This is a genomic window from Rhodoferax sp. GT1R46 (assembly GCF_056521285.1).
The window spans coordinates 169,581-283,651 of sequence record NZ_JBWMBC010000005.1; the positions used below are offsets into that span (position 1 = coordinate 169,581).

Annotated in this window: 108 protein-coding genes, 1 other RNA gene and 3 pseudogenes (1 of these 112 only partly in view); 32 read left to right on the top strand and 80 right to left on the bottom strand. The window is 60.3% G+C overall.

The genetic code is table 11. The features are described from left to right. Positions 1–10: 10 nt before the first annotated feature. The 6 genes from AC097W_RS12870 to AC097W_RS12895 form a co-directional block, all read right to left on the bottom strand. The gene (locus tag AC097W_RS12870; protein ID WP_479602961.1) at positions 11–331 is read right to left on the bottom strand and encodes a hypothetical protein; all 321 of its coding nucleotides are present in this window, start codon (positions 329–331) and stop codon (positions 11–13) included. A 9-nt stretch (positions 332–340) separates the two neighbouring features. Then, positions 341–1,807, bottom strand: coding sequence for a cytochrome c oxidase accessory protein CcoG (gene ccoG, locus AC097W_RS12875; RefSeq protein ID WP_479602962.1), 1,467 nt, complete (start codon positions 1,805–1,807; stop codon positions 341–343). An 82-nt stretch (positions 1,808–1,889) separates the two neighbouring features. After that, positions 1,890–2,192: a high-potential iron-sulfur protein gene (locus AC097W_RS12880; RefSeq protein WP_479602963.1), complete on the bottom strand. Its 303-nt coding sequence runs from the start codon at positions 2,190–2,192 to the stop codon at positions 1,890–1,892. 117 nt (positions 2,193–2,309) lie between these two features. Then, positions 2,310–2,786: a PaaI family thioesterase gene (locus AC097W_RS12885; RefSeq protein WP_479602964.1), complete on the bottom strand. Its 477-nt coding sequence runs from the start codon at positions 2,784–2,786 to the stop codon at positions 2,310–2,312. After that, complete coding sequence (locus AC097W_RS12890) at positions 2,783–3,712, bottom strand: alpha/beta hydrolase (RefSeq protein WP_479602965.1); 930 nt, start codon at positions 3,710–3,712, stop codon at positions 2,783–2,785. Before AC097W_RS12890 ends, AC097W_RS12885 begins: the two co-directional genes overlap by 4 nt. Before the next feature lie 6 nt (positions 3,713–3,718). Further along, entirely contained in the window at positions 3,719–4,165 is a 447-nt protein-coding gene (locus AC097W_RS12895) for a group II truncated hemoglobin (protein WP_479602966.1), read from the bottom strand. Positions 4,166–4,877: 712 nt separating this feature from the next. Here AC097W_RS12895 and AC097W_RS12900 point away from each other — a divergent pair. Then, a complete protein-coding gene (locus tag AC097W_RS12900) occupies positions 4,878–5,756 on the top strand; it encodes an MBL fold metallo-hydrolase (RefSeq protein WP_479602967.1) in 879 nt (292 codons plus the stop codon). A 9-nt stretch (positions 5,757–5,765) separates the two neighbouring features. Continuing rightward, positions 5,766–6,572: a sulfite exporter TauE/SafE family protein gene (locus tag AC097W_RS12905; protein WP_479602968.1), complete on the top strand. Its 807-nt coding sequence runs from the start codon at positions 5,766–5,768 to the stop codon at positions 6,570–6,572. 19 nt (positions 6,573–6,591) lie between these two features. Here the strand turns inward: AC097W_RS12905 and AC097W_RS12910 are convergent, their stop codons facing one another. Then, complete coding sequence (locus AC097W_RS12910) at positions 6,592–7,926, bottom strand: DUF3422 family protein (RefSeq protein WP_479602969.1); 1,335 nt, start codon at positions 7,924–7,926, stop codon at positions 6,592–6,594. Between the two features lie 168 nt (positions 7,927–8,094). Between AC097W_RS12910 and AC097W_RS12915 the strand changes: the two genes are divergently transcribed. Next, complete coding sequence (locus AC097W_RS12915) at positions 8,095–8,568, top strand: hypothetical protein (protein WP_479602970.1); 474 nt, start codon at positions 8,095–8,097, stop codon at positions 8,566–8,568. A gap of 8 nt (positions 8,569–8,576) precedes the next feature. On the opposite strand, the gene AC097W_RS12920 is transcribed toward AC097W_RS12915, so the two are convergent. From AC097W_RS12920 to AC097W_RS12945, 6 genes are all read right to left on the bottom strand, one after another. Then, entirely contained in the window at positions 8,577–9,707 is a 1,131-nt protein-coding gene (locus tag AC097W_RS12920) for a 3-deoxy-7-phosphoheptulonate synthase (protein WP_479602971.1), read from the bottom strand. Positions 9,708–9,908: 201 nt separating this feature from the next. Continuing rightward, positions 9,909–10,406, bottom strand: a complete 498-nt coding sequence (locus AC097W_RS12925; RefSeq protein WP_479602972.1) for a hypothetical protein — start codon at positions 10,404–10,406, stop codon at positions 9,909–9,911. Between the two features lie 13 nt (positions 10,407–10,419). Beyond that, positions 10,420–11,892 carry a metalloprotease TldD gene (gene tldD / locus AC097W_RS12930; protein ID WP_479602973.1) on the bottom strand — a complete coding sequence of 491 codons (1,473 nt, stop codon included), beginning with the start codon at positions 11,890–11,892 and terminating at the stop codon, positions 10,420–10,422. Between the two features lie 40 nt (positions 11,893–11,932). Beyond that, on the bottom strand, positions 11,933–13,087 hold the full coding sequence (gene rodA / locus AC097W_RS12935) for a rod shape-determining protein RodA (RefSeq protein WP_479602974.1): 1,155 nt from the start codon (positions 13,085–13,087) through the stop codon (positions 11,933–11,935). Between the two features lie 58 nt (positions 13,088–13,145). After that, positions 13,146–15,014 carry a sensor histidine kinase gene (locus tag AC097W_RS12940; protein ID WP_479602975.1) on the bottom strand — a complete coding sequence of 623 codons (1,869 nt, stop codon included), beginning with the start codon at positions 15,012–15,014 and terminating at the stop codon, positions 13,146–13,148. Continuing rightward, positions 15,011–15,733 carry a response regulator gene (locus tag AC097W_RS12945; protein ID WP_479602976.1) on the bottom strand — a complete coding sequence of 241 codons (723 nt, stop codon included), beginning with the start codon at positions 15,731–15,733 and terminating at the stop codon, positions 15,011–15,013. Before AC097W_RS12945 ends, AC097W_RS12940 begins: the two co-directional genes overlap by 4 nt. A gap of 190 nt (positions 15,734–15,923) precedes the next feature. Between AC097W_RS12945 and AC097W_RS12950 the strand changes: the two genes are divergently transcribed. Then, positions 15,924–17,369 (top strand): hypothetical protein, encoded by a 1,446-nt coding sequence (locus AC097W_RS12950; protein ID WP_479602977.1) that lies wholly within the window; start codon positions 15,924–15,926, stop codon positions 17,367–17,369. A 400-nt stretch (positions 17,370–17,769) separates the two neighbouring features. Beyond that, positions 17,770–18,410, top strand: a pseudogene (locus tag AC097W_RS12955) (YqiA/YcfP family alpha/beta fold hydrolase). On the opposite strand, the gene AC097W_RS12960 reads toward AC097W_RS12955, so the two are convergent. After that, positions 18,394–20,010: a methyl-accepting chemotaxis protein gene (locus tag AC097W_RS12960; protein ID WP_479602978.1), complete on the bottom strand. Its 1,617-nt coding sequence runs from the start codon at positions 20,008–20,010 to the stop codon at positions 18,394–18,396. The pseudogene AC097W_RS12955 and the gene AC097W_RS12960 overlap by 17 nt on opposite strands. 50 nt (positions 20,011–20,060) lie before the next feature. On the opposite strand from AC097W_RS12960, the gene AC097W_RS12965 reads away from it, so the two are divergent. From AC097W_RS12965 to ruvC, 6 genes are read left to right on the top strand one after another with little or no spacing between them, the layout of a single operon-like run. Beyond that, positions 20,061–22,142, top strand: a complete 2,082-nt coding sequence (locus AC097W_RS12965; RefSeq protein ID WP_479602979.1) for a ribonuclease catalytic domain-containing protein — start codon at positions 20,061–20,063, stop codon at positions 22,140–22,142. A gap of 2 nt (positions 22,143–22,144) precedes the next feature. Beyond that, positions 22,145–22,999 carry an energy transducer TonB gene (locus AC097W_RS12970; RefSeq protein WP_479603094.1) on the top strand — a complete coding sequence of 285 codons (855 nt, stop codon included), beginning with the start codon at positions 22,145–22,147 and terminating at the stop codon, positions 22,997–22,999. Beyond that, positions 22,996–23,748, top strand: coding sequence for a transglycosylase domain-containing protein (locus AC097W_RS12975; RefSeq protein ID WP_479602980.1), 753 nt, complete (start codon positions 22,996–22,998; stop codon positions 23,746–23,748). The genes AC097W_RS12970 and AC097W_RS12975 overlap by 4 nt, the downstream gene beginning before the upstream one ends. A 30-nt stretch (positions 23,749–23,778) precedes the next feature. Further along, the gene (locus AC097W_RS12980; protein ID WP_479603095.1) at positions 23,779–24,390 is read left to right on the top strand and encodes a lysophospholipid acyltransferase family protein; all 612 of its coding nucleotides are present in this window, start codon (positions 23,779–23,781) and stop codon (positions 24,388–24,390) included. Positions 24,391–24,399: 9 nt separating this feature from the next. After that, the gene (locus AC097W_RS12985; protein WP_479602981.1) at positions 24,400–25,389 is read left to right on the top strand and encodes a phosphatidate cytidylyltransferase; all 990 of its coding nucleotides are present in this window, start codon (positions 24,400–24,402) and stop codon (positions 25,387–25,389) included. Positions 25,390–25,439: 50 nt separating this feature from the next. Continuing rightward, positions 25,440–25,988, top strand: a complete 549-nt coding sequence (gene ruvC, locus AC097W_RS12990; protein ID WP_479602982.1) for a crossover junction endodeoxyribonuclease RuvC — start codon at positions 25,440–25,442, stop codon at positions 25,986–25,988. 24 nt (positions 25,989–26,012) lie between these two features. Here the strand turns inward: ruvC and AC097W_RS12995 are convergent, their stop codons facing one another. Both AC097W_RS12995 and AC097W_RS13000 read right to left on the bottom strand, forming a co-directional pair. Beyond that, positions 26,013–26,669: a SagB/ThcOx family dehydrogenase gene (locus tag AC097W_RS12995; protein WP_479602983.1), complete on the bottom strand. Its 657-nt coding sequence runs from the start codon at positions 26,667–26,669 to the stop codon at positions 26,013–26,015. A gap of 29 nt (positions 26,670–26,698) precedes the next feature. Further along, complete coding sequence (locus AC097W_RS13000) at positions 26,699–27,703, bottom strand: hypothetical protein (protein WP_479602984.1); 1,005 nt, start codon at positions 27,701–27,703, stop codon at positions 26,699–26,701. A 179-nt stretch (positions 27,704–27,882) separates the two neighbouring features. Between AC097W_RS13000 and AC097W_RS13005 the strand changes: the two genes are divergently transcribed. The 3 genes from AC097W_RS13005 to AC097W_RS13015 are packed head-to-tail and all read left to right on the top strand — an operon-like array spanning position 27,883 to position 30,474. Continuing rightward, the gene (locus AC097W_RS13005) at positions 27,883–28,302 is read left to right on the top strand and encodes a sll1863 family stress response protein (RefSeq protein WP_479602985.1); all 420 of its coding nucleotides are present in this window, start codon (positions 27,883–27,885) and stop codon (positions 28,300–28,302) included. Between the two features lie 58 nt (positions 28,303–28,360). Further along, the gene (gene groEL / locus AC097W_RS13010; RefSeq protein ID WP_479602986.1) at positions 28,361–29,779 is read left to right on the top strand and encodes a chaperonin GroEL; all 1,419 of its coding nucleotides are present in this window, start codon (positions 28,361–28,363) and stop codon (positions 29,777–29,779) included. 14 nt (positions 29,780–29,793) lie between these two features. After that, positions 29,794–30,474, top strand: coding sequence for a dienelactone hydrolase family protein (locus AC097W_RS13015; RefSeq protein WP_479602987.1), 681 nt, complete (start codon positions 29,794–29,796; stop codon positions 30,472–30,474). Positions 30,475–30,534: 60 nt separating this feature from the next. On the opposite strand, the gene AC097W_RS13020 is transcribed toward AC097W_RS13015, so the two are convergent. The 5 genes from AC097W_RS13020 to AC097W_RS13040 form a co-directional block, all read right to left on the bottom strand. Beyond that, positions 30,535–32,403: a GGDEF domain-containing protein gene (locus AC097W_RS13020; RefSeq protein WP_479602988.1), complete on the bottom strand. Its 1,869-nt coding sequence runs from the start codon at positions 32,401–32,403 to the stop codon at positions 30,535–30,537. A 33-nt stretch (positions 32,404–32,436) separates the two neighbouring features. Further along, entirely contained in the window at positions 32,437–33,198 is a 762-nt protein-coding gene (locus AC097W_RS13025; RefSeq protein ID WP_479602989.1) for a Crp/Fnr family transcriptional regulator, read from the bottom strand. 124 nt (positions 33,199–33,322) lie between these two features. Then, on the bottom strand, positions 33,323–33,964 hold the full coding sequence (locus AC097W_RS13030) for a response regulator (RefSeq protein ID WP_479602990.1): 642 nt from the start codon (positions 33,962–33,964) through the stop codon (positions 33,323–33,325). Next, positions 33,961–35,418 carry a PAS domain-containing sensor histidine kinase gene (locus AC097W_RS13035; RefSeq protein ID WP_479602991.1) on the bottom strand — a complete coding sequence of 486 codons (1,458 nt, stop codon included), beginning with the start codon at positions 35,416–35,418 and terminating at the stop codon, positions 33,961–33,963. Before AC097W_RS13035 ends, AC097W_RS13030 begins: the two co-directional genes overlap by 4 nt. A 176-nt stretch (positions 35,419–35,594) precedes the next feature. Continuing rightward, positions 35,595–36,239: a phosphoribosyltransferase gene (locus AC097W_RS13040; protein WP_479602992.1), complete on the bottom strand. Its 645-nt coding sequence runs from the start codon at positions 36,237–36,239 to the stop codon at positions 35,595–35,597. Between the two features lie 116 nt (positions 36,240–36,355). Between AC097W_RS13040 and AC097W_RS13045 the strand changes: the two genes are divergently transcribed. Beyond that, positions 36,356–38,020: a chemotaxis protein CheB gene (locus AC097W_RS13045; RefSeq protein ID WP_479602993.1), complete on the top strand. Its 1,665-nt coding sequence runs from the start codon at positions 36,356–36,358 to the stop codon at positions 38,018–38,020. Between the two features lie 499 nt (positions 38,021–38,519). Then, positions 38,520–38,980, top strand: a pseudogene (locus AC097W_RS13050) (PAS domain-containing protein). On the opposite strand, the gene AC097W_RS13055 reads toward AC097W_RS13050, so the two are convergent. The 22 genes from AC097W_RS13055 to dksA form a co-directional block, all read right to left on the bottom strand. Further along, positions 38,977–39,576, bottom strand: coding sequence for a hypothetical protein (locus AC097W_RS13055; protein ID WP_479602994.1), 600 nt, complete (start codon positions 39,574–39,576; stop codon positions 38,977–38,979). The pseudogene AC097W_RS13050 and the gene AC097W_RS13055 overlap by 4 nt on opposite strands. 30 nt (positions 39,577–39,606) lie before the next feature. Beyond that, positions 39,607–39,783, bottom strand: coding sequence for a hypothetical protein (locus AC097W_RS13060; RefSeq protein ID WP_479602995.1), 177 nt, complete (start codon positions 39,781–39,783; stop codon positions 39,607–39,609). A 20-nt stretch (positions 39,784–39,803) separates the two neighbouring features. Then, positions 39,804–40,727 (bottom strand): UDP-3-O-acyl-N-acetylglucosamine deacetylase, encoded by a 924-nt coding sequence (lpxC, locus tag AC097W_RS13065; RefSeq protein ID WP_479602996.1) that lies wholly within the window; start codon positions 40,725–40,727, stop codon positions 39,804–39,806. Between the two features lie 12 nt (positions 40,728–40,739). Next, on the bottom strand, positions 40,740–41,969 hold the full coding sequence (gene ftsZ, locus AC097W_RS13070; RefSeq protein ID WP_479602997.1) for a cell division protein FtsZ: 1,230 nt from the start codon (positions 41,967–41,969) through the stop codon (positions 40,740–40,742). A 148-nt stretch (positions 41,970–42,117) separates the two neighbouring features. Continuing rightward, positions 42,118–43,347: a cell division protein FtsA gene (ftsA, locus tag AC097W_RS13075; RefSeq protein ID WP_479602998.1), complete on the bottom strand. Its 1,230-nt coding sequence runs from the start codon at positions 43,345–43,347 to the stop codon at positions 42,118–42,120. Positions 43,348–43,373: 26 nt separating this feature from the next. Then, positions 43,374–44,159, bottom strand: a complete 786-nt coding sequence (locus AC097W_RS13080; RefSeq protein WP_479602999.1) for a cell division protein FtsQ/DivIB — start codon at positions 44,157–44,159, stop codon at positions 43,374–43,376. Continuing rightward, positions 44,156–45,109, bottom strand: a complete 954-nt coding sequence (locus tag AC097W_RS13085; protein WP_479603000.1) for a D-alanine--D-alanine ligase — start codon at positions 45,107–45,109, stop codon at positions 44,156–44,158. Before AC097W_RS13085 ends, AC097W_RS13080 begins: the two co-directional genes overlap by 4 nt. Beyond that, on the bottom strand, positions 45,106–46,539 hold the full coding sequence (gene murC, locus AC097W_RS13090) for a UDP-N-acetylmuramate--L-alanine ligase (RefSeq protein ID WP_479603001.1): 1,434 nt from the start codon (positions 46,537–46,539) through the stop codon (positions 45,106–45,108). The genes AC097W_RS13085 and murC overlap by 4 nt, the downstream gene beginning before the upstream one ends. Next, positions 46,536–47,606 (bottom strand): undecaprenyldiphospho-muramoylpentapeptide beta-N-acetylglucosaminyltransferase, encoded by a 1,071-nt coding sequence (gene murG, locus AC097W_RS13095; protein WP_479603002.1) that lies wholly within the window; start codon positions 47,604–47,606, stop codon positions 46,536–46,538. The genes murC and murG overlap by 4 nt, the downstream gene beginning before the upstream one ends. Then, positions 47,603–48,838 carry a putative lipid II flippase FtsW gene (gene ftsW / locus AC097W_RS13100; protein ID WP_479603097.1) on the bottom strand — a complete coding sequence of 412 codons (1,236 nt, stop codon included), beginning with the start codon at positions 48,836–48,838 and terminating at the stop codon, positions 47,603–47,605. The genes murG and ftsW overlap by 4 nt, the downstream gene beginning before the upstream one ends. 17 nt (positions 48,839–48,855) lie before the next feature. Then, a complete protein-coding gene (murD, locus tag AC097W_RS13105) occupies positions 48,856–50,361 on the bottom strand; it encodes a UDP-N-acetylmuramoyl-L-alanine--D-glutamate ligase (RefSeq protein ID WP_479603003.1) in 1,506 nt (501 codons plus the stop codon). A 3-nt stretch (positions 50,362–50,364) separates the two neighbouring features. After that, positions 50,365–51,543 carry a phospho-N-acetylmuramoyl-pentapeptide-transferase gene (mraY, locus tag AC097W_RS13110; RefSeq protein WP_479603004.1) on the bottom strand — a complete coding sequence of 393 codons (1,179 nt, stop codon included), beginning with the start codon at positions 51,541–51,543 and terminating at the stop codon, positions 50,365–50,367. A 21-nt stretch (positions 51,544–51,564) separates the two neighbouring features. Continuing rightward, on the bottom strand, positions 51,565–52,974 hold the full coding sequence (locus tag AC097W_RS13115) for a UDP-N-acetylmuramoyl-tripeptide--D-alanyl-D-alanine ligase (protein ID WP_479603099.1): 1,410 nt from the start codon (positions 52,972–52,974) through the stop codon (positions 51,565–51,567). A gap of 5 nt (positions 52,975–52,979) precedes the next feature. Then, positions 52,980–54,518 (bottom strand): UDP-N-acetylmuramoyl-L-alanyl-D-glutamate--2,6-diaminopimelate ligase, encoded by a 1,539-nt coding sequence (locus tag AC097W_RS13120; RefSeq protein WP_479603005.1) that lies wholly within the window; start codon positions 54,516–54,518, stop codon positions 52,980–52,982. Then, entirely contained in the window at positions 54,518–56,260 is a 1,743-nt protein-coding gene (locus AC097W_RS13125; RefSeq protein WP_479603006.1) for a peptidoglycan D,D-transpeptidase FtsI family protein, read from the bottom strand. Before AC097W_RS13125 ends, AC097W_RS13120 begins: the two co-directional genes overlap by 1 nt. Continuing rightward, a complete protein-coding gene (ftsL, locus tag AC097W_RS13130; protein ID WP_479603007.1) occupies positions 56,257–56,559 on the bottom strand; it encodes a cell division protein FtsL in 303 nt (100 codons plus the stop codon). Before ftsL ends, AC097W_RS13125 begins: the two co-directional genes overlap by 4 nt. Then, positions 56,556–57,491, bottom strand: coding sequence for a 16S rRNA (cytosine(1402)-N(4))-methyltransferase RsmH (gene rsmH, locus AC097W_RS13135; RefSeq protein WP_479603008.1), 936 nt, complete (start codon positions 57,489–57,491; stop codon positions 56,556–56,558). The genes ftsL and rsmH overlap by 4 nt, the downstream gene beginning before the upstream one ends. A 9-nt stretch (positions 57,492–57,500) precedes the next feature. After that, positions 57,501–57,929, bottom strand: a complete 429-nt coding sequence (mraZ, locus tag AC097W_RS13140) for a division/cell wall cluster transcriptional repressor MraZ (RefSeq protein ID WP_479603009.1) — start codon at positions 57,927–57,929, stop codon at positions 57,501–57,503. A 258-nt stretch (positions 57,930–58,187) separates the two neighbouring features. Further along, the gene (hslU, locus tag AC097W_RS13145; RefSeq protein ID WP_479603010.1) at positions 58,188–59,513 is read right to left on the bottom strand and encodes an ATP-dependent protease ATPase subunit HslU; all 1,326 of its coding nucleotides are present in this window, start codon (positions 59,511–59,513) and stop codon (positions 58,188–58,190) included. Beyond that, positions 59,510–60,055 carry an ATP-dependent protease subunit HslV gene (gene hslV / locus AC097W_RS13150; RefSeq protein WP_479603011.1) on the bottom strand — a complete coding sequence of 182 codons (546 nt, stop codon included), beginning with the start codon at positions 60,053–60,055 and terminating at the stop codon, positions 59,510–59,512. Before hslV ends, hslU begins: the two co-directional genes overlap by 4 nt. A gap of 72 nt (positions 60,056–60,127) precedes the next feature. Next, positions 60,128–61,891, bottom strand: a complete 1,764-nt coding sequence (locus AC097W_RS13155; RefSeq protein WP_479603012.1) for an STAS domain-containing protein — start codon at positions 61,889–61,891, stop codon at positions 60,128–60,130. A 40-nt stretch (positions 61,892–61,931) separates the two neighbouring features. Beyond that, positions 61,932–62,594: an RNA polymerase-binding protein DksA gene (gene dksA, locus AC097W_RS13160; RefSeq protein ID WP_479603013.1), complete on the bottom strand. Its 663-nt coding sequence runs from the start codon at positions 62,592–62,594 to the stop codon at positions 61,932–61,934. Between dksA and AC097W_RS13165 the strand changes: the two genes are divergently transcribed. Further along, positions 62,593–63,174 (top strand): hypothetical protein, encoded by a 582-nt coding sequence (locus AC097W_RS13165; protein WP_479603014.1) that lies wholly within the window; start codon positions 62,593–62,595, stop codon positions 63,172–63,174. The two genes, dksA and AC097W_RS13165, sit on opposite strands and share 2 nt — an antisense overlap. A gap of 36 nt (positions 63,175–63,210) precedes the next feature. On the opposite strand, the gene AC097W_RS13170 is transcribed toward AC097W_RS13165, so the two are convergent. The 4 genes from AC097W_RS13170 to AC097W_RS13185 all read right to left on the bottom strand — a co-directional run bounded on the left by AC097W_RS13170 (position 63,211) and on the right by AC097W_RS13185 (position 67,339). Next, positions 63,211–64,296, bottom strand: a complete 1,086-nt coding sequence (locus tag AC097W_RS13170) for a CobW family GTP-binding protein (RefSeq protein WP_479603015.1) — start codon at positions 64,294–64,296, stop codon at positions 63,211–63,213. 74 nt (positions 64,297–64,370) lie between these two features. Continuing rightward, positions 64,371–65,579 carry a class I SAM-dependent rRNA methyltransferase gene (locus tag AC097W_RS13175; RefSeq protein ID WP_479603016.1) on the bottom strand — a complete coding sequence of 403 codons (1,209 nt, stop codon included), beginning with the start codon at positions 65,577–65,579 and terminating at the stop codon, positions 64,371–64,373. Positions 65,580–65,625: 46 nt separating this feature from the next. Continuing rightward, positions 65,626–66,855, bottom strand: coding sequence for an MFS transporter (locus AC097W_RS13180; RefSeq protein WP_479603017.1), 1,230 nt, complete (start codon positions 66,853–66,855; stop codon positions 65,626–65,628). Then, the gene (locus AC097W_RS13185; RefSeq protein WP_479603018.1) at positions 66,848–67,339 is read right to left on the bottom strand and encodes a MarR family winged helix-turn-helix transcriptional regulator; all 492 of its coding nucleotides are present in this window, start codon (positions 67,337–67,339) and stop codon (positions 66,848–66,850) included. The genes AC097W_RS13180 and AC097W_RS13185 overlap by 8 nt, the downstream gene beginning before the upstream one ends. 66 nt (positions 67,340–67,405) lie before the next feature. On the opposite strand from AC097W_RS13185, the gene AC097W_RS13190 reads away from it, so the two are divergent. Further along, positions 67,406–67,948, top strand: a complete 543-nt coding sequence (locus AC097W_RS13190) for a PaaI family thioesterase (RefSeq protein ID WP_479603019.1) — start codon at positions 67,406–67,408, stop codon at positions 67,946–67,948. A gap of 13 nt (positions 67,949–67,961) precedes the next feature. On the opposite strand, the gene AC097W_RS13195 is transcribed toward AC097W_RS13190, so the two are convergent. Genes AC097W_RS13195 through dapF form a run of 3 tightly spaced genes read right to left on the bottom strand, consistent with a single transcriptional unit; the run spans position 67,962 to position 70,511 of the window. Beyond that, the gene (locus AC097W_RS13195) at positions 67,962–68,900 is read right to left on the bottom strand and encodes a tyrosine recombinase XerC (protein ID WP_479603020.1); all 939 of its coding nucleotides are present in this window, start codon (positions 68,898–68,900) and stop codon (positions 67,962–67,964) included. A 4-nt stretch (positions 68,901–68,904) separates the two neighbouring features. Then, positions 68,905–69,603 (bottom strand): DUF484 family protein, encoded by a 699-nt coding sequence (locus AC097W_RS13200; protein WP_479603021.1) that lies wholly within the window; start codon positions 69,601–69,603, stop codon positions 68,905–68,907. Beyond that, positions 69,600–70,511, bottom strand: coding sequence for a diaminopimelate epimerase (dapF, locus tag AC097W_RS13205; RefSeq protein WP_479603022.1), 912 nt, complete (start codon positions 70,509–70,511; stop codon positions 69,600–69,602). The genes AC097W_RS13200 and dapF overlap by 4 nt, the downstream gene beginning before the upstream one ends. Positions 70,512–70,662: 151 nt before the next feature. Here dapF and AC097W_RS13210 point away from each other — a divergent pair. Further along, positions 70,663–71,670, top strand: a pseudogene (locus tag AC097W_RS13210) (MBL fold metallo-hydrolase); the annotation flags it as partial. Next, positions 71,667–72,617, top strand: a complete 951-nt coding sequence (locus AC097W_RS13215; RefSeq protein WP_479603023.1) for an RNA pseudouridine synthase — start codon at positions 71,667–71,669, stop codon at positions 72,615–72,617. The pseudogene AC097W_RS13210 and the gene AC097W_RS13215, both read left to right, overlap by 4 nt. Here AC097W_RS13215 and AC097W_RS13220 read toward each other — a convergent pair. Next, complete coding sequence (locus tag AC097W_RS13220) at positions 72,614–73,045, bottom strand: CBS domain-containing protein (protein WP_479603024.1); 432 nt, start codon at positions 73,043–73,045, stop codon at positions 72,614–72,616. The genes AC097W_RS13215 and AC097W_RS13220 overlap by 4 nt on opposite strands. Before the next feature lie 46 nt (positions 73,046–73,091). Continuing rightward, positions 73,092–73,437, bottom strand: an RNA gene (gene rnpB / locus AC097W_RS13225) — RNase P RNA component class A. 47 nt (positions 73,438–73,484) lie between these two features. Between rnpB and cysK the strand changes: the two genes are divergently transcribed. Continuing rightward, complete coding sequence (cysK, locus tag AC097W_RS13230; protein WP_479603025.1) at positions 73,485–74,402, top strand: cysteine synthase A; 918 nt, start codon at positions 73,485–73,487, stop codon at positions 74,400–74,402. A gap of 14 nt (positions 74,403–74,416) precedes the next feature. On the opposite strand, the gene AC097W_RS13235 is transcribed toward cysK, so the two are convergent. Further along, positions 74,417–75,136, bottom strand: coding sequence for a PPK2 family polyphosphate kinase (locus AC097W_RS13235; RefSeq protein WP_479603026.1), 720 nt, complete (start codon positions 75,134–75,136; stop codon positions 74,417–74,419). On the opposite strand from AC097W_RS13235, the gene AC097W_RS13240 reads away from it, so the two are divergent. After that, complete coding sequence (locus tag AC097W_RS13240; RefSeq protein ID WP_479603027.1) at positions 75,135–76,958, top strand: NAD(P)/FAD-dependent oxidoreductase; 1,824 nt, start codon at positions 75,135–75,137, stop codon at positions 76,956–76,958. The genes AC097W_RS13235 and AC097W_RS13240 overlap by 2 nt on opposite strands. Here the strand turns inward: AC097W_RS13240 and AC097W_RS13245 are convergent. From AC097W_RS13245 to AC097W_RS13265, 5 genes are read right to left on the bottom strand one after another with little or no spacing between them, the layout of a single operon-like run. Beyond that, positions 76,937–77,968: an ABC transporter substrate-binding protein gene (locus AC097W_RS13245; protein ID WP_479603028.1), complete on the bottom strand. Its 1,032-nt coding sequence runs from the start codon at positions 77,966–77,968 to the stop codon at positions 76,937–76,939. The genes AC097W_RS13240 and AC097W_RS13245 overlap by 22 nt on opposite strands. Before the next feature lie 25 nt (positions 77,969–77,993). Continuing rightward, positions 77,994–78,632, bottom strand: coding sequence for a maleylacetoacetate isomerase (maiA, locus tag AC097W_RS13250; protein ID WP_479603100.1), 639 nt, complete (start codon positions 78,630–78,632; stop codon positions 77,994–77,996). Between the two features lie 12 nt (positions 78,633–78,644). Then, positions 78,645–79,841, bottom strand: a complete 1,197-nt coding sequence (locus tag AC097W_RS13255; RefSeq protein ID WP_479603029.1) for a 3-hydroxybenzoate 6-monooxygenase — start codon at positions 79,839–79,841, stop codon at positions 78,645–78,647. Next, the gene (locus AC097W_RS13260) at positions 79,838–80,548 is read right to left on the bottom strand and encodes a fumarylacetoacetate hydrolase family protein (protein ID WP_479603030.1); all 711 of its coding nucleotides are present in this window, start codon (positions 80,546–80,548) and stop codon (positions 79,838–79,840) included. The genes AC097W_RS13255 and AC097W_RS13260 overlap by 4 nt, the downstream gene beginning before the upstream one ends. A 27-nt stretch (positions 80,549–80,575) precedes the next feature. Further along, a complete protein-coding gene (locus AC097W_RS13265; RefSeq protein ID WP_479603031.1) occupies positions 80,576–81,616 on the bottom strand; it encodes a cupin domain-containing protein in 1,041 nt (346 codons plus the stop codon). A gap of 154 nt (positions 81,617–81,770) precedes the next feature. On the opposite strand from AC097W_RS13265, the gene AC097W_RS13270 reads away from it, so the two are divergent. Then, on the top strand, positions 81,771–82,469 hold the full coding sequence (locus AC097W_RS13270; protein ID WP_479603032.1) for a LysR family transcriptional regulator: 699 nt from the start codon (positions 81,771–81,773) through the stop codon (positions 82,467–82,469). A gap of 65 nt (positions 82,470–82,534) precedes the next feature. Here AC097W_RS13270 and AC097W_RS13275 read toward each other — a convergent pair whose 3' ends face one another. Next, on the bottom strand, positions 82,535–83,164 hold the full coding sequence (locus AC097W_RS13275) for a LysE family transporter (protein WP_479603033.1): 630 nt from the start codon (positions 83,162–83,164) through the stop codon (positions 82,535–82,537). Between the two features lie 95 nt (positions 83,165–83,259). Between AC097W_RS13275 and AC097W_RS13280 the strand changes: the two genes are divergently transcribed. Beyond that, a complete protein-coding gene (locus tag AC097W_RS13280) occupies positions 83,260–83,817 on the top strand; it encodes a Crp/Fnr family transcriptional regulator (RefSeq protein ID WP_479603034.1) in 558 nt (185 codons plus the stop codon). A gap of 14 nt (positions 83,818–83,831) precedes the next feature. Here AC097W_RS13280 and htpX read toward each other — a convergent pair whose 3' ends face one another. The 5 genes from htpX to AC097W_RS13305 form a co-directional block, all read right to left on the bottom strand. Further along, positions 83,832–84,707 (bottom strand): protease HtpX, encoded by an 876-nt coding sequence (gene htpX / locus AC097W_RS13285; RefSeq protein WP_479603035.1) that lies wholly within the window; start codon positions 84,705–84,707, stop codon positions 83,832–83,834. A gap of 69 nt (positions 84,708–84,776) precedes the next feature. After that, the gene (locus tag AC097W_RS13290) at positions 84,777–85,487 is read right to left on the bottom strand and encodes a DUF3025 domain-containing protein (RefSeq protein WP_479603102.1); all 711 of its coding nucleotides are present in this window, start codon (positions 85,485–85,487) and stop codon (positions 84,777–84,779) included. A gap of 56 nt (positions 85,488–85,543) precedes the next feature. After that, positions 85,544–86,572, bottom strand: a complete 1,029-nt coding sequence (gene pyrC / locus AC097W_RS13295; protein ID WP_479603036.1) for a dihydroorotase — start codon at positions 86,570–86,572, stop codon at positions 85,544–85,546. A gap of 30 nt (positions 86,573–86,602) precedes the next feature. Further along, a complete protein-coding gene (locus tag AC097W_RS13300) occupies positions 86,603–87,592 on the bottom strand; it encodes a LysR substrate-binding domain-containing protein (RefSeq protein WP_479603037.1) in 990 nt (329 codons plus the stop codon). A gap of 10 nt (positions 87,593–87,602) precedes the next feature. After that, positions 87,603–89,450, bottom strand: a complete 1,848-nt coding sequence (locus AC097W_RS13305) for an ABCB family ABC transporter ATP-binding protein/permease (RefSeq protein WP_479603038.1) — start codon at positions 89,448–89,450, stop codon at positions 87,603–87,605. Between the two features lie 48 nt (positions 89,451–89,498). Here AC097W_RS13305 and AC097W_RS13310 point away from each other — a divergent pair, with 48 nt between their 5' ends. Continuing rightward, entirely contained in the window at positions 89,499–89,909 is a 411-nt protein-coding gene (locus AC097W_RS13310; RefSeq protein ID WP_479603039.1) for an acyl-CoA thioesterase, read from the top strand. A gap of 28 nt (positions 89,910–89,937) precedes the next feature. Here the strand turns inward: AC097W_RS13310 and AC097W_RS13315 are convergent, their stop codons facing one another. Both AC097W_RS13315 and AC097W_RS13320 read right to left on the bottom strand, forming a co-directional pair. Continuing rightward, the gene (locus AC097W_RS13315) at positions 89,938–90,360 is read right to left on the bottom strand and encodes a hypothetical protein (protein WP_479603040.1); all 423 of its coding nucleotides are present in this window, start codon (positions 90,358–90,360) and stop codon (positions 89,938–89,940) included. Positions 90,361–90,577: 217 nt separating this feature from the next. Next, on the bottom strand, positions 90,578–91,381 hold the full coding sequence (locus tag AC097W_RS13320; RefSeq protein ID WP_479603041.1) for a crotonase/enoyl-CoA hydratase family protein: 804 nt from the start codon (positions 91,379–91,381) through the stop codon (positions 90,578–90,580). A 104-nt stretch (positions 91,382–91,485) separates the two neighbouring features. Between AC097W_RS13320 and AC097W_RS13325 the strand changes: the two genes are divergently transcribed. From AC097W_RS13325 to AC097W_RS13355, 7 genes are read left to right on the top strand one after another with little or no spacing between them, the layout of a single operon-like run. Beyond that, positions 91,486–92,361, top strand: coding sequence for a branched-chain amino acid ABC transporter permease (locus AC097W_RS13325; RefSeq protein WP_479603042.1), 876 nt, complete (start codon positions 91,486–91,488; stop codon positions 92,359–92,361). Beyond that, entirely contained in the window at positions 92,361–93,437 is a 1,077-nt protein-coding gene (locus AC097W_RS13330; RefSeq protein WP_479603043.1) for a branched-chain amino acid ABC transporter permease, read from the top strand. Before AC097W_RS13325 ends, AC097W_RS13330 begins: the two co-directional genes overlap by 1 nt. Next, positions 93,434–94,276, top strand: a complete 843-nt coding sequence (locus AC097W_RS13335; RefSeq protein WP_479603044.1) for an ABC transporter ATP-binding protein — start codon at positions 93,434–93,436, stop codon at positions 94,274–94,276. Before AC097W_RS13330 ends, AC097W_RS13335 begins: the two co-directional genes overlap by 4 nt. Then, on the top strand, positions 94,273–95,070 hold the full coding sequence (locus AC097W_RS13340) for an ABC transporter ATP-binding protein (protein ID WP_479603045.1): 798 nt from the start codon (positions 94,273–94,275) through the stop codon (positions 95,068–95,070). The genes AC097W_RS13335 and AC097W_RS13340 overlap by 4 nt, the downstream gene beginning before the upstream one ends. 6 nt (positions 95,071–95,076) lie before the next feature. Further along, on the top strand, positions 95,077–96,933 hold the full coding sequence (locus tag AC097W_RS13345) for an AMP-dependent synthetase/ligase (RefSeq protein WP_479603046.1): 1,857 nt from the start codon (positions 95,077–95,079) through the stop codon (positions 96,931–96,933). Positions 96,934–96,980: 47 nt separating this feature from the next. Beyond that, positions 96,981–98,144 carry an ABC transporter substrate-binding protein gene (locus AC097W_RS13350; RefSeq protein ID WP_479603047.1) on the top strand — a complete coding sequence of 388 codons (1,164 nt, stop codon included), beginning with the start codon at positions 96,981–96,983 and terminating at the stop codon, positions 98,142–98,144. A gap of 43 nt (positions 98,145–98,187) precedes the next feature. After that, positions 98,188–99,372: an ABC transporter substrate-binding protein gene (locus tag AC097W_RS13355; protein ID WP_479603048.1), complete on the top strand. Its 1,185-nt coding sequence runs from the start codon at positions 98,188–98,190 to the stop codon at positions 99,370–99,372. A gap of 44 nt (positions 99,373–99,416) precedes the next feature. Here AC097W_RS13355 and AC097W_RS13360 read toward each other — a convergent pair whose 3' ends face one another. The 14 genes from AC097W_RS13360 to slmA all read right to left on the bottom strand — a co-directional run. Further along, positions 99,417–99,923: a thioesterase family protein gene (locus AC097W_RS13360; protein WP_479603049.1), complete on the bottom strand. Its 507-nt coding sequence runs from the start codon at positions 99,921–99,923 to the stop codon at positions 99,417–99,419. Positions 99,924–99,932: 9 nt separating this feature from the next. Then, on the bottom strand, positions 99,933–101,099 hold the full coding sequence (locus tag AC097W_RS13365) for an acyl-CoA dehydrogenase family protein (protein ID WP_479603050.1): 1,167 nt from the start codon (positions 101,097–101,099) through the stop codon (positions 99,933–99,935). A gap of 26 nt (positions 101,100–101,125) precedes the next feature. Further along, a complete protein-coding gene (locus AC097W_RS13370) occupies positions 101,126–102,301 on the bottom strand; it encodes an acyl-CoA dehydrogenase family protein (RefSeq protein ID WP_479603051.1) in 1,176 nt (391 codons plus the stop codon). A 17-nt stretch (positions 102,302–102,318) separates the two neighbouring features. Then, positions 102,319–103,203, bottom strand: coding sequence for an SDR family oxidoreductase (locus AC097W_RS13375; RefSeq protein ID WP_479603052.1), 885 nt, complete (start codon positions 103,201–103,203; stop codon positions 102,319–102,321). Continuing rightward, positions 103,203–103,862: a TetR/AcrR family transcriptional regulator gene (locus tag AC097W_RS13380; RefSeq protein ID WP_479603053.1), complete on the bottom strand. Its 660-nt coding sequence runs from the start codon at positions 103,860–103,862 to the stop codon at positions 103,203–103,205. Before AC097W_RS13380 ends, AC097W_RS13375 begins: the two co-directional genes overlap by 1 nt. 88 nt (positions 103,863–103,950) lie before the next feature. Next, positions 103,951–104,805: an SDR family oxidoreductase gene (locus tag AC097W_RS13385; protein ID WP_479603054.1), complete on the bottom strand. Its 855-nt coding sequence runs from the start codon at positions 104,803–104,805 to the stop codon at positions 103,951–103,953. A gap of 107 nt (positions 104,806–104,912) precedes the next feature. Next, positions 104,913–105,677 carry an enoyl-CoA hydratase gene (locus AC097W_RS13390; RefSeq protein ID WP_479603055.1) on the bottom strand — a complete coding sequence of 255 codons (765 nt, stop codon included), beginning with the start codon at positions 105,675–105,677 and terminating at the stop codon, positions 104,913–104,915. Between the two features lie 66 nt (positions 105,678–105,743). Further along, the gene (locus AC097W_RS13395; RefSeq protein WP_479603104.1) at positions 105,744–106,514 is read right to left on the bottom strand and encodes an acyl-CoA thioesterase; all 771 of its coding nucleotides are present in this window, start codon (positions 106,512–106,514) and stop codon (positions 105,744–105,746) included. Positions 106,515–106,602: 88 nt separating this feature from the next. Then, positions 106,603–107,799: an acetyl-CoA C-acyltransferase gene (locus AC097W_RS13400; RefSeq protein ID WP_479603056.1), complete on the bottom strand. Its 1,197-nt coding sequence runs from the start codon at positions 107,797–107,799 to the stop codon at positions 106,603–106,605. 20 nt (positions 107,800–107,819) lie between these two features. Further along, positions 107,820–110,219 (bottom strand): 3-hydroxyacyl-CoA dehydrogenase/enoyl-CoA hydratase family protein, encoded by a 2,400-nt coding sequence (locus tag AC097W_RS13405; protein ID WP_479603057.1) that lies wholly within the window; start codon positions 110,217–110,219, stop codon positions 107,820–107,822. A gap of 15 nt (positions 110,220–110,234) precedes the next feature. After that, positions 110,235–110,669 (bottom strand): DUF2147 domain-containing protein, encoded by a 435-nt coding sequence (locus tag AC097W_RS13410; protein WP_479603058.1) that lies wholly within the window; start codon positions 110,667–110,669, stop codon positions 110,235–110,237. A 54-nt stretch (positions 110,670–110,723) separates the two neighbouring features. Next, the gene (locus AC097W_RS13415) at positions 110,724–112,520 is read right to left on the bottom strand and encodes an acyl-CoA dehydrogenase C-terminal domain-containing protein (RefSeq protein ID WP_479603059.1); all 1,797 of its coding nucleotides are present in this window, start codon (positions 112,518–112,520) and stop codon (positions 110,724–110,726) included. 43 nt (positions 112,521–112,563) lie between these two features. Further along, positions 112,564–113,250, bottom strand: coding sequence for a TetR/AcrR family transcriptional regulator (locus AC097W_RS13420; RefSeq protein WP_479603060.1), 687 nt, complete (start codon positions 113,248–113,250; stop codon positions 112,564–112,566). Positions 113,251–113,391: 141 nt separating this feature from the next. Continuing rightward, positions 113,392–114,071, bottom strand: partial view of a nucleoid occlusion factor SlmA gene (gene slmA, locus AC097W_RS13425; protein WP_479603061.1) — the 3' portion only. The gene runs 13 nt beyond the window's last position; the window shows 680 of its 693 coding nt (coding positions 14–693); its start codon lies beyond the right edge, outside the window; its stop codon occupies positions 113,392–113,394.

A 114,071-nucleotide genomic window follows, 5' to 3' on the forward strand; every position in this document is an offset into this window, starting at 1 on the left:
AGTTACCCCCTTAAGGTGTTCCCTGCCGGGGACAGTCTTCTGCACAGGTTTCGGGTCGGCTGTCGCGCGGCACGGGGCAGCGGTTCACCTCAAACGGCGACATGGCCAACAGCGTCGTCAAGGCGCCGCTGACCATGGTGATGAACCAAAACACAAAAAAGACCACGGTGTAAACCGCCTGGCGCGATGCCTCCAGCGGCGCGCCTTGCCAATGCAGGTCGGCGGGATCCACCATGGCGAACACCACAATCTCCAGCACGCCCGCCATCAAAAAGGCGGGCCACACAATCCACATCAATCGTTGACTCAGCGCAGTGGGATCCTGGTTCATGGTTAATCCTTAACGGAGAACAATGAATACGGCTTTTTCGGACACTTTGCCGATGGAACCCTCGGCGGCAATTTCGAAGTGGATGGTGTGCGAGCCCGGTGCAAGCCCTTCCGCAGGGCCCTGTACCCGCACGGCGACCCATCGGGCTTGCGTGGAAGCAATGGCAATGTCGTTTTCGGACACCACGCTCAAACCGGGCATGCCTTCCACTGAAATGTGGAACCGCTGTGTCGCCTCGGTCGCATTCATGATCTGCAGGCGAAACACATTTTCGATGCGTCCCCCTTCGGCAATGCGTGCCAGCGCGCCCCGGTCGCGCACCACATCCACCTTGAAGGGGATGCGCATCGCCAGGCTGACCGCCATGGCGGTGACCACGGTGCCAAGAATCGCGATGTAAATCAGCACCCGCGGACGCAGCACATGGCGCAGGGTCTGGGCACGCGTCCATTGCTGATTGACGGCGTTCTCGGTGGAGTATTTCACCAGGCCGCGCGCATAGCCCACTTTGTCCATCACCGTATCGCACACGTCAGCGCAGGCGCCGCAGCCGATGCATTCGTATTGCAAGCCTTTGCGGATATCGATGCCGGTGGGGCACACCTGCACGCACAAGCTGCAGTCCACGCAGGCGCCCAGATTCAGGGTCGACAGATCGGCCTTTTTGGAGCGCGCGCCACGGGGCTCGCCGCGCTCGGCGTCGTAGGTGACGATGAGGGTGTCCTTGTCGAACATGGCGCTTTGAAAGCGTGCGTACGGGCACATGTGCTTGCAGACCTGCTCACGCATGAAGCCGGCATTACCGTAAGTGGCAAAGCCGTAGAAAAATGTCCAGAAAATTTCCCACGAACCCATGTCGAGCTGGATGAATTCACGGCCCAACTCGTGAATGGGTGTGAAGTAACCCACGAAGGTAAAACCGGTCCACAAGGCGACCGCCAACCACAGGACGTGCTTGCTGGTCTTGCGCCACAGTTTGTCCAGGGTCCAAGGCCGCGCATCGCGGCGCATGCGCGCGGAGCGGTCGCCCTCTGTCTTTTTTTCCAGCCAGAGGAAAATTTCCGTATAAACCGTTTGCGGGCAGGCATAGCCGCACCACAAGCGCCCTGCTACCGCGGTAAACAGGAACAGCGAGAAGGCCGAGATCACCAGAATGCCGGTGAGGTAGATGAAGTCCTGCGGATACAGCACCAGACCGAAGATATAGAAGCGCCGTGCACCCAGATCAAACAGCACGGCTTGGCGCTGGCCCCATTCGAGCCATGGCAAGCCGTAGAACACAATCTGGGTCAGGAACACCGTGGCCCAGCGCCAGTTGGAGAAAAACCCGGTAACACTGCGGGGGTAGATCTTTTTGTGCGCCTCGTACAGCGAGACCATCTCTGCATCGGCACCCGGTGGGGGCTCAATAGGCCCTTTGTCCAGGGACTCGGCAATGGGGATGACCTTGCGTAGGGGTGCTGATTCGGTGTTCACTTGCGTTCTTTCTATCGATCGATGCCGCTGGCAGGATGCCACCCGATGGATGGCCTACCCTTGCGCACGGCCGTAATCAGCTTCAGGCTTTTTTGGCCCAGGCACTGCACCAGCCCTTGGCAGACACTTGCTTGCCTGCGAACAGGGGGCACGGACCGGCGTCACCCGTCTTGCCCTGGTACAGCGCGCAATTGCTGCACTTTTGATCGGCTGCATATTTGGGGAACTTCTTTTTGTCCGTCTTGGTGGCATCGGCCTTGTAACCCAGGGCTACGGCTTGCGCATCTCCTTCGGCGACCATAGCACCCTGAGCCCGCGCCTGACTGGCGGTGAGGGCTGCGCTGGCAAGACCCAATTGAACAATGAATTCACGGCGGTTGGACATGGAATTTTCTCCTGAGTGGATAAAAGTTGAATATTGCAAACTGGCAAGAATCCGAATAATACCCCTACGGGTATTAATGTCCATGATCTATGTCAATTCATGCAGGCATTGCCATGGCTATTGCAATGCCTTGGTTGCGCCAAAACTGTCTGGCATCTGTACAGCCACCACTTCGCCGCGTGCAGTGACCACGCCGTCTACCCGCACCGTGGTCTCAACGATTACCTTGCGTCCCTTGATTTCCTTCACCCGACCGCGGATCTCTATCAGGCCCGTCAAAGGCGTTGGCTTGAGGAAGTCCACGTGCAGCGAACCGGTGACAAATCGAAACGGTGGCAATGTATCCATCTCGCGTCCCTCGCCGCGGTACATGGCAGCAGCAGCGGTGCCGGTGCTGTGGCAATCAATCAGCGAAGCAATCAAACCTCCATAGGCATAGCCGGGTACCGAGGTGTGGTGCGGCTCAGGCTTGAAACGGGTGACCGTCTCATCGCCCTCCCAGTACGTTTTGATCTGGTGACCGTGTGTGTTGAGCTGGCCGCAGCCGTAACAATGCGACACATTCTCGGGGTAGTACTCTTGAAAGGCTTTCATGAAATATCCGGTGATAAACAGGGGCTCTGCGGGAGTTGCACCCGGGTAAACGGCTGCAAAAAACCCAGAATTTTGCGGGTAACTTCCGGCAAATCGTCGAATGCCTCGTGTGACCCGTTGCACTCCAGCAAAGTGACGTCGGCCTGCGCACGGTTTTGCCACAGCCATCGCGCATCCTCAATGGGCACGGTACGGTCTTGCAGCCCATGCACCAGTAGTACCGGGCTATGGGAATGCGAGAGGGTGTGTGCCGGGGCGATGGCATCAAAACGGGCACCAATGACCCGTTCCACATAGCGGTTCACCAGCCACCCCAGCGGCCAGTAAGGCACACGACGCGAGGCCAGCCAGCGGCGCATCACCTGCTCGGGGTGGGCAAATGCCGACACGCTGACCACCGCGTGCAGGTCATGCCTGCGGGACGCGCTCAGCAGTACCGCGGCACCTCCCACCGAGTGACCCAATGCGGACAGACGCGTGGCATCAATGCCCGACTGCAAGCGCAGCCAATCGAGCGCACTGTCGAGGTCTTGCGCAAAGCGCGGCAACGAACTGTGGCTATCGCGGTCACTGCGGCCGTGGTTGCGCGACTCTGGCAACAGCACGGCATAGCCCGCACGGTGCAGGGCCTGCGCAGCCGGTAGCAGCGTACTGGCGTTGCCACCCCAGCCGTGCAAGAGCACGATGGCAGGGGCAGGCTGCGTTGCGGTACCCGCGGGCACATACCATGCAAACAGGCTCAAGCCACCGGCCACAGGAATGCGCACGGACTGCGCGGTCAAACCCAAGTCAGCGGGCTGCGGCCCTTCCAGCGTAGCGTGCGGAGCCAGACCGCGGTGCAGAACCGCGCGTGCGCCCAGCAACAGCGCGAGCAGCACACCACCCAGGCTAAGCCAGAACCACGGACTGAGGGGTTCACCGGTCATGAATGCTTATGCCGTATGGGAATGTCCCGCAGCGCACGCGCCGCCACCTTGCGTGTTGACCATGTGATCGGCCATCTGGGCAAACGTGTCGATCAACCGGCCCCGAAAAGCCACATCCGCCACCTGCTCATTCAGGGCCTGCGTCATGCACAGCATCCACTCATCCCGCTCCAAGGGGCTGATGGCATAGGGGTTGTGGCGCATGCGCAGGCGCGGATGGCCTTTTTTGGCAATGTAGAGCGAAGGTCCGCCGAACCAGCCTGATAGAAATTCAAACAGGTTCTCTTCACTACCCTTAAGGCTTTCGGGATGCATCTTGCGCACGGTGTAAGCCTCGGGCAGCTCATCCATCAGTTCGTAAAAACGGTGGGCCAGCTGCTGCACTCCGGCTGCACCACCCAGGCCTTCGTAGGGCGTTGCGGCGGCGGGAGTAACGGGGGTTGATTCAGTCATGTTTGGCAATTCTTTCATGTTAAAAATTGACAGTATTTTCGCAAACAGGCACCTTCGACACGACACTGCGCATCGGCCTTGAGCAGGTCACCACGGCAGCCGGGCAGCGTTGGCGCTCCAACTCGGTTTCAGCGAATTAACGCAGCGCCCGGTGGTAACAACGCAGTACAAAAGATGTCATCTTGAGCGGGGCATTGCGCACCACGGCGGGTAGCCACCGGGGCGCATTCAGGGAAAAACGGGTTGCCCAGCGGGTAAAAGGCCTTAGCCAGGCGGTCAACTCAACAAAACGACGGTTATTCATTTCGATCAAGCAGGTGCTTGCCTCCAGTAAAGAAATCTATTTTCAAGGGTTGGCTATAACCTTGCCAAGGCGATGACAGTCAGCCACATGCCGCGCACTCGCCAAAGCGGTGCTCAAGCAGCTCACCTATCGCGTCGATTGAAATTCTCATTACTATACCCCCATGGGTATCGTATAGTTCGACTGTTACGTTGCATTTATTGCCAACTCCAACACAGAGCCCTTTGACTTCAGGAGTTTTCCAGGCGTGAATTAGGCTGGCGACAAGCGTGCCAGCGAAGGCTGCAAGGCGACCGAATGGTGTTACTCCAACAAGCCTTTCTGGTTGTCGTAGCTATTGGAAAGGGCGCGGCGCACATGCTCCGCGCCCTTTGTTACCGGGTTTGACTGAATGATGAAAGCCTTGCCATGTCACAACGATTAGCCATAGAACATTTCTTTGACGAAGCCACGTCCACCTTCAGCTACCTCGTGCTGGACCGCAGCACACTGCAGTGCGCGCTGATTGACAGCGTGCTGAATTACGACCCCAAGTCGGGTCGCACCAGCACGGTGGCAGCCGACAAGTTGATTGTGCGCGTCAAAGCGCTGGGCGCGCAGGTGCAGTGGCTGCTGGAAACCCATGTGCATGCCGACCACCTGTCTGCTGCGCCTTACCTGCAAAAGCAGCTTGGCGGACACATCGCCATTGGCAGCCACATCACCACCGTGCAGCAGGTGTTTGGCAAGCTGTTCAACGCAGGCCCCGAGTTCGCCCGTGACGGCTCCCAGTTCGGGCGCCTGCTTGAGGACGAAGAACATTTCGCCATTGGCAGCCTGGCCGTACGAGCCTTGCACACCCCGGGCCATACTCCTGCCTGCATGACCTATGTGATTGAAGACGGCGGCAAAACCGTGGCCTTTGTGGGGGACACGCTCTTCATGCCCGACTACGGCACTGCGCGCTGCGATTTTCCGGGCGGCGATGCCGGCGTGCTGTTCCGCTCAATCCAAAAAGTGCTGGCTTTGCCACCCGAGACCCAGTTGTATATGTGCCACGACTACCCGCCCGGCGGACGCCCGGTGGCCCATGCCAGCACGGTGGCGGCACAGCGCAGCGCCAACATTCATGTGCACGATGGGATTGGCGAGGAAGCGTTCGTGGCCATGCGCCGCGCCCGCGATGCCACATTGCCCATGCCGGCGCTGATCCTGCCTTCGGTGCAGGTGAACATGCGTGCCGGTCAAATGCCGCCGCCGGAGGACAACGGCGTGCGCTATCTCAAGATTCCCATTGATGTACTGTAGGGACTGCTGATGGACCCCGCAATACTCGCTGGCGCGCTCGGCGGCCTCATCGGCCTGGTGCTGGCATTTACCGGTGCCGGTGGTGGCGTGTTGGCCATTCCACTGCTCGTGTTTGCCCTGCACTTGCCCGTGCAGCAAGCCGGGCCCGTAGGCTTGTTTGCAGTGGGAATTGCTGCCGCAGTGGGTGCAGCCGTGGGGCTGCGCCAAGGCGTGGTTCGTTACCGGGCCGCCACGCTGATTGGACTGGCAGGCATGCTGACCGCACCGCTGGGTGTGATGCTGGCACACCAGCTTCCAAACCGTCCGCTGACTGCTGCCTTTGCTGCCGTTCTGGCATATACCGCCTGGCGCATGTGGCGCCCGCCTGCTGTACCCGCGACCGGCAACCGGACTGTAGCCTGCCTGATGGATGTCCACCAAGGTCGACTGCATTGGACGCGGCGCTGCGCGCAGGCACTGGCGGGAACCGGCCTGCTCTCGGGCGTGCTGAGTGGACTGTTGGGTGTAGGCGGCGGATTTGTGATCGTGCCGGCGCTGACGCGCCACACCGACCTCACGCTGCGCATGATCCAGGCCACCTCACTGGCAGTGATTGCCTGGGTCTCTGTCAGCGGCATCACGGCGGCTACGCTGCAAGGCTCAATGCGCTGGGATGTTGCCCTGCCCTTTGGCGCGGGCGCTGTTGTGGCCATGCTGGCCGGCCAGCAGGTGGCGGGCAAGTTGCCAGCCGCGCGCCTGCGCCAGGGCTTTGCTGCCGTCAGCGCCCTGGTGGCTGCGCTGATGCTGGCAAAGGCGTTAGGCTGGGTTCCGGTTTAATTCGACCAATACAGAATTGTCAGTGGTCCGAGTGCAGCCTGGCATGAATGCGGCGCGTCGTACGCCATACCGCCCACACCACCGCGGGCACCAGCACCCCAGCGGCTATTTCCGGATTGATTGGCACGCCCGCGCCCTTGAGCGCCTTGCCGCCATACAGCAGCAAACTGACCACGTAGTACGAGATGGCGGCAATCGACAGTCCTTCCACCGTGGACTGCAGGCGTAGCTGCAGCTCTTGCCCGCGCGTGAGCTTTTCCAGTAGCTGCTGGTTTTGCACTTCGGTGGCAATGTCCACGCGTGTACGCAGCAGCGCACTGGTGCGCGACACCCGCTCTGAAAGGGATGTCAATCGCTGCGCTGTGGCCGCTACCGTGGCCATGGCGGGCGAAAGCCGGCGCTGCATGAACTCACCAATCGTCTGGGTGCCTGGAATGGCTTTTTCGCGCAGTTCGGCAATGCGTTGTCCCACCAGGGTGTCGTAAGCGCGCGTGGCGGAGAAACGGTACACATGCTCGGCTGTGGCGCGCTCCACGCGGGCCGCCAGGGACACCAGTGTGTCGAGCAAGTCCTGATCCGAGTCCGATTTGTTTTCCAGGCGCGCCGTGATGTCCGCCAGTGCCCCTTCGGCCTGCGCCAGCATGGGGCCGAGCGTCTTGGCGACCGGCAGACCCCGCAAGGCCATCAGGCGGTAGGTCTCCAGCTCCAGTAGGCGTTGCGAGACCCGTCCGGCACGCGTCTGCGTGGTGTCGGGCGGCGCGATGACCAGCATGCGCTCGAAGCCATCCGGACGCAGCAGGTAGTCGGTCACCGCCCAGGAGTGGCTGTTGTTGCCCATGACCGAGGCTACGACCGAATGCCCTCCAAACCACGTGCGGGCCTGCGCTAGCGTGGCGTCCGCATTTTCCAGATCACCATGCACCATGGCCAGCTTGACTGCCGCAATGGTGCGACCCGGAATGCCGCGCAGCCACTCCGGCGTCAATACCACCGCCGACATGAGTTCGGGGTCGTTTGCACCCAACAGCGCGCGCGCTGGCAACGGCTGCACCAGGGAATAGCGGGTGAACTCGGTGTGGCGCTCCCATTTGACGGTGTAGCCCTCAAAACGCAGGCGCAGAAAATTGCCTTGCAAGCTGTCCAGCGAGAGGTCCTGCTGACCCGGCAGGCGGCGCAAGTGGGCGCACTCCTGCTCGCGAGTAACCCCCTCGTTGAAAACCGCAACATAGACCACCAGAGCGGGCAGGCGGATGCGGGCCGGCGGGCGAGCGTGCACCTCGTTGTGCAGCAATGCACGCTGGGAGTCATCAAGCGGAAGGTAGCGTTCGGGCAGAGAGGCGTCGGGTAAGGTCATGGGTTGGCGGCGGAATGTGGGTTTGGATGGCCATGAGGAACTGCGCTCCATTTTCAACCCAAACACACGCGACCCACTGGAATGCCTGCTGCAATGCAGCACCTGCGCCCGAGATCTCCCGCTAAGATAGATTTCATCACTCCATCCAATCGCACACGGAGAGCCTCAATGCAGACCGGAAAATTGGTGAAGATCAGTACAAGTGAGATCAAGACGACTCATTTCGCGCCGCATGGACTGGTTGAAATATCCATGGATGAAAACTTGTTGCGATACGAAGCAACCGGCCCTTTCAATCAGGAGGTTTTTGATTGCTTGGCGGTCGCACAAATGAATTTTCTGGAAGCCCTGCAACCGTCAGGCCCGTGGGCCAGCATTTGCACAGTCCTGCAAAGCGCCATAGCGACCCCTGATGGCATCCGGCGGTACACCGAACTGATGCAAACCGCCAAGCCGCCTGCATTCACACCCGTAGCCACGGCATTTGTTATGGCGCCCGAGGTCGAAGGGAGAACAATCATGAACCCTCACTTTGCAAGAATCTACAACTCAATTGGACGCCCATTCAAGATGTTTGGAACCATGGCAGAAGCCCAAAGTTGGGCCCTGTCCATGATCGAGGCCAGTCGCGCCCCCTGCTAACCCATTTTTTACAGGGCGCGACGCGCTTTGACAGCCGCCGACAGCAGCTCCAGCGACTGCAGGGAATCATCCCAACCCAGACAGGCATCGGTGATACTTTTGCCGTATTCGAGCGCCGTTGCATCATCTTTTCCGGGCGTGAATTTTTGTGCACCGGCGTGCAGATGGCTCTCCACCATCACACCGAATACGCTGTGCGAGCCTGAAGCAATCTGGTTCGCAATATCACGCGCTACTTCCACCTGTTTCTCATGCTGCTTGCTGCTGTTGGCGTGGCTGCAGTCCACCATCAGGGTGGCGGGCAACTTGGCTTTTTCCAGGTCTTTGCAGGCGGCAGCCACACTGGCAGCATCGTAGTTGGGGGCCTTGCCGCCGCGCAGGATGACGTGACAATCGGGGTTGCCCTTGGTCTGCACAATGGCCACTTGGCCGTTTTTGTGAACTGACAAAAAGTGGTGGGCACCCGCCGCCGCCTGAATGGCGTCCGTGGCAATCTTGATGTTGCCATCCGTCCCGTTCTTGAAACCAATGGGGGCCGACAGACCCGAGGCCAGCTCGCGGTGCACCTGGCTTTCGGTGGTGCGCGCACCGATGGCGCCCCAGGCAATCAGGTCACCCAGGTATTGCGGAGAGATTACATCCAGAAACTCACTGCCTGCGGGCAAGCCCAGGCGGTTGATTTCAATCAGCAACTGGCGCGCAATGCGCAGGCCTTCGTCAATGCGGAAGCTCTCGTCCAGGTAGGGGTCGTTGATCAGCCCTTTCCAGCCCACGGTGGTGCGGGGCTTCTCGAAATACACGCGCATCACAATTTCCAGCGTGTCCTTGTACTTCTCGCGCTGCTCTTTCAAGCGACGGGCATAGTCCAGCGCGGCAGCCGGGTCGTGAATGGAACACGGCCCAATCACCACCAGCAGCCGGTCGTCTTTACCGGCCATGATCTTGTGGATGCTGCGGCGGGTGCTGGTAATCAGCGTTTCCACCGGCGTGCCGCGGATGGGGAAAAAACGGATCAAGTGCTCGGGAGGTGGCAACACGGTAATGTCCTGAATGCGTTCGTCGTCGGTCTGGCTGGTACGGTCGGCGGGCTGGGTGCCATGCGGGTACCAGGCGTCTTGGGTTGAAGCTTTTGCAGTCATGTCGTAATTCCTGTTGCGGTGATCAATCGATGGGATGGCGAGGCAAAAAAAAACCGCCGGTGGTGCCGGCGGTTTGGGAGGATTCAGGACGTCTTTTGTTTCAGGACCGTTCAGAACTCTCTACCGCCAAAGGCGCTGGAGAACCAAAAGTAGCTAAAGAAGAAGCGGCCGAAATGCATGAAAGAACTGTAGCACAGTTGTTTAGCGTCGTCGAAGCCACCCTGCCAGCCGCTTCCATGCCGATACGGAAGCCGCCGGTTCCGTGGGCGGAAGTGAGCGGGCATGCTCGTAAACATCCAGTAATAGGGCCCCCGCACCCAGCACCCGCCACGCAGCCAAATCAAAATCGACGACGGCCGGGGCCGCCTGCCGTGGTGGCGCCGCCTCCAGAGTCCATTGTGTGAGCAGCGTGCGAAAGTGAGTCAACCCCGTGCAGTGCGCGCCATATTCGTAAAAGCCCCGCCAGTCGGCACTCAGGGCGTTCAGCAGTTCGCGGTGGGTGCGCAAATCATCCAGCAGGCCCAGAAACGCCTGCGCCTTCAGGGCGGGCAGATTGCTGTGTTGTCGCAGCAGTTTGCCCAGGTCTTCAATCCGGGCGGCCAGTGCCTGCAGGCTCTCCCCCATTTGCAGCGACTCTTCGTCGGCCACGGCCGATCGCAAAAATTGGCTGTACTGGCCGAAGGTCTGAAAGCTGTGCACGGCCCCGCAAACGTCAGGCGGTGCCGCCCACCGTCAGCCCGTCAATACGCAGTGTGGGCTGCCCCACGCCCACCGGCACACTCTGGCCTTCCTTGCCACAGGTGCCCACGCCGCTGTCGAGCTTCATGTCGTTGCCAATCATGCTGACGCGCTTCAGGCACTCGGGCCCGCTGCCCACAATAGTGGCTCCCTTGACGGGGTACAGAATCTTGCCGTTTTCAACCCAGTACGCTTCGCTGGCCGAAAACACAAACTTGCCCGAGGTAATGTCCACCTGGCCACCGCCAAAGTTGGTGGCATACAGGCCCTTTTTGATGCTGGCAACGATCTCCTGCGGGTCCTTGTCGCCCCCCAGCATGTAGGTATTGGTCATGCGCGGCATCGGAATGTGGGCGTAGCTCTCGCGCCGGCCATTGCCCGTGGGCGCCACGCCCATCAGGCGCGCGTTCATCGCGTCCTGGATGTAGCCTTTGAGAATGCCGTCTTCGATCAGCACATTGCGCTGACTGGTGTTGCCTTCGTCATCCACATTGAGCGAACCCCGGCGGTCGGCAATGGTGCCATCGTCCAGCACGGTCACACCTTTGGCTGCCACGCGCTGGCCGATGCGGCCACTGAAGGCGCTGGAGCCCTTGCGGTTGAAGTCGCCCTCCAGACCGTGGCCGATGGCTTCGTGCAACAAAATGCCGGGCCAGCCGGAACCCAGCACCACGGTCATCTCGCCAGCGGGTGCGGGACGCGCATCCAGATTGGTCAGCGCGGCGTGCACGGCTTCGTCCACGTACCTGGAAATTTGCGCGTCATCAAAGTAAGCCAGGCCAAAGCGACCGCCGCCACCCGCAGAGCCCACTTCGCGGCGGACCACGCCTTTGATGGTTTGCTCGGCTATTACTGTCACCGACAGGCGCACCAGCGGGCGCACGTCGGCCGCCAGTGTGCCGTCTGCGCGTGCCACCATCACTACGTCGTATTCACTGGCGAGGCCCGCCATGACCTGCGCCACACGCGGGTCTTTGGCGCGGGCCAGGCGCTCCACCTTGCCCAGCAGCGCGACCTTGGTGGCACTGTCGAGGGTAGAAATGGGGTCCACGCCGTGGTAAAGCGACCGTGCTTTCGCTATCTTTTTGGTAGCTAACCGCGCACGCCCTGTCTGGGCTGCGCTTGAAATGGTACGCACCGTTCGGGCGGCATCCAGCAAGGACGCCTCCGAGATGTCGTCGGAATAGGCAAATGCGGTTTTCTCGCCGCTCACCGCCCGCACGCCCACGCCCTGGTCGATGCTGAAAGAGCCGGTTTTAACGATGCCTTCTTCCAGGCTCCAGCCCTCGGAGCGGGTGTACTGAAAGTACAAATCCGCCTCATCCACCTTGTGCGCCTTGATTTCCGCCAGGGCGCGAGCCAGATGGGTCTCGTCAAGGCCAAAGGGGGTGAGCAGCAGGCCTTGGGCAATAGCCAGGCGTTCAATAGTGGGTTCGCGTGAAATCATCCGCTGATTCTAGGCGCGTCTCACCAGGCGTGCACGGCCCTCAGGATTGCACCAGGCGCTTGGAGTTGGCAATTGACATCAAGATACCCAGCGCCAGCCCCAGCGTCACCATGGCAGTGCCGCCGTAGCTGATGAAAGGCAGCGGCACCCCCACCACGGGCAAGATGCCGCTGACCATGCCCATGTTGACGAAGGCATAGGTGAAGAAGATCATGGTGACGCTGCCTGCCAGTAGGCGGGAAAACAGAGTCGGCGCCTCCAGGGCAATGGCCAGGCCACGAAGAATGAGAAAGATGAACGCACAAATCAAAAACAGGTTGCCTGCCAGGCCGAATTCCTCGGAGTAGGCAGCAAAGATGAAGTCGGTGGTGCGCTCGGGAATGAACTCCAGATGCGTCTGGGTGCCCTGCATGAACCCCACGCCAAACACGCCGCCCGAGCCAATGGCAATCATGCCCTGAATGATGTGAAACCCCTTGCCCAGGGGGTCGCGCGTAGGGTCCAGCAGGGTGCAGATGCGTTGCTGCTGGTAATCGTGCAGCACGGGCCAGCGCACGCCATCGGCGCACAGGCTGGGCTCAAAGACCACAATCAAGATGACGCCCACAAGCCCCAGCACCACGGGTGGCAAAACCAGCTTCCAGCTGACACCCGCGTAAAAAATGACCGACAGGCCCGCAGCCAGCACCAGCAACGAAGTGCCCAGGTCGGGCTGTTTCATGATCAGGCCTACGGGCACCAGCAGCAATACGCCCGCCGCCGCAAAGTCCAGCGGGCGCAACTGGCCCTCGCGCTTCTGAAACCACCAGGCCAGCATGAGTGGCATGGCAATCTTCAAGATTTCGCTGGGCTGAATCGTCACGCCGACATTGATCCAGCGCTTGGCGCCCTTTTTGGTGATGCCAAACACCGCCACGGCCACCAGCAGGGTGACGCCCAGGATGTACAGCGGCACCGCCAGCGCCATCAGCCGCTGCGGGGGAATCTGCGCCACCACAAACATGATGGTCGCGGCAATCAGCATGTTGCGACCATGGTCCTCAAACCGGGTTCCGTGATCAAACCCGGAGGAATACATGGTGAGCAGACCCGCACATGCCAGCATGAACACGGCAAAGGCCAAGGGGCCATCAAAGCCGCGAAACCAGGGCGCGACACGTCGCCAGAGAGAGGGTTTGTTGAATGCTGAAACCATAATTTGCCGCAATTATCCCCGCTACCGGGGCTTGCCGCAGCGGTCGTCCATCGCAGGGTCAGCCAAACCGGATTTCAACCACCGTGCGACCGGGCTGGCTACTGATTTGAAGCTGTGCGCCTATAGCCGTTGCCCGCTCGTGCATGGATGCCTGGCCCTTGCGCCGGGCGCTTAACGTATCAAAGCCCACACCGTCATCCGCAACCCGTACGCGCACCACCTGGGCGCCACTGGCCCCGGCCGGGGGTTCGACGTGGGCTTCAATGCGCAGTGTTTTTGCCTGCGCATGCTGCAATACGTTGGACAAGGCCTCAAACAGCATGAACTGCAACTGGCGCATGGCGCTGGCGTCGAGATGGGCCATCACCGGCAACAAGTCCACATCCCATTGCAGTTCAATGCCGGATGCCGCGAGACGGGGCTCCAGCCGGTAGCGCAGGTTGGCCAGCAGCGAGGTGATGTCACCAGGAGGCAGATTCATCGCGTCGATGGACAGTTTGAGCTGGTCCAGCGCATCGCGTAGCGTCCGCAGTACCTCGGCGTGCCCCACCCGGCGGCTGACCTCCCGATCCGATTGCAGCTGGCGAATGGCCGAACTGATATGGGAACCCACGCCATCGTGCATATCGCGCAAGATGCGGGTCCGCTCCGCCGTGCGCTCCTGCTCGCGCGCCAGTGCTTCAAGCTGGTTGTAGCTTTCTCCCAGTTCGGCCTCTTTCTGGGCAACCCGGGCCGCCAGCGTAGCCATCAGGTCACGCGCTTGGGCGCTGGCGGTGCGAAACCGCAGCAACACGATGTAGCCCAGCGATAGGCCGAACAGCAACGAGGAATAGCGGATCCAGGTGATTTCGCCGTAAGAGGGGTGGATGCGGTAAACATACAGGTCACGCAAGCCGACCAGCGCATTCAAAAAGATCGCTGCCGCCACCACGCGGTGCCCCATCGGAGCCCGGCGTGCAGCGTGCCAGACGAATACGGCGAAAAACGTCAGGGCCGTTACGCCAGACAGTGCGTAACTGATGGTCAGCGCCAGCGGTTGTCCCCCGGCCAGCGCCCAATAGGCCATGCTGACGCTACCAACCATGAAAAACCCCAACCAGCGGCGAAGCCACTGCGCCGCAACCGTCTGACCCCAGTCAGCCACCTCCACACAAAACAGCAACATATTGCACATCCAGGCACTCGACGCCACGATGGGCAGCAGGCCCCACCAAGGCCAAGGCAGCGGTGGGTCTTCGATGAGGGCGTACCCCACACCAAAAGCCCAAAAGAGTTCAGCCAACGCGGCAAAGAGATAGAGCCGGTCGCGTGTGAGTTTGCCGGCTTCACCCATGTCCACCTGGGTCAGCCACAGGGATAGCGCGATCAACCCGACCAGCAAACTGAACACCGCCACCACCGCCGAGCCCGTGCCCCGCCAAAGATAGCCTTGCACATAGGCCAGTTGCACCTCGTCTTGCGGTCCCAACACGAGCTTGGCGAGCCCACCCCGCCGACCCACGTCGGCACGGATATGCACGCGAAACTGGTTGCTTGAGCGCAGGACCCCCGAGGGAATGACAACGTAGCGCGGCACCTGCGAATAATCTGCGCCGTTGTAGTGGATCAGGTCGCCCTGGCGCTGCAACAGCGTGCCATTGAGCCAGATTTCGTACGCGTTGCCCAGACGGGACAGGTACAGCCCCCAAGGCTCCGCGGGCACATCGACCAGATCAAATGAAAGCGCAAACACCGCCTCGCCACGGTGGCCTTTGTTGTACAGGTCCCAGTGATAGGGCAACTGCACAGCCTGGGTCGTCGTGGCGTCGTCAGCCGTGGCTGTGACCTGCGCTTGCGTGAGCTCCATCGTATGGGCTTGCACTGGCGGTGCAAAGACCCACACCATCAACAGCGCCGCGAAAAATGGGCCAAGACGCGCAACAGTCATTTGCGCAGCGCAGCAACGTCTGGCTGGGTCAACAAGCCCATGCGGGTGGCTTCAAACACCGCTTCGCTTTTGGAATGCACTGCCAGCTTGCTGTAGAGGCTTTTGATGTGGGTCTGCACGGTATGCACGCTCACCGCCTGAAGACGGGCAATCTCGGCATAGGAAAACCCCCGGGCAATCAACTCCAGCACTTCTTGCTCGCGCCGGGACAGCAAACCCTTCTCACCATCATTTGCTCCACTTTTTATAGCTGCTTGCGCAATATCCACGGAGGCTAGAGGCCTATTTGACTGCAAAGAAAGGTACTTGGACAGCACGCGGCGGGCAATCATGGGGGAGATCGGCGAGGCCCCTGCCTTCATCTCCAGAATGGTGTGGGCAATGTCGTCGGGCGCCGCATCTTTGTGGATGTAACCCAAGGCCCCGGCCTCGATGCTGGCGAGCACATTGTCTTCGTCCCCAAACATCGAAATCACCAGCGCCTCGCATTCGGGATGGCGCTGGCGCGCGTAACGAATCACATCCAGGCCACTGCCATCGGGCAGGCCCAAGTCGGTCAGCAGCACATCCGGCCCGCGTGCAGCGTCGTCCAGAAACGCCCGCGCGTCGGCCACCGTACCCACGCTGGCAACCAGAGTCAACTGATCGCTGCGCCGAACGCTGGCCGCAAAAAACTCCCGCATCTGCGGATCGTCTTCAACAATCAATACACGCCACACTAGCTTCGCCCTGCTGTTTTTCAATCAGACGCGAGCATAGCCGCAGGCGCCTGCATTGGCTATGCCGGCGCCTCCCATAGACATGGGATGGCGCGATTCCACCCACCCCAATAGCATCCGTGACGCAGGTCAAGGAGTGCAAAACCATGTCTCCAACCCACCTGCGTCTCATACAACTCAGGAGGTTCTCATGAATATTTCACTTAAACGCCTTTCCCTTGCCATTGCAGGTGCAGGCCTGCTGACGATCTACGGCTGTGGCGGGGGCGGTGGAGGCAGCTCATCGAGCTTGTCAACGCCTCCGTCATCCACGCCCCCATCGTCTGCGGTGTTGAATGACGCGCCAGTCAAGGGCGTTTGCTACAGTGCATCCCCGTCTGGCCTACATGGTGTAACCGATGCCGCTGGTGCGTACCAATACCAGGCGGGTGACAACGTTTCGTTCTGGATCGATGTCAGCGGCTCGACCTGCGGCACCACGCCAGCCAACCGTGCCAGCACAACGGCGATTGCCTTGGGCTCAGTGATCCCCGGTACGGCCTCTGCCGGCACAACAGTGCAAACCTTTATCCTGAGCCTGGACACCGGTCCACAAGCAGCACAGACGCTGCAGGCGCTGAACCATGGCACCGCTTCCAGCATGGATGTCAGTGGCATCACCCTGCCTGCTGCACAAGTCACCGCTGTCAATACCTATCTGGCCTCGAAAGGCGATACCTCTCTGATTACTGGCGCACCGTCAGTGGTTTCGCTGTTCTTCGCCGTGCAGGGCGCTGCCACCGTCGCGAGCGCTCCCCTCACGCCGACGCTGCCGGTTACCGCTACTTTTGAGGCATCTGTTACCAACAACCTGGCTATCACCGTCGCGAGCGGCTTGGGCGCAGCACCCACCACCTTCACCATCCCGGCCAACCGTATTGTCTTTTCAACTTCTTCAGGAACTCAAACTACAAACGCCATCACCAGCCCATTCAACAATGCCAGCATTGTCTGGTTCGATGGCAACGGCAATGGCAAAAGGTTCGTCAAACCCGCGAACTTGACCACGGCTATCACCACCACCAATGTTTCGTCCACGATTGGCAGCGTAACTCAGCCATTCATCTACTCAATCAGTGGCAAGACGGTGAGCAAGACCATCACCACTAGCAACGCAAGCATTAGCGATGCCACTACCATCCAATACGCCGATGATCATGGTGCTTTCTACTCTGGGACTTCGACGAAGACGCCGCTAGCGGGTCTTCCCACTACGAACAGTTACAGCGGCTCCAACATCCGGCTGACACCGCTGACGGCGTCCATGTTGGCCGGCAAGACGTTAACTCTTGAGGCTCCGGGTTGCCCCAACGGTGTCAGCATAGACACCTACTCCGCCGACGGCACGACCGCTCAAAATACTAACTGCGGCCCTGGCGGCGGCATCGGCGAAATCAGGACCAATGTCGCCTCTTCTATACCTGGTATCGTGCAATCTTCAAGCACGGGAGGTACCGCTCCGGACCAGTCGATTATCCTGGTCGGCCTGGATGGCGCCAGTGTCAGCGTGGGCTCCGCCCTCGTTATCCTGACGCTCAACAGTGGTGGCGGCGACTTCCCAGCCTGGGGTCGCATGAAAATTGTGGCAGTGAACTAAGTCCATCTCAGCTGCAACAGGCCCCCGCATAGGTGGACCTGGCCCAGTCAAATGCCCCGCACTGGCGGGGCATTTTCATTTGACCCCTGCGGGAATCGCTTGGGGCAATGAAGCCACATGAACATTCACCCTGTCTCGAACCAATGCGATCGGACCCAATTTCCTTGTCGAATACATTCGGGTACTCTGGTCCTGCAAAAGGGGAATATCAGTACCACCACCGAGGTATTGGTTCTGGGTAACCAAGCGTCATCCGGCCAGCCCTACGCCAACTAGCAGTGTGCAGCCGGCTGACATTCCTGAAACGCGAGATTGGTGGATTCAGTTGCCATCCTCGCGAGGACAAAGCGCTATAGCCCGGCGGGCTTCTCTTTCTCAATTCGCCCCTATCATCCTGTCCATGCCCACCCCTCAGCCCCGCCAGCCCATCACCCACCTCCTCTACCTGCACGGTTTCCGCTCATCCCCCAATCCGTAAAGGCCCGCCAAATGGCTGCGCTGGTTGCGGGACGTTTTCCCAACGTCACCTGGTGGTGCCCTCAGCTACCGGCCTCGCCCCGTGAGGCCATGAAAATGCTGATGGACGGCATCCAAACCTGGCCGCATGACTCCATGTCGGTCATCGGCTCGTCACTTGGCGGCTTTTATGCTACGGCGGTGGCAGCGCAAACCGGCTGCAGGGCGGTGCTACTGAACCCGGCCGTCAACCCGGCGCGGGATCTGGAAAAATACATTGGCGAGCAAACCAGCTGGCACGACCCGCAAGCGCATTTTTTCTTCCTGCCTGAGTTTGTGGAGGAGCTTCGGGCCATAGCCCCGGCAAGTCTGACCCAACTGGATCGTTTCTTTGCTGTGATTGCCAAAGGCGATGAGGTGCTGGACTGGCAAGAAATGACCGGGCGCTACCTCGGCGCGCGCATCAAGCTGCTGGAGGGCGGTGACCACGCCCTGAGCGACTTTGACGACCATGTGGACGAGGTACTTGCCTTTATGGGCCTCGCCCACACGGGCATTGAGCGGGTTGCTACCTCGGTAGCTTGAAGACCGCCAAGGCTTTCGTCAGATTGTCGGTTTGTTCGGCAAGGCTTCCTGTTGCAGCAGCAGCCTCTTCGACCAGTGCGGCGTTTTGCTGCGTCACCAGGTCCAGTTGCCCCACGGCCTGGTTCACCTCAGAAATACCGATACTCTGCTCACGGGTTGCAGCGGTCATCTCGCCGATGATCGCAGCCACTCTGCCCACTGACGCAATCACCTCCTGCATGGAATTGCCAGACCGGGTGGTCAACGCCATTCCGGCATCCACTTTGATCAGTGACTCGTCAATGAGTATCTTGATCTCCTTGGCCGCAGCAGCGCTTCGACCCGCCAGGCTGCGCACTTCAGACGCCACGACTGCAAAGCCGCGCCCCTGCTCACCGGCGCGAGCGGCCTCCACAGCCGCATTGAGGGCAAGAATATTGGTCTGAAACGCGATTCCGTCAATCAGCCCCAGGATGTCCGCAATCTTGCGCGACGACACATTGATCGCCTGCATGGTTCGGACCAAATCCGTCGCTTCTGCTCCACTCTGACTGGCCAGCCCTGATGCGCTGTTGGCCAATGTGTTGGCCTCTCCCGCATTCGCGGCGCTTTGCTGCACAGTGGAAGTCAGCTCTTCCATGCTCGCGGCTGTCTGCTCCAGATTGGACGCCTGCGCCTCCGTGCGGTTCGATAAGTCCATGTTGCCCGTGGCAATTTCCTGCGTAGCCAGCCGGATGCTTTCAAAGTTGCTGCGCACGTCGCCAATAATGCTGCGCAAATTGATGTTGAGCTGGCGCAAGGCGTTTTGCAATTGCCCTACATCGTCGCGACCTGCCGGAGCAATAGCGTGCGTCAAGTCGCCCCCGGCCATGATGCGGGCATTCAGCATGACGTTTTCCAGGGGTTTGAATACCCGGGTGTTCAGCAGGTAACCGGCGTACAGGGTAGACCACGCACCCACTGCGGCCACAGCCGCCAGCCAGCCACCGCCCATGGCTTGCGGCCACAGGGCGCCGCACCCCAGCACCACAAAAGCCACCACGATCAGAGCAAAACTGACCTGCAAGCGCTGTTGCAGGGAGTACCGCGACCACAGCTGCCCAGCCCCAGAGGTGACCACGCCATGGTCAATGCGCAGCTTTCGGGGATTTCCGTCGCGGATTTCCTTGTAAATTTGCTCCGATTGCGTCACCTGCTCCCGGCTGGGTTTGGTTCGCACGGACATGTACCCAACAGGCTTGCCATTTTCGACAACCGGGGTGACATTGGCCAGCACCCAGTAGTAACCACCCTGTTTGGTGCGATTTTTGACCATGCCGGTCCACGGCTCCCCAGACTTGAGCGTGGCCCACATATCGGCAAACGCCTCGACTGGCATATCGGGGTGGCGAAGAATGTTGTGGGGTGCCCCAATGAGTTCCTGTACCGAGTAGCCACTGATTTCGATGAAATAGGGATTCGCGTGCAAGATGTTGCCCTGCAAATCGGTGGTTGACACGATCGCAAAGGTGTCGCTGAGGATCACTTCGGTGGTGGTAATGGGCAGATTGGTACGCATGCTTTGGCCCGCCAGGAGTTGAAGTTGACCGATTTTTTCGAGGAAGTTGTTTATAGCACGCATGATTTTTCGTCCAAACCGGCTCCACTCCCCAGCATGGGACAATCCGGCCCATGTATTTATTGTTTGAAGAAGCCGGAAAATTCATGGCCGGTCGGGTGCTGTCAGAGGCGGATTCCTCTGCACAGGTGGAGCTGGACAGCGGCAAGCGCGTCAAGGTGAAGGCCGCCAACACGCTGCTGAAGTTTGAAAAACCGTCGCCGGCGGAGTTGATCGCTGCGGCGCAGACGGTAGCGCAGGGGATTGAGCTGGAGATGGCCTGGGAATTTGCGCCCGAAGAAGAGTTTGGCTTTGCCGACCTGGCACGCGACTATTTCTCGGCCCAGGCGCCGCTGACCGAGCAAGCTGCCATGTTGTTCAAGCTGTTTGAGTCGCCACATTACTTTCGCCGTGCAGGCAAGGGGCGTTTTCGCAAGGCCTCGGCGGACGTGATTGCGCTGGCGCTGGCCGCCATCGAGAAGAAGAAGCTGCTGGCCGAGCAAATTACCCAATGGGCCACGGATCTGGGCGCGGGCCAGTGCCCGGAGCCAATCAAAGAACAGCTCTACAAGATTCTGTTCAAGCCCGACAAGAACGCGCCGGAGTACAAGGCCGTGGTGGAAGCCGCACGCGCCACCCACACCGCGCCGCTGGAACTGCTGCAAAAGGCAGGCGCCATCAGCTCGCCTTACCAGTTCCACTGGAAACGCTTTTTGCTGGAAAACTTCCCCAAGGGCACGGGCTTTCCGGCCATTGCCGCACCCGTCAATGACGACACGCTGTTCTTGGCGCCAGTGCAGGCCTTCTCGATTGATGACTCGCAAACCACCGAGATTGACGATGCACTCTCGGTGCAGGGCCTGGGTAGCGGCACCATCACGCTGGGCATCCACATTGCGGCACCCGGACTGGCGATTCAACCCGGCAGCGCAGTGGACCACTTGGGACGCGACCGCCTGTCCACGGTCTACATGCCGGGCTACAAAGTCACCATGCTGCCCGACGCGCTGGTGCAGACTTACACCTTGCTCGCAGGGCGCGATTGCCCAGCCCTTTCGCTGTACGTGACGCTGGATGAAGCCACACTGGAGATCAAGGGCAGCGAGTCGCGCGTGGAGCGCGTAACGATTGCCCACAACCTGCGCCACGACCAGCTCGATGCGGTGGTGACCGAGGCCTGGCTGACCGACCCTGCGTTTAACCATGAAAACGAGCCGCAGCCCCTGCCAGCACTGCGTGAGCAGCTATCATTTTTATACCGCCTGGCGAAAGACCTGAAGGGCAAACGCGAGATCGTGCGCGGCAAACCCGAGACCTTTAACCGGCCGGACTACAACTTCAAGCTGGTCGGCAATGACGGCGCGGAGCCGCAAGGCCATGAGACCGTGCTGATCAGCACCCGCCAGCGCGGTGCGCCGCTGGACTTGATCGTGGCCGAGGCCATGATTCTGGCCAACAGCACGTGGGGCAACTGGATGGCCGAGCTGGGCGTGCCCGGCATCTACCGCAGCCAGGCTTCTCTGGCGCCCGGCGTCAAGGTGCGCATGGGCACCAAAGCCCTGCCGCACGCCGGCATTGGGGTCAAAAGCTACGCCTGGAGCACCTCGCCCCTGCGCCGCTACACCGATCTGGTGAACCAGTGGCAAATCATTGCCTGCGTCAAGCACGGCAAAACCGCGGCGCTGGCCGCTCCGTTCAAGCCCAAAGACGCAGAGTTGTTTTCCATCATCTCCAGCTTTGACACCACGTACAGCGCCTACAACGGCTACCAGGGCGCCATGGAGCGCTTCTGGACGATGCAGTACCTGCGCCAGAATGGCATCACCGAGCTGGAGGCCAGCGTGTTCAAGGAAAATATGGTGCGTGCCGACACGCTACCGCTGGTGTTGCCGGTCATGGGTGCACAAAACCTGCCCCGCGGCGCCCGTGTGCGGGTCAAGCTGGGCGAAATGGACCTGATTACGCTGGACATCAACGGTACCGTAGTGGAACGTCTGGATCTGCCGGTTGCGGGCGATGCCCCAGCAACCGGGGCCGCAGATGCGCAAGGTGACGAAGGGGACGACGGTGAAGAAGACGAAGTCGCCGGCCCGATTGCCATTGCCGTGGACGTGAGCGAAAGCCCGGAATCTTCCAGCGATAATCCTGCTCCGTGAACCTGCGGTCTTTCAGCACCCTTCAATTGGCCCTGGGCGCATCCATAGCGGTGCACGCGGTGCTGTTGACCGTGCGCTTTGTGGACCCCGAGTCCTTCAACCGCGTGTTCAAGGACACGCCGCTGGAGGTGGTGCTGGTCAACGCCAAAACCAACGAAAAGACCGACAAGGCAAAAGTCATCGCCCAGCATTCGATGGCGGGTGGCGGTGATGCCGAAAAGGGCCGCGCTACCAGTCCCCTCCCCCCATCCGCGCTGACGGACACCGGAGACGCGCTGGAAGCGGAGTCGGCGCGCAAGCTGCAAACCCTGCAGGAGCAGCAAACCCTGCTGCTGGCCCAGGTCAAGAACCAGCTCGCCACACTGGCCCCGACCGATCCCCGCCAGACCGCCACCAAGACCGAGCAGGCCGAGCGTGAGGAAAAACGCCGCCAGCTGATGAATCTGCTGGCTGAAATTGAGCGGCGCATCAACAAGGAAAACTCCCGCCCCAAGAAGCGCTACGTCAGCCCCGCCGCGCAGGAAGGGGTGGAAGCGGTGTACTACGACGCGCTGCGCCATGCCATTGAAGACCGGGGTACCGAAAACTTTCCGCAGTCTGGCGGCAAGAAGCTGTATGGCGAGCTCACCATGATCGTCACCGTCAACCACGATGGCCGCGTACTCGACACCGAAGTGGTGGAGGGTTCGGGCAACCGCGCGCTGGATCGCCACGCGGCGGCCATTGCCAGAACCGCGGGGCCATTTGGCCCATTCAGCGCGGCCATGCGACGCCAGGCAGACCAGATTCTGGTGGTTTCGCGCTTCAAGTTCACCCGCGACGAAACCCTCGAAGCCAACGTTTCCTCCCGGCCATGAAGGGGCTGTTGCGCTGGATTGGCCTGGTCGCGCTTGCATTGGTTGCGCTGCAGCTTTATTTTGTAGCGCGCATTGCCGCCATGGCCGTGGTCGCGCCCCAATCCACCACCTTCCAGCGCTCGGAAGCCTGGCGCATCGTGGGGGAAAAAGGCGAGTTGCGCTGGCGCCAGCAATGGGTGAACTACAACCAGATCTCCGACAACCTCAAACGGGCCGTCATTGCATCGGAGGACGATGGGTTTACCAACCACGACGGCGTGGACTGGGACGCGCTGGAAAAAGCCTGGGAGAAAAATGCCAAGGCCGAGCAGCGCGCTGCAAGCCGCAAGCCCGACACCCGTGTCGCGCAAGGCAAACCCGCACCGGTACCCCGCCCGCCCAAGATTGTGGGTGGCTCCACCATCACCCAGCAGCTGGCCAAGAACCTGTTCTTGTCCGGCGAGCGCACGCTGTTGCGCAAGGGCCAGGAGTTTGTGTTGACGATCCTGCTGGAGCGCCTGCTGAGCAAGCAGCGCATTCTGGAGATCTACCTCAACAGCGTGGAGTGGGGTGAAGGCGTGTTTGGCGCCGAGGCCGCAGCACAGCATTACTTCAGCAAACCGGCTTCCCGGCTCAGCCCATCGGAAGCAGCCCGGCTGGCGGTCATGCTGCCGCGGCCCCGCTACTTTGAGAAGCTACCCAACTCCGCCTACCTGTCGGGCCGGGCCGCCGTCATTACCAGCCGAATGGGCGACGCCACGCTGCCCTGACCGTCATGGCCGCTCTGTATCATGGCTGCCATGCTGCCCAAGTTGATGAGTCTTTTTTTGCTGGGTCTGATTCGGTTTCTCACCGGCTCCCAGGCGCGCTGGTATGGCTGCCCGCCCAAGGCCGAGCAACGCATTTATTTTGCCAACCACCAGAGCCACGCCGACCTGGTGATGATCTGGGCGGCATTGCCCAAAGAGTTGCGCAGCGTCACCCGCGCCATTGCCGCCAGAGACTACTGGACCAAAACGCCCTTCCGGCAATGGCTCACCACAGCGGTTTTCAACGTCATTTATGTGTCACGCGACCGCAGTGCCGACGAAGACCCGCTGGAGCCGCTGTTTGATGCACTGGGGAATGGCGACTCGATCATCCTGTTCCCCGAGGGCACCCGCGGGTTCACCGGTGAGCCCCAGCCCTTCAAGGCGGGGTTGTTCAACCTGGCGGTGCGGTTCCCCCACGTGGTGCTGATACCGGCATGGATCAACAACGTGCAGCACGTTTTGCCCAAGGGCGAAGTGGTGCCGGTGCCCGTGCTGTGCTCGGTGACCTTTGGTGCGCCGATGTCGCTGCAGGCCGGGGAAGAACGCCGCGCTTTCCTGGAGCGCGCCCGTGCAGCAGTTCTGGCCCTGCGCGACGTTTAAGGGGGCGCCATGTATTACTACCTCAAGAATCTCACCCCCACCCAGCAGATCGGCACCCTGTTCGTCATTGTGTTTGGCTTGCTGCTGACCGCCAGCGTCACTGCATTTGTGCTGTCGATTCGCGATCGGGGGGACGACCCGCGTGCCGAAGAGTGGGCCAAGGAACTCAAGAGCGTGGACGGCATGCTGCGCACCAGTTGGCTCATGGTGCTGGTCTTCTGGATCGGGTGGATAGCGGGCGACCGGGTGGTGCTGACCCTGTATGCCTTTGTGTCGTTTTTCGCCCTGCGCGAATTTCTCACTCTCTCACCCACACGGCTGGGTGACCACCGCAGTCTGGTGCTGGCATTCTTTGTCGTGCTGCCGGTGCAGTACTGGCTGGTGGGCAGTGGCCACTTCGACATGTTTGCCGTGTTCATCCCGGTCTACGTGTTTCTGGCGCTCCCCCTGGCCAGCGCGCTGGCCAACGACCCGCTGCGCTTTCTGGAACGCAACGCCAAGCTGCAGTGGGGCATCATGGTGTGCATCTACGGCATGAGCCATGTGCCCGCCCTGCTGCTGCTCAAGTTCCCGGGGTACGACAACCGCAACGCTTTTCTCGTTTTCTTTCTCGTGCTGGTGATGCAGGTTTGCATGGTGGCGCAACACTTTGCCTCACGCCGGTTTCGGCGCCGGCCGGTGGCACCAGCCATCAGCCAGAGCTTCAACTGGACCAGTTGGGGCATCGGCATTGCCGTGGGAAGCCTGCTGGGCGCCCTGCTGGCGGGCATCACGCCCTGGGTGCCTGGCACCGCCTTTGCATTTGCTTTGATTGCCTGTGTGGCCGGGTCGCTGGGCCACTTCGTCATGAAGGCCCTCAAACGCGACCGCGGCATTCCCAACTGGGGCGCAGAAGGCAAATCCGTCACCGGCACTGGCGGTCTTCTGGACCGGGTCGATGCACTGTGCTTTGCTGCCCCGGTCTTCTTTCATTCAGTCCGCTGGCATTTTGATATTTAGCAGGCTCCAGCCCCCGTCCACACTGCGCAAGCAGCTACAAAAAGAATAGCATGCGAATATTGGGCATAGATCCCGGACTGCGCACCACCGGCTTTGGCGTGATTGATGTGGAAGGCTCCGAACTGCGTTACGTGGCCAGCGGCACGATCAGCACCCAGCACCTGGACATTGGTGAATTGCCCGCGCGCCTGAAGGTGCTGTTTGACGGCATTGGCGAAGTGGTGCAACGCTACGAACCCGACCACGCGTCGGTAGAAATTGTGTTTGTCAACGTCAACCCGCAGTCCACCCTGCTTCTGGGGCAGGCCCGCGGTGCGTGCATTACGGCGCTGGTGTCGCGGGACCTGCCGGTGGCCGAATACACGGCGCTGCAAATGAAGCAGGCGGTCGTTGGCTACGGCCGGGCCGACAAAACCCAGGTGCAGTCCATGGTGCAACGCTTGCTGGCATTGCCCGGCCTGCCGGGGCCAGATGCTGCCGACGCCTTGGGGCTGGCCATCACCCATGCCCATGCAGGCACTGCCATGGCGCGGCTGGCCAAAGCCAGCGGGCTGGGCGGCAAGATTGGCGGCAACTACCGGGATGGGCGCAGCCGCTAAGCCGGCACCGGCGCCACAGCATCGTTACACGTCGCTCGCCTTGGGGAAGCCGATCGTCTGGGTTATCAGGATTTGCTGATCCTCGCTCAGCCCCATGGCCTGTGTCAGCGCACCGCGGTCGAACCAGGCCCGAACCACATTAGCGAGACCGGCAGATGCGCAAAACAGTGCAATGTTCTGCACCATTGCACCCGCCGCGATCGATGCGTAAGACTCCCGTGCTGCCGCAGGCACCAGCTTCATGCGCCCGTGGTGGGCTACAAAAACCAGGTCCAGCGGGGCGTTGTCCACAAAGTCCTGGTACCCCGTCACGCGCCGTGCATCCTTGGCCACGATGAGCTTCAGCAACTGGTTTGGGGGATCGTAAAGGTAGAGCCCTTGGGGCATTGCCAGATAAATGTCAACCTCCTGCGCATTCATGGCCGATGGAGCGGTGCGGCCACCCAGATCCGGCCGATTAACGCCGCACGCAGCCCACAGCAGGTTGGAGAGCAGTTGCGGCTCCAGCGCAGTGGGCAGAAAGTCCCGCCCGGAGTGGCGCTGACGCAAAGCCGCCATCAATGGCAGGCCGCCTTCTGTCTGCGGCGGGGGCAATGCGACCGCCACCTGCGCCTCCCCCTGCGGAGGTTCCAGTGTCAATCGGTTGATCATGCCCATTGCCAGCTTGGTCAATGTGTTCATCTCGTATTCCTTTTGTCCATGTCAATCCTTCAACGCCACGCCCGAAAAACAGGCGTGCGCAGGCCACCCCACCGGCTTGCAGAAAATGACCGTATGAAGTGATCCACCTCGCCTGCCGGCAAATCATCCACAACCCAATGGGCGGAGCGTCCGCCAGCAAGGGATTCGCCCACATTTTCTGGCGCACCCAATGGGGCACGCACACTCGCGTGGAAGCGACCATCGCCCTTAGACCGCAGGACGGCACTCGCACGCTGCGGCTCTGCAACCGAGAACTGTTTGTCCACACAACCCGCCACACGGCGGCTCCATGCCGTATCCGGAAGCATGTACACGCTGGCATGTGCGTCCTGCCAATAGGGTGCCAGCGCAAAAGCATGCGACAGGTCTTCCTGGCGGGCCACATCCAGGTCCTGCACAACAGTCTCGGCTTCCAGACAATCCAATGGATCGCTGTAGCGGGACAGAACTTCATACAGGTGGGCTGGCGCAATGGTCGCATCCGCCTCATCCACCCCACACGCGTTGTAGCTGATGAGTTCGCCCAACTGCCGCAGACGCACACGCGCCTGTGCACCCAAGCCCACGCGCAACGCCAATCCATTGGCTACCGTGGTCAGGTTCTTGCCATACGCGCCCACCACGGCCCACCCACGGTACCGGCCACCGAGAATCCGGTCCACAAACAGACTGGTACAAACACCACGGGAAAAATCAACCGTGGCGCGCAGGCGCGGATGTCGGGTGACCTCATCTGCCACATGGTGGTCAAAATACTGCACCGTGGCGCCACAGTCCAGCAGGCGCCGCAAGGCGCTGCGATTGCAATCCATGGGCAGGTCACAAACCAGCACCTCATCGCCCGAGCGGGCATGCACGCGGGCAAGCAGCCCCACGTCGCGACGCAAACCGGCCACCAGCGTGCTGATCCTGGGTTCATGCAAACGCCACTGCAACAGCGAACACAAGCCATCCGCATCACCGTTGCACACATCCACCGACCGGCTTATAGCGGTCTTGCGCCGATTATTCATCCAACACTCCTCATCTGGCAGAGCGTCCAAGGATGGGTTCTTTGCGTCGCTTCGCATTGATAAAAATCAAAGCCTGTGGCACCGGCTGCCTTGCGTTCTATCAAAGGCTTCCTGCCCCACCGCACCTAGCATCTGTCCATGTTCACCTCTCCAACCTAATGCCCATCGAAAGGAATGACATGAGCCACAAGCCTTTGTCCATTGTTGCCGCGCTTGTTCTCGCCGCCAGTTGCGCCTCGTGTGACAAATTCAAGCCGGCCTTGCCGGAAATGGGAAAAGCGGCACCCCCGGCAGCGCAAGAAAGTCCATTAGATTCAGACCGCAACGCCTTCACCCAAAGTGCGCAAAAGGAACTGGACAATCTGCGCACGGCCATTTCAGACCTTCAGATCAAGGCGACCAAGGCAAGCCAGGAAACCAAAGCCCAACTGCAGGCGGATCTGGACAAACTGGAAGACGACTTTCGGGGTGCGCAGCAGCGCCTGTCTGATGTCAAGGGCGCCACCTCAGAGGGCTGGATGCAACTCAGGGAAACGTTCCGAAAATCGCTGGAGCAGCTCAAGGAGTCCACCGAGAAGGTCCGCAAAGCGGCTGGATGACGCGCAACGGCAGTACCCCGCCTAGCATGGGCTGACACCATTTCACAAGAACCCGATCATGCAAGCCAAACAGCTCCTGTTTCACGACGTGGCGAGGGACAAAATCCGCAGGGGCGTGGACGCATTGGCACAGGCGGTCAAGGTCACATTAGGGCCTCGGGGGCGCACGGTCATTCTGGAGCGTGAATTCGGTCCGCCGCAGATCGTCAATTCGGGTGTCGTGGTTGCCGAGTTGAAAAGAATGGCGAAACCGTGCACCACATCTCAAGAAATTGCCCATGTGGCAGCCATCTCGGCCAACAACGATCGCTCGATTGGCGATCTGCTGGCCAGCGCCATTGACAAGGTGGGCCGCGAGGGCGCCATTTCCATTGAAGACGGCTCCGGGCTGGTGAGCGTGCTGGAGGCAGTGGAAGGACTGCAGTTTGACCGCGGGTTTCTGTCACCCTACTTCATCAACAACGCAGAGCGACAAAGTGCCATTCTGGAAGACGTCGCCATCTTGTTGTGTGATGCCAGACTTTCCTCGCTGAAGGACTTGTTGCCGCTTCTCGAAGAGGTGGTCAAGTCAGGGCGGCCACTTCTGGTCATTGCCGAGGAGGTGGACAGCGACTCGCTGGCTGCGCTGGTCATCAATACCATGCGTGGCTCTTTGAAGACCTGCGCCGTCAAGGCACCGGGGTTTGGCGACCGCCGCAAAGCCATGTTGCAGGACATTGCCATTCTCACAGGGGGGGTGGTCGTGAGTGAGGAGGTCGGCCTTCCTTTGGCCAAGGTGAAACTTGCGGATCTTGGACGCGCAGTGCGTGCCGAGGTAGCCAAAGACAACACCACGCTGATTGGTGGCGCAGGGCAGCCGCAGGCCATCAAGGAGCGCATCGCCGTGATTCGCAAGGAACGCGAGGCCGCAACCAGCGACTATGACAAGGAGAAACTCGACGAACGCGCAGCCAAACTCTCCGGGGGCGTTGCGTTGATCAAGGTCGGCGCAGCCACTGAGACCGAACTCAAGGAGCGCAAGCTGCGCGTGGAAGACGCCTTGCATGCCACCCGCGCGGCCGTTGAAGAAGGCATTGTTCCCGGAGGGGGTGTCGCTCTTCTGCGGGCACGGCATGTATTGGCCGGATTGACCGGCAGCAACCTGGACGAAAACTCCGGCATTCATCTGGTCGCGCGGGCGCTGGAAGATCCCTTGCGCTGCATCGTGAGCAATGCGGGCGACGAACCGTCGGTGATTCTGAACCGGGTTGACGAATCCACGGACCCCGCGTTTGGCTACAACGCCGCGACGCGCACGTATGGTGATTTGTTGCAAATGGGCGTGATAGACCCTGCCAAGGTGACCCGTCTAGCGCTGCAGAATGCAGCATCGATCGCAAGCCTCATTCTCACCACGGATTGCATGATTGCCAATGCGCCCAAGCCGCTATCCACCGATGTCGGCCTGGGCGCTGGCGGTGACATGCCCATGCTTTGATGGACACAAAAATCATGTTGGCCCATCACACACCGCACACGAAGAGTAGTCGTCAAAGTGTGCTGGTCGGCGACCTTGCGCTGCCCGGCGAGTTAAGTCTGCCTTGCAATGCGTTGGGCATTGTCGTTTTTGCTCACGGCAGTGGAAGTAGCCGTCACAGCACACGCAATCAGTTCGTAGCCCGGGTCATGCAGTCCTATGGGCTGGGTACTTTGCTGTTTGACCTGTTGACTGACAGCGAGGCAATCGACCGCGCCAACGTCTTCGATATCGATTTACTGGGCCAACGGGTGATCAGCGCGCTGATCTGGCTGGACACGCGCGCGGACCTTGCCACTACGCCCGTTGGCCTGTTCGGCGCGAGCACCGGTGCAGCCGCTGCCTTGGTTGCTGCAGCACGCATGCCTGCGCGGGTACAGGCCGTGGTGTCTCGCGGCGGGCGACCCGACCTGGCCGGCTGGCATCTGGCGGATGTGCGGGCACCCACCCTGCTGGTCGTTGGCAGTGAAGACCGCGAGGTGCTCAGCCTCAATCAGGCAGCCATGCGGATTTTACGGTGCCCCAAGAAGCTGGAAGTTGTAGCTGGCGCTACACACCTGTTCGAAGAGCCGGGCACGCTGGACGTAGCGGCAGGTCTGGCTGGCCACTGGTTTGAGAGCCACTTTTTGGAGCAAGGCCTTCACCCAGGCCCCTGAATGCGGATTTCGTTGTCCGCCGGCTCCGGCAGGGGTACGTCTGTCGCTGCCCGCGCCCGCCTACCAAAGGCAGGGAGTCCCGGCCATGTCGATGGCAACACGGTCCCGCCCGCCATTTTTGGCCTGGTACAGCGCCGCATCCGCCCGCTTGAAGAGGTCTGCAAACGAGGCCTCCTTCAAGAGACAGCTTCCGCCTATGCTGACGGTGTAGGACACGTCGCGCCCATCCACCTCCACAGGGCTTGAACTGACCTTGTCAACAATCCGAAGGGCCAGTGCCCTGCCCCCTTCAAGCGTCGTGTTGGGCAAAAGTACGGCAAACTCGTCACCGCCCATGCGCCCAATCACATCGGACTCCCGAAGAACCTCATTGGCTACTTGAACAAAATTCTTCAAGATCGCGTCGCCGATGGAATGCCCATTCTCATCATTGATGGTCTTGAAACGATCCAGGTCCACTGCCAGTGCCATTAGCGGCAATTGATAGCGTGTGGAACGCATCCACTCCCGCTCGGCGACTTCCAGGAAGTTGCGTCGGCTCAGCGCCCCGGTGAGGTCGTCATAGTTGGCCAGTCGCAAACTGGTCAACTCCGCCTCTTTGAGCGAGGACACATCCTGGTGGCTCACCACCACCCGGCCTTGCCCATCACTGACCGGCGAAACCTTCATGACGAACCAGCGTTTTTCACCCGTCGCACGGCAAGCGTACTCAAGCTGGTAGCTAGGCTGCTCCCTGGACATGACCGAAGCAATACCAATGGACGCTGCGCGAATAGTCTCGCCAACACCGCCCATCACTGTTTCCAGCACGTCGGAATAACTGTCACCGATGAAGCCGCACCGATTGCCAAACCCAGTGGCCTCGGCATAGGCCTTCCAGACGGCGTTGGTCTGCAAGATATTGCCATCCCTGTCCAGCACGGCAATGTGAAAGGGGAGTGAGTCGAATACGGCCTGCTGCAAGCCGCTGACTACCTGCACGGTTTCTTCCATCTGCTTGCGCACAGTGACATCGGTATGGGTACCGATCATTCGCAACACAGCACCATCCACATTGCGACTGAACACTGCGCCTCGGGCAAGGATCCATTTCCAGCTACCGTCCTTGCACTGCCCCCGGTACTCATTGGAATAGCTGGCGGCATTTCCTGTCAGGCACCGCTGCAACGCAGCCATCACACGCTGCCGGTCGTCGGGGTGAATACGGGAGCTCCAACTCTCCACATTGCTCCCGAATTCATCGCTGTCAAAACCATAGAGTTGCGCAAACCGGGGGGAATAGGTGACCGCCCCGTTGCACACATCCCAGTCCCATACGCCATCCCCCACTGCATCCAGTGCAAATTTCCAGCGCGCTTCGCTTTCTCTCAATTTTTGTTCAAGCTGCTTGCGCTCGGTAATGTCCACCAAAATGGCATGGCAACCCAGCCCATGACCCAGTGGCGCCAATTCAACCTGCATGTGTTTTTGCGTGCGGTTCTTGTCTAGCAAAGACACCTCACAGCGCTGCACGTCCCCAGACGCCATCGAGACACGAAGCAGGGAGTTGATTGCGGACCGCTCGTTGTCCGGAAAAAACTGATCAAACCGGGTTCCCAGAATCCGCGCCCGCTCCTGCCCCAGCAATCGGGCGCCAGCCAGATTCAGCTTGACCACAACGCCGTTCGTATCGGTACTGAAGCAGCCCACCGGCGCAAAGTCATACAACTCTGTGGACTGGCTGAGCGCCAATTCCAGCTGGGCACGGGTCGCATTCAAATGCTCATTCTGCAGCTGCAGCTCAATCTTGGTGATTGCCAAGTCTTCCAGCATCCGCTGCGATTGTTCTGCGGACAAGCCACTGGCGCCATCGGTTGTGGGGCGCCCAAATTGTTCCGTTGCGAGTTGTCGCAACGAATCGGCATCCAGTGGATTTTTTTTGTAATTCACGGCAGACCTATGGCGTTGACTGACCCTTTTTTCCTATCCTTCATAGGCCCGCAAAGCCTCAGGCGAAAGAATCGTGATTTCGCGGTTGGAGACCTCAATAATGCCCAGGTGATGCAGTGCGGACAGGGCACGGCTGACGGTTTCCAGTGTAACGCTGAGGTAGCTGCCAATATCCCTGCGGGTCATGGGCAATGTAAAACGGCGGGGCGAGTAGCCCATGGTTGCAAAGCATTCGGACTGCAGCAACAAAAACCGTGCAACCCTTACCTCCGACCTTGCTGCATGGGACAGCGCGTAGGATGTCTGTTCTTTGACGATCTCCCGGCTAATGGCCCAGTAAGCCATTCGCTCGACATCGTTGCAACCACGTCCGGGCGAAAACAATTCCGTCGCGGGCAACCGTATCACCTCGCAATCAGTCAGCGCAACCGCCTCGGTGCAATACTGGTTTTTGCACACGCCGTCTGTCCCCAGCAGATCACCCTTCATGGAAAACGAAAGTACATGTTCATTGCCGTCGTCATGGGTAACGATGGTCTTCAGCGCACCCAGCCGCACCACATACAAGCCATCGAACGCCTGCCCCATCGCGTAGGCTGATTGCCCCGCCTTGATGCGGCGGCGGCGAAACAACCGGCCGCTATCCATGCCGCTTGCCCGCCCTTCAAACAACAGGAGATCCATGACCTCCTGCAAGCCCGACCAATCGCCTTCGCTACGCCGCTGGCGCGCCTGGGGCCGGACTGAAGAATACATACGGGTCGTGTTGCCCGGCATGGTTTGAACATTCATCATGGTTAATCACCCGCGGGGGCCTGCACCCGGTGGGCGCATCCTCCGGCCCCGCTCAGGAAATGTAGTCCGCGAATGTTGTGGCGTCTGTAGGGAGTTCTTGACGCCTGGTGACAGCAGGCGTGGACTAATGCCCCTCGGCGTCCACTAATTTGTAACGAATTGCAAGTCGCACGAGTCCCGGCACATCGCCAACCCCCAGCTTGGTCATCAGTCGACTTCGGTAAGTGGCCACGGTTTTTGGCGACAAATGGAGCTGCAATCCAATTTCACTGCTGGACTGTCCGTTAACCACCATCGTGATGATTTGCCGTTCACGCGGCGACAAGGTGGCCAAGGGGTCATCGGCGTCAACCTGGACCATCGACTGCATCGCCAGGTCCGCGACATCAGAACCCAGGTAGCGTCGACCCTGGGTGGCTGCCTCAATGGCGCTGGCCAACTCATTACCCGCAGAGCCCTTGAGCACATACCCCAGCGCGCCCATGCGAAGTGCCTCGGCCACATGCCGCGGCTGGGCCGACATGGTCAACACGACGCAGCGAGTTGCCACCTGGCGACGCTGCAGGTCTGCAAGCAGTTCAAAGCCCGAACGGCCTCCCAGGTTGAGGTCCAGCAGCAAAACATCAGGCTTCAAGCGCTGTACATCGGCAAGGGCTTCGGTCGGGTCCGCCGACTCGCCCACCACGGTGTGACCCCGCGCCTGCATCAGCGCGCGCAAGCCTTCCCGCATAATCAGATGGTCATCAACCAGATACAGCTGACTCATGTCGCAGGCTGCCAACGCAGGCTCACACAGGTGCCGCCACCGTCGCGAGGCTCAAGGTCCAGAGAAGCGCCTACTGACTTGGCACGCTCCCCCATTCCGGCAATACCCAAGTGTCCCAATTTTTTCCTTTTTTCTGGAGCGAAACCGGCTCCGTTATCAAGCACCACCACCTCAAGAGACAGCGGTCCACCCGACAGATGCACGGATATGGACGACGCACCCGAATGCCGCAGCGCATTTTCAACCGCTTCCCGAGCCACCATGAATGCAGCATATTCAACCGCGGTAGGCCAGCGAACGGCCGCCAGCGCCGGTGGCACTTCCAGCGCAAGATGGGTACGGGTCTGGGTCAGCGAGCGGTTGCGCAATTCATTGTCCAGCGCAGCGGCCAGCCCGTGCTCGTCCAGGAGCGGCGGGTGCAGTTCAATCAACACCTGACGGACCTGGCGTATGGCCTGTTTGATCAACGCACCCAACTGCTGGTCCAGCCGGGCAATTTCTGGCGAAACACGGTCAGGCTGCAGCACACCCATGGTTTCGTGGACCATGCGGATGGCCGCCATGGTCTGGCCCAACTGATCGTGCATGGCTTGGGCGATGCGTTTGACGAGTTCTTTCTCCTGCGACATCAACTTGTTCGCAAGATCGGACAGTTGCGCGCGGGACTCCTGGCGCTCCAATTCGCCCTGCACCCGCGCCGTGACATCCTGCAGGGTGGTAATCAGCACCTGCTCCTGCCCCACACTGATTTGCGCAATGGTTCCCTCCAAATCAAGCTCCTTGCCGTCGGCGCGCAAGCCCTTGACCATCCGCAAACCCATCATGCGAGAAGGCCCCTTGGCCTCGGCGAAGTGGCGCCGCTGCTGCACATGCGCAGCCCTGAACCGTTCAGGCAACAGCGATTCCACTCCCTGACCTTCCATCCGCTCACGACTGACACCAAATACGCGCTCGGCGCCGGGGCTGAAAGTGAGGATGCGTCCTTCAACGTCGGTGCTGATGATGGCGTCGTGGGATGCCTTGACGACTGCCGACAGGATTTCACGCTCCGCCATCGCCCTTTGTTCGACAAGGCGCAGCTGCGTCACATCCCTCACCAGCAACATGCGTGCGCGCACGCCATCCATCTCCACATCCTGTGCATCGACTTCCACATGGAGCAGATCGCCATTTCGGCTCTGGTGTCGCCACGCCCGCCGCGTTTCGCGTTCGGCTTCGGGTTGCTGCAGATACAGCTTCAACAGCGGCCGCTCGTCAGGGTGATGAAGATCTGCCAACTGCAGCCCATGGAATTCAGCGGCGCTATGCCCATAGCACTTGACCGCCGCTTCATTGGCCGCCAAAACCCGCTGTGTACTTTTGTCATAGACCAGCATGGGCAATGGATTGCGCTCGAACACAAGCTGGTAGCTGATCTGCAGCCGGTTCGACGCGTTATCAAAAGGGAGGTCCATGAAGCGGTTTGACAATTCTGCTTAGGGTTGAGAGCTATCCAGTCGGCTGGCTGTGCTATTTCCATGCATTGTGCATTTTTTCCCCAAGGAATCAACATCGTCCAGATTGACGCCGAGACGGAGGATGCCACTTAGTTCAAGGAAAACGGTGGCAAGGTGTTACGTGGCGAGCGCTTTTACGGATCGCTCTCTTGCGCAGGTCCCGCCCCCAACAGGGCGATGACTTCGTCGTCCGAGACTTGTGGAAAATGCACATAGAACTGACCGACGGCCCGGAAATACTCCGGGGCTTCCAGGCAGATCACTTGATCGGCAAGTTCTTCCACTTTCTTCAGCGTGTCAGGCGGCGCCACCGGTACCGCACAGATCAGTTGCGCAGGGTGCCGGGTTCGCAAACCCTGAAGGGCCGCAATCATGGTGGCACCCGTGGCAAGGCCGTCATCCACCACAATGACAATGCGCCCGGCGGGGTCAATCGGCGGGCGCACCGGTGTGTACTGCACGCGTCGCTGGCGAATGGTCTCCAGCTGCCGCTGCTTCTCAGCGGCAATGTACTGCTGGCTCGCGCCATAAGCACCTGCGTAGTCGGCTATATAGGTCCAGCCGCTTTCATCCACTGATCCAATTGCGAGCTCTGGCTGGTGCGGTGCGCGCAGTTTGCGCACCAGGACCACGTCGAGTTCACCAGTCAACGCACGGGCAATGATTTTGCCCATGGGTACCGCCCCGCGCGGTATCGCGATGACCAGCGGGTTCTTGCCCCGGTAGTTCTGGAGTTGGACCGCCAATGCGAGGGCCGCTTCATTTCGATCGTGGAACATGCCAAATGGACTCGAGTGGGCAGGGCTCCCATCATTGACGCGACCTCACACCAGACCTTGCGATTTATCAAGGCGGTTTGCCATTGTCATAAGCGACCATTAAGTCCGTCAACGCCATGAAGCAATCTTCGCCAAACCACATGAACCCGGCCGCTGTCGGTACGGAGATACTTTGGACGGCTCAAAAGGTTTTCCCGATTGTTGGCATAGGCGCATCGGCCGGCGGATTGCAGGCTCTGGAAGCGTTCCTTGGGCATGTGCCCGCCCACTGTGGCGCGGCCTTTGTCGTTGTCCTGCACCTGGACCCCGCCCAAAGAGACCTCATGGCAGAGCTGCTCCAGCGCAAGACTTCCATGCGGGTATCCCAAATTACAGACCGGATGCCAGTGGAACCCGATCAGGTGTATGTCATCCCGCCCAATCGGGATTTGTCTATTCTGCACGGTGTTCTGTACCTGCTTGAACCCGCAGAGTCACGTGGGTTGCGGCTGCCGATTGATGCGTTCCTGCGGTCTCTGGCCGATGATCAGCAGGCACAAGGTATTGGCGTCATCCTGTCGGGCATGGGCTCCGATGGCACGCTGGGGTTGCGTGCCATCAAGGAAAAGGGCGGCGCAGTCTTTGTGCAGGCACCGACGTCGACACAGTTCGACGGAATGCCGCGCAGTGCCATCGGCACCGGGCTGGCAGACGTCGTTGCCCCAGCACAGGAATTGGGCGAAAAAATCGATGCTTACCTCAAACACATACCGACGCTGACACCCCGCGCCGACCACAAGCCGGGTAAGGCAGACCTGAGTGATCTTGAAAAAGTCATTCTCACGCTGCGCAGCAAGACGGGGCATGACTTTTCACTCTACAAGAAAAGCACGATTTACCGGCGCATTGAACGCCGCATGGGCTTGCACCATCTCTCCAGAATCGCCGATTACGTTCGTTACCTGCGCAGTGACCCCCATGAGTCCGAGCTTCTCTTCAGGGACCTGCTCATTGGGGTAACCCGCTTTTTCCGCGATCCAGCGGTATGGGAGCAACTGAAGGACGAAGTGTTCCCCGAACTGCTGGCGACGCACCAGCTCGGTGGCGTGTTGCGAGCCTGGACCCCAGGCTGCTCCAGCGGCGAAGAGGCCTACTCGCTGGCCATGGTTTTCAGGGAAGCGCTGGACAAAGTGAATCCGGACGTTCATTACACGTTGCAGATATTTGCTACGGATCTTGATCAGGATTCCATCGACACGGCGCGCGCAGGCGTCTACCCGGTCAATATTTCCGCCGATGTCAGCGAGGCGCGCCTGTTGCGTTTTTTTGTGCAGGAAGAACGCGGCTATCGGATTTGCAAGGAAATCCGGGAGATGGTGATTTTTGCACCACAAAACGTGGTCATGAATGCGCCCTTTACCAAGCTTGACCTGTTGAGCTGCCGCAACCTTCTGATTTACCTGGAATCGGATTTACAGAAGAAACTGCTCCCACTCTTTCACTACAGCCTCAATCCCGATGGCATTCTGGTTTTGGGGAACTCAGAGACGGTGGGGGGCGCAACCGATCTTTTCGCGCAATTGCCAGGACAGGCCCGTATTTACAAGCGTCAGAATGCGGTTGCACGGGCAGGCCACCTGGAGTTTCCGACGACGTTCTCACCCCATATTGCGAACGCACTGGCCTTCAAAAAGCCGATGGCACCGGCATTGCTGGCGCCTACGAACCTGAAGGCGCAGGTTGACGCCCCTGTTGATGGAACACTACACACCGCCAGCCGTGCTGACCACCAGCGTGGGTGACATTGTGTATATCAGCGGGAGAACCGGGAAATACCTGGAAGCCGCTGCCGGCAAACCCAGCCTGAACGTGTTCAACATGGCCCGCGAGGGTCTCGGCGGGGCCTTGAGCGAGATATTTTCCCAAGCGGTTCGCGAGAATGCCACCCTTGAAACGAAAGGCATCAAGGTAGACATCAACAGCCAGTCGCGAGCGGTGGATGTCACGGTGCAACCTTTGACCGAGCCTGCCGCATTGAAGGGACTGGTGTTGACCGTTTTCGTTGATGCTATGAGCGCGCCTTCGTCGGACTCAACGGAAAAGGCCGTGCTTGCCGCCGCTCATGACACGCGTGTTGCCTCGCTGGCGCAAGAGTTGCACCAAGCGCAAAAGGACCTCCAGACCACACGGGAAGAAATGCAGACATCGCAAGAGGAGCTCAAGTCCACGAACGAAGAGCTTCACACGGTCAATGCGGAGTTGTGGGCCAATGTCAATAACCTGTCCCAGGCGGGCGATGACATGAAGAATTTACTGGACAGCACCGACATTGCCACGCTATTCCTGGATGCGGGGCTCAAGGTCCGGCGCTTCACCCGGCAGACCACTCAATTATTCAAGCTGATCCCCTGTGACGTGGGCCGGCCCATCACGGACCTGGTTACCGAACTGGAGTACCCCTCGCTGGCGGCGAACGCGCGTGAGGTTTTGAGGTCTCTCCTGCTTCATGAGCAACAGGTTCTCACCCATTCTGGCGCATGGTTCACGGTACGTACATGCCCTACCGTACGCAGGACAACCGCATCGCTGGCGTGGTGGTCACCTTTGTGGATATCAGTGCGGCCAAGGCGCTGGAAGCGTCACTGCGCGAGGCTTTGGCGGTGCTGCAAAGTGGCTCCAGCGACCAGCCGCTTGAACCGGAAAAGGCCAAAGTGTTGGAAAGCGCTCTCCAACAGGCAAAGGCGTTTTTGGGCAAACGCTAGTTTGCAGCGGGCGGTTCTTGCCCCATTGCGACGCGAATTGCCTCCAGCTTGGCGTGGTAGTCGGGGGACTCTCCGAATTGCAGAAAGTGCTCGTAACGTTTGTGGGTCCCGACAACTTTGCGCGCGTGCTTGATCGGGCAGAAGTATTGTTCGGTACGCGCCAGTATTTCTGTTGCATAGGCCATGAGGCCATTTCCATAGGCGCAGTATTCGCAGTGGAAGCGCTCGATAAAATTCAGGTACCCCAGCTGATGCCTGTCAAAAACGATGTAGTCCGCCCGCCGAACTTTCGCAATGCCGTAGATGGGAAAGCAGCTCAGTTGATAAATGGACAAGCAGAGGTCGAACAGGGCCATAGGAACCGCCATTCCGTAGATGATCGGGCCGGTGATCAGGTTTTGCCCGCGATCCGTCACCAGCCAGCGGAAAAATCCACGCTTGAGGCGTTTGTGCGCCTCGCTGATCTCCCTTTCGAACTCGATGCGTTTGCCGCGAATGGTAAACATCACCCGCGACTCACGCGCGTGCAGTGCGGTGCGCAATTCATCTTCCAGGGTGGCAATCTGCTCAACCAAATCGCGAATGCGGGTGTCCATAGTGTTTCCAGGAAAGGGGGCGGAGATGCCCTATGCAATTCGTTCCAGGATCAGAACGCCAAAGAAACCAAAGGCGCCAATCAGCGTCCACTTGAGAACAACCAGGCCATAGTGCTTGAATCGCTGCTGGCCGGTCGCAACAAACAGTCCGAAGGACACGACAGAACCCAGCAGCAACAGGAGAATCAGCCAGCGAAAGAAGACCATTTGGACCTCTCCGGTAGCTTCTACCAGGCCCGCGCCAGCTGCGCAAAACCGTTGGGCGCCTTCTTCTCATCTTCAAAAGTAACCAGCTCCCAGGCATCCGTGTGCGCCAGCAACTCGCGCAGCAGTTTGTTGTTCATGGCGTGGCCCGAGCGAAAGGCGCTGTAGCTGGCCAGCAACGGTTTACCCACCACATAGAGGTCGCCCATGGCGTCCAGAATCTTGTGCTTGACGAACTCATCGTCGTAGCGCAATCCATCGGCATTGAGCACCTTGTAGTCATCCATGACGATGGCATTGTCCAGCCCGCCACCCAGCGCCAAACCGTTGGCGCGCATCATCTCCACATCCTTGGTGAAGCCAAAGGTGCGCGCGCGCGCGATGTCTTTGGAGTAGGAACCAGTGCTCATATCGAACTCGACGCACTGACCTGTAGAGTCGACCGCGGGGTGCTTGAAATCGATCTCGAAGCGCAGCTTGTATCCGTGGTAGGGCTCCAGACGGGCCCATTTTTCGGTTGGGCCAGAGCCCTCGCGCACTTCCACCGGCTTCAACAAGCGGATGAAGCGCCGGGGCGCATTTTGCAGTTCAATGCCTGCGCTTTGCAGCAAAAACACGAACGACGCCGCCGACCCGTCCAGAATGGGAACCTCTTCCGCGGTGATGTCCACATACATGTTGTCCACACCGAGCCCGGCGCACGCCGACATCAGGTGTTCCACGGTATGAACCTTGACCGGGCCATTGGACAGCGTGGACGCCAGCCGCGTGTCGGTCACCGCGGCAGCCGACACCACAATCTCCACCGGCACAGGCAAATCCACCCGGCGAAAGACAATGCCGGTGTCAGGCTGCGCGGGCCGCAAGGTGAGTTCCACCCGCTGACCGCTGTGCAGCCCCACTCCGACGGCGTGGGTTAGCGATTTGAGCGTTCGTTGTTTAAGCACCGCGCTATTTTACTAATCTGCCTGCTTACGCAGGAATGCAGGGATTTCGTAGTCATCCATACCGCCGCTGGACAACGCGTCCACTTTGGCCGCGGCCGAGGTACGACCGCGCCACACGGCGGGCGTGCTCATGCTGCCATAGTCTTGCTGCCCCAGATGCATGGGCGTGGCACCCGCAACAGCTTGCCCGCCGACCGCGTTGTTCAGGGTTGGCACATGAAAGGGCACGTTGTCGGTACCGGTGCGCAACACCTGCAGCGGTGGCGCGGTACGGCGCATGCCCTGGCGGCTCAGGCCGGTAGCGACCACCGTTACCCGGATGTTGTCACGCAACTCATCGTCATAGGCGGTGCCGTAAATGACATGCGCATCGGGCGAGGCATAGGCACGAATGGTGTTCATGGCCAGCTTGGATTCGCTCAGTTTCAGCGAACCCTTTGCAGCAGTGATCAGCACCAGAACGCCCTTGGCACCCGACAAGTCAATGCCTTCCAGCAGCGGGCAGGCCACCGCCTGCTCTGCTGCGATACGGGCGCGATCCGGACCACTGGCCAAAGCCGTTCCCATCATGGCCTTGCCTGGTTCACCCATGACAGTACGAACGTCTTCAAAGTCGACGTTCACATGGCCCGGCACGTTGATGATTTCGGCAATGCCGCCCACGGCGTTCTTCAGCACATCGTTGGCATGGGCAAACGCTTCGTCCTGCGAGACGTCATCACCCAGGACTTCGAGCAGCTTCTCGTTCAACACCACGATCAGCGAGTCGACGTTGGCTTCCAGTTCGGCCAGACCTGCGTCGGCGTTGCTCATGCGGCGACCGCCTTCAAAGTCAAACGGCTTGGTGACCACCCCGACCGTCAGGATGCCCATGGACTTGGCCACGCGGGCGATGACGGGAGCCGCACCGGTGCCGGTACCGCCGCCCATGCCTGCGGTGATGAACAGCATGTGCGCGCCTTCAATGGCGGTGCGAATGTCGGCCTCGGCCAGCTCGGCAGCTTCGCGGCCTTTGTCAGGCTTGCTGCCAGCGCCCAGACCGCCGGCGCCCAGCTGAATGGTCTTGTGCGCGGTGCTGCGGCCCAGAGCCTGCGCATCGGTATTGGCGCAGATGAATTCGACACCCCCCACGGCGGTGGTGATCATGTGTTCGACGGCGTTGCCGCCCCCGCCGCCCACGCCGATGACCTTGATCTGGGTGCCCTGGTTAAACGCTTCTTCTTCAATCATTTCGATGGCCATGTGTTTCTCCTAATATTTCAATGTGGTTGCTGGTTCAATGTCGCTATTCAAGGTGTTCAATGTGCGGGGCCCTCCCGCGGCGGTGGACCCACGCACCGCCATCGCCAATGGGGACTTCCCCGTGCCAGCCATATCTTGTTTTTCATGGTCAGAAGTTCCCGATGAACCAGTCTTTGACTGAGCCCAATGCCGTTTTCATGGAACCGTTTTTCTGCGAGACCTTGTAGCCACGCATGCGTGCCAGGCGGGCTTCTTCAAGCAAACCCATCACCGTGGCAGCGCGCGGCTGGGCGATCATGTCGGACAAGGCGCCCCGGTACTTGGGAATGCCGCGGCGAACGGGCTTGAGGAAAATATCTTCCCCCAGCTCCACCATGCCCGGCATGATGCAACTACCGCCCGTGAGCACGATGCCGGAGGAGAGGACCTCCTCATAACCCGACTCGCGGATGACCTGATTCACCAGTGAGAAGATCTCCTCAATGCGTGGCTCGATCACACCGGCCAGCGCCTGGCGGCTGAGCATGCGCGGGCCGCGGTCGCCCAAGCCGGGCACCTCGACTTGCGTCTCTGGGTCAACCAGCAGCTGCTTGGCGTGGCCGCTTTCCACCTTGATGTCTTCGGCATCCTTGGTGGGGGTGCGCAAAGCCATGGCAATATCGCTGGTGATCAGGTCGCCCGCAATCGGAATCACCGCGGTGTGGCGAATGGCGCCGTTGGCGAAAATGGCAATGTCCGTTGTGCCTGCACCAATATCCACCAGCGCGACGCCCAGCGCCCGCTCGTCTTCGGTCAACACCGAGAGGCTGGACGCCAATGGGTTGAGCATGAGCTGCTCCACTTCCAGCCCGCACCGGCGCACGCACTTGATGATGTTCTCGGCCGCGCTCTGCGCGCCGGTGACGATGTGCACCTTGGCCTCCAGGCGGATGCCGCTCATGCCGATGGGCTCGCGCACATCCTGCCCGTCAATGATGAACTCCTGTGGCTCTACCAGCAGCAAGCGCTGGTCGGTGGAGATGTTGATGGCCTTGGCCGTCTCCACCACGCGGGCCACGTCGGCTTGCGTCACCTCGCGGTCCTTCACCGCCACCATGCCGCTGGAGTTGATGCCGCGGATGTGGCTACCTGTGATGCCGGTGTAGACGCGGGTGATCTTGCAATCGGCCATCAGCTCGGCCTCCCGCAGGGCCTGCTGGATGCTTTGTACCGTCGCGTCAATGTTGACCACGACACCGCGCTTGATGCCGTTGCTGGGAGCGACCCCCAGGCCCGCCAGCTTGAGCTCGCCACCGGGCAGCACTTCGGCCACCACCACCATGACCTTGGCGGTTCCGATGTCCAGTCCTACGACGAGGTCTTTGTATTCTTTAGCCATATTTGCACCTGCAATGTTTTCCTGCGCTACTTTTTCAAACCGTCGGCTGCCAGCGTGGTGACGCCGCGCAGCCGAATGGCATAACCGTTTTCATGACGCAAGTCCGCCGATTCCACGGCACTGGATTGCCGTCCGTATCGGGTGGTCACTTGCGTGAGAGTCTTGAGGAAGCGCTGTGAGCGGTCAGACACCATATCTGCGGCACCGCGACCCAGTTCGATGACGGCCCCGGTTTCCAGATGGGCGCGCCAGCTACCGCCACCGGAGAGCTCGAGCTGCTCAATCGGCAGTTCCATTTCCGCAAACACGGGCTCCAGCGCGCGGTACATGGCCAACACCTCGCCAGCCTGACCCTCGGGTCCACTGAGCTGCGGCAGCACGTCTTGCTCCACCTCGCCCAAGTTGGCTTCAAACACCTCGCCATAGGTGTTGATGAGGCGCAGCTCGCCATTGCCACCCCAATAGGCCACGGCCTGGTGTTCCTGCAACACGACCCGCAACCGGTTGGGAAAATCCCGGCGAACCACCGCGCGACGCACCCAGGGAACGGACTCGAACGCAGCCCTGACCCGTGCCAGATCCACGCTGAAGAAAGTGCCCGACAGGCGGGGCATCACATTGGCGCGCAAGGTAGCGGCGTTGTTGTGATTGAGGTCCCCGGCCACCGCAATACTCTTGATGTCAAAGGCGGGCAAACGTACGACCCACCGGGCTGCAGCAAAGGCGCTCACCACGGCAAACGCCACGAACAGGACCGCAGCGGTCGCGTTCATGAGCTTGACGTCCAGGGGCGTTGCCACAGCAGGATTCATGCAGAGGCTCCCACATCCAGTGCGGTGTTTTGCAGCAGGCGCACACACAAGTCTTCGTAGCTGATGCCAGCCGCCTTGGCCGACATGGGCACCAGCGAATGCCCGGTCATGCCGGGAGACGTGTTGATCTCCAGCAGGTAAGGCTTGCGGGTATGCGCATCAATCATCACGTCGGCGCGTGCCCAGCCTCTGCAGCCCAGCACCTGGTAGGCCTTGCAGACCATGGCGGCAATGGCTTCTTCTTCGCCCGCGGGTAATCCGGCTGGAACCAGGTATTGCGTGGTGTCGGTGAAATATTTGTTCTGGTAGTCGTAATTGCCGTCCGGCGCCACGATGCGAATCACGGGCAGGGCATGCGGCTGGTCGGTCGGGCCAAGTACCGGGCAGGTTACCTCGTCACCGGCAATGAACTGCTCGCACAGCACCATGGGGTCGTGTTGCGCCGCCAATGCGTAGGCCGCTTCGCATTGGTCCGCCGACATGACCTTGGTGAATCCGATGGATGAGCCTTCGCGTGCAGGCTTGACGATCATGGGGGCGCCCAACTCGGCAAAGGCCGCGCGGGTTTGCGCACCACTGTGTACCTGGCTCCAGGCCGGGGTCGACAAGCCTTCAAAGCGCCAGATGCGCTTGGTCATGACCTTGTCCATGGAGATGGCCGATGCCATTACACCCGAGCCGGTGTAGGGAATGCCCAGCAACTCCAGCGCGCCTTGCACCGTGCCGTCTTCACCAAAGCGGCCATGCAGCGCGATAAAGCAGCGCGCAAAGCCTTCGCGCTTGAGTTCGCACAGGTCCCGCTCGGCCGGGTCAAACGCGTGGGCATCGACACCTTTGGACCGCAGCGCTTTCAATACGCCGCTACCGGACATCAACGAGACTTCACGCTCCGCCGACGCGCCGCCCATCAGCACGGCAACCTTACCAAAATTTAAGTCTAATTGACTCATAGCCCCGGTCCCTCCTGCGCAGACAGCTCACTTATTGATAGCAAATTCACCACCTTCGCAGGCACTGCACCAATCGAGCCAGCGCCCATGCAAATGAGCACATCACCCGCCTGCGCGTTGTCCACCACCGCTTGGGGCATGGCCTCAATGTCATCCACAAAAAGCGGTTCCACCTTGCCCGCGATGCGCAGCGCACGCGCCAGTGCACGACCATCGGCCGCCACTATCGGCGCTTCGCCCGCGGCGTAGACCTCGCCCAGCAGCACCGAGTCGGCCATGCCAATGACTTTGACGAAGTCTTCAAAACAATCGCGGGTGCGGGTAAACCGGTGCGGCTGAAACGCCAGCACCAGGCGGCGGCCCGGAAATGCGCCACGTGCGGCAGCCAGTGTGGCGGCCATCTCGACGGGGTGGTGTCCGTAGTCGTCCACCACCGTGAGAATGCCGCCAGTGGGCAATGGCAGATCACCATAACGCTGGAAGCGCCGGCCCACGCCGCGGAACTCGGCCAGCGCCTTGACAACCGCCGCGTCATCCACATTGAGTTCCACGGCCACAGCAATGGCTGACAGCGCGTTGAGCACGTTATGCAGACCGGGCAGGTTGAGTACTACGTCGAGGTCGGGCAGCACGACGCCGTTGCGCCGCTGCACGGTGAAATGCATTTGCCCACCGACCGCTCGCACGTTGACCGCACGCACCTGCGCCTGCTCGTTGAAGCCGTAGCTGGTGATGGGACACGTCACCTGGTCCACGATGTCCCGCACGGCCAGGTCGTCGGTGCACAAAATGGCCACGCCATAGAACGGCATGCGGTGCAAAAACTCGACAAACGCGCCTTTGAGGCGGCTGAAGTCGTGACCATAGGTCTCCATATGGTCAGCATCGATATTGGTCACCACGGCCATGATGGGCAGCAGGTTCAGGAACGAGGCGTCGGACTCGTCGGCTTCCACCACGATGTAATCACCACTACCCAGCTTGGCGTTGGCGCCCGCACTGTTGAGGCGCCCGCCAATCACAAACGTGGGGTCCAGCCCCGCCTCGGCCAGCACGCTGGCGACCAGGCTGGTGGTGGTGGTCTTGCCGTGGGTGCCCGCAATGGCAATGCCCTGCTTCAGACGCATCAGTTCAGCGAGCATCAAGGCACGCGGCACGATGGGGATGCGCATTTCGCGGGCAGCCACCACCTCTGGGTTGCTGGGTTGCACTGCGGTGGAGGTCACGACCGCGTCTGCGCCCGCCACATTGGCAGCGGAGTGGCCCACAAAGGTCTGGATGCCCAGCGTCGCCAGACGCTGCAGAGTGGCGCTGTCAGACAGGTCAGACCCCGATATGGTGTAGCCCAGGTTGCACAGCACTTCGGCAATGCCGGACATGCCCGAGCCGCCCACGCCGACAAAGTGAATGTGTTTGATCGCGTGTTTCATTTGGCGAGTTCCTCGCAAGCGGACACGACGGCGTCCGTTGCATGAATTTTTTGCATCTTTTTAGCCTGCAGCCCGCATGCCAGCAGCGCCAAGCGCTCTGTTTTTTGTAGCAAATCGGCCAGCACCCGAGGTGTCAGCTGGTTTTGTGGCATCAGCCAGCCAGCGCCCTGGTCCACCAGAAAGTGGGCGTTGTGGGTCTGATGGTCGTCGACTGCAGAGGGAAATGGCACAAACACTGCGGCAGCGCCTACGGCTGCCAACTCGGTCACGGTACTTGCGCCCGCGCGGCAAATCACCAGATCGGCGCTGGCAAATGCCTGTGCCGTGTTGTCGATAAAGGGGGTTAGCTGCGCTTGTACACCTGCGGCTGCGTAATTGGCATGCAAAGCATCCAGCTGCTGCTCGCCGCTCTGGTGGATCACCACGGGGCGTTGGTCTTCTGCAATAAGGGCCAGGGCCTGCGGAACGACCGTATTAAGTGCGCGTGCACCCAGGCTGCCACCGACCACCAGCACCTGCAGCGGACCGGTCCGGCCCTCGAAACGGACCGCAGGCTCGGCCTGGACCAGGAATTCCGCACGCAAAGGATTCCCCACCCACTGCCCCTTGGACAGAACGTTGGGGAACGCGGTGAACACCCGGCGCGCCACGAGCGCCAAGACCTTGTTCGCCATGCCCGCGACGGAGTTTTGCTCGTGCAACACCAGCGGCTTGCCCAGCAAGGCCGCCATCAGACCAGCGGGAAAGCTGATGTAGCCACCCAGGCCCACCACCACGTCCGGGCGCACGCGGCGCAGGACTGCAATGCTTTGTCCAAAGGCGCGCAACAGGCGCCATGGCAAGGCCACCAAAGAACGCAGCCCCTTGCCGCGCACCCCCGAGAAGTCCACCAGCTCCAGCGGGAAACCCTTTGGAGGCACCAACCGGCTCTCCATGCTGCGGGGTGCGCCCAGCCAGTGCACGCGCCAACCGCGCTCACGCAGTGCGTGTGCCACCGCCAGCCCCGGGAAGATATGCCCACCCGTGCCACCCGCCATGATGAGCGCGCATTTCTGTGTGGCGCTCATACACGGCCTCCGTGCATCAACTGGCGGTTCTCAAAATCAATGCGCAAAACCACCGCGATGGCCACCAGATTGATCAAGATGGCCGAGCCTCCGTAGCTCATGAGGGGCAGGGTGAGGCCTTTGGTGGGGAGGGCTCCCAGATTCACGCCCATGTTGATGAAGGACTGAAAGCCCATCCAGATACCCACGCCCTGCGCCACCAACCCGGCAAAGACACGGTCCAGTGCAATGGCCTGGCGACCGATGTGCATGATGCGGCGGGTCAACCAGAGGAACAGGCCGATCACGATCACCACCCCGACGAGACCAAACTCTTCGCCAATGACGGCGAGCAGAAAGTCGGTATGGGCTTCGGGCAGCCAATGCAATTTCTCGACACTGCCGCCCAGGCCCACGCCAAAGACTTCTCCCCGACCGATCGCGATCAGGGAGTGGGTGAGCTGGTAGCCCTTGGCCAGCGCGTTCTTTTCGCTCCAGGGGTCCAGGTACGCGAAAATCCGTGCCCGTCGATAGTCGTTGAATGCAATCATGAGCCCGAAGGCTGCCACCAACACGGTAGCAATCAGAAAGAACATGCGGGCATTGACACCACCCAGAAACAAAATGCCCATGGCGATCACCGAGATCACCATGAATGACCCCATGTCGGGTTCAGCCAGAAGCAAGGTTCCAACGACCGCGACCGCGATGCCCATCGGTGCCACGGCACGGAAAAACCGCTCTTTCACCTCCATCTTGCGCACCATGTAGTCCGCTGCATACAGCAGCACCGCGAACTTGGCGAGCTCTGACGGTTGAAAGTTGAGAATACCTAAAGAAATCCAGCGCCGTGCGCCATTGACGCCTTTACCGATGAACGGGATCAGCACGGCGATCAACAAAACCAGCGAAACAATGAACAACCAGGGTGCCACCTTCTCCCAGGTCTGCACCGGTATCTGAAACGCAATCAGTGCGGCGACAAACGCGACTCCGATGGACGCCACATGGCGCACCAGAAAATGCGTATGCGTGTAGTTGGAAAAACGGGGGTTGTCGGGCATCGCAATGGAAGCCGAATAGACCATCACCGTTCCCCACAGCAAGAGCGCCACCACCACCCACACCAGTGGCTGGTCAAACCCGCGCACTTGCGCGGTAGTCGTGCTGGATGCAAACGAGCCGCGCCCGCCCAAGCGCACCGGCAAGGCCGCAGCGGCAGGAGTCATCCTGGCTGAAAACCAGCCCGACATGGATTGAAGCCAGGGGCTCACGCAATGCCCTCCAGGTCCACACCCGCCGCCAGCGCCAAGTCATGGACCGCTGCGCAGAACACCTTCGCGCGGTGTTCATAGTCGTCAAACATGTCAAAACTGGCGCAAGCAGGCGACATCAGAACCGCATCACCGGCATGCGCGCGCTGGTTGGCCTGCATCACTGCGGCCTCCATGGATTCGGCGTCAACAAGGGGGACTTCCGCATCAGACAGGGCCTGACGGATCAGGGGTGCATCACGACCGATGAACACCACCGCTCGCGCATAACGTGAAACGGGCGCACACAATGGAGAAAAATCCTGCCCCTTGCCCTCGCCACCCAGAATCAGCACGATCTTGCGGTCTGCGCCCAGGCCCTGCAAGGCCGCCACGGTCGCTCCAACATTGGTGCCCTTGCTGTCGTCAAAAAACTCCACGCCGTTCAGAATGCCGATCGCCTCAACCCGGTGGGGCTCACCCCGGTATTCCCGCAGTCCAAACAGAATAGGCGCCAATGCACAACCGGCGGCGGCACACAGCGCCAAAGCTGCGAGTGCGTTGCTGGCGTTGTGCCGTCCCCGGATACGCAAAACTTCCAGCGGCATCAGCCTCTGGAAATGCAATTCTTCTGCCGCGTCTTTGCGCTTTCGGCGGGTTTCATCGGCTTCCAGTGCGCGAACCAGCCAGACCATGCCATTGACATCTTCCAGCCCGAAGTCGCCCGGGCGCTGCGGCATGTCGGTACCAAAGGTGATCGAGTTGCGCACTGCGCGGCCCTTGACGGGTGCTGGCAGCATCGCCATGACCAGGGGATCATCCCGGTTCACAACCATAAGACCCTCCGCGCCAAAGATGCGGGATTTGGCCTGCGTATAGGCCTGCATATCACCGTGCCAGTCCAGATGGTCCTGCGTGATGTTGAGGACGGCAGCCGCCGTGGGCTCAAACTGCGCGGGAATGTCGAGTTGAAAGCTCGATAACTCCAGAACCCACACCTCGGGCAGGCTCTGGGCGTCCAGTGCCTGCGTAAGCGTATCGAGCAGCGCAGGGCCAATGTTGCCGGCCATGGCAACAGTTTTCCCGGCCCAGTCAATCAGATGCCGCGTGAGCGAAGTCACGGTGGTCTTGCCGTTGGTGCCTGTGATGGCCAGCACTTTGGGTTCGTACTGGGCAGACGCTTTGAGTTCGGCCAGTGCCTGCGCAAACAGGCTGAGCTCGCTGCCAATCCACAGCCCCTGCGACTGCGCGGCGGCCGTTACGCCCTGCGTCTCCTGCGGAGACAAGCCGGGACTCTTGAATACCGCACGGAATTCGGAGCCTTCGACCAATGCAGCGTCAAATGGCGTATGCACAAACACCGCACCGGGCACGCTCTCGCGCAACGGCTGAAGCTGCGGCGGCGCGATTCGGGTATCTGCCACCGTAACCTGTGCACCCTGCCGGGCACACCAGCGCGCCATGGACAAACCGGACGCACCCAGCCCCAGGATCAGGACGTTGTGACCTTGAAGCGTGCTCACCGATTACCTCAGCTTCAGGGTGGACAAGCCAACCAGGCACAACAGCATGGTGATGATCCAGAAGCGCACCACCACCTGCGTTTCTTTCCAGCCAGCTTTCTCGAAATGATGGTGCAAGGGCGCCATCTTCAGCAAGCGGCGACCCGCACCGTATTTTTTCTTGGTGTATTTGAAGTACGTCACCTGCAGCATCACCGACAGCGCTTCAACCACAAAGATGCCGCCCATGATGGCCAGCACGATTTCCTGGCGAACGATGACGGCGATGGTCCCCAGCGCAGCGCCCAGCGCAAGCGCCCCCACATCACCCATGAAAACCTGGGCGGGATGGGTGTTGAACCACAGAAATGCCAGTCCGGCACCCGCCATGGCAGCACAAAAAATCATCAGCTCACCGGAGCCTGGAATATGCGGGAAAAACAGGTATTTTGAATACACCGAGCTGCCGGTCACATACGCAAAGACACCCAGCGCAGAACCCACCATGACCACCGGCATGATGGCCAACCCGTCGAGACCGTCGGTCAGGTTCACCGCATTGCTGGAGCCGACAATGACCAGATAGGTCAGAACCACAAAACCCAGCACACCCAACGGGTAGCTCACCTCTTTGATGAAGGGCAACAGCAGTCCGGCTTTGGGTGGCAAATTCACATCGAACCCCGAACGCACCCAGTTCAGGAACAGTTCCAGAACGCGCATATTGGAGCTCTCGGAGATGCTGAACACCAGGTACAGCGCCGCCAGCAAACCAATGACCGACTGCCAAAGGTACTTTTCACGGGAACGCATACCCTCAGGATCCTTGTGCACCACCTTGCGCCAGTCATCCACCCAGCCAATCGCGCCAAATCCAAGCGTCACCAAGAGAACGATCCAGACGAAGCGGTTGCTCAAGTCAACCCACAACAGGGTGGAGATGGCGATCGACAGCAGGATCAGGACACCGCCCATCGTTGGGGTGCCACTTTTGCTGAGGTGCGACTCCATGCCATACCCCCGAATGGGCTGCCCAATCTTGAGTTCACGCAGCCGCCGGATGACATAGGGGCCGGCTGCCAGCCCGATGAGCAATGCCGTGAGGGCGGCCATCACGGCACGAAATGTCAGGTATTGAAAAACCCGGAAAAACCCGAACTCGGGCGACAAGGCCTGCAGCCACTGGGCCAGACTCAACAACATGCGATTTCTCCAAAAAGGGACTCAGGCAGCATGCGGATGCTCCTTGGGTGAAGGGTTATGGGCCACCACGGATTCCACAACCCGCTCCATGCGCATGAACCGGGAGCCTTTAACCAGCAAACTGCGCACGTGCGGCAGTGAGGCTGCAACCGCCTCATTCATCTCCTCCAATGAGGAGCAATGTCGCGCACCGGAAAACGCATTGGCTGCGACTTGGGCCATCTCGCCCAGAGTCAGCAAGTGTTCGATCCCTCTGGCTTGCGCATAGCGACCGGCCTCGGCATGGAACATCGGGCCTTCATGTCCAACCTCACCCATGTCGCCCAGCACCAGCAGACGCGGACCGGGTAATTCAGCCAACACGTCAATTGCGGCGCGCACCGAGTCGGGGTTGGCGTTGTAGGTGTCATCGATCAGCGTGCAGGGATGCCCCTGCACCAGTAATGCCACGGCACGGGAACGTCCTTTCACCGGAACAAACGACGCCAGGCCACGTTCTACCGACGCGGCGGGAACACCGGCGGCCAGTGCGCACGCCGCTGCGGCCAGAGAGTTCTTGACGTTGTGCCTTCCAGCAATCGCCAGACGGTAATGCAGGTCAACTCCGCTGGCGCGCGCATGCACTTGCCAGGCACCTGAATCCCAGTGGGCTTCTACACACGCCATGTCCTGCGCAGACGCCGACGGTGCGAGAGCAAAATTGACAACAGGCCGCATTCCAGCCAACGCAGCCCACACCCCGGTGTACGCATCACCCGAGGGAAAAACTGCCACCCCGAGTGGTCCCAGCGATGCAATGACGGCACCGTTTTCCTCCGCGACGGCCTGTACGGTTTGCATGAACTCCATGTGTTCACGTTGTGCGTTGTTCACCAGGGCCACCGTCGGCTGCGCCATCGCCGCCAACATCGCGATTTCTCCAGGATGGTTCATGCCGAGCTCGACCACCGCAATCTGGTGTTGCGGGCGCAGGCGAAGCAGCGTAAGCGGAACCCCAATATCGTTGTTCAAATTCCCGCGGGTCGCCAGTGACTGGCCGTCGGGCTGACAAGCCTCGAGAATGGACGCCAGCATTTGAGTGACCGTGGTTTTTCCGTTGCTGCCCGTGACCGCGATCAACGGTAACGTGAACTGCGCACGCCAGCCGCGCGCCAACTCGCCCAGTGCCACCTTGGTGTCAGGCACCTCAATGCATGGCAGCCCCGCCAAGCCGCGACCGGCACCAGGATGGCAGAGGACGGCCGCTGCTCCACGCTGCTGCGCTTCCTGCAGAAAGTCGTTTGCATCAAAGCGCTCACCCTTGAGCGCCACAAACAAGTCACCCGACTCGATGGTGCGGGTATCGGTGTGGACACGAACGACCGGCGTATTCCCGTCACCCTGCAGCCGGGCGTGCGAGAGCCATTGAACGGCCTGGGTGATCGTCATCATGGCGCTCATGGTTTCGCACCCATAACTGGCAGTTGCCGTATGCGCAAGGCCTGCTGCGCATGGGCACGGTCGGAAAAGGGGTGCTTGACACCCGAAATTTCCTGTGACTCCTCGTGGCCCTTGCCCGCGATGAGGATGACATCCGCGGGCATCGCACGCGACACGGCGTCAGCGATGGCCAATGCCCGATCCGACTGCACCTCTACCGATTGACTCTTCGACAAACCCAGCAAAATCTGGGAAATGATGGCCTCGGGTTTCTCGCTACGAGGGTTGTCGCTGGTTACCACGACATGATCGGCATTTTGGGCGGCGATGGCCCCCATAAGAGGCCGCTTGGAGGCATCGCGATCACCGCCGCAACCAAAAACGCACCACAGCCGTCCGCCACGTTGTGTCGCCAAAGGCCGCAGCGCGGAGAGCGCCTGGGCCAGCGCATCGGGGCTGTGGGCATAGTCCACCGCCACTATTGGTTGCCCTTCATCGCCCATGCATTCCATGCGACCTGGCACAGGATGCAGACTGCCGCACGCCTGAACGGCCGCTTCCAGCGAGATCCCAAGGTGCCGCATCGCTGCCAGAACACCCAAAAGATTGGAAACGTTGTAGGAACCAATCATCCGGGTGCGCAAGAGCTGCGCAGCATGGCCCTCCACGACCTCAAACTGCAGGCCATCCGCTGCATACGTGATGTTGCGGGCCTGCAGGCGCGCGGCCTTTTGAGCCGATACAGTCCAGACATCCAGCTCAGCCGAATCCATTTCAGAAGCCAACTCGGCTCCGCGTGGGTCGTCCACATTAATGACGGCGCTGGCCAGACCCGGCCAGGCAAACAACTTGCGCTTGGTCTGCCAATAGGCGTCCATGCTGCCGTGGTAATCCAGGTGGTCCTGGGTGAAATTCGTGAATATGGCGACGCGAATGTGCGTGGCGTTCATCCGGTGCTCTTCAATACCGATGGATGACGCCTCAATGGCGCACGCCTTGAGCCCGCTATCCACAAACTGGCGCAAGGTCTGCTGCAACAGCACGGGATCGGGGGTGGTGAAACCCGTCGGGCTTACCGACCCCGAGCGCGCTGCGGAACCCGCAGCATCGGCTGCAGGTGGCCGCCCGACGCCGAGCGTGCCAATGACTCCGCAAGGAAGTGCAAGCGATGCGGGCAAGGCGGACAAGGCCTGCGCCAGCCACCAGGCGGTGGAGGTCTTGCCGTTGGTACCCGTGACTGCCACCAATGCCAGTTGATGAGACGGTGATCCGAAAAACTCGGAGGCGATGGCCCCGGCACCCATCTTGAGTCCTGCGTAATGGCCGATGCGCGCATCGGAAAAACCAAACTCTTCAGCCCCCTCTCGCTCAACCAAACAAGCCGATGCGCCGCGGCTCAGCGCATCCGCCACATGTCCACGCGGGTCCGCCGCGGCGCCAGGCCAGGCAATAAAACCGTCTCCGGGTTTCACGTTGCGACTGTCGGACAACAAGGTGCCTGTGACATTTCTACGCAACCATTGCACTGCCAGCTGTGGGGTGTGGAGTTCCTGCATCAGAAGCTCTCTTCCACCGCAGCCGCCACGATTTGCGGACGCACCGCCATATCTGGCTGCACACCCAGCATACGCAGGGTTTGCTGCACGGTCTCACTGAATACGGGGGCCGCTACTTCACCGCCGAAATATTTGCCGGCACTGGGCTCATCCAGCATCACAGCAACAATGACTCTGGGACTGTCAATGGGGGCCATGCCAACAAACCAGCTGCGGTACTTCCGGTTTCCGTCGGACCCGTAGCCCTTGCCAATCTGCTTGTAGGCAGTACCCGACTTGCCCCCCACCGAGTAGCCAATGGTCTGGGCTTTGGGCCCGGTTCCGCCGGGCCCCGCCGCCATTTGCAGCATGTGACGGACTTCAGCCGCAGTTGCAGGGGTAAAAACGGAAACCCCCTGCGCGGGGGTCGAATTCTTAAGCAGCGTGGCGGGAATGATCTGCCCATCGTGAGAAAAAACGGTGTAAGACCGGGCCATCTGGAATAGGGACGCGGACAGGCCGTACCCATAGGAAATGGTGGCCTGCTCGATGGGACGCCAGGTTTTGGCAGGACGCAATCGCCCAGAGACCACACCGGGGAATTCAATCTGCGGCTTCTGTCCAAAACCTGCTTGGGAGAATGTCTCCCACATGTCGCTGGCGGGCATCTGCATGGCAATCTTGGCAGTGCCCACATTGCTGGAAACCTGAATCACCTGCTCCACCGTCAGCGCGCCGTGCGCATGAGAATCGTGAATGGTCGCCCCGCCAATAGTGACCGAACCGGGTGCCGTGTCAATGACCGTGGACGGCTTGACGCGCCCTTTGTTGAGCGCCAGGCCGACGGTAAAGGGCTTCATGACCGAACCTGGCTCGAACGTGTCGGTCAAAGCCCGGTTGCGCAACTGCTCCCCCGTCAGGTTTTGCCGCTTGTCAGGTACATAGCTGGGGTAATTCGCCAAGGCAAGTACTTCGCCGGTAATGGCATCCAGCACGACGATACTGCCGGCATGTGCGCGGTTCACAAGGACCGCATCACGCAACTTTTGGTAGGCAAAGAACTGAATCTTGCTGTCGATGCTGAGCTGAAGGTCCCGTCCATCCACCGGAGGAATCACCTCGCCCACGTCTTCTACGGCACGGCCCAGGCGATCCTTGATGACGTGGCGCATCCCTGGTCGACCCAGCAATGTCTTGTTGAACATCAACTCAACACCCTCCTGGCCGTTGTCTTCCACATTGGTGAAGCCAACGATGTGGGCCGCAGCCTCCCCTTCCGGATACTTGCGTTTGTATTCCTTGCGCTGATAGATGCCCTTGATATTGAGTTCAGCGATTTTCTTGGCGACGTCGGCATCGACCTGTCGCTTGATCCACACAAAAGTCTTGTCTTCATCATCCAGCTTTTTGGCCAGATCGGCCGCTGGCATTTCCAGTAGCTTGGCAAGGCGCTGCATTTGTGCCTTGTCCATATCTACATCCTCGGGGATGGCCCAGATGCTGGGTGCCGGCACACTGGAGGCAAGAATGAGCCCGTTGCGATCCAGAATACGGCCGCGGTTGGCAGGCAAGTCCAGAGTCCGGGCAAAACGCACTTCGCCCTGGCGCTGAAAGAAATCATTGGCCACCACCTGGATGTAGGCGGCGCGGGCAGCAAGCCCAAAAAATGCCAGGGCAATCGCACCCACCACAAACTTGCTGCGCCACACGGGCGTGCGGCTGGCCAGCAGCGGACTGGAGGTGTACTGAATGCTGCGGCTCATGGGGTTTGCCCCTTGGTCACATCAGCCCCAGCCGACGCAGAGTAGGTCACATAGTTGGTAATGGCAGGGGATGCCTGACGCATCTGCAGTTTTTCGCGGGCCAGCTTTTCGACGCGCGCTGGCGTGGCCTGGCCACGCTTCTCCACTTGCAGTCGCTCGTATTCCGCCTCCAGGCGACGCGACTCGGATCGCGCCTTGTCCAGCTCGGTAAATACCCGGCGGGACTCGTACTGCACGCTGACCAGATATACCGCGCTGGCCATTACCGCGAGCAGCAAGACAAGGTTGAGCCGTATCATGCCGCTGTCCTTTGCGCAATACGCATGACAGCACTGCGGGAACGCTTGTTCCCGCTGACTTCAGATTCGCTGGGTTTGACGCGGCCCAGCGCTTTGAGTTTCATGACCTTGGGGGCCGCAAAGGGTGCACGGCGATCGTATTCGTCGCGCGAATGTTTCGCGATGAACTGCTTGACTATGCGGTCTTCCAGCGAGTGAAAGCTGATGACGACCAGCCGGCCACCGGGCTTCAGGGCATCCAGTGAGGCCTCTAGCGCTTGTTGCAGCTCTTCAAGCTCGGCGTTGATGAAAATCCGAAAAGCCTGAAATGTGCGCGTTGCAGGGTTCTGGCCCTGCTCGCGGGTTTTGACCGTGTCAGCCACGAGCTGGGCCAGTTCAGTGGTGGTTGAAATTGGGCCCCGTTCCTGTCGGCGAGCAACAATCGCCTTTGCAATGGGGCCAGCAAACCGTTCTTCACCATATTCACGTATCACCTCCGCGATTTGATCTGTTTCTGCTGTTACCAGCCACTGGGCCACACTCTCCCCACGGGTGGTATCCATCCGCATGTCCAGAGGACCGTCGAACCGAAAACTGAATCCCCGAACGGGGTTATCAATCTGCGGGGAGCTGATGCCCAAATCCATCAACACCCCGTCAAGACTATTCCCGGGGAGTTCGTTCAGATGCGAAAAAGCCGCGTGCCGAATGGAAAACCGCTCGTCCTCAATGGCATTGGCCGCAGCCACCGCATCAGGATCCCGATCAAAGGCAATGAGTCTGCCAACAGGAGACAAACGCGACAAAATGAGACGGGAATGCCCGCCGCGGCCAAATGTGGCATCTACATAGGTGCCATTCGCAGCCGGTTGATCAGCATCCGGCGCATCATTGAACAGCGCATCAACTGCTTCGTTCAACAATACGGTGGAGTGGGTCCATGGAGTGTCCACCGCCGCGTCCTAGAAGGAAAAATCCTTGAAGACATCGGGCATATCACCCTGCATGGCTTTCGCTTCCTGGGCATCGTATGTGGCCTTGTCCCACAACTCGAAGTGATTGCCCATTCCCAACAGCATGGTGTCTTTGGAAATGCCGGCGGCCTCGCGCAGTTCCGGAGAAACCAGTACGCGCCCGGTCGAATCCATTTCCACATCCATCGCGTTTCCCAGAAAGATGCGCTTCCACCATTGCGCCGACATGGGCAAGGCGGCGATACGCTCCCGGAACTTCTCCCATTCGGGGCGCGGAAACACCATGAGACAGCCATGGGGGTGCTTGGTAATGGTGAGATGGCCTGATGCGGTGGCGCTCAAGACGTCACGATGCCGGGTAGGCACACTAAGCCTTCCCTTTGCATCCAGACTGAGAGACGAAGCCCCTTGAAACACAGCAGCACACCCTTTTTTCTCACTGCAGCAAAAAGGTCGACTTAACAACACTTTTCACCACTAAATTGCACTTTTTTGCACTGTATCAGCAAAAGCACCTATTGCAAGGGGGGTTACGAGAATTTATTCCAATGAAATCAAGGACTTAGAAGCGCTTTTGCAACTGATCTGCAGTCAAAAAACGTTCTAAATTAAGCACTTAGCGCACGTTATGAAAGTAACGCTTGAACCCGGCGGCCCATGGACGCCAAAGTGCAGTTACAAAATGTAACGCGAGAGGTCTTCGTTTTGGCTGAGCTCGCCCAAACGGATGTCTACATAGGCACCATCTACGCGAACCGTCGTGCCAGATAACGAGACCGCATCAAAACTGACGTCATCCAACAGACGCTCCATGACAGTCGCCAGTCGGCGCGCGCCGATGTTTTCCGTGCGCTCATTCACGTCAAAGGCAATCTGTGCAAGACGTGTGATGCCGTCCCGCGTGAATTCAAGTCCCACATTTTCCGTGGCCAGTAGCGCCTGATACTGCTTCATCAGCGACGCGTGGGTTTGCGTCAGGATGGCCTCAAAATCTTTCACCGACAAGGATTGCAACTCGACCCGAATCGGGAAACGGCCCTGCAACTCAGGGATCAGGTCGCTTGGCTTGCTCAGGTGAAACGCGCCGGATGCCACAAACAGAATGTGGTCGGTTTTCACCATGCCGTATTTGGTTGACACTGTGGTTCCCTCGACTAAGGGCAACAGGTCACGCTGCACGCCCTGGCGAGAAACCTCCGCACCACTGCCTTCACTGCGCGATGTCACTTTATCGATCTCATCGATAAACACAATGCCGTTCTGCTCCAGCATGTGCAACGCCTGCGTCTTGATATCGTCTTCATTCACCAGCTTGGCCGCCTCCTCGTCTGCCAGGAGTCTTTGTGCCTCGCTGATTTTGAGCTTGCGAGTCTGCTTCTTGCTTTGGCCCATTTGCCCAAACATGCCTCGCAACTGTTCCGTCATTTCCTCCATACCGGGTGGACCCATCACTTCCATCTGGTGCGCAGGCACCAGGACGTCCAACTCAATTTCACGGTCTGCCAACTGACCCTCGCGCAGTTTCTTGCGGAACGTTTGGCGCGCGGTGCTTTGCGGTGCGTCTTCGGTGTTTGCCATGCCAAACTCGGCGCGCGGTGGCGGAATCAGAATGTCGAGAATGCGGTCTTCCGCCGCCTCTTCGGCGCGGGCACGTACCTTGCGTTTTTCTGCTTCACGTGTCTGCTTGACTGCAATGTCCGCCAAGTCCCGGATGATGGAGTCGACATCCTTGCCGACATAACCCACCTCGGTGAACTTGGTGGCTTCCACCTTGATGAAGGGCGCATCCGCCAGTCGAGCAAGCCGGCGCGCGATCTCGGTTTTCCCGACACCGGTCGGCCCGATCATCAAGATATTTTTCGGCGTGATCTCGGCACGCAGGTCACCCTCGACCTGCTGGCGGCGCCACCGGTTACGCAGCGCAATCGCCACCGCGCGTTTGGCCTGGCTTTGTCCAACAATGTGTTTGTCGAGTTCAGCGACGATTTCCAGTGGCGTCATAAGGTTTCAATCGTGTGGTGCATATTGGTATAGATGCAGAGCTCACCCGCGATTTCCAGAGACTGCTTAACAATGTCCGTCGCCGACAACTCCGTGTGGGTGAGCAAGGCCATGGCCGCCGCCTGGGCATATGCCCCACCCGAGCCGATGGTGACGATGCCGTTTTCCGGCTCCAGTACATCCCCATTGCCCGTAATAATGAGCGAAGTCTCACTGTCGGCGACGGCGAGCATGGCCTCCAGTCGGCGCAATACCCGATCGGTTCGCCAATCCTTGGTCAGTTCGATGGCGGCACGCACCAGATGCCCCTGGTGCTTTTCCAGCTTGGCTTCAAACCGCTCAAACAGCGTGAACGCATCGGCGGTGGCGCCGGCAAAACCAGCCAGAACCTTGCCATGGTAGAGCTTTCGCACCTTGCGCGCAGTGCCCTTGACCACGATATTGCCTAAAGTTACCTGTCCATCGCCGCCGATTGCCACAGAGTAGCCTTCGGGTGTTTTGCGACGCACGCTGATGATGGTGGTGCCGTGAAATTGTTCCATGGAATATTAGGTACGGGCGATGGCCCCGGTAATCAAGAGCCGCTGCGCAATCTTCGTCAGGGCCGTGCAGGACTAAATAGGGCGTGGCACAACCCGGGCATGTTCATTGATTCCAATAACATTGAAAAATGCGGCAACCAGACGGTGCACGTCCCGAAACTGAATTTGACACCCCTCTGACTGGCGAAGGGCAACCCAGTTGAGAATGCTGCCCGCGGCAGAAAAATCGACGCGGACCAAGCCGCAGCAGGACACCACGACACGTTCTCCGTTTCGGCACGCAAACTCCAGTGCTTCCAGTGCCTTGGTGGCATCGCCAAGCACATGGCCCTTCAACTCAAGCACTTGGCCCGCGCTGTCCAGAACCATGGGCGCCGTCGGCGCCGGGTTTGATATCGCGACACCACCGGCCTCGACATCGTCGTATTGGCAGAGAGCTTCCTGCCAGGCAGGTGGAGAAACCTCATAGGTAACACAGTAGTCCAACGCTGCCAGCTCAAACTCATCCTGCAACTTCATCGTGCGCAAAACATCCAGACGCACCGTCCACCAGTCAGGGGACACGCTGCGGTCACTTGAGGGCATCATGTCGCGCAACACTTGTCCCAACCGGCCTGAACCACTAAAGCGCAGATTAACTGGCTCGCTACACAAGCTGCTGAACAGACCGGCCAGCAAGGGCATGGCATCTTCTGAAATATGCGTCAACCGAGACCAGCCCAGATGCCATGGCATGGGGTTGGAAGACATGGCCTCGCGCAGGCTTTCCATGCCCTGCTCAGTCAGCTCAGTCCCACTGGCCCAGATAGCACCGTTGGCCAGATCATCTTCAGCGTCACGACCGCCCTCAGCAGCGGGAGTGCCGGGTTTCGCGAGGACCGGAGCAGCGCCATCCCCTATCGCCGCCCACACGGGCGTCATGTTGTCAAAATACGGCGCAAACTCGGCCACCGCGCGGTCAAACTCGACACGTTTGTTCGTGGCCCGGTACAAGTCCAGCAAGGCGGCCGCCCATGACAGCGCGACCTCGGGGAGGATTACCTCTCCCCTTAGCGACTCCAGCAGTCCCTTTTCGGCTCCCGCATCATCCCCATTCGCAAAGCGGATGGCAGCCTCCTCCAACTCGGGATCTGTCGCCAGTTCATCCACTTCCATCGCAATCAGGCGGGATGCAGAGAACCCAATATCAGCGTAATCATCCGTGTCCCCTCCCCCGCCCGGCGCGTTCGCGGTACGCGCGCCTGCGAGTGGCAAATGGGTTGACATCGGCGCCATGCCGGACTCCCTCTGCCCCGCTCTATTCGCCGCACTGGCATGCTCGGCGCCAGTCGGATTCAGGGTTGATGTCTGGGTTGGTACAAACGGGTCGGCTGTGGAACCAGGAGAAACGGTCGGCAGTTCCGAAGCACGGGTCTGCGGCGAATCGGTGCCAGGCTGCCTGGAAGCCGGGAATACCTGATTCTGGGTGTTGACAGCCTCTTGCTTGCCCTTCCACCACTGCTTGGACATCTGGGCTTCGATCTCGTCAATCTTTTTCAAGGTGACCGCACGACCGTCGGCATCTGTTGCAACGCTTGACTGAAACAAGGATGGCCTTGCCTGTCCGGCGATGGAGGATGCGTCCCGACTGCGCAATTTGCGCAACTGGTCAAATTCACGCCGACGCACGAAATCATTTTGCCGTTTGCGCTCGATCATGGCCTTGAGCGCCTGCTTGTCGTAACCGCTTTCCTGCTCAGGCTGGGGACGATCCAGCTCCGCCCAGTCTTTGGTCGGATTGCGAACAAACATCGCCATTTTGGAAAGCAATGTAGGGCGGTCGTCTTTCGTGGCCATAGGTGCAGCTTAACAAACGTGCGGTGTTGTCAGCCGTGCATCAATCCCCGAACATCTTCTGTTTGAGCTCACGGCGCTGCTGCGCCTCCAGAGAGAGCGTTGCGGTAGGACGCGCCAACAGGCGGCCCACGCCAATGGCCTCACCGGTCTCATCACAATAGCCGTAATCGCCCGCATCAATGCGGGTGATCGATTGCTCAATCTTCTTCAGCAGCTTGCGCTCCCGGTCACGGGTGCGCAGTTCAAGGGCGTGCTCTTCTTCGATGGTTGCGCGGTCTGCAGGATCCGGTGTGACCGAACTGTCTTCGCGCAGATGCTCCGTCGTCTCGCCGGCATTGCTGAGAATGTCACGCTTCAATGTTGACAGTTTCAAGCGAAAGGCCGCCATCTGCACGTCGTTCATGTACTCCGAATCCGGCATGGCCATCAGGTCCGCGTCGGTCAATTGATCCAAGGGCTTGGTTTTCCAGTTATTGGCAAGCTTGGGGTCTTTTTTGACAGAAGAAGGCAGCACGGGAACGATCAGCGGCGAAGAGGCAGCAGCTTCGCCATAGCTGGCCTTGGCTGCAGTGGACGCCACAGTTTGCGCCATGGATGGCACCGTCAATTGGGCCAGTCGGGAAGATGGGCGGCCCGCTTTCGCAGGAACAGCGGCTGGCGCAGGCGCGGCCGAAACTTTAACAACGGTGGGGGTCACTGACATGGATTTGATTTCTTTCGCTGCCGCAGCAGTGGAGGCCGATTTGGCTGGCGACTTAACGACTGGCTTTGCGACGGGACTGACAGGGGTTTGTGATTTGGCAACCGGCTTGGCAACGGCTTTTGCCGCTGCCTTGACCGCTGGTTTAACCGCGGGTTGGGTGACGGACTTTGCGATTGCTTTAGCTACCGGTTTAGCCGATTTTACCGCGACGGCCTTCACAGGTGTCTTGCTGACCGCTTTTGCTGGCGCCTTTGCCACCGTCTTGCCCGCAGGCTTGACAGGAATCTTCACCGGTGTTTCGCTCGCCTTGGCGGGCTTGACAACCGGTTTTGTTGTTGGCTTGACTGCCGCCGGCACTTTACTGCTGGCGGTTTTTGCCTTGGTGTCTTTCCCAGATATAGCTTTCACTTCTTTTCTCCTGGCAGGTTTGGCCTGCGCATGGTCGGTGGGGGCTGCTTTCCCATCAGGCGCTTTGGAAGCCTTGCCTGGTGGGGTTTCTCCGGCGCGCGAGTGTACAGGCTTCCCCAACGGAAAACCCATCAGTTGCAAAATCGAGACAATCATTTGGCATTCAACCTGAAGATAAGACGATTCATCGAAGACTGGCCGGAGGCGTTCAGACCAGGGATTGCTCCATGCCTTGCAGCAAGATGTCCTTGGGCAAGTCGATCCCGATAAACACCATCTTGCTGCCGCGTGTTTCACCGTCAGCCCATGGTGGACCCAGATCGCTGCCCATCAATTGGTGCACCCCCTGGAAGATGACCTTGCGGTCGGTGCCCTTCATATAGAGCACACCCTTGTAACGCAGCATGCGTGGACCATAAATATTGACAATGGCGCCCAGGAAGTCTTCCAGCTTGGCGGCGTCAAACGGCCGGTCTGACTTGAAGACAAAGCTTTTGACGTCGTCGTCATGGTGATGGTGGTGGCCACCGCCATGGTCATGTGCTGCATGCGACGGATGGTCGCAATGCTCGCCGGGCGCATGGTTATGACCTTCGTGGCCCTCATGGCTGGCATGGTCATGCCCGGCGTGCTCGTCTTCCTTCAGAAAGTCCGGGTCAATGTCGAGCTTGGCATTGAGATTGAAGCCGCGCAGGTCAAACACCTCGGACAGCGTCACGTCCCCAAAATGCACGGTTTTTTGCGGCGCCCGCGGATTCATGTGCTTCAGGCGGTGCTGAAGGGCATCCAGCTCTTCGGCAGACACCAATTCCGACTTGCTGATAAAAATCTGGTCCGCGAAGCCCACCTGGCGGCGCGCTTCCTGGCGGTCATTGAGTTGCTGGGCGGCGTGCTTGGCATCCACCAGCGTCAGGATGGAGTCCAGCAGAAAACTCTCGGCGATTTCATCGTCCATAAAGAAGGTCTGCGCCACTGGGCCAGGGTCGGCCAAACCGGTGGTTTCGATCACCACCCGGTCAAAGTCCAGCAAACCCTTGCGCTTCTTGGCGGCCAGCATTTGCAGGGTTTCGCGCAAGTCTTCGCGAATGGTGCAGCAGATGCAGCCATTGCTCATCTGGATGATTTGCTCGTTGGTATCGCTGACCAGAATGTCGCTGTCGATGTTCTCTTCACCGAATTCGTTTTCGATGATGGCAATCTTCTGGCCGTGCGCTTCGGCAAGCACGCGCTTCAAAAGCGTGGTTTTACCGGAACCGAGGAAGCCGGTCAGGATGGTGGCAGGAATAAGGCTCATATGGGAATCCGGAATTCAGCAGGTGGGGAGTGTAGCGGGGTATCAAGGCATTGGGGCTGACGTGCTTTTTCGCCCTAGCGGCGCATGACCACCAGCCCCTTGAGGTATTCCCCCTCGGGAAAGGCAATCGTCATCGGATGATCGGGGGCTCCGCCCATGCGGTCCGTGATGTAGCCGTCCACGCCCGCGTCCAACCCGGCTCCGGCCACGATCTTGTGAAACAGGTCGGCGCTGATACCGCCCGAGCACGAATAGGTGAACAGCACGCCGCCGGGCTCCAGCAATTTGAGCGCCAGGCGGTTGATGTCCTTGTAGGCCCGTGCGGCCCGCTCGGCGTGCGCCACGGTGGGCGCGAACTTCGGCGGGTCCAGCACGATGGCGTCAAAGGTGCGGCCCTCGGTCAGAAACTGCCGCAACGAGGCATTGACATCGGCATCCATGAACGTGGTTTGCGACGCACTAAAGCCGTTCAACGCGACGTTGGCAGCCGCCTTTTCAATGGCGGGGCCGGACGAGTCGATGGAGGTGACGTGCCCGCCGGTGAAACCGCCTGCCCGCATGCCAGCCAGGGCGGCAACGGTGAAGCCACCCGTGTAGCAAAAGCAATTGAGCACCCGCTGGAAGTTCAGCCGCTGGGCATAGTCCGCAAACTTCTTGCGGCTGTCGCGCTGGTCCAGATAGAAACCGGTTTTGTGCCCCTCGGCAATACTCAGGCCCAACTGCCACTGGTGTTCCTGCAGAACCAGATCGGTCGGTGCATCGGCATCTCCGCCGCGCAACCAGCCCGTCACCTCGGGCAGGCCTTCCAGGCTGCGGCTGCTGGCGTCGGAACGCTCATAAAGCCGGGTCAGCCCGGTGGCCGTCAGCAAGGCGTCGGCGATCACCTCCTTCCAGCGCTCCACCCCGGCCGAAGTGAACTGCGCCACCAGCGTGTCGCCATAGCGGTCCACGATCAGGCCTGGCAGGCCATCGGACTCACCGTGGATCAGGCGCATGCCGTCGCTTTGCACGTCAAATCGGGCCCTGGCCCTTATGGATGCTGCGCAAGCAGCTATAAAAAAAGGAGCGTCAATGCGCTGCACCTCATCAAAACTCCAGACCCGTGCGCGAATTTTGGAGGTCGGGCTGAACGCAGCCCAGGCCAGAAAGGCGCCAGAGTGGGACTCCACGCGCACCGTCTCGCCGCTGTCGGCACCGCCGCTTTGGATGGCGGATTCAAAAATCCAGGGGTGGCGGCGCAACAGGGAGCGCTCTTTGCCGTCGCGAAGTCGAATGGTTTTCATGGGGCGTATTGTCACCCCTGCCGGAGTGCATTCGGGCCCCTGCGGCTCAGGCGGCGGACAGGCGCTGCGGCAGCTTTTCCTCGCGGATAGGCACATGCACCAGCGCCGCGCCCACCGCCAGAGCGATGTCGAGGTACCACATCCAGTCGTAGCTGCCCGTGGCCTCAAATACCCGGCCACCCAGCCAGGCCCCCAAAAAGCCGCCCAATTGGTGCGTCAGCATCACGATACCAAACAGCGTCGCCATGTGGCTCACGCCAAAGAACTTCACCACCAGCCCGGCCGTGGGCGGCACGGTGGACAGAAAGGTCAGGCCCATGAAGGCCGCAAACACCAGAACGGCAGGCCCGGTCTTGGGTACCAGCAAGAACACCAGCACCGCCAGCGCCCGTGCGGCATAGACCAGCGACAACAGGGATTTCATGCGCCAGCGACCCACAGCCCAGCCCATGCTGACACTCCCCACAATGTTAAACAGCCCCAGGATAGCCAGCGACCAGGCACCAAACTGCACCGGCAGACCGCACGAGGCAATGAAACCCGGCAGGTGTGTGGCCAGAAACGCCACGTGGAAACCGCACACAAAAAACCCCGCGCCCAGCAAGCGGTAGCTGGGGTTGTGCAGCGCCGCGCGAATGGCCTGGCGTGTGCTGGTGGGCTGGTGACCCGGTGCAGCCGTCTGGCTGGGGCTGCCCTTGAGAATAAAAGCGGCGGGCAGGCACAACAAGACCAGCAGACCCATGATCTGCATGGCGCTGACCCAACCCAGCCCCAGGATGAGCGCGCCCGCAACCGGCGCCATCACAAACTGCCCAAACGACCCGCCGGCGTTGACGATGCCGGTCGCCAGCCCCCGCCGCTCGGGCGGAATCAGGCGCGTGGTGGCCGCCATCAGCACGGCAGGCCCCGCCATGCCGGCGCCGCCCGCCGACAGCACACCAATGGCAAAAATCAGTCCTGCCGTGCTGGTCATCAAAGGCGTGATGTAGGTGCCAATGGCCACCAGCACCGCCCCCGCAAACAGCACGAAGCCCGCTCCCATGCGGTCCGCCATGGCCCCCGCAAAGGGCTGGGTGAGGCCCCACCACAGTTGACCAAAGGCAAACGCGAGGCTGATGCTGCCAACCCCCAGACCGGTGGACGTATTGAGGGAGCTGAGAAACAGCCCCATGGTCTGGCGCGTGCCCATGGTGAGCGCAAAAGTGCCAGCGGCGGCCAGTAGCACCAGCCAGACGGCCATGGGTTTGTTGGAAGGGCGCCGCACTGCATCAGTCATCCAGATCTCCCGTTTCGGCAGGGACGAGCAGTTCCATGGATTCCTGGATCAGCGTGTGCAAGGCCGCCACACGCTCCAGGCCCAGGGTCTTGTTCAGGGTGTCCTGTGCCACCTTCCAGTGGCGCTGCGCCTCGGTGCGCTTGTCGCGTCCGGCAGGGGTGGCGGTCACGCTGCGGCTGCGGCCATCGGCGCCCGCAACGACTTCCACCCAGCCGGCGGTGATCAGCGGCTTGAGGTTGCGCGTCAGGGTGGATGGCTCCATTTTCATGGCCTCTGCGAGGTCGCTTGGGCGAATGGGGCCCAGCTTCACCACATAGGACAGCAGGGAATATTGCGTGGTTTTGAGACCGATGGGGGACATCTCGGCGTCATACAACTGTGCCACCCGGCGCATCAGCTGGCGCAACTGGAGATTGGTGCAGCCCCGGGGTTTGGCAAAAGCGGGCGCTGGCGCGGGTTCTGGAACGAAGGTGACAGTGCTCATACGACAATTGTAGCTACAATCATTGCATATGCAAGTTTAATCAACCTTGTTAACAAAGGAGTCGTCATGAGCGCTGTCAACCACCTCGAAGCCTGGCTCGTGCAAGAGCAAGTCGTTCTATCCGCACTGGAAGCGGGACCCGGACCCGGCGTAGCCCACCCGGAGCAGATCGCCCACATGACCGGGCTGGAAATGATGCAGGCCATGCTGAACGGGGATATTCCCTACGCCGCCATCGCCAAAACACTGGACTTCACCATTGTGGAAGTGGGTGTGGGCCGCGCCGTGTTTCAGGGCACCCCCGGCGCCCACCACCTCAACCCCATGGGCACCATCCACGGAGGCTGGTATGCCACGCTGCTGGACTCCGCTCTGGGTTGCGCCGTGCACACCATGATGCCCCCGGGGCGGGGCTACACCACGGCCGAACTGGGCGTGAATCTGGTCAAGGCACTGACACCCAAAGTCACCCGCGTCCGGGCCGAAGGCAAAGTGATCCACTGCGGCCGGCAACTGGCCACGGCGGAAGCCCGCCTGATCGGCCCCGATGGCACGCTGTACGCCCACGCCACCACGACCTGCCTGGTGTTTGAGCGATCCAAGAAATGAGACCGCTCTGCGCTTAATCGCCCTTGCTCCGCTTGAGGTGCGCCCGCGGATGGGCGGCGTCGTAAGCTTTGGCCAGATGCTGAAAGTCCAGCCGGGTATAGACCTGCGTGGTGGTGATGTTGGCGTGGCCCAGCAACTCCTGCACGGCACGCAAATCGCCACTGGACTGCAGCACGTGGCTGGCAAAGGAGTGGCGCAGCATGTGCGGATGCACCGGGGTGCTGAGCCCCGCCTGCAGACTGCGCCGCTTGAGCCGCTGCCACACCGACTGGGGCGTCAGGCGCGTGCCGTTGCGGCCGGTGAAGAGGCCCGCGGCATCTCCGCGTGCCGCGTCCGGTCCGCGCAGTGCCAGCCAGCGTTCCAGCGCCTGCAAAGCCACGCTACCCACCGGCACGACCCGGCGTTTGGAACCCTTGCCCAGCACGTGCGCCTGGGCCGCCTGCAGATCGACCCAACCCCGCGCTGAAGAACTCGCCACCGCGTCCAGCCCCACGAGCTCGCCCACACGCAAGCCACTGCCGTACAGCAACTCCACGATGGCCGCGTCCCGCGCTTCCAGCCAGACGTCATCGGCACTTTGAAAATTGGCGAACTGCACCGCGCCGTCCACGCCCAGCGCCTTGGGCAAGGGCTTGGGGGCCTTGGGTGCGCGCACGTCCTGCACCGGATTGCTGGCCACCAACGCCTGGCGCCCCAGCCAGGCATAAAAACCGCGCCAGCCCGACATGATCAGGGCAATGCCGCGCCCGCTGCGACCACCGCTGTGCATATGCGCCACCCAACGGCGAATGTGCGTGTTCTGAACCGCAGTCAACGCGACCGGAATCTGGCTGGCGAAGGCGCAGAGTTTGTGCAAATCCAGCGCGTATAGCTCTACCGTGCGCGCCGCCAGACGTTTTTCAACGCGAACGTATTCCAGATACCGCTCGACCAGTTCGGTATCTGACGCCACGGCCTTACCTCAGGCGCGACAGCGCCGCGCTGGCCAGTTCGCCAATGCGCGCAAGAAACTCGGTCCCCAGGCCACTGTTGAAACGGTGCGCATCGGGCGACGCCAGCACCAGCATGCCAAAAGCCGGCGCGGTGCTACCGGCCGGACCGCTGCGCAGAGGAATCAGCGCCAGCGAAGCCACATGGCCCGGGTCCCCCAGCCAGCCTACCGCTTCAAAACCGGTATTCAGACCACAAAACGGCTCCATCAGCGACGAGGCAAACATCTTGGCATCGTCACTCGCGCCCTGGGCAAAGCCCATGGCTGCGTGCTCGGGGGCCACACCCCAGATACGCATACCGACCTGCGGCACCGAGAACTGCTCCTTGATTTCCTGCTCGATCAGCCCTGGCAGGGTCTGCGCGTCGGTGGTCAAGAACAGGGTGCGCGCCCAGCGCAGAATCTTGTCCGACAGCATCACGTTTTCGTTGCCATTGCGGATCATTTCCATGATGCGCTGCTCCAGCACCTTGATCTTTTCGCGCAGCATTTCGGCCTGGCGCTCCTGCAGGCTGACGGCCCGGTGGCTGTGCGGGCTGGTGAACTGCACCGCGGCCAACAACTCGGCATGACGCTGGAAAAAGTCAGGCGTATTGCTCAGGTAATGGGCAATGTCGTCTTCGGTGATGGGATTGTTTAAGGGTTGGTTCAGTGGAGTGGTCATAAGTGATCGGGTACGTGGTCTGCTGAGGGGTCTTCTAAATCGTCCGGGACATCAATCTCGCCCTGGAATACGGTCGTGGCCGGGCCGGTCATCATGACCGGGGCGTCATCGCCAGCCCAGGCAATGGTCAGCACGCCGCCGTGGGTCTGCACTTCAACGCAGGCGTCCAGCAAGCCCAGCCGGATGCCCGCGACCACCGCCGCACAGGCCCCGGAGCCACACGCCAGGGTTTCACCCACGCCGCGCTCAAACACCCGCAGGCGGATGTGGCGGCGATCCACCACCTGCATAAAGCCCACATTAACACCCTGCGGAAAACGCGGGCTGGCCTGCACGGCGGGCCCCAGGGTCCGCACCGGCGCGGTGTCCACGTTGTCCACCAGGGTGATGGCATGGGGGTTTCCCATGGACACGGGCGCTATCAATACAATAGCTGCCTGCACATAATCCACGGGGGCTAGAGGCCAATTTCCCCATGCGCCTTGCGGCTGCCACTGCAAACCGCTGGCGTCAAAGGGAACCTGCTCTGGGTCCATCACGGGGGGCCCCATGTCCACGGTGACGCGGCCATCCGGGGTCAGGCGGGGCTCGATCACACCCTTCATGGTTTTGACACGCAACACGTCTTTGGCGCTGAGCCCCTGGTCGCGCACATAGCGGGCAAAGCAGCGCGCGCCGTTGCCGCACTGTTCCACCTCGCCGCCGTCGGCATTGTGAATGGCGTACTCAAAATCGATGCCCTCCGCAGGCGAGGCGCGCACGCTCAGGATCTGGTCCGCACCCACGCCGAAGTGCCGGTCACCCAGAAAGCGATACTGCGCGGCAGTCAGCCCCAGACGGCCCCGCGTCTCGTCGAGCACGACAAAATCGTTACCCGCGCCCTGCATTTTGGTGAAGTGGATTCGCATGCCGCGGATTATCCCCCCAAGGCAGTGGCCGCACAGGCGGGCTTTGCTGCAAAATGCCCGCATGGTACGACCCAATCAACGACTCCACCCGCATGCCGGGACACCGCCATCCGCCCACGCCACGCAAGCGGCACCGGCCAGCCCGGCCCAGCGTACCGGCCTGCTGGCGGGCATTGCCACCCATGTGCTGCAGCACGACATGGCCTACGGCGAACTGGCATTGGTCAGCCCCGGTGGCCACGAGCCTCACCACGCCCTGGACTGGCAAACCGCGCACCCGGTCCATCTATTGAAAAATGTGATGCGGCTCACCGCCCCCAACCCCGGCTTCATGACCGGTCCGGGTACCAATAGCTATCTGGTGGGCGACGCCAATACGGGCTTCACCGCCATTGACCCCGGACCGGCCGACGCAGACCATATCGGACGCCTGTGGCGCGCAGCCATGCACCCGGATGGCAGTGGCGGCAACCTGCGCATGATCGTGTGCACCCACTCGCATCCCGACCACTCGCCGGGTGCGGCGCCCCTGCAAGCCCTGTGCAGCCACACGCCGCCCATTCTGGGCCTGCCCTCGGCCCCTACGGCCCGTGCCGCCAGCGCATTCACCCCCGACCGATCGCTATCAAATCAGGAGCTGCAGACGCTTGTTCCACGGGGGCCAGACGCCCATTTTGCTTCCAAACATACGCTGCAGGTCATCCACACCCCGGGCCACGCGGCCAACCACCTGTGCCTGGTGCTGGTCGAAGACGGGCTGCTGTTCTCGGGTGACCATATCCTCAACGGCAGCACCACCGTCATCGACCCGCCCGACGGCAACATGAACGACTACCTGGACTCGCTGGATGTGCTGCACGCAGCCTGTATCCAGCACGATGTGCAGTTCATCCTGCCCGCCCATGGCCATGTGATGGGCGGCTCGCTGCAGGCGGCCACCGGCGCCATCACCCACCTGAAAGCCCACCGACTGAAGCGCGAAGCCAAGATTGCCGCCATCGTGGCCGCCCATCCGCAGGGCACGGTGGACGACTGGCTGCCCCTGGCCTATGACGACGTCGCCCCCCGCGTGTGGCCGGTCGCCAAACGCTCGCTGCTCGCGCATCTGGAGCGGCTGCAAACCCTGAACACGCCCGAAACATTGCCCACGACACCATGACCAAACCCACCGGGCCCATCACCCTCAAACTCCCCGCGAACCCCGCGCCCAAGCGCCCGGCAACACGCCCACAAGAGGGCACGCCAGCCACCCGACCCGCGGCCAAACCGCGGATGCGCCCCATCACGTCGCTTCGTACCAAGCCGCCAGCCGCTCCCGTGGTGCCAGAGCAGGACCCCGGCGAGCGCCTGGCCAAGCGGGTCGCGGCCCTGGTGCCCTGCTCCCGCAGCGAGGCCGAGCAATACATCGAAGGGGGCTGGGTGCGCGTGGACGGCAAGGTCATCGAAGAACCCCAGTTCCGGGTGCAAAACCAGACGATCGCCATCGACCCCAATGCCACGCTGATCGATGTCACTTCCATCACGCTGGTGCTGCACAAGCCGGCGGATTGGGTGGACGGCACGGCAGAGTCTCTGGCCAAACTGAACCGCAGCGCACGCCGCGCACCGTTTGACGATGCGCGCACCCTGCTGGTGGCGGCCAAACGCGTGGCAAAAGACCCGTCGGGCATCCGGATGCTGCAGCGCCATTTCAAGGACCTCACCGCCGCCGTGCCGCTGGAAACCGCCGCCAGCGGGCTGATCGTGTTCACGCAGGACTGGCGCATTGTGCGCAAGCTCACGGAAGACGCGGGCTCCCTGGAGCACGAGGTGATTGTGGATGTGAAGGGTGAAGTGTCGGACAAGGCGCTGCACGAGCTCAACCGCGAGTTGCAGGTCGATGGCCAATACCTGCCCCACACCAAGGTCAGCATCAACAGCGCGACGCCCGAACGCAGCAAACTGCGTTTTGCCATTAAGGGCGCGCACCGCGGCCTGATTGCTTACCTGTGCCAGCGCGCGGAACTGGAAATTCTGGAAATGCGGCGCATCCGGCTGGGCCGCATCACCCTGAGCGACCTGCCCGTGGGGCAATGGCGCTACCTGGCACCCACCGAGCGTTTTTAGCTGCTGATGTACTGCTCGAGCTGACTGATGGTCAGCTCGTGGTCGGCAATGATGTCGTTCATGATGTCGCGGATGGAAATCATGCCCAGCACCTTGTCGCCATCGAGAACCGGCAAGTGGCGGATTTTCTTCTGGCTCATCAGGGCCATGCAATCCTGGGTGCTGGCGCTCGCTTTGACGGTCAATACGTTGGCGGTCATGATGTCCTGCACCCGGGTGTCTTTGGATGACTTGCCCGCCAGGGCGATCTTGCGGGTGTAGTCGCGTTCGGAAAACACGCCCACCAGCCTGCCTTGTTCCATCACCATCAGCGCGCCCACGTCGTGGTTGGCGAGTGTCTGCAACGCATCAAACACACTGTCCTGTGGACTCAAGGTCCAGAGTGTGACCTGTGTGCGCTGCTTCAACAATTCCTGTATGGGTCGCATAGTGCCTCCTGAGAAGGGAACAAGTGCCTAACCATACAGCAAAAAAGTGTGAAGCCCACCGATAAGCCGGATTCTGTGCACGGAGGTTTCCCTCCATGTGACCACCATTAATCTGGGCCGCTGGTCACCCAGCGGCTCGGTGCTACCTACCCGCACACTCCGGGGGCCCCGTCAACGTGTGCCTACTTGGTATTGCTGCGCGTAGAGATTGCCCGTTTCACCCGAACTGAATCGGCTCGTCTCTGTTGCTCTAATCCTCACCTTAGGGCCTCCTGCTTGCGCAGGCGACTTGTCAGTGGGCAGCGGTTAGCTGCTACGCTGCCCTATGCAGTCCGGACGTTCCTCCAGTGCTCTGTTTCCAGAATTGCACCAGCGGTGGTCTGGCGGGCTTCACCGAAGGATTATCATTCAATTCAACCACCCACCAACGGAGCCTCTCATGAAAGCCGACAACATTCTGCAGACCATTGGCAACACGCCGCACGTGCGCATCAACCGCCTGTTTGGCGACACGCACACGGTGTGGATCAAGTCCGAACGCGGCAACCCGGGCGGCTCGATCAAAGACCGTATCGCGCTGGCCATGGTGGAAGACGCTGAAAAAAGCGGCGCCCTCACAGCCGGCTCCACCATCATCGAGCCGACCTCGGGCAACACCGGTGTGGGCCTGGCCATGGTGGCGGCCGTCAAAGGCTACAAATTGATTCTGGTCATGCCCGACAGCATGTCCATTGAACGCCGCCGCCTGATGCTGGCCTATGGCGCCAGCTTTGACTTGACGCCCCGCGAAAAAGGCATGAAGGGTGCCATCGCACGCGCCCAGGAATTGGCTGCAGCCACACCCGGTTCGTGGATTCCCCAGCAGTTTGAAAATCCCGCCAATATCGACGCGCACGTGCGCACCACTGCGCAGGAAATTCTGGCAGACTTTCCCGATGGCATTGACGCACTGATCACCGGTGTCGGCACCGGCGGCCACCTGACGGGTGTCGCCCGTGTGCTCAAAGCCAAATGGCCCCAACTCAAGGTGTATGCCGTCGAGCCCTCCGGCTCACCCGTGATTTCGGGAGGCTCCCCCGCGCCCCACCCCATTCAGGGCATTGGTGCGGGTTTCATCCCCAAAAACCTGGACACCTCGTTGCTGGACGGCGTGATCCAGGTCGACGCCGAACCGGCGCGTGAATACGCCCGCCGTAGTGCGCGTGAAGAAGGTATTTTGGTGGGTATCTCCAGCGGCGCCACCCTGGCTGCCATTGCACAGAAGCTGCCAGACCTGCCCGCAGGTGCCACGGTGCTGGGCTTTAACTACGATACGGGTGAACGGTATCTGTCAACGGAAGGCTTTCTGCCAGCCTGAGCGAACCACCGAATTCACTTGGATGCCTTGTGGCAGCGAGGACCCTCGCCCATCAATTCTTTGCGGATGGACAACAATTCTTTTTGGCGTTCTGCGCCTGCTTCGGGATAGCGCATATTTAGTGCATTGAAAGTATCCAGAACAATTCTGGAAATAATCAACCGTGCGTTTTTCTTGTCGTCAGCGGGCACGACATACCAGGGCGCAACCTGTGTGCTGGTTGCGCTCAGACACGCCTCGTAGGCCTGCATGTATTTCCAGTTCTTTTCTGGTGCATCGATACGCGCAAGAAAGCGCTTGCGCTGCTCCTCCTCTGACATATGGAGGAAAAATTTCACGATCCGTGTGCCGCTGCGATGGAGGTGATTCTCAAGGCCCACGATGGAGCGGTAGCGCTCGTTCCAGATGGTCGTCTCCTCACACGACTCTGGCGGCAACCGCTGTGCGCGAAGAATCTCGGGATGCACCCTGACGATCAAAACCTCTTCGTAATAGGAGCGGTTAAAGATGCCGATTCGGCCGCGCTCCGGTAGCGCCTGCGTTGTGCGCCACAAGAAATCATGGTCGAGCTCCTCGACACTCGGATGCTTGAAACTAAACACCTGGCAGCCCTGGGGGTTGATGCCGGACATCACGACGAAGCTGATGGTCAGAAAAGTATCGCTATTAAGAGGCTGCTCACATGCACGTGAGCATCTAAAATCGCGGCTTGCTTGATAAACACGAGCCTCCATGATCCGCATCACCGAACTCAAACTTCCCCTGTCTGCCGTCCCCGTTGCATCGCGCCGCGCCGCGGATGCGCCTTCGGAGACCGACGATGACCGCGCCCCCGTGCCGCACCCTATAGCCGCCCTCAAGACCCTCGCCGCACAGGCGCTGGGTGTAGCGGACGCCGACATCGCCAGCCTGCACGTTTTCAAGCGCAGCTTCGACGCGCGCAAGGTCGAATTGCTGGTGGTGTACATCGTTGACCTGACCCTGGCAGACGCCACCCAGGAAGCGGCGCTGCTACAGCGCCATGCGGGCCGCCCACACATCAGCGCCACGCCCGACATGGACTATCACCCGGTGGGTCTCGCACCCGCCAACCTGGCCTTGCGCCCGGTGGTGGTGGGCTTTGGCCCCTGCGGAATTTTTGCGGCGCTGGTGCTGGCGCAAATGGGCTTCAGGCCCATCGTGCTGGAGCGCGGCACCACCATGCGCCAGCGCACCAAGGACACTTGGGGCCTGTGGCGAAAAAAGACGCTCAAACCCGAAAGCAATGTGCAGTTTGGCGAAGGCGGTGCGGGCACCTTCTCGGACGGAAAACTCTACAGCCAGATCAAGGACCCGCGTTACCTGGGCCGCAAGGTGATGAATGAGTTTGTGAAGGCTGGCGCGCCACCGGAAATTCTCTACGAGGCCCATCCCCACATTGGCACCTTCAAGCTGGTGAAGGTGGTGGAGAGCATTCGCGAGCAAATCATTGCGCTCGGCGGCGAGATCCGCTTTGAACAGAGGGTCACGGACTTGCTATTAAAAGAAGAGCGCGGTACGCAGTGTGTACGGGGGCTAGAGGTCGAAAACAGGCTCAACGGAACAACCTATGAGCTGGCTGCCGATCACGTGGTGATCGCGTTGGGCCACAGTGCACGCGACACCTTCGCCATGTTGCACCGCCGGGGTGTGGCCATGCAGGCGAAGCCCTTTTCGGTGGGCTTTCGCATAGAGCACCCGCAAAGCGTGATCGACCGTGCCCGCTGGGGCCGCCACGCTGGCGACCCCATGCTGGGTGCCGCCGACTACAAGCTGGTGCACCACGCCAGCAATGGCCGCTCGGTTTACAGTTTTTGCATGTGCCCCGGTGGCACCGTGGTGGCAGCGACCAGTGAGCCGGGTCGCGTAGTGACCAATGGCATGAGCCAGTATTCGCGCAACGAGCGCAACGCCAATGCCGGCATCGTGGTGGGTATTGACCCGAAGGATTTTCCGATGGACGAAGCCGCATTTGTCCAGGCCTTTGGTCCGGTAGACGGCCCCCTTTATGCACGGGAAGCCGTCGCTCTGGGCACACACGCCCACGGCAACGCCGACAGCACCCACCCACTGGCGGGCATCGCCCTGCAACGCCAGCTGGAGTCCCGGGCCTACGTGCTGGGCGGCAGCAGCTACGAGGCCCCGGGCCAACTGGTGGGCGACTTCATCGCTGCGCGCCCCTCCAGCGCCTGGGGCTCGGTCGTGCCGTCCTACCAACCGGGCGTCAAACTGGGGGATCTTGCGGCCAGCCTCCCCGCCTACGCCATCGAAGCCATCCGCGAAGCCTTGCCTGCATTCGGTCGCAAGATCAAGGGCTTTGACATGGCCGACGCCGTGCTCACCGGCGTGGAAACCCGCACCTCCTCACCGCTCAAAATTCCGCGCGGTGACGATTTGCAAAGTGTGAACGTGGCCGGCCTGTACCCGGCGGGTGAAGGCGCCAGTTATGCAGGCGGAATCCTGTCTGCCGGGGTCGACGGCATCAAGGTCGCAGAGGCGGTGGCGCGCAGTGCGATTCAGGCAGGCCCCAGGCCATAGGGCGCCGGCGCCATATTCACAATACGCGAAAACAAGGCCCTGAATTCACCGGCGGGGCCTGACCAAGGGTCCTTATTTGCTTCAAAGGCCGCATCAATGCCGGCCCAGTCCTGCGGCGCCAGTCGCTGGCCTGCCAGCGGCAGCAGTTCGGTCTCTTCCGTGCCGATGTGTTTCCAGGTGGCATCAATGTAGGTACGCGCCAGCGCGTTGTCGCCCACGCCATCGAGCACGTCTTCTTCGGTCAGGTCACCGGTGGCAATGATGCGAATACCAGCCTTGGCCAGATCACGTTCTGCAAATCCCTTCATGAAGGCAATGGTCTGCTCGCCGGGTGGCACAAACAGGAATACGGCTTCGGGCTTGGCATCCTTGATCTTCTGCAGGAAGGGAGCAAAGTCGGGGTTCTTCACGGGCGTGCGCACTTCGCCCACGACCTCGCCACCGGCGGCGGTGAAGGTCTTTTTGAACTGTGCCTGCGCATCCTGTCCGGGGCCAAAGTCTGCGACCATGGTGTACACCTTTTTGATATTGTTCTTGGCAGCCCAGCTGGCAATGGGCGCAGTAATTTGCGGCAAAGTGTGCGACACGCGCAGGATGTATTCCGACTTGGTCGTGATCGCCGAGGCGGCGGCATTCATCACAATCATGGGCGTCTTGGCCTCCGTTGCCACGGGTGCCGCAGCAAAGGCCGACGGCGTCAAACCAAAGCCGGCCAAAATGTCAACCTTGTCCTTGACGACCAGTTCCTGCGCGGCACGCTTGCTGATCTCGGGCGCGACACCTGTGTCGTCCTTGATGATCAGTTCCACCTTGCGGCCCGAGAACATGCCACCACTTTGCGCCAGGTACAGGCGAGCGCCGTGCTCGACCTGTTTGCCATAGGCGGCAAACGGGCCGGACATGGGCAGCACCAGCCCGACTTTCAGTGGTTCGGCTGCGTAAGCTGCCATGGTGAAGGCGCGGGCCGCCAGTACGGATGAAATTTTGAAGGTGATTTTTGGGGTGTTCATGCTTGTCTCCTGTTGTAATTTCGATTTATGCAGCGTCGGGTTGCTGTGATGGCGCAGCGCGCTGAAAGGCATCCAGGCCCGCGCAGGCCTGGTCAATAGAAACGAGGGTCGGGTAGGGTGTCATATCCACATTGAAGCGGCGCGCGCTCTCGATCTGGGGCACCAGGTAAACGTCTGCCAGCGTCGGCGTGTTGCCAAAGCAGAACGCACCGCGCTGTTGATCGGCAGCCAGCAGGGCTTCCAGGGCTTCGAATCCGGCATTGATCCAGGTCGCGCACCACGCCAGCACCGCGGCTTCATCGCAACCCAGGGTCTTGCGCAGGTATTCCAGAATGCGCCGGTTGTTGATGGGGTGAATGTCGCACCCCACCAGCGCGGCCACGGCCCGCACGCGAGCGCGATCGTCGATATGGGTCGGCAAGAGTGCCGGTGCGGGATAGCGCTCTTCCAGCCATTCGATGATGGCGGGCGACTGCGTCAGCACCTGTTCGCCATCCACCAGCGCGGGCACCAGCCCTTGCGGATTGAGCGCTTTGAACGCAGCGCCCAAGTGCTCTTCCTTGCGCAAATCAACCACAACATACTGGTAGTCCAGGCCTTTGAGGTTGAGTGCAATGCGCAGGCGGTGGGAGGTGCCACTGCGAAAGAAATTATGAAGTTGCAACATGGAGGTGACTCAGGCGGTGGCGAGGCAGTTGCCCACATTCCAGCCATACAACCACTCCATCGCGTCATAGAAACGCTCGGTACTGCGGCCCTTCCACAGGTCGTTGCGCACCAGGCGCTCCACGCCCTTGGCGTGGTAGATGCGTCCCATCTCGCGGGCCGACAACACGATGCGTGCGGTACGGGCCACTCGGGAGCGCTTGTACAAGTCCAGCGCTTGTGTCCAGTCGTTGTCATGCGTGCGCAGCGCTTCGCCCAGCGTGACCGCGTCTTCCAGCGCCATGCAGGCACCCTGCGCCAGGTATTGCGTGGTGGGGTGTGCGGCGTCGCCCAGAATGGTGACGCGCCCATAAACCCAGTTGTCAATCGGCTCACGGTCTGCGGTGGCCCAGCGTTTCCAGGTCTTGGGCAATTCGATGAGCTGGCGTGCCTTGGGGCAGATGCCCTGAAAGTAGCTCAGCACTTCTTCCTTGCTGCCGTCGGTCACGCTCCACTCTTCCTTGTCGCGGCTATGAAAGGTCACGACCACGTTGTATTGCTCACCGCCGCGCAAGGGGTAGTGCACCAGGTGGCAGTTGGGGCCAACCCAGATGCTGGCGGCGTTCCAGCGCAGGTCTTCGGGAAAATCCTTTTTCTCGACAACAGCGCGGTACACCACATGTCCCGTCACACGGGGTGGGTCATTGACGAACTGGGCACGCACCACTGATTTGCCGCCATCGGCGCCAATCAAGGCCTGGCCACGGTAGGTCTTGCCATTGGCGCAATGCACGGTGACGCTGGACGCGTCTTGCTCGATGCGCTCAACACGGGTGGAGGTATGAAACTCCACACGCCCGGTTTCCTGCGCACCTTCGAGCAAGGACATGTGCACATCTGCACGGTGAATCACAGCGTACGGGTTGCCGAAGCGCTGGATGAAGGCTTCGCCCGTGGGAATCTTGCCAACCTGGTATTCATCCAGCGCGTCATGCATCACCATGTAGTCGGTGTAGACCGCGCGGCTACGCGCCTTGTCGCCCACGCCCAAGGCGTCGAAAGCGTGAAAGGCGTTGGGCCCCAGTTGAATGCCCGCACCAATTTCACCGATTTCAGGGGCCTGCTCCAGCACGGTCACATTGAAACCCTGGCGCACCAAGGCCAGTGCAGCGGCCAGGCCACCAATGCCACCACCGGCAACGATCACGGGAAGTGCTTCTGGCGTCATTCTGCGGCTCCAATGGTGAGTGTTACCTCTCCCACGCCGTCCACATGGCCGGTGATGACGTCGCCGGAAAGCACCGCACCAACGCCCTCGGGCGTGCCGGTATAAATGAGGTCGCCGGGCTGAAGGTGGTAATACTGCGAGAGGTCGGCCAGCAGTTCTGGAATGTTCCAAATGAGTTGACCCAGATCAGAGGTCTGCTTGCTTTGGCCGTTGACCCGCAAGTTGATGGCGCCTTTTTGCAGCACACCCAGATTACCAATGGGCACAATCTCGGCACAAACGGCAGACTTCTCGAAGTCTTTGCCCAGGTCCCATGGGCGACCCTGGTCACGGGCCACCAATTGCAGGTCGCGGCGCGTCATGTCCAGACCTGCGGCATAGCCGTAGATCAGGCTGGCGGCATCCGCCTCGTTCACCCGAAAGCCAGGGGCACCGATGGCGACCACGAGTTCCATCTCAAAATGGTAGTTGCTGGTGCCTGCGGGGTAAGGCACGGTAGCGCCAGACTCCACCAGGGTCGATGGCGACTTGGTGAAGTAAAACGGCTTGGATGTGGCTTTGTCCACCGGGCGGCCCATTTCAACGGCGTGGGCGTGGTAGTTGCGACCCACACAGAAAATGCGGTGAATGGGAAAGCGGGCATCCGTACCACGAACGGGCAAGGAAGGCGTTGGCGCGGGAGTCCACAGATAGTCGGCTTGTGTCATGGGTGTTCCTATAGGGGTCTTGTCGATTTAGGGATTGCGAACTTCGTAGACGCCCAGCTTTTTCTGAAGCGGCGCGTCGTCGGCGATAAAAATGAAAGCGGGCTGCTCTGCAGATCGGTTCACCAGCGTGACCGGCGTGTAGCCGGGAATGCAGCAGGTGTCAGCCTCGGCCAGGCTGAAACGGTGGCCCTCGACGCTCACGTCTGCACCGCCTTCAATCTGGTGGAAGACCATGGCGGTGGAACGAGCGGGCATCGCCAGCGTTTCGCCGGGGCGCAGCATCAGGGCAGAGAAGCCCAGAATTTTTTGTGCGTCAGCACCGGTTTCCGGATTCACATAAGCCACCTGAACGGCTTCGATTTCCGGCTGGGTCTTGGCCAGCACTTCCAGTGCGGCGCGCACGTCCACCCACGGGTAGCGCAGCATGGGGAACGCCTGTTCGGACCGAACGAATGCTGGTGCTGGCACCACGCCACCGCGCTGGTAAGCCCGGTCCGCCGCTTCACCCGTAATGGGTTGCGCCTTGCCCTCGGTGACATACGAAGCTTCCATGTAATAGACCATCGGCAGGTCCAGCACATCGAGCCAGACTACCGGCTTGTCGCCATCGTGCCCGTGCTCGTGCCACAGGCCGGTGGGCGTCAAGATCAGGTCACCGCGGCGCATGATGCATTTTTCACCGTCCACCGTGGTGTAGGCACCTTCTCCTTCCACAATCATGCGCACCGCATTCGGGGTGTGGCGGTGGGCGGGAGCCCACTCACCGGGCAACAGTAGCTGCATGCCGAGATAGATGGTGGAGCTGGCCTGCATCTTCTCCAGCCCGTGGCCGGGATTGGCCAGCACCAGCACGCGGCGCTCAGCCTTTTCAATGGGGGTGAGTTCACCGGCCTTGAGCAGCAGCGGACGCAGATCCAGATAGGGCCAGCAAGTCGGACGGGTCCGGGGGAGCGGCTTGCCGGGCGGCAATACGGCGCGCAGGCTCGGCCAAAGTGGGACCAGATTTTGTGCCGTCAGGGCAGCACGGTAGTCTTCTGGCAAATCTTCGAGGCGACCGAGTTCTTGCATGGCGTTTCCGTCTCCATCCGGGGCATTTCTGCGATGGATGGGATCGTAGGAGCCGCGGGAAATACTGTAAATGCAACGGACTTAATATCGGATATTTGAAATTCGAATAGAGGTGACGCCCTGAACACGATTGATATCCGCCTGCTGTCGGTATTTGACGCGATTTACAAAACCCGCAGTTCTCGACCTGGGGCAGCCTGCGGTGAGCGTGGCCCTGTCCAAGCTGCGCCACCACTTTGGCGACCAGCTGTTTGTGCGCACCTCCAGCGGCATGGAGCCCACCCCCTTTGGTGAAGGACTGGTGCGACCCGTGCGCAGCGTACTGGAAGCGCTTGACGTGGTGCTGGGCCACCGCGATGACTTTGACCCGGCCTCTTCGCAGCGCACTTTTCGTATCTGCATGACCGACATCAGCCAACTGGTGCTGCTACCCAAACTGTGGGAAACATTGCGCGTGTCGGCACCGCACATCCACATCGAAATCGTTCCGCTGTCGGCGGATATTGCGCGCATGCTGGAGACCGGTGTGGCAGACCTCGCCCTGGGCTTTATGCCACAACTCGAAGCCGGCTTCTACCAAAACCTGCTGTTTACCCAGACATTCGTCTGCATGGTGAGTGCGCACCACCCGCGAATCAAGGATGAACTGACGCTCGAGCAATTTCAGGCGGAAGACCACGCCGTCATCAGCTCTTCCGGGTCTGCGCCCCTTCTGATCGATCAGGAGATTGCACGCCTGGGTCTGCGGAGAAGAATTTCGCTCAAGATTCCCAACTTTATCGGCGCCGCTCTGGTGGTGGAACACACCGACCTGATCATCACGACCCCGGAACGCGCTGGCTTCGCCGTGTGATCGCCGAATTACTGACGCAGAAAACGGGTTGAAGGCCGCCTGATCGGCCTGACCCGAACAGGCCGTCAGGTCGAACGCTTGAACAACGCCAGCAGCGAACCCGCGACGACAAACAGGCTGCCAAAAACCCGGTTCATGGCCCGAATATGGTAGGGCGACTTCAAGGCACCAAGCACCCGCGCGGCCAGCACCGTATAGCCCGCCATCACCACCAGATCGGTGAACCCCAGCGTCGCGGCGATGATGAGGTATTGCGGCAGCAAGGGCTGCGACAGCACCATGAACTGCGGTACCACGGCCAGCAAAAACACGGTGCCCTTGGGGTTGACGGAATTGATCATCCAGGCCCGCAAAATCATGGAACGGCGCGTGACGGTGGGGCCCTCGTCACTCTGGGCCACCATGGGAGTGGCCGGTGCGCGCCACTGGCTGATTCCCAGCCACACCAGATACGCCACGCCGGCCCACTTGACCACCAGAAATGCCGTGCTGGAGGCCGCCACCAGCGCCCCCAGACCCACGCCCACCACGATGACCTGCGTCCAGATACCCAGTACCAGGCCGAAGGTGGTGAAGTAGCCGCGGCGAAAGCCGTGGTTCAGCCCGGCGCTCATGGCAGCAACTGCGCCCGCACCCGGAGACAGGCTGATAGCCCAGCTCGCGGCGAAAAAAGTAAGCCAGGTTGAAAGTTCCATCGTGATCGTGCTCTGTAGCCAGGGTAAATTAGTCTTTGGTTTTAGCACAACTGCGGATGCTGCGCAGTGGGAGCAGAGGTGTACCATCCGCCGCCATGAAGATTGATCCTGCTGTCGTCCGGATTTTTGCCGAAAACGTGCGTGCCGAAGTGATTGCCCGGCCTGCCGGCCTGCAACTGGATGCGTCCGTGGTTCAGAAAATCGCCAGCAAGGTCAAGGTGTTTCACGGCATGACCTCTGACTGCCTGATGAGCACCCTGGCGATGGCGGAGCACATGCCCGTCAAGGCCGGGGAGGTCATCTTCAACGAAGGCGACATCGGCAGCTCGTTTCACATCCTGATCGCGGGTGAAGTGGCGGTGGAAAAGACCCGTGGCGACCAGGTTGTCACCCTGGCGCGGCTGGGTTCAGGCGAATGTTTTGGCGAGATGGCACTGGTGGGCAACCATTTGCGCAGCGCAACGGTGCGGGCCCTGCGCGACAGTGTCACCATGCGCTTCGACCGGGAGCGGGTGGACGCCTATCCGGACAGTGCCCACATCATTTTCCGCAACATCGCGCGCATTCTTTCCGCGCGGCTGGACACCTCCAGCGAATTGCTCACCGGTCTCGTCCTGCGCAGCAGTGAGGCCGGGACGCCAGATATCTCCTGACCGGCCTCCGCAACTCAAGCCTGCGGGTTTTGCAAGGCAGCGATGCGCTCTTCAATGGGCGGGTGGGTCGAGAACAACTGCCCGATTCCCCCGGCAATGCCCATGGCAGCCACGCTCTTGGGCAATTCACCCGGCACCATGCCGCCCAAACGCGCCAGCGCGTTGATCATGGGCTGCTTGCGGCCCAGCAACTGGGCAGAACCCGCATCGGCGCGGAATTCGCGGTGACGCGAGAACCAGGCCACCACCATGGCTGCGGCGAAGCCCAACACAATATCCAGCACGATGGTGCTGATGTAATAGCCAATGCCGGGACCGGAGCTGCGGTCATCGCCCTTGCGCAGGAAGCTGTCCACCGCGTAGCCAATGACACGACTCAGGAACACCACAAAGGTATTCATCACGCCCTGAATCAGGGTCATGGTGACCATATCTCCGTTGGCAACGTGGGCAATTTCATGGCCAATGACGGCCTCGATTTCTTCGCGGGTCATGCCCTGCAGCAAGCCAGTGGACACGGCCACCAAGGCCGAGTTCTTGAAAGCGCCGGTGGCGAAGGCATTGGGATCGCCCTCAAAAATGCCGACTTCGGGCATGCCGATGCCAGCCTTCTCGGACAATTTTCGAACCGTCTCGACGATCCAGGCTTCGTCCGCGTTCTGGGGCTGGTTGATCACCCGCACACCCGAGGTCCACTTGGCCATGGGTTTACTGATCAGCAGCGAGATGATGGCGCCACCAAAGCCCATGATCAGGGCAAAGCCCAGCAAGGACCCCAGATTCAGGCCATTGGGCGTCAGGTAACGGTTGACGCCCAGCAGGCTGGCAACAATGCCCAGCACGGCCACGACCAGTACGTTAGTCAGTACAAACAAAAGAATGCGTTTCATGGTTTCCTTGGGTTGCAGCCCCATCCACGGAGGCCGACAGCGCCAATGGTAAGGTCGATTTGTTGAAATTCAAGCTGGCTCGGCCTGAAAACACCCAAACGGATTGGGGCTTTGGCGCGGCGCGCGGAACACACTGGCATCCGCATAAAACGAAGGATCTTCGTTGGCGGGCCACCAACCGGGCACACCCAGCACCGGTAGATGCGCAAACGGCTTGGTCGCCAGCTTCTCCGCGCTCAGGTCGGCGGCCATCCAGGCATCCAGATCTGCTATTGAATTGGTAGCGGTCTGCGCACGGTACACGTGGGCTGTGATGGGTTTTCGCGGTGAAACCAGCTTTTCCAGCAAGGCATGGCCAAAAAGCACCAGATGGGCCTGTGCCCACAGCGGGCGCAGGGTCACAAACAGGCTTTGCCAGTCTTTGGCAGCTAAGGCATCCCACAAGGCATCCGGGCCCTGAAAAAAAGCGGCGTTTTCGTCAAAGACCGTCAGCCCGTCGCGTGCCGGGCCGCGCACCGGTTGGATACCGGATTCCGCAATCTGCGCGGCCTGCAACTGGTTGAGGCGCCGCTTGGTCAAGGGAAAGTGCAGCCAGCACAAGCCGTTAAAAAAGTCATGCAATCCATCGCGGGTGGGTACCTGACCGGTGCGATGAATGAAAGCCTCATAGGCCTCCCCGGCGGGCAATGCGGACTGGGGCACAAACTGAACCGGCGCGGACGGAACGGCGCTGTTCAGCGCTTGCGCGCAGTCCAGCCTTCCATCGGTCAGGCGGGCCATGGGCTGACCCGCCTGGCGCCAGGGCGCCAGCCAGCCAACGGACCAGTCAACAGCCTCTAGACCATGCGCCACGGCAAGGTCTCGCCCGCGCACAGGGGTTTGAGCTGGGCTTCGCCAAACGCAAAACTCTCGGGCACGCTCCACGCTTCGCGGCGCAGGGTGATGGTGCCGGTGTTACGCGGCAGGCCGTAGAAAGCTGCGCCATTGAAGCTGGCAAAGGCCTCCAGCTTGTTCAAGGCCCCCGCGGTGTCAAACGCCTGTGCATAGAGCTCCATGGCGGTGTAGGCGGTATAGCAACCGGCACAACCGCTGGCATGTTCCTTGAGGTGCGCGGGGTGCGGCGCACTGTCGGTACCCAGAAAGAATTGGGCGTTACCACTGGTGGCCGCTTCCACCAGTGACAGGCGGTGCTTTTCGCGCTTGAGCACGGGCAGGCAGTAGTAGTGGGGGCGAATGCCACCCGTAAAGAGTGCGTTGCGGTTGTAGAGCAGGTGATGTGCCGTGATGGTGGCGCCGGTAAAACGATCCGCCTCGGCCACATACTGAGCCGCTTCTCGGGTGGTGATGTGCTCGAACACCACTTTGAGTTCAGGAAAATCCCGGCGCAGCGGGATCAGCTGCGTGTCGATGAACACCGCCTCGCGGTCAAACAGGTCGATGTCGGGCGAGGTGACCTCGCCATGCACCAGCAGGGGCATCCCTTCGCGCTGCAAGGCCTCCAGCGTTGGATAGGTCTTGCGCAAATCGGTCACACCGGCATCGCTGTTGGTGGTGGCGCCCGCAGGGTAGAGCTTGACGGCCACCACACCGGCCTCCCGGGCGCGCTGGATCTCGTCGGGCGGCAGGTTGTCGGTCAGGTACAGCGTCATCAGCGGCTCAAACGCCACGCCTTCGGGCACGGCGGCCTGAATACGGGCTTTGTATTGCAGCGCCTGCGCCGCGGTCGTTACCGGTGGACGCAGGTTGGGCATGATGATGGCACGCCCAAACTGGGCGGCGGTGTGGGGCACTACGGTGTGCAGGGCATCGCCATCGCGCACATGCAAATGCCAGTCGTCGGGTCGGGTCAGGGTCAATTCATTCATGCCCCTATTGTCCCAAAAGCGGCAGACCGGTTATTTTTCCTTGCGGGTTGACGCGCTGGACTGGGTCAGCAAGTAATCCCACAGGGCTTGCGCGCTGCTTTTGGGCGCCTGGTTTGCACCTCTGGCCGGTGCTGCAGCACCCCGCTGCGGGTCTTTCAAAACCGGTTTTTCACGGTAGACGCGCACGTCCATGGTGATCTGCAGCCCGATCGTGTCGGGCGGCAAGGCGCTGACCAGCCGCTTGGCGCGCAGCTCTTTTTTCACCGCGCTGTGCGGCAAAAACGCAATGCCGTGACCTTCGAGCGCCATGGCCTTGAGGCCTTCGGCCATATCGGTTTCATACACCCGGTCAAAGTGAATCGCCGTGTTGGATTGCTTGAGGATCAGCTCCACCATCTGCCCCAGATAGGCGCCCGGTGCATAGCCGAGGTAGGGCAGCGGATGACCCGCCCGCCCGGGGAGTTGGAACAGAGGCGCGCCATTGGTGTCCGGTTTGACATACGGCGCCACCGTTTCTTCACCCAGGCTCACCATTTCGTAGCGGTCGGCATCCAGCTGAAACGGCTGTGAGGGGTGGTAGTACGAGATCAACAGGTCGCAACTGCCCTCCACCATGCGCATCACGGCGTCGTGCACATTGAGGGCAATGAGCCGGCTCTTGATGGGTCCGAAGGTTTCGCGCAGGGATGACACCCAGGCTGGGAAAAACGTGAACGCCAGTGTGTGCGGCACGGCAAACTCGATCACATCCTGCCCGGCGGTGGTGTGGCCACGCATCATCGCGCGCGTGCTCTGCAGCGCCTGCAACACCTCCAGCGACTGGTCGTACAGCGTCTCGCCTGCAGGAGTCAGGCGCGTGGGATAGCTGCTGCGGTCCACCAGATCGGTGCCGGCCCAGGCTTCCAGCGATTGGATGCGCCGCGAGAACGCGGGCTGCGTGACGTGGCGCAACTGCGCGGAGCGGCTGAAACTGCGGGTCTCAGCCAGAGAGACAAAGTCTTCAAGCCATTTGGTTTCCATGACGCAATTATCAGGCCGCTATTTCATCCTCAACCCGGTCGCTGGCCTGCTGCTGCAGCGCCCACATCTCGGCATAGCGCCCCTGCATCGCCAGCAGCGCGGTGTGGTTGCCGCGCTCGATGATGCGCCCGGCCTCCATCACCAGGATCTCATGGGCATCCACCACGGTCGACAGGCGGTGCGCAATCACCAGCGTGGTCTTGTTGCGTGCCACGCTTTGCAGTTCGGCCTGAATGGCGCGCTCGTTGGCAGAGTCCAGTGCGGACGTGGCTTCGTCAAAAATCAGGATAGGCGGGTTTTTCAGCAGGGTGCGGGCAATGGCCACGCGCTGCTTCTCGCCGCCAGACAACTTCAGACCCCGCTCGCCCACCATGGTGCCGTAGCCTTTGGGTGTGGAGCTGATGAAGCCGTGAATGTGGGCCGATGCAGCCGCCTCTTCCACCTCGGCGCGGGTGGCGCCGGGCTTGCCGTAGGCAATGTTGTATTCCACCGTGTCGTTGAACAGCACCGTGTCTTGCGGCACGATGCCAATCGCCTGGCGCACGCTGGACTGGGTGACCCGTTTGATGTCCTGACCGGCAATCAAAATACGCCCCTGTTGCACGTCGTAGAAGCGGAACATCAGCCGTGCCAGGGTCGACTTGCCCGAGCCGGATGGCCCCACCACCGCCACCGTTTTTCCCGACGGAATCTCAAAACTGATGTGGTGCAGGATGGGGCGCGACGGGTCGTACGCAAAGCTCACATCATCAAACATCACTGGTGATAAACCGGTCAGCTGCAGCGCCTGTGCGCCGGGCACGTCCGCAATCTCGCGCTCGCGCTCCATCAGTGTGAACATCTTCTCCAGATCCGTCAGGCTTTGTTTGATTTCACGGTAAATCACGCCCAGAAAATTCAGCGGGATGTAGAGCTGAATCATGAAGGCGTTGACCATCACCAGGTCCCCCAGCGTCATGCGGCCATCCACCACGCCCTGGGTAGCGCGCCACAGCATGGCAACCAAGCCGGTCGCAATGATGATCTGCTGCCCCACGTTGAGCATGGACAGGGTGGTCTGGCTTTTCAGGCGTGCGCGGCGCAGGCGCTCGAGGCTCTCGTCGTAGCGGCTGGCTTCAAAGGCTTCGTTGTTGAAGTATTTGACGGTTTCGTAGTTCAGCAGCGAATCGATCGCCTTGGAGTGCGCGGCCGAGTCAAACTCGTTGGCCTGGCGGCGGTACTTGGTGCGCCATTCGGTGACGATCACCGTGAAGGTGATGTACAGGGCCAGCGCAGCCAGCGTGATCCAGGCAAACCACACGTCAAACTTGACTGCCAGAATGCTGAGCACCATTGCCACTTCCAGCAGCGTGGGCACGATGCTGAAAAGTGAGTAGGAAATCAGCGACTCGATACCGCGCACGCCGCGCTCGATGTCGCGCGTCATGCCGCCGGTCTGGCGCTCCAGGTGAAAGCGCAGGCTCAGGGCGTGCAGGTGCTGAAACGTCTCCAGCGCTATGCTGCGGGCGGCGCCCTGCGTGGCCTTGGCAAACACCAGCTCGCGCAGTTCGGTGAGCAAGGTGGTGGAGAGGCGCAGTGCGCCGTAGGCAAAGAGCAGCGCCACCGGCACCACCAGAATGGCCATCGGGTCGGTCGGCTTGTAGCTCATGCTGTCGACCAGATTTTTGAGCAGCAGCGGTACGCCCACGTTGGTCATCTTGGCGCCCACCATGAAGATCAGGGCGGCGATCACCCGCCACTTGTAGATCCACAGGTAGGGAAACAGGCGTTGCAGGGTGGCCCAGTCTGACTTGGGCGGCAGCGAAGTGGCGGAGGAATCCGGGGCGGGAGCGGGTGCTGGGTGGCCGTTGGGGCGCATGGGCGACAATTCTTAGAGTTAGCAACAGATTAAGAGAGGATTGTGCCCATGTCTACCAATGCAAGCCCCGCACGCGTTCAATTGCCCACCGACGAGGAGCTGGTGCTCAAGGTCATTCCCATGCCGGCGGACTGCAACGCCAACGGTGACATCTTCGGCGGCTGGGTGATGGCGCAGGTCGACCTGGCCGGCTCCGTGCTGCCCGCGCGCTACACGCAAGGGCGCATGGCCACCGTGGCGGTGAATGAATTCATCTTCAAGCAACCGGTGCGGGTGGGAGACATTCTGAGCTTTTTCTCCAAGGTCAGCCGCATCGGGCGAACCTCCATCACCGTGAAGGTGGAGGTGTATGCCGAACGCTTTAGCGCGCAGGGCCAGTACATCAAGGTGACCGAGGCTTCGGTGACCTATGTGGCGATTGATGAAAACGGCAAGCCACGGGAGATACCCAAGGCTTGATGCGCGGTGGAGTGGAATGAGGCCCTCATCACAGTTCGGAGGCATCTTTCGTGATGTGCGGCTTATTGACCAGCCGTACCGTGCATTGCATATCGGCTTCCTGAAGGTAGGCAATGAGATCCGTACCACCTGCAAACCAAATCGCAGACCGCTGACCGCTCTTCTCACCGAAGCCTGCGTCGAAAGTGTTTGACCGTCCTAGCGCAGAGTTCAACTCCGAAACCACATCATCAAAAACTGCACGCGCCAGGCAAGGCGCTGCCTTGACAGACCAAATGTGTTCAATCCGCTTCAAGACGCCACTTTTTGCATAAAAAACGGTTTCAAAAAGATGCCCTGCAAAAAGCGCGTTTCCGTTGCTCCATTGGCTTCGGACTCCGCGGGCCCCTATTCGTGGTGCAGTTACCTTTTGCAAACTGGGGAAAACCGTCTTCAACTGTGCCTCATTCATGGAAAAGACCGGCGCCTCCACCCAAGGCTTTGACAGAACGAACGGTCCGTAACCGATACAGATCGAGTATTGACTCGAGGCACGAACCGAAACCAAAGCGGTGATAGATGCTCTGCCCTCCGCCGGCCCCTCCCATACATGCGCACGCATGGCAACCAACTGCTACACAATTCATAGCGTCTTGCGCATATTCCATCGGGGCTAGAGGCCCAAAAAACTAAAACTTTCCGTGCCGCCCTGCCCCGGAGGCAAAGCGCGCCGCCCCCTCCAGGCCCTGCGCAATGCAGGCCTTGCCCCGCTGCCACTCCTGGTGCAGGGCGTGCGGCACATCCAGATTCCACTGGGCATAGGCACTGGCGCGGTCGGCCAGCATGGTTTGTTGTGGAAAGCCCGCCAGCTGCTGCGCCAACGCAAGGGCTGCCGGCAGCGCATCACCCGCGGGCACCACGCGGTTGCACAGCCCCATTTGCAAGGCTTCTGCGGCCCCCACCTTGCGCCCGGTCAGGATCAAATCCATGGCATGGCCCATGCCAATCAGGCGCGGCAAGCGCACCGTGCCACCGTCAATGAGCGGCACACCAAAGCGGCGGCAAAAAACGCCGAAGTAGGCATCTGCTTCCATCACCCGCATGTCGCACCACAAGGCCAGCTCCATGCCGCCCGCCACCGCCGCACCGCTGATGGCGGCAATCACCGGTTTGGACAACAGCAAGCGCGAGGGGCCCATGGGGCCTGCAGGGTTCACATCGTCTGGCGAAAAATCCAGCGCAGCAAATGGATCCGTGCCTTGCTGCATGTGCTGCGCCATCCGGGCACCGGCCTGCAAATCCCAACCGGCACAGAAGTGTCCCTGTGCGCCATGGAAAACCGCAACTTGGGAGTCAGGGTCCGCATCAAACGCCACAAAGGCGTCGTACAGCCGGCGTGCGGTATCCGCATCCACCGCGTTGCGGACATCGGGCCGGGTCAAGGTCACCACAGTGACCGTTCCATGTTGTTGGATTTCTACGGTGTCATGCATGGGATGCATTAAATAGTCACCCGGGCGAACGGGCATCAGTGACAACCCTATCGGAGATTTGCGCAACAGCCGCTATAAACAGCAAACCAACAACAGGAGACAACGTGCTGTTTCTTCAACTCGTAATCAGCGGGATTGCACAGGGGTGCATCTACGGCCTGATTGCCATGGGTTTTGTACTGATCTACAAGGCCACCGAAACCGTCAGCTTCGCCCAGGGCGAGTTGATGATGCTGGGCGCATTCGGTGGCCTGGTGGGCATGACCATGCTGGGCTTTCCCTATTGGCTGGCCGTCATCAGCGCCATTGGCGCGATGGCAGTCTTTGGCGTGGTGCTGGAACGCATCGTCATACGCCCCATATTGGGGCAACCGGCCTTCACCATCGTGATGCTGACCATTGGCATTGGCTATGTGGCGCGTGGGTTGATCACCATGATCCCCGGCATCGGCACGGAAACCCAGGCGCTGCCCGTCCCCTACAAGGACGAGATATGGAACGTGAGCGGACTGGTGCTCAACGTGGAGCACATGGTGGTGATCGGCGCCACGGCCGTTCTCTGCGTGGTGCTGTTTGCCCTGTTTCGCTACAGCAAGCTGGGCATTGCGATGCAGGCCGCATCGCAAAACCAGTTGGCGGCTTATTACATGGGGATTCCCGTGCAGCGCCTCAATGGCATTGCGTGGGGCCTGGCGGCCGCTGTCGCCGCTGTCGCCGGACTGCTGCTCGCACCCATTACCTTTGTGCATGCCAACATGGGCTTCATTGGCCTCAAGGCCTTTCCGGCCGCGGTGGTGGGGGGCTTTGGCAGCTTGCCCGGCGCCATTGTCGGCGGGCTGGTCATTGGCATCGTCGAATCGCTCTCGGGCTTCTATTTACCCGATGGTTTCAAGGACACCGCAGCCTACATCGTGGTGCTGGTCATGCTGATGGTCAAACCCAACGGACTGTTTGGCGAAAAGCTAAGGAAGAAAGTCTGATGCGGTTCATCTTCAAAACCGATTACGGCCAGGACATCAATCTGGCCAAGCACGGCGGACACATCTTCTGGTACAGCGCGCTGATGGCCTTGCTGCTGGCTGCGCCCTGGGTCTTTCCGGAATACTGGCTGGCCCAGCTCACGTTTGTGCTGATCTACTCCGTCGCAGGATTGGGCCTGATGCTGTTGGCAGGCTTTACCGGCCTGTTCTCCATGGGCCATGCGGCGTTTCTGGGTGTGGGAGCATACACACAGGCGGTGCTGACCAATGCCGGCGTGCCCTTCCCTATTGCGCTGGCCTGCGCCGCCGGATTGTCCGCAGCGGTGGGCCTGGTGGTGGGCTTGCCGGCACTGCGCGTGAAGGGCATTTATCTGGGTATTGCCACCCTGTCATTCGGCTTTATTGTCGAAGAGGTGCTGGCACGCTGGGAATCGGTCACCGGCGGCAACGCGGGTATCCACATCAAAAAGCCTGATATTTTCGGCTGGGTGCTGGAGACGGGCGACCAGTTTTACTTTTTGTGCCTGGTCATCACGGTGGTGTCCACGCTGGGCATTCTGAACCTGCTGCGCTCGCCCACCGGCCGTGCCTTTGTGGCAATTCGGGACTCCGAAATTTCCGCGCAGAGCATGGGCATTCACCTGGCGTATTACAAGACGCTGTCGTTTGCGTTGTCGGCGGGCCTGGCCGGAATCGCCGGGGCACTGTATGCGCACAAGCTGCAATTCATCTCACCCGACCAGTTCAATATTTTGCAGTCCATCGACCTGCTGCTCATGATCGTGATTGGCGGCGTGGGCTCGGTGCATGGCGCATTTCTGGGTGCCATCTTCCTGATTACGATGCCGCAGGCCATTTCCTTGTTCAAGGACTATTTGCCCGCCGCCGTGGGTCAGGCTCCAGGCTTGCAAGGCCTGGTGTATGGCGTGGTGCTGATTGCGTTTGTGTTGTTCGAGCCCATGGGTCTGTATGGCCGCTGGCTGAAGATCCGAACCTATCTGCAGATGTTCCCGTTCTACCGCAAGGGCATGTTCAAGCGGCAGAAATCCTTCCAAAAATCCGACAGGCTGAAATGATGGACGACCTGCTTCTTTCTGCCAAAAATTTGAGCGTGCGCTTTGGCGGCGTGCTGGCGGTCAACAACGTGAGTTTTGACGTCAAGCAGGGCGAAGTCTTTACCCTGATTGGCCCCAATGGTGCCGGCAAAACCACGGTATTCAACCTGATCAGCCGCATCTACACACCGACCACGGGCGAGATCACTTACCTCGGCCCCAAAGGCATGATCAAACTGACCGAGCAGCCGCCCCAGAACGTGGCGTCTCTGGGTATTGCCCGCACCTTCCAGAACATCGAGCTGTTCGAGCATGCATCCGTCCTGCACAACCTGCTGATTGGACGCCACACCCACCGCACGACGAGTCTGTGGCAAGACATTTTCTTTACCGCAGCCGTGCGCGAGACCGAGTTGAAAGCCCGCGAAAAGGCGGAAGAAGTCATCGACTTTCTGGGTCTGCAGCACTACCGCGATTCGTTTGTTGCCGGCTTGCCCTACGGCGTTCGCAAGGTCGTGGAGATGGCCCGTGCGCTGTGCACCGAGCCCAAACTGCTGCTGCTGGACGAGCCGTCTTCAGGCCTGAATGTGGAGGAAACCGATGACATGGCCTTCTGGATCCAGGACATCAAAAACGAACTGGGCATCACCGTGCTGATGGTGGAACACGACATGTCGCTGGTGTCCAAGGTGTCTGATCGCGTGCTGGCCATGAACCAGGGCGAAATGCTGGCCATGGGTACACCACGGGAAGTGCAAAGCGACCCCGGCGTGATTGAGGCCTACCTGGGCTCAATTGACGACGTGTCGTCGCTGCGTCGCAAAGCCAAGGGTCAAAGTACCGCCGCGGAGGCTGCATGAGCACAGTACCCCCCGCCATCAGTGATTTGCCCGTTCTCAAGCTGTTGAACGTCGAGAGTGCCTACGGCCCCATTAAAGCCATTCGGGGGGTCAGCCTGCAGGTGCGCCGGGGTGAAATTGCCACGGTGCTGGGCTCCAACGGCGCTGGCAAAACGACCATCTTGAAGACCATCTCGGGCATCATCGATCCCCGCAAGGGCTCCATCGAGTTCAAAGGTGAAAACATCACCGCCAAAGACCCGGCTTTCATCGTGCAGCAGGGCCTGAGCCATGTGCCAGAAGGGCGTGAAGTCTTTCCATTGCTCAGCGTGCACGACAACCTGCTGATGGGCGCCTACACCCGCAGTGACCGCGATGGCGTGGCCCGTGACATGGAGTCGGTCTACACCTACTTTCCGATTTTGCGCGAGCGCACCGCGCAAGATGCCGGCTTGCTATCGGGCGGTCAGCAACAGATGCTGGCCATCTCGCGCGCGCTGATGGCCAACCCTGATCTGATTCTGCTGGACGAGCCCAGTCTGGGCCTTTCACCCAAGCTCACCAAAGAGATTTTTGAGATTGTGGTGCGCATCAACCGCGAACGGGGCACCACCATTCTGCTGGTGGAGCAAAACGCCAACATGGCACTCAATGCCTCGGATTACGGCTACGTGCTGGAAAACGGCCGCATCGTCATGGAAGACACCTGCGCCCACCTGCGCGAGAAGGACGACATCAAGGAGTTCTACCTCGGCATGAAAGAAGACGGCGTGCGCGGCGAGCGGCGCTGGAAAAAGAAAAAGACCTGGAGATAAGACCACATGAGCCGACTCTGGGATACCTCCTCCATCGTGCCTTGCCATGACATCGTCATGGAAGGCGAAACCATTCCCGCCCTGTTCTGGAACGCAGTGGCAAAGCGCGGCCCCACTATCTGGATGCGCCAGAAGCATCTGGGCCTGTGGCGCAGCTGGACCTGGAACCAGACGGCCGAAGCCGTGCGCGAAATTGCCGGCGGCTTGATGAGCCTGGGTTTTGCGCCGGGAGAATGCGCCTCCATCCTCGGCAACACTGTTGTGGAATGGGTCTGCGCCGATCTGGCAGTGCTGTCCGCGGGCGGCGTGTCCAACGGCATCTACCCGACCGACGCCGCATCGCAGGTGCTCTACCTGTGTGCGGACTCCTCGACCACCATCCTGTTTGTAGAAGACGATGAGCAACTCGACAAGGCGTTGGAGGTGCGCGCCCAGCTGCCCAGGTTGCGCAAGATAGTCGTGTTTGACATGGAAGGTCTGCGTGACCTGAACGACCCCGCCGTGATCAGCCTGGACGCACTGCGCGCGCTGGGCCGCGACTATCTGGCCCAGCACCCCCAAGCCGTAGAGCAGCGCGTGGCCGCGTGCAAACCGGAAGACCTGGCTATTCTGGTCTATACCTCGGGCACCACCGGAAAGCCCAAGGGTGCCATGCATTTGCACCAAGGGCTGGTGTATACCGTACGGGGCTATAACACCCTGGTCGCACAGGATGAGCGCGACGAGCGCATGTGCTTTCTGCCCCTGTGCCACATTGCCGAGCGCATGGGAGGTGAGTACTTTGCGCTGTACACCGGCGCCAAACTCAACTTTGTCGAAAACCCCGAGACCATTCCCGAAAATGTGCGGGAGATTGCGCCCACGGTGTTCACGGCCGTGCCCCGCGTCTGGGAAAAGTTTTACTCTGGCGTCATGATCTCGCTCAAGGAAGCCGGCAAACTCCAGCAGGCAGCTTACGCATGGGGCATTGGGGTTGGCACGGATATCGCCGAGCGCGTCTTGGCAGGCAAACCCGTGAGCGCCTGGCTCAAGATCCAGTTCACCCTGGCGCAGTGGATGGTGCTGAACAATGTGCGCAAGCTCATTGGCATTCACCGTGCCCGCTTTCTGGTCACCGGTGCGGCCCCCATTTCACCCGACCTGGTGCGCTGGTACCTGGCCCTGGGTCTGCCAATGCTTGAAGTGTGGGGCATGACCGAAACCTGTGGCGCATCCACGGGCGTGCCAGCAAAAAAAATGAAGCCGGGCTCCATCGGGCCCGCGGCAGCATTCAATGAAGTGAAGCTGGACCCGGTGACGGGTGAGATTCTGGTGCGCGGCAAGAACGTTTTTGCAGGCTACCTAAACCTGCCGGAAAAAACGGCGGAAACCATCGACAAGGACGGCTGGCTGCATACCGGTGACGTCGGCATTGTGGATGCCGATGGCTACTACCGCATTACCGACCGCATGAAGGACATCATCATCACGGCCGGTGGCAAGAACATTACACCCAGCGAGCTGGAAAATGACCTGAAATTTTCGCCCTATATCACCGACGCTGTAGTCGTCGGCGACAAGCGGCCTTACCTGACCGTGATCATCATGATCGATCAGGAAAACGTCGAAAAATTTGCGCAGGACGCCGATGTGCCGTTCAGCAACTATGCGAGCCTGACGCGGTCACACGAAGTGCAGGCACTGATTCAAAGTGAGCTGGACCGGGTGAACCAAAAGTTTGCCCGAGTCGAGCAGATCAAGAAGTTTTTCCTGCTGGATACCCAGCTGACCGCGGAGGATGAGGAGCTCACACCCACGATGAAACTCAAACGCAAGCTGGTGGAAAAGAAATACGGGGCCCAGATTGAGGCCATGTACCACTGATCTATCTGGTCATCCATTCACCGTTCATTACCAACCCAGGTGCTGCCATGAAACTCAAACTGACTTTTGTATTTGTTGCATTGACGACCGCTGCCTCGCTGTGCGGAGCACAGCAACAGGGCGTGAGCAAAAACGAAATCCTGATTGGAACCATTCAGGATCTCTCCGGTCCGCTGGCAGGTTACGGCAAGCAGGCACGCAACGGCATGCAACTGCGCGTCGATGAGGTCAATGAGCAAGGTGGGGTCAACGGTCGCCAGCTCAAGCTGCTGACCGAAGACTCCGGATACGACCCCAAGAAGGCGGTTCTGGCCGCTCAGAAACTGGTCAACCAGGACAAAATTTTTATCATGGCGGGGCATCTTGGCACAGCCCAAAACAACGCGGCCATGCCAGTCCAGTTTGAAAAGAATGTCATCAATTTCATGCCGCTGACTGCAGCGCGTGAGATGTACGAGCCCACCAATCGGCTGAAGTACGCGCTGCTCAGTTCCTACTACGACCAGATGCGCATTTCCCTGCCCAAGATGGTCAAGGATAAAAGTGCCAAGAAAGTTTGCGCTATCTACCAGGATGATGAGTTTGGTCTGGAGGTGTTTCGCGGCGCCGAAGCGGGACTGAAATCCATTTCCATGGAAATGACCGAAAAAACCACCTTCAAGCGGGGTGCTACCGACTTTTCCTCCCAGGTCGCAAAAATGAAGTCCGCTGGCTGCGATCTGGTGGTACTGGGCACTATCATCCGCGAGACGATTGGCACCATTGCCGAGTCCCGCAAGAATGGATTCAACCCGGTCTTCTTCGGCTCTGTCGCTGCTTACACCGACCTGATTCACAAGCTGGGTGGCAAGGCCATGGATGGCATGTACGCCACCATGTCGGTCCAGAACCCTTATCTGGACGAGGCCTCGCAACCCATTCGCTTTTGGGCCAATAAGTACAAGACCAAGTTCAATGACGACCCCACGGTTTTCTCGGCTTATGGCTACACCATGATCGACATCTTCATCCAGGCCGCGCAAAAAGCAGGCCCCAACCTGACGACGGATAGTTTCATCAAGGCCATGGACAGCATGACGATTCCACCGGATATTTTTGGCGCACCGAAGTTGGTTTACAGCGCCAAGCAGCGTTTGGGCAGCGACCTGTCACGCCTTTCCCAGATTCAGGACGGCAAATGGAAAGTCGTTTCAGACTATGTCAAACCCTGAATCGTTTCGACCTGCAAGCGTTCATTCCACAAGGAGACAAACCATGAAACTGAGAACAGCCATTACCCTCGCCAGCCTGGCCCTTGCCACTACGGTGGCGAGCGCCCAGCAAGGTGTCAGCAAGGACGAGATTCTGCTCGGCTCCATCCAGGATCTGTCCGGCCCCATCGCAGGCTTTGGCAAGCAGGCCCGCCTGGGGATGCTGTTGGGGGTTGATGAAATTAACGAGCAAGGCGGCGTCAATGGACGCAAGCTCAAACTCATCGTGGAGGATTCGGCTTACGACCCCAAGAAGGCCGTTTTGGCCGCACAGAAGCTGGTCAACCAGGACAAGATCTTCATGATGGTCGGTCATATCGGAACCGCCCAGAACATGGCCGCCATGCCCGTGCAGTTCGAGAAGAACGTGATCAACTTCTTCCCTATAACCGCCGCACGGGAAATGTACGAACCGTTCCACAAACTCAAGTACTCGTACGCCGCCACGTACTTTGACCAGATGCGCAACGCCGTGCCCAAGCTGGTGAAGGAAAAAGGTGCCAAGAAGGTGTGCACCATGTACCAGGACGATGATTTCGGTCTGGAGGTTTTGCGTGGAGGTGAAGCTGGCCTGAAAACGCTGAACATGGAGTTTGCCGAGAAGACGTCCTACAAGCGCGGCGCCACGGACTTCTCTTCGCAGATTTCGAAAATGCAGGCCGGTGGCTGCGACATGATCGTGCTGGGCACCATCATCCGCGAGACCATTGGCGCCATCGGCACGGCACGCAAGCTGGGTTACAACCCGATCTTTCTGGGATCCAGCGCGTCCTATACCGACCTGATCCACAAGCTCGGCGGCAAGGCAATGGACGGTCTGTATGCCACGATGACGGTTCAGAACCCCTACACGGATGAGACGTCGCAGCCCATTCGCTTCTGGGCTAACAAGTACAAAACCAAGTTCAATGAAGATCCCACCGTATTCTCGGTGTACGGCTACTCCATCATCACAAGCTTCGTGTCCGCTGCGTCCAAAGCGGGTAAGAATCTGAATACCGAGACCTTCATCAAGGCCATGGATACCATGACCATTCCGCCAGATATTTTTGGCTCCACCGAGCAGACCTTCACCGCGACCAAGCGCCTTGGAAGCGACGCTTCGCGTCTTTCGCAAATTCAGGATGGCAAGTGGAAGACTGTATCGGAATACTTTGGCAGCACGGCAACGGCAACGGCAAAAAAATAAGCCTTCTACAGGATGAAAAAAGCCACCGCCAGGTGGCTTTTTTTTCAGGAGACGATGTAGGCCCCTGCGCCTGTGGAAAGCAGTTTGCCATCCGCGCCCAGAAACTCCATGCGAGTGGAGGCCACGCGCGAGCCCAGACGCATAACTTCGGCCCGCAGCTCAAAACGCTCCCCAATACCGGGGCGGAGGTAATCAATCCGCAAGTCAATCGTGCCGAGCTTTGAAAAGCGATGCAGGCGTTGCAGGGGCAGCTCGTCCATGTGGCGCGCGCCAATGGCCGCCATGACCGCCAGCCCGCCCATGGCGTCCAGCCCCGCGCTGATAACGCCACCATGGATGCGGTTGAAACTGTAGTGGCCCACGAGGTCGGGCTTCATGGCAATGTGTGCCACGACCCTCTCAGGCGTGATGGAGGCGATCTTCAAGCCCAGCACCTTGTTGAAGACAATGGCTTCTTCAAAGATATGGGTCAGCCCCTGAAGAAACTCGGGCTCGAATTGAATCGGTGTATCGGATGGGGGTGCATTCGCGGCAGCTTGTATTTTTGGCATGGTGCAGTATTACAGGCCCAACTGACGCGAGGCCAACTCTTTCATGATTTCTTCGGCGCCACCGCCAATCATCATCACCTTGACCTCACGGTAGATGCGCTCGCATGCCGTGCCCCGCATGAAGCCCATGCCGCCCAGGATCTGCACGCCCTGGTCCGCGCAAAACTGCATGGTTTGCGTGGCATGGTTCTTGAGTAGACACACTTGCGCCACCCACTCGGCACCCTTGTCGGCCTTGTTGCCCGAGTCCGCACGCGCCGATACGGCATTCAGCCACGCACGGGTCGACTCAATGCGCATTTTCATATCCATGAGCTTGTGGCGAATGACCTGGTGGTCCACCAGTGCGGTGCCAAAGGTCTTGCGTTGGCGCGCCCACGACAGGGCCTCGTCGTAACAACACTCCGAGAACCCCAGCGCCATGGCCGCCATGGACAGGCGCTCGCCGTTGAAGTTGGTCAGGATGATCTTGAAACCCGAGCCCTCCTCACCCACTAGGTAGCGGGCAGGCACGCGCACGCCGTCAAAGCGCAGCTGCGCCGTGTCGGAGCACAGCCAGCCCATCTTTTTCAAAGGGCTACGTGACAAGCCAATCGAGTCGCCCGGCACCATCAGCATGGAAATCCCCATGGGACCTTTGTTTTTCAGATCGGTGCGCACCGCCACGGTGAACCAGTCGGCCCGCATACCCGAGGTGATGAACACCTTTTCTCCATCCACCACGTATTCATTGCCCTCCAGCCGGGCCGTGGTGCGCAGGGCGGACACGTCAGTGCCTCCCCCGGGCTCGGTGATGGCCAAAGCCGATATTTTCTCGCCGCGCAGAACAGGGGGCATGACCTCCTGCTGCAACTCCGCACTGCCATGGCGCATGACGGGTGGCAGGCCGATGTTGTGGCTGAACAGGCTGGCCATGAGGCCCCCGCTGCCCCCATGCCGTGCCAGCGCAATTGTCATGGCATTGCGCAGATTCCAGGGACTGGGCGTTCCGCCCAATTCCTCCGGATAGCCCATCGCCAACCAACCCATCTCGGCGGCACGTTTGTAGAGGCTGCGCGGAAATTCCCCGGCCTCTTCCCATGCTTCGAGATGGGGCTTGACCTCGGTTTGAATGAACCGGCGCGCCGCGTCCTCCACCAGCGCAATGTCTTCCTGTCCCAATTCTGCTTCAGCCATGCGTTGTCCTGATCATCCGAGAAATTTCATGCACGGGCAGGCCGTTTGGCCACGCCCATGGTCTTGGCAATAATGCCCATCATCACTTCGTCTGCGCCACCGCCGATGGAACCCAGCCGGCCGTCGCGGAACATGCGTGAGACCTTGTTTTCCCAGGTGAATCCCATGCCGCCCCAGAACTGCAGGCAGCCATCGGGAATGATGCGATTCAAGCGACCCGCCTTGAGCTTGGCCATGGAGGCCAGCTCCAGCACATCCTGACCGCCCACATACAGCTCACACGCCCGGTAGGTGAGTGCGCGCAGGCTCTCCAATTCGGTCTTCATTTCGGCCAATTTGAACTGCACCCATTGCTGATCGGCAAGCGTGGCGCCAAACATCTTCCGTTCCTGCGCCCACTCTACGGTCCACTGGATGCAGTTACCCAGGGATTGCAGGCAGCTCGCTGCGCACCACAGCCGCTCTTCCTGAAACTGCTGCATCTGGTACATGAAACCCTGGCCTTCCACCCCAATCAGGTTGCGTTGCGGTACCCGCACCTCGTCAAAGTAGATCAGACCGGTATCGCTGGCGTTCATGCCGATCTTCCTGATTTTGCGGGCCACTTCGATGCCAGCACGCAGCTTGCCGTTCTCGCGCAGTGGCACCATGACCAGGCTTTTGTTCTTGTGTACCGGCCCCTCGCCGGTGTTCACCAGCATGCACATCCAGTCGGCCTGCAGGCTGTTGGTGATCCACATCTTCTGGCCGGTGATCACATAGTCGCCGCCATCCTTGCGGGCCGTACTTTTGACGCCCGACACATCGCTGCCGGCACCCGGCTCGCTCACGCCAATGCAGCCAACGGTGTCGCCCGCAATGGCCGGGGCGAGGAACTCGCGTTTGAGCTCTTCACTGCCAAAGCGTGCCAGTGCGGGCGTGCACATATCGGTCTGCACGCCAATAGCCATGGGGATGCCCCCGCAGTCGATGTGGCCCAGTGCTTCGGCCATGGCCATGCCGTAGGTGTAGTCCAGCCCTGCACCGCCGAAGGCCTCGGGTTTGGTCAGGCCCAGCAGGCCCAAGTCGCCCATCTTCTTGAACAGCGCATGGGCCGGAAACATCTCGGCCTCTTCCCATTCATCGACGTGGGGGTTGATCTCGGCTTCGATGAAGCGTTTGAGCGTTTTCTGGATTTCGAGGTGTTCGTGGGTGTATTGCATCGTAGATTCCGTTGCGTTCAGACCTGAAAAACCTTGGGAATCTGGGCGCGATGAAACCCGTTGAAGGGTTTGACGGCGTCGCGTTCCTGAATAGCGGCGTCGGGCACACGCATGGGGTATCCCATGCGAGCCTGCGGGCGTGCGCCGTCGATGCGCAAGGTGGTCCCGCTGATGAAGGAAGCCGCCGGGCTCAGCAAAAATACAACGCCGGCGGCCGTCTCGGCCTCGGTCCCAAAGCGCCCTGCCGGAATGGTCTTGGCCATCTCGCGCAGCATGGGGCCGACTTCAACCGGGTAGTTGTCCATTCCGCTCGACGCGATGTAGCCAGGCGCTACGGCATTGACCCGCACGCCTCTGGCAGCCCACTCAAGCGCAGCGGTTTCGGTGAAGCTGACCATGCCGGCACGCGCCGCGCCGCTGTGGCCCATGCCGGGCATGGAGCCCCACATGTCGGCCACGATGTTGACGATGGCGCCGCCATTCTTGTTCATGCCCTGCAGGTAGCATTCGCGCGCCATCAAAAAGCCACCGGTGAGGTTGGTGTTGACCACCGCCTGCCAGCCTTTGGCGCTGATGGCCTCCAACGGGGTCATGAACTGGCCACCTGCGTTGTTCACCAAACCATCCACACGACCGTTCGCTGCCATGATGGCCGCCACAGTTTGCTTGACGGATTCTTCCTCCCGGATATCGCAGACCTGAAAGCTGACCTTTCCACCATCCTCCATAATCTCATCCGCCACTTTTTGCAGCTTCTCCACCTTGCGGCCGACCAGTGCAACCTGTGCTCCCAGTGCCGCCAACTCATGCGCCACGCAGCGCCCGATACCCGAACCACCCCCGGTGACGATGACCACCTTGCCCGCAAAAAGGTTGGGAGCAAATACTGAACCGTAATGCATCAGGATTCCTTTAAAAACAAAGCCATTGCCGCATCCGCCAACTCGTGTAGCGACGCGCCTTTCTTGGGATCGAACCATTGGACGGACCAGTTCAACGCGCCGAGTATCAACAGCCGTGCCAAGCCCACTGGGGCACGCAGCTGTCCGCTGGCGTGCAACGCATTGAGCACCGGCATCCACAGGGATTCATACTCGCCAATCAGCTGGGCGACCAATTTGCGCTGGCGCTGCTGGAGTGATCGTGACTCGTACAACATGACTGGCACAAAGTCGTTGCCGGGCCCGAGCAGCACATCAAAATGGACCTGCACCAGGACGCGCAACTGTGCGGCCGGGCTCAGGTGGGCGTGGTCTGCGCTGTCCATGGCGGCACGCTGGCGGGTGAGCGCAGAGCGCATGCCCTCTTCCATGACCGCGTACAGAAGTGCATCCTTGCTTTTGAAGTGGTAGAAGGGCGAGCCGCTTTGCATGCCAGCCGCGGAGGCAATGTCCCGGGTCGTGGTGGCGTCGAAGCCCTTGCGGCGAAACAAGTGCCCCGCCGCAGTCAGCAGCGACTGCCGGCGATTGCCGTCGTCGCGTTCATCCACGGTTTTACGGGGGCGGCCACGGGGGCGTTTGGCTGTAGGTTCGTCTGCGAGCAGCGCGTCGGGGGCGTTCATGGCCCGACGATACCAAACTCCTTTATTTTTAGCAAGCGTTTGCTTGGTGAAAATACAAATTCACCGCATTGAACACCCGCCCAGCCCCTCAATCCACAAAGAAATCCGGCATGAAGTTGCGATTGCCGGGTGTTATCGCATACCGGTCGAAGTCTGTCAGGCCGTGCGCCGCCAGCACCAGGTCATCGATGTAAAAATTACCCGTCTCAAAGACGGGATGCGTGAGGACGCAATGCGCCGCATCGGCCATGATTTCGGGCTTGCGGCACAAGGCCAGGTCCACACCCGGAATCATCTGCATGGCCGCGGTGGCGATGGCCGTGCGTGGCCACAGGCTGTTGACGGCAATGCCCATCTTCTTGAATTCGCCCGCATGCCCCAGGGTGCACATGCTCATGCCGTATTTGGCCATGGTGTAGGCCGTGTGTGGCGCAAACCAGTGCGTTTTCATGGACAACGGAGGTGACATCGTCAGCACCTGTGGATGGCGCCCGGCCGCCGCCGACTTTTTGAGTTCCGGCAAACAGGCCAGGGTGCACAGGTAGGTGCCACGCGCGTTGATGCCGTTCATCAAATCGAAGCGCTTCATGGGCGTGGCCTCGGTGTTGGTAAGACTGATGGCGCTGGCGTTGTTGATCAGGATGTCAATCCCGCCAAAGGTTTCCACCGCTTTGGCGACCGCGGCAAACACGGCGTCGTCATCGCGAATGTCCACTGCCAGTGGCAACGCGTGCCCGCCCGCGGCTTCAATCTCCTCGGCGGCACTGTAAATGGTGCCGGGCAGCTTGGGATTGGTCTGGGTCGTCTTGGCCAGGATGACGATGTTGGCGCCGTCTGCCGCAGCCCGCTTGGCAATCGCCAGGCCAATGCCACGCGAGGCGCCGGTGATGAACAGGGTTTTGCCTTGAAGGCTGCCGCTTCCGGGGTTTGTTGTTTGAGTCATCGTATCTCCATTTGCTATTGATTTAGTAGCTGCTTGCGCAATGAATACGGGGGCCAGAGGCCAATTTCTTATACAAACACCAAGCAGACGGCAGGCTCGGCCTGCGTTCAGGCTTTGCTGAAATCCGGCTTGCGTTTTTCCATGAAGGCGGTGAATGCCTCCTTGGCGGCAGGCTCGCCCAGCATGCGACCAAAGCTTTGGCCTTCTTCGGCCATTTGCGCCAGCACCAGTGACTGCTGGCCTTTTTTCATCAACCGCTTGGTTTCCACCAGTGACGACAGCGGCTTGGCGGCCAGCTTGCGGGCCTGGGCTTGCGCCATGCCATTGGCCTCGGTCGGGGGCACGATGCGGTTCACCAGCCCCACTTCCATCGCCGCCTCAGCCATGAAAGGCTCGCCCAGAAGCAGGGCTTCAGCTGCGCGGTGATAACCCATCAGCTGCGGCACCAGCAGGCTGGAAGCTGCTTCAGGGCACAGGCCCAGATTCACAAAGGGCATGGAGAACGCGGCGTTGTCACCGGCATAGACCAGATCGCAGTGAAACAGCATCGTGGTGCCAATACCGACGGCCGGGCCGCACACCGCCGCAATCACCGGCTTGGGGAAGGTTGCAATGCCGCGCAGAAAACGGAACACCGGCGAATCCTGGGTAGCGGGCGGGTTCTTCAAAAAGTCTCCGATGTCGTTACCGGCGCTGAAGACGGTCACGTCGCCCTGGATTACGACGGCGCGCACCGCATCGTCATCTTTGGCCTGCGCCAGGGCATCGGCCATCGCGCCGTACATGACGGTGGTGAAGGAGTTCTTCTTGTCCACCCGGTTGATGGTGAGGGTGGTTACGCCATCGGCGGTATGGGTCAAAATTTCTTGCATGAGGGTCCTGTTGGTTGCCAATTGAGGGAGCGTGCCGCCGATGGCAGCGGTGTCTCCCGCAAAGTATCACTCTTTGTAGTAGACGATTTGGTGCGTGGTCGCCAGAAGGACACCTTCTTCATTCCACAGTTGCCCGGTATGGTCAAAAAAACCATTGCGAAACGCCTGCGCACGGGCTTGGCCCATCAGGTATTCCACACCGCACTGTGCCAACTGGGCTCCATTAGCGTGGAAATACACCGTCATGGAAACGGTCCCCACAGGAACGGGCGTGGAGCGGCGAATGAAGACACGGGGCAGAAAGATGTCGGCAATGGCCGCCAACGAGGCAAAGTCGAGCGGACGAGGCGGATTGTCGCGCACCCACAGCCGGGACAGGCTGCTGTCGCCCGTACCATCCCAGACCTCGGGCATGGAGCCCATCATCGGTCGCATTTCGTAGCGATTGACGAACTCGATGGGCCCTGGGTACTCGGGTAGTGGCACGTCGCCCGGCGCGGGGCAGGCGGGCATGGGCTCGTCATCCAGACTCCAGGTTTTTCGGCGGGCGGCCGTCACCGCAGTGGCCGTAATGACTGTCTGCCCCTCCTGAAATATTTCGATGATCCAGTGCTGGGTGGAGCGGTTGGTGCGGGCGGGCCGCGCGCGCACCACAAACGGACCATCCGCCAGAGCTGCCGCGAAGTTCACAGTCAGCGCGATGGGCTCGCCCAGTAATTGGGGGTTTTGCAGCACGCCATTCAGAACCTGCGCCGCCGTCAGGCCTCCAAAAGGCCCGACCATGTTGGCGTAGGCCGGGCTGGTGTGCCCCAGCCACGTGCCATCAGACTGCGGCATCAGCGCGATGGCCTGATCGAATAGGTGTTTTGTCAAGGCGAAATTTCCATGAAAAAGGCCACCCGAAGGTGGCCTTGAAAGCCAGCGATTACACGCGCTCGAAAATACCGGCAGCCCCTTGGCCCATGCCGACGCACATCGTGACCATGCCGTACTTCAGCTGATTGCGCTGCAGTGCGTGAATCACCGTCGCGGCGCGGATGGCACCTGTTGCGCCCAACGGGTGGCCCAATGCAATGGCACCGCCCATGGGGTTGACCTTGGCCGGGTCCAGGCCCAGGGTGTTGATGACTGCCAGCGACTGCGCTGCAAAAGCTTCATTCAATTCGAACCAGTCGATGTCGTTTTGCGTCAGCCCGGCATTGCGCAAGGCGGCAGGAATGGCTTCTATGGGGCCGATACCCATGATGTGCGGCGGCACACCTTTGGCGGCGAAGCTGACGAAGCGGGCCAACGGCTTGAGGCCGTATTGTTTGAGCGCCCTCTCACTCACCAGAATGAGCGCACCGGCGCCGTCCGATGTCTGCGAGCTGTTGCCGGCGGTAACGGAGCCCCGTGCTGCAAACACGGTTCTGAGTTTGGACAGTCCTTCAACGGATGTGTCAGCGCGGGCGCCTTCATCCAGACTCACCACCCGGCGGGTCTCAATGACTTCACCGGTTTCGAGGTTGGCCGTGCGGTCCACTACTTCCACCGGGGTCATCTCCGCGGCAAAGTCGCCACGGGCCTGTGCTGCCAAGGCGCGCTTGTGGGATTCCACCGCAAACTCGTCCTGCGCCTGGCGCGAAACTTTCCACTGGTTGGCCACTTTTTCAGCGGTCAGGCCCATGCCATAGGCGATGCCGATGTTCTCATCGCGCTCAAACATGGTGGGTGACAGCGATGGCGAATTCCCCATCATCGGAACCATACTCATGCTTTCCACACCGGCTGCGATCATCACGTCGGCTTCACCCACCCGGATGCGGTCGGCCGCCATTTGCACCGCACTCAGGCCGGATGCGCAAAAGCGGTTGACGGTAATGCCGCCCACGCTGGTGGGCAAGCCTGCGAGCACGGCGCCAATGCGCGCGATGTTGAGGCCCTGCTGGCCTTCGGGAATGGCGCAGCCGCAGATCAGGTCTTCAATGGATTGCGGGTCGAGGCTGGGCACCTGGGCCAATGCAGATTGCAATGCCTTGACCAGCAAATCGTCTGGACGGGTATTGCGGAAAAATCCGCGGTGTGAGCGGCCAATGGGCGTGCGCGTAGCGGCAACGATATAGGCGTCTTGAACTTGTTTCATAAGAGTCTCTTGATCGGTTGTTAGTTACGAACCGGTTTGCCCGTCGACATCATTCCCATGATGCGTTCTTGCGTTTTGGGGTGGGTCAGCAGCGAGCAGAAGGCTTTGCGCTCCAGCGTCATCAAATACTCTTCGGTGACCAGCGTGCCGGCATCCACATCGCCGCCACACACCACGCCAGCGATCAGGCCGGCAATATGGAAATCGTGCGCGCTGATGAAGCCGCCGTCGCGCATGTTGACCAGTGAACCCTTGATGGTGGCAGCGCCGCTGCGCCCTGCGACCACAAACTGGCGCTTGTGTGGCGCGCGGTAGCCGGAAGCAAACATGGCACGGGCTTCGTTGATGGCAACAAACAGCAACTCGTCCTTGTGGGGCACGACCACATCGCTGTCCAGCAGGTAACCCAACTTGCGGGACTCCAGCGCACTGGTGCCCACCTTGGCCATGGCGGCTGCGGTGAAACCTTCGGTGAGGAAAGGCAGCAGGTCCTTGCCTGTGGACGCCGCCGCATTTTCAGCAGCACGGCGGGCAATGTAAGTCAATCCACCAGCGCCTGGCACCAGACCCACGCCCACTTCCACCAGCCCGATGTAGCTCTCCATCGCGACGACGCGCTTGCCCGAATACACGGCCATTTCGCAACCGCCACCCAAGGCGAGACCACGAACAGCAGACACCGTCGGAACATTCGCGTAACGCAACTTGAGCATCACGCGCTGCAACTCGGCCGCTGCACCATCAATCGCTTTCGGACCGCCCATCATGAAGGCTGGCATCATGGATTGCAGGTCGGCACCCGCCGAGAACATCGCGTCGGGTGACCAGATCACCAGTCCCTTGTAGTCCTTTTCGGCCCTATCGATGGCACTGTCCAGGCCTTCAATAACCCCTGCGCCGATGGCATGCATCTTGGTCTTGATGCTGACAATCAATACTTCGTCATCGAGGGTCCACAAGCGAATGGCTTCGTCTTCATGCAAGGTCTTTCCAGCGGTTGCTGCAGATGCCGCACGGGCACCCAGCACGCTTTCCGGAAAGTGCTGACGGGCATAAACAGGCAAACTGCGCACTGGCGAGAAGGTGCCGGTAGTGGGGTTCCATGAACCCTGGGGCGTATGCACGCCACCGGCGTCGGCCACCGGGCCCTTGAACACCCAGTCTGGCAACGGCACATTGCACAGCGCCTTGCCGGCGTCAATGTCTTCCTTGACCATATTGGCCACTTCCAGCCAGCCCGCGTCCTGCCACAACTCGAATGGTCCCTGCTGCATGCCAAAGCCCCAGCGCATGCAGAAGTCCACATCGCGGGCGTTGTCGGCAATGGAGGCCAGGTGCACGGCCGCATAGTGGAAAGCATTGCGCAAAATGGCCCACAGGAACTGTCCCTGCGCGCCTTCGCTGGCGCGCAAGAGCTTCAGGCGTTCGCCCGCGGGCTTCTTGAGCATGCGGCCATAGACCTCGTCCGCCTTCTCTCCGGCAGGAACATAGGACTTCGTTGCCAAGTCAAAACGCATCACATCGCGGCCGACTTTCTTGAAGAAGCCCGCTTTGGTCTTCTGTCCAAAATTGCCCATCTCCAGCAAGGTCTTGAGCACAGCCGGCGTGGCAAAGCTCTCGTAAAAAGGGTCCGTATCGATGCTCAGGGTGTCCTGTAGCGTCTTGATGACGTGGGCCATGGTGTCCAGCCCCACTACATCGGCCGTGCGGAAAGTGCCCGAGCTGGCGCGCCCCAGTTTCTTGCCCGTGAGGTCGTCGACGACGTCGTAGGTCAGTCCGAAATTCTCGACCTCTTTCATGGTGGCCAGCATGCCGGCAATGCCCACGCGGTTGGCAATGAAGTTAGGGGAATCCTTGGCCCGCACTACGCCCTTGCCCAGATTGCTGGTGACAAAGGCTTCCAGATCGTCGAGCACCTGTGGCTGCGTGGTGGGGGTGTTGATCAACTCCACCAGCGCCATGTAGCGCGGTGGGTTGAAGAAGTGGATGCCACAAAAACGCGGCTTGATTTCTTCGGGCAAAGCCTCGCTCAGCCGGGTGATGGAGAGGCCCGACGTGTTGGACGCCACGATGGTGTGCGGCGCGACAAATGGGGCAATCTTTTTGTACAGGTCCAGTTTCCAGTCCATGCGCTCGGCGATGGCCTCGATGATGAGATCGCACTCGCCCAGCAGCGCCAGGTGCTCTTCGTAATTGGCCGCCTGAATCAGCACGGCGTCATCGGCCACGCCCAGGGGCGCGGGCTTGAGCTTTTTCAGCCCATCAATGGCGCGCGTCACGATGCCATTCTTCGGGCCATCCTTGGCGGGCAGATCAAACAGCACCACGGGTACCTTGACGTTGACCAGATGGGCCGCGATCTGCGCACCCATCACACCGGCACCGAGTACGGCTACTTTTCGGACATTAAAACGGGACATAAAATTTCCTGAAAATTACGGGACACGAATCCAGATCTGGGTTCGGTAGAAAAATCCGATGTAGCCGCGCATCTGGAGCTTCGTACCACCCTCTATGGGCGTTACGGCGGCGCGGTACACCTTGCCGTTGTTGGGGTCGAGGACGTTACCGCCCTCCCATACATCCTTGCCTTCAGCCTTCTTGAGGCCACGCAGGATTTCCATGCCCAGGATGGGCTGGTCCTTGCGCTCGTCCTTGCATTCGACACACTTGTCATCCTGCTTGGCCTTCACGTCAAGGATTCTTTCGACCTTGCCGGAAACCACACCACCGTTCTCCACAATGCGGATTTCAGACTTGACCGAACCATCATGGTCATCAATGGTTTTCCATAGCCCCACAGGTGTCATCTGCGCCATGGCCGCCACAGACGACAGACCGACCACGATTGCAATAGCTGAACGAAACATAAGAACTCCTCTATTATTTAAAGTAACCGTCTGAATCGCCCAACGTGAATCGGGTCAGACAAGTGCCGCGTCGGTATCCATCAGCACCTTGCTACCAGTCCGTGCGGTACGCATCAATGTAGCCGTTTCCGGGAACAATTTGGCAAAGTAAAAACGCGCGGTCTGCAGCTTGGCGACATAGAACGGGTCGGTATTTCCCGCTGCAATTTCACGCAGTGCCACTTGGGCCATGCGGGCAAAGAAGTAGCCAAACACCAGGTGTCCGGCCACGCGCAGGTAGTCCACCGCAGCGGCGCCCACTTCGTCAGGGTTCTGAAAACCCTTGAAACCCAGCTCGGTCGTGAACTTGGTCATCTGGTCACCCAGTATGGCGATGGGGTTAATGAATTCGGCCATCTTTTCGTTGACGCCTTCTTCAGCCACCAACTGGCCCACGAGCTTGCCAAACTTCTTCAACGTGGCACCGTTGTTACCCAGAATCTTGCGGCCCAGCAGGTCCAGCGACTGGATGGTGTTGGTGCCTTCGTAGATCATGTTGATGCGGTTGTCGCGCACGAACTGCTCCATGCCCCATTCCTTGATAAAGCCGTGGCCGCCAAACACCTGCATGCAGGCATTGGTGGCAATGTGGCCGTTGTCGGTCAGGAAGGCTTTGACGATAGGTGTCAGCATGGCCAGCATTTCGCCGGACTCGGCACGCACTTTTTCGTCGGGATGGTTATGCTCTTTTTCCAGCAGCATGGAGCAATAGGCCGACAGCGCACGGCCGCCCTCAGCGTAGGCTTTGGCAGTCAGCAGCATCTTGCGCACGTCAGGGTGCACGATGATCGGGTCGGCTGGCTTGTCCTTGGCTTTGGGACCCGTCAGTGAACGCATCTGGATGCGGTCTTTGGCATACGCCAGTGCGTTTTGGTAGGCCACTTCGGTCAGGCCGAGCGACTGGTTACCCACGCCCAGGCGGGCGGCATTCATCATCACAAACATGCCGTTCATGCCCTTGTTGGGCAGACCAACCATGGTGCCGACGGCGTCTTCCAGAACCATCTGGGCCGTGGCGCTGGCCTTGATGCCCATCTTGTGTTCCAGGCCACCGCAATAAATACCGTTGCGTGCGCCCAGCGAGCCGTCCTTTTTTACATTGAACTTGGGAACGATGAACAGGCTCACACCCTTGATCCCGGGGGGCGCGTCGGGCAAACGGGCGAGCACCAGGTGAATGATGTTCGACGCCATATCGTGCTCGCCGGCACTGATGAAGATCTTGTTGCCGGTGATCTTGTAGGTGCCGTCGGCCTGGGGCTCGGCCTTGGTGCGCATCAGGCCCAGATCGGTTCCGCAATGGGGTTCGGTCAGGCACATGGAGCCGGTCCACTCGCCGCTGGTCATTTTGTGCAGGTAGGTCTGCTTTTGCTCTTCGGTGCCGTGGGCGTGCAGCGCGGCGTAGGCGCCATGCGTCAGGCCAGGGTACATGGTCCAGGCCTGGTTGGCGCTGTTGAGCATCTCATAGAACATCTGGTTGACCACCAGCGGCAAGCCCTGGCCGCCGTATTCCGGCTCGCAACCCAGTGCAGCCCAGCCGCCTTCGACGTATTTGGCGTAGGCTTCCTTGAAGCCCTTGGGCGTGGTGACCGCATGGGTGGTCTGGTCGATCGTGCAACCTTCGGCATCACCACTGATGTTCAACGGGAACGTGACTTCGGAAGCAAACTTGCCGCCCTCTTCGAGCACCGCGTTGATGGTGTCCACATCGATATCGGCGTGTTTGGGAATCTGTTTGAAATCATCGACCACGTTGAGCACTTCGTGCATCACAAATTGCATGTCGCGCAGGGGCGGGTTATAGGTAGGCATGCGAAATTACTCCTAGTAAGACTAAAAAAATCAGGTTAAAAATTCAGGAAATGGAATGTGCGCCGTAGCGCGCAAGAATGTTGGCAAACCCCTTGTTGGCACGTTCCACCGAGCCAGGGTTTTTCAGAAAACGGGCCTCGTAGTGCAAGGCCAAAATCAGTCCGTGGATCTCAAAGGCCATTTGCTGGGCATCGGCATCGGGTTGCAGGTGACCGCACTCCTTGGCGCGCTCAACGGCACGGTCCAGGGCGTTCAGCCAGATCTGGACCGATGTAGCCAGCGCGTCCCGAACCGGCCCCGGTCGGTCATCAAATTCGACGGCGCCACTGATGAAAATGCAGCCAGACTGAATCTCTACGGCAACCCGCTTCATCCAGTTGGAAAACAGGGCCTGAACGCGGGGAAAGCCCTGGGGCTCTTTCATGGCGGGGTAAAAAATCTCTTGCTCGAAGCGGGCAAAGTACTCGCGGATCACGGAGATCTGCAACTCTTCACGCGAGCCAAAGTGGGCGAAAACGCCGGATTTGCTCATCTTGGTAATTTCAGCCACCGCACCGATGCTGAGACCCTCCAGCCCGATCTGCGTAGCGAGGCCAAGCGCTGCTTCCACAATGGCCTGCTTGGTTTGCTGCCCTTTGTGCAGCGCTCTGCCCGACGGAGCGCCGCCAGAGCGCGCTGAAGACGGCCTGGCCTTGCGGATCAACTTGGCAGAGAGGGAAGCGATGGACATGGACTGAAAATACCACAAAATAGAACGATCGTGCTATTTTGCAGTATTTTCCCGGCCTGCCCCCAAAAATCCGGGCTTTAGAGTGATTTTTCTAACCGAACCGCGGGTTTACCCGCGCACAGCCCCTGCAATGCCCGCCGATTAGCCGAGTACGAGATGCAGGCTGGCGTCCAGATGCTCGGACGGCAGGCGCTTGTAGCCCGATCGCACGAAGCGCTGCAAGCGCCCGGCCACAAAGGCCGATAGCACGGAGGCACGCAACTGCGCATCCACGGTCGGAGTGGCCGAAGCGGCGGCGGCCCCATCACGCAGGCACTGTTTGAGCGTGGCTTCAATCTTGTCAAAAAACTGATTCATGCGCTGCTGCAGGCGTTCGTTCTCAAACACCAGGGCGTCTCCCACCATGACGCGGGCCATGCCGGGATTCTTCTCGGCAAACTGCAGCAGCATGGCAACGACCCGGGCCGCCTGGCGGGACCCCGCATCGGCGGATGCATCTGCGGGCGTCGACTGCTCTCGCTCGGCGATCTGGTTGATAAGTGAAAAAACCGTCTGCTCGATGAATTCGATCAGGCCCTCGAACATTTGCGCTTTGCTGGCAAAGTGGCGGTAGAGGGCCGCCTCACTCACCGCGAGGCGGGCCGCCAGCGCGGCGGTGGTGATGCGCTCACCCCCGGGTTGCTCCAGCATGCTGGCTAGGGCCTGCAAAATTTGGACCCGTCGCTCTCCAGGCTTGGGGCGCTTGCGGGCAACGGAGACAACGGGCGCTTCAGCATCCACCGTGGTCGTCTCGGAGAAATCGGCTTCGATGGAAGTGTTGA

Excerpts from the sequence above, each read along its gene's own strand:
- AC097W_RS12870 (WP_479602961.1), bottom strand. The coding sequence starts at position 331 with ATGAACCAGGATCCCACTGCGCTGAGTCAACGATTGATGTGGATTGTG.
- AC097W_RS12880 (WP_479602963.1), bottom strand. The coding sequence starts at position 2,192 with ATGTCCAACCGCCGTGAATTCATTGTTCAATTGGGTCTTGCCAGCGCA.
- AC097W_RS12885 (WP_479602964.1), bottom strand. The coding sequence starts at position 2,786 with ATGAAAGCCTTTCAAGAGTACTACCCCGAGAATGTGTCGCATTGTTAC.
- AC097W_RS12890 (WP_479602965.1), bottom strand. The coding sequence starts at position 3,712 with ATGACCGGTGAACCCCTCAGTCCGTGGTTCTGGCTTAGCCTGGGTGGT.
- AC097W_RS12895 (WP_479602966.1), bottom strand. The coding sequence starts at position 4,165 with ATGACTGAATCAACCCCCGTTACTCCCGCCGCCGCAACGCCCTACGAA.
- AC097W_RS12900 (WP_479602967.1), top strand. The coding sequence starts at position 4,878 with ATGTCACAACGATTAGCCATAGAACATTTCTTTGACGAAGCCACGTCC.
- AC097W_RS12905 (WP_479602968.1), top strand. The coding sequence starts at position 5,766 with ATGGACCCCGCAATACTCGCTGGCGCGCTCGGCGGCCTCATCGGCCTG.
- AC097W_RS12910 (WP_479602969.1), bottom strand. The coding sequence starts at position 7,926 with ATGACCTTACCCGACGCCTCTCTGCCCGAACGCTACCTTCCGCTTGAT.
- AC097W_RS12915 (WP_479602970.1), top strand. The coding sequence starts at position 8,095 with ATGCAGACCGGAAAATTGGTGAAGATCAGTACAAGTGAGATCAAGACG.
- AC097W_RS12920 (WP_479602971.1), bottom strand. The coding sequence starts at position 9,707 with ATGACTGCAAAAGCTTCAACCCAAGACGCCTGGTACCCGCATGGCACC.
- tldD (WP_479602973.1), bottom strand. The coding sequence starts at position 11,892 with ATGATTTCACGCGAACCCACTATTGAACGCCTGGCTATTGCCCAAGGC.
- rodA (WP_479602974.1), bottom strand. The coding sequence starts at position 13,087 with ATGGTTTCAGCATTCAACAAACCCTCTCTCTGGCGACGTGTCGCGCCC.
- AC097W_RS12940 (WP_479602975.1), bottom strand. The coding sequence starts at position 15,014 with ATGACTGTTGCGCGTCTTGGCCCATTTTTCGCGGCGCTGTTGATGGTG.
- AC097W_RS12950 (WP_479602977.1), top strand. The coding sequence starts at position 15,924 with ATGAATATTTCACTTAAACGCCTTTCCCTTGCCATTGCAGGTGCAGGC.
- AC097W_RS12960 (WP_479602978.1), bottom strand. The coding sequence starts at position 20,010 with ATGCGTGCTATAAACAACTTCCTCGAAAAAATCGGTCAACTTCAACTC.
- AC097W_RS12965 (WP_479602979.1), top strand. The coding sequence starts at position 20,061 with ATGTATTTATTGTTTGAAGAAGCCGGAAAATTCATGGCCGGTCGGGTG.
- AC097W_RS12975 (WP_479602980.1), top strand. The coding sequence starts at position 22,996 with ATGAAGGGGCTGTTGCGCTGGATTGGCCTGGTCGCGCTTGCATTGGTT.
- AC097W_RS12980 (WP_479603095.1), top strand. The coding sequence starts at position 23,779 with ATGCTGCCCAAGTTGATGAGTCTTTTTTTGCTGGGTCTGATTCGGTTT.
- AC097W_RS12985 (WP_479602981.1), top strand. The coding sequence starts at position 24,400 with ATGTATTACTACCTCAAGAATCTCACCCCCACCCAGCAGATCGGCACC.
- ruvC (WP_479602982.1), top strand. The coding sequence starts at position 25,440 with ATGCGAATATTGGGCATAGATCCCGGACTGCGCACCACCGGCTTTGGC.
- AC097W_RS12995 (WP_479602983.1), bottom strand. The coding sequence starts at position 26,669 with ATGAACACATTGACCAAGCTGGCAATGGGCATGATCAACCGATTGACA.
- AC097W_RS13000 (WP_479602984.1), bottom strand. The coding sequence starts at position 27,703 with ATGAATAATCGGCGCAAGACCGCTATAAGCCGGTCGGTGGATGTGTGC.
- AC097W_RS13005 (WP_479602985.1), top strand. The coding sequence starts at position 27,883 with ATGAGCCACAAGCCTTTGTCCATTGTTGCCGCGCTTGTTCTCGCCGCC.
- groEL (WP_479602986.1), top strand. The coding sequence starts at position 28,361 with ATGCAAGCCAAACAGCTCCTGTTTCACGACGTGGCGAGGGACAAAATC.
- AC097W_RS13015 (WP_479602987.1), top strand. The coding sequence starts at position 29,794 with ATGTTGGCCCATCACACACCGCACACGAAGAGTAGTCGTCAAAGTGTG.
- AC097W_RS13025 (WP_479602989.1), bottom strand. The coding sequence starts at position 33,198 with ATGATGAATGTTCAAACCATGCCGGGCAACACGACCCGTATGTATTCT.
- AC097W_RS13030 (WP_479602990.1), bottom strand. The coding sequence starts at position 33,964 with ATGAGTCAGCTGTATCTGGTTGATGACCATCTGATTATGCGGGAAGGC.
- AC097W_RS13035 (WP_479602991.1), bottom strand. The coding sequence starts at position 35,418 with ATGGACCTCCCTTTTGATAACGCGTCGAACCGGCTGCAGATCAGCTAC.
- AC097W_RS13040 (WP_479602992.1), bottom strand. The coding sequence starts at position 36,239 with ATGTTCCACGATCGAAATGAAGCGGCCCTCGCATTGGCGGTCCAACTC.
- AC097W_RS13045 (WP_479602993.1), top strand. The coding sequence starts at position 36,356 with ATGAAGCAATCTTCGCCAAACCACATGAACCCGGCCGCTGTCGGTACG.
- AC097W_RS13055 (WP_479602994.1), bottom strand. The coding sequence starts at position 39,576 with ATGGACACCCGCATTCGCGATTTGGTTGAGCAGATTGCCACCCTGGAA.
- AC097W_RS13060 (WP_479602995.1), bottom strand. The coding sequence starts at position 39,783 with ATGGTCTTCTTTCGCTGGCTGATTCTCCTGTTGCTGCTGGGTTCTGTC.
- ftsZ (WP_479602997.1), bottom strand. The coding sequence starts at position 41,969 with ATGGCCATCGAAATGATTGAAGAAGAAGCGTTTAACCAGGGCACCCAG.
- ftsA (WP_479602998.1), bottom strand. The coding sequence starts at position 43,347 with ATGGCTAAAGAATACAAAGACCTCGTCGTAGGACTGGACATCGGAACC.
- AC097W_RS13080 (WP_479602999.1), bottom strand. The coding sequence starts at position 44,159 with ATGAATCCTGCTGTGGCAACGCCCCTGGACGTCAAGCTCATGAACGCG.
- AC097W_RS13085 (WP_479603000.1), bottom strand. The coding sequence starts at position 45,109 with ATGAGTCAATTAGACTTAAATTTTGGTAAGGTTGCCGTGCTGATGGGC.
- murC (WP_479603001.1), bottom strand. The coding sequence starts at position 46,539 with ATGAAACACGCGATCAAACACATTCACTTTGTCGGCGTGGGCGGCTCG.
- murG (WP_479603002.1), bottom strand. The coding sequence starts at position 47,606 with ATGAGCGCCACACAGAAATGCGCGCTCATCATGGCGGGTGGCACGGGT.
- ftsW (WP_479603097.1), bottom strand. The coding sequence starts at position 48,838 with ATGTCGGGCTGGTTTTCAGCCAGGATGACTCCTGCCGCTGCGGCCTTG.
- mraY (WP_479603004.1), bottom strand. The coding sequence starts at position 51,543 with ATGTTGTTGAGTCTGGCCCAGTGGCTGCAGGCCTTGTCGCCCGAGTTC.
- AC097W_RS13115 (WP_479603099.1), bottom strand. The coding sequence starts at position 52,974 with ATGATGACGATCACCCAGGCCGTTCAATGGCTCTCGCACGCCCGGCTG.
- AC097W_RS13120 (WP_479603005.1), bottom strand. The coding sequence starts at position 54,518 with ATGCAGGAACTCCACACCCCACAGCTGGCAGTGCAATGGTTGCGTAGA.
- AC097W_RS13125 (WP_479603006.1), bottom strand. The coding sequence starts at position 56,260 with ATGAGCCGCAGCATTCAGTACACCTCCAGTCCGCTGCTGGCCAGCCGC.
- ftsL (WP_479603007.1), bottom strand. The coding sequence starts at position 56,559 with ATGATACGGCTCAACCTTGTCTTGCTGCTCGCGGTAATGGCCAGCGCG.
- hslU (WP_479603010.1), bottom strand. The coding sequence starts at position 59,513 with ATGACGCCACTGGAAATCGTCGCTGAACTCGACAAACACATTGTTGGA.
- hslV (WP_479603011.1), bottom strand. The coding sequence starts at position 60,055 with ATGGAACAATTTCACGGCACCACCATCATCAGCGTGCGTCGCAAAACA.
- AC097W_RS13155 (WP_479603012.1), bottom strand. The coding sequence starts at position 61,891 with ATGGCCACGAAAGACGACCGCCCTACATTGCTTTCCAAAATGGCGATG.
- AC097W_RS13165 (WP_479603014.1), top strand. The coding sequence starts at position 62,593 with ATGGATTTGATTTCTTTCGCTGCCGCAGCAGTGGAGGCCGATTTGGCT.
- dksA (WP_479603013.1), bottom strand. The coding sequence starts at position 62,594 with ATGTCAGTGACCCCCACCGTTGTTAAAGTTTCGGCCGCGCCTGCGCCA.
- AC097W_RS13170 (WP_479603015.1), bottom strand. The coding sequence starts at position 64,296 with ATGAGCCTTATTCCTGCCACCATCCTGACCGGCTTCCTCGGTTCCGGT.
- AC097W_RS13175 (WP_479603016.1), bottom strand. The coding sequence starts at position 65,579 with ATGAAAACCATTCGACTTCGCGACGGCAAAGAGCGCTCCCTGTTGCGC.
- AC097W_RS13180 (WP_479603017.1), bottom strand. The coding sequence starts at position 66,855 with ATGACTGATGCAGTGCGGCGCCCTTCCAACAAACCCATGGCCGTCTGG.
- AC097W_RS13185 (WP_479603018.1), bottom strand. The coding sequence starts at position 67,339 with ATGAGCACTGTCACCTTCGTTCCAGAACCCGCGCCAGCGCCCGCTTTT.
- AC097W_RS13190 (WP_479603019.1), top strand. The coding sequence starts at position 67,406 with ATGAGCGCTGTCAACCACCTCGAAGCCTGGCTCGTGCAAGAGCAAGTC.
- AC097W_RS13200 (WP_479603021.1), bottom strand. The coding sequence starts at position 69,603 with ATGACCACTCCACTGAACCAACCCTTAAACAATCCCATCACCGAAGAC.
- dapF (WP_479603022.1), bottom strand. The coding sequence starts at position 70,511 with ATGCGAATCCACTTCACCAAAATGCAGGGCGCGGGTAACGATTTTGTC.
- AC097W_RS13215 (WP_479603023.1), top strand. The coding sequence starts at position 71,667 with ATGACCAAACCCACCGGGCCCATCACCCTCAAACTCCCCGCGAACCCC.
- AC097W_RS13220 (WP_479603024.1), bottom strand. The coding sequence starts at position 73,045 with ATGCGACCCATACAGGAATTGTTGAAGCAGCGCACACAGGTCACACTC.
- cysK (WP_479603025.1), top strand. The coding sequence starts at position 73,485 with ATGAAAGCCGACAACATTCTGCAGACCATTGGCAACACGCCGCACGTG.
- AC097W_RS13240 (WP_479603027.1), top strand. The coding sequence starts at position 75,135 with ATGATCCGCATCACCGAACTCAAACTTCCCCTGTCTGCCGTCCCCGTT.
- AC097W_RS13235 (WP_479603026.1), bottom strand. The coding sequence starts at position 75,136 with ATGGAGGCTCGTGTTTATCAAGCAAGCCGCGATTTTAGATGCTCACGT.
- AC097W_RS13245 (WP_479603028.1), bottom strand. The coding sequence starts at position 77,968 with ATGAACACCCCAAAAATCACCTTCAAAATTTCATCCGTACTGGCGGCC.
- AC097W_RS13255 (WP_479603029.1), bottom strand. The coding sequence starts at position 79,841 with ATGACGCCAGAAGCACTTCCCGTGATCGTTGCCGGTGGTGGCATTGGT.
- AC097W_RS13260 (WP_479603030.1), bottom strand. The coding sequence starts at position 80,548 with ATGACACAAGCCGACTATCTGTGGACTCCCGCGCCAACGCCTTCCTTG.
- AC097W_RS13265 (WP_479603031.1), bottom strand. The coding sequence starts at position 81,616 with ATGCAAGAACTCGGTCGCCTCGAAGATTTGCCAGAAGACTACCGTGCT.
- AC097W_RS13275 (WP_479603033.1), bottom strand. The coding sequence starts at position 83,164 with ATGGAACTTTCAACCTGGCTTACTTTTTTCGCCGCGAGCTGGGCTATC.
- AC097W_RS13280 (WP_479603034.1), top strand. The coding sequence starts at position 83,260 with ATGAAGATTGATCCTGCTGTCGTCCGGATTTTTGCCGAAAACGTGCGT.
- htpX (WP_479603035.1), bottom strand. The coding sequence starts at position 84,707 with ATGAAACGCATTCTTTTGTTTGTACTGACTAACGTACTGGTCGTGGCC.
- AC097W_RS13290 (WP_479603102.1), bottom strand. The coding sequence starts at position 85,487 with ATGGCCCGCCTGACCGATGGAAGGCTGGACTGCGCGCAAGCGCTGAAC.
- pyrC (WP_479603036.1), bottom strand. The coding sequence starts at position 86,572 with ATGAATGAATTGACCCTGACCCGACCCGACGACTGGCATTTGCATGTG.
- AC097W_RS13300 (WP_479603037.1), bottom strand. The coding sequence starts at position 87,592 with ATGGAAACCAAATGGCTTGAAGACTTTGTCTCTCTGGCTGAGACCCGC.
- AC097W_RS13305 (WP_479603038.1), bottom strand. The coding sequence starts at position 89,450 with ATGCGCCCCAACGGCCACCCAGCACCCGCTCCCGCCCCGGATTCCTCC.
- AC097W_RS13310 (WP_479603039.1), top strand. The coding sequence starts at position 89,499 with ATGTCTACCAATGCAAGCCCCGCACGCGTTCAATTGCCCACCGACGAG.
- AC097W_RS13315 (WP_479603040.1), bottom strand. The coding sequence starts at position 90,360 with ATGAATGAGGCACAGTTGAAGACGGTTTTCCCCAGTTTGCAAAAGGTA.
- AC097W_RS13320 (WP_479603041.1), bottom strand. The coding sequence starts at position 91,381 with ATGCATGACACCGTAGAAATCCAACAACATGGAACGGTCACTGTGGTG.
- AC097W_RS13330 (WP_479603043.1), top strand. The coding sequence starts at position 92,361 with ATGCGGTTCATCTTCAAAACCGATTACGGCCAGGACATCAATCTGGCC.
- AC097W_RS13335 (WP_479603044.1), top strand. The coding sequence starts at position 93,434 with ATGATGGACGACCTGCTTCTTTCTGCCAAAAATTTGAGCGTGCGCTTT.
- AC097W_RS13340 (WP_479603045.1), top strand. The coding sequence starts at position 94,273 with ATGAGCACAGTACCCCCCGCCATCAGTGATTTGCCCGTTCTCAAGCTG.
- AC097W_RS13345 (WP_479603046.1), top strand. The coding sequence starts at position 95,077 with ATGAGCCGACTCTGGGATACCTCCTCCATCGTGCCTTGCCATGACATC.
- AC097W_RS13350 (WP_479603047.1), top strand. The coding sequence starts at position 96,981 with ATGAAACTCAAACTGACTTTTGTATTTGTTGCATTGACGACCGCTGCC.
- AC097W_RS13355 (WP_479603048.1), top strand. The coding sequence starts at position 98,188 with ATGAAACTGAGAACAGCCATTACCCTCGCCAGCCTGGCCCTTGCCACT.
- AC097W_RS13360 (WP_479603049.1), bottom strand. The coding sequence starts at position 99,923 with ATGCCAAAAATACAAGCTGCCGCGAATGCACCCCCATCCGATACACCG.
- AC097W_RS13365 (WP_479603050.1), bottom strand. The coding sequence starts at position 101,099 with ATGGCTGAAGCAGAATTGGGACAGGAAGACATTGCGCTGGTGGAGGAC.
- AC097W_RS13370 (WP_479603051.1), bottom strand. The coding sequence starts at position 102,301 with ATGCAATACACCCACGAACACCTCGAAATCCAGAAAACGCTCAAACGC.
- AC097W_RS13375 (WP_479603052.1), bottom strand. The coding sequence starts at position 103,203 with ATGCATTACGGTTCAGTATTTGCTCCCAACCTTTTTGCGGGCAAGGTG.
- AC097W_RS13380 (WP_479603053.1), bottom strand. The coding sequence starts at position 103,862 with ATGAACGCCCCCGACGCGCTGCTCGCAGACGAACCTACAGCCAAACGC.
- AC097W_RS13385 (WP_479603054.1), bottom strand. The coding sequence starts at position 104,805 with ATGACTCAAACAACAAACCCCGGAAGCGGCAGCCTTCAAGGCAAAACC.
- AC097W_RS13390 (WP_479603055.1), bottom strand. The coding sequence starts at position 105,677 with ATGCAAGAAATTTTGACCCATACCGCCGATGGCGTAACCACCCTCACC.
- AC097W_RS13395 (WP_479603104.1), bottom strand. The coding sequence starts at position 106,514 with ATGCCGCAGTCTGATGGCACGTGGCTGGGGCACACCAGCCCGGCCTAC.
- AC097W_RS13400 (WP_479603056.1), bottom strand. The coding sequence starts at position 107,799 with ATGAAACAAGTTCAAGACGCCTATATCGTTGCCGCTACGCGCACGCCC.
- AC097W_RS13405 (WP_479603057.1), bottom strand. The coding sequence starts at position 110,219 with ATGTCCCGTTTTAATGTCCGAAAAGTAGCCGTACTCGGTGCCGGTGTG.
- AC097W_RS13410 (WP_479603058.1), bottom strand. The coding sequence starts at position 110,669 with ATGTTTCGTTCAGCTATTGCAATCGTGGTCGGTCTGTCGTCTGTGGCG.
- AC097W_RS13415 (WP_479603059.1), bottom strand. The coding sequence starts at position 112,520 with ATGCCTACCTATAACCCGCCCCTGCGCGACATGCAATTTGTGATGCAC.
- AC097W_RS13420 (WP_479603060.1), bottom strand. The coding sequence starts at position 113,250 with ATGTCCATCGCTTCCCTCTCTGCCAAGTTGATCCGCAAGGCCAGGCCG.